The following is a 115,343-nucleotide window of genomic DNA, read 5'->3' as shown; positions in this document are numbered from 1 at the left end:
CATGACCGCTCCCGTCGACGTCAGCCGCTTCGACGACCTGGCTGGCCTGGAAGCCGCCGTGCAGAAGCGGTTCGGCGGCACCGATATCCTGATGAACAATGCCGGCATCGGCCCCGACAGCAACAGTTTTGGCCCGCTGGAGAACTGGCAGCGCATTCTCGCGGTCAATTTGTGGGGCGTCATTCACGGCACGCAGGCCTTTGCCGCTCACATGGTCGAACGCGGGCGGCCCGGTCTCATCATCAACACCGGCTCCAAGCAGGGCATCACGACGCCGCCCGGCAATCCCGCCTACAACGTCTCGAAAGCCGGCGTGAAAGCGCAGACCGAGGCGCTGCAGCACGAGTTGCGCAACATCCCGGGTTGCAAGATCAGCGCGCATCTGATGATCCCCGGTCACGTCTTCACCGCGCTGACCGCGCGCGGCCGCACCGAGAAGCCACCGGGCGCCTGGACGGCCGAGCAGACCGTCGACTTCATGATCGCACGTATCGAGGCCGGCGATTTCTACATCCTCTGCCCCGACAATGACGTGCCGAGGCCGCTCGACGAGCGGCGCATGCTGTGGGCCGCCGGCGACATTGCGGAAAATCGCCCCGCGCTGTCGCGCTGGCATCCCGACTATGCGGAGGCATTTGCGAAGTTCGTGAAGGGCTCGTAGTTCGTAGGGTGGCCAAAGGCGCGCTTGCGCCGTGCCCACCATCGCGAACGCCGCAAAGAATGGTGGGCACGCTTCGCTTTGCCCACCCTACAAACCGCGAACGCCTACAGCGTCACCTGCTTGTCGCCGCATTGCTTGCAGACGTACTTGACGCGGGTTGCGCCCTTTTCCGCCTGAACGCGGTTCGGCGCGCCGCATTTGCCGCAGACCGCCTCGATCCGGGTGTTGCCCTGTTTGACGACGAGGGCCTTCTTTTCCATCGTCTCGCGGATCAGGCGCTCGGCCTCCTCGCGCATCGCTTGCTTCGACATCGGCCTGCCCCGTCATGAACCGCTACGGCGGCGGTCTTATCACAATCACGATGCATTTCGTAAGTCGGGCGGGCGTGAAAAATCACGTGATGGAGAATGTCAGACGGTCTCCGGCGTCAGCGCCAGCAGGCGCCGCACCAGGGCCAGCGCCGTTTCCGTGGCCGGATCGGCCGAAATCACGGGAACCGCAAGCGCGATGACGTCGATCGGATCATGCGACAGAACGATGAGATGCGTCGCGCTGTTGGCGGCCAGCAGCGACGCGACGCGCTCAACGGCCGGATCTGACAATGTCAGCCCCCATGGCGCATCGGGGCGACGCAGCACCCGCACGCCCGACAGGAAATCACGCAGCAGGGACGGATCGTACGTCGAGAGCTCGCTCTCGCGATAGCGCCTGGCGCTCTCGAAAATCGGATGACGCGCGAGTTCCGCGATCAGCGCGTCGCGGGTTCTGGCCGGCGACGCCGCGACGGAGTTGAGAACGCCCGGCACCTGCGATTCGAAGTGGGCGCGCAGCGCGTCCACCGCCAACCCGATGGTGAGAACGCCCGCGATCGCAATCGCGCTAAATCGCATGACCTGCGCCGCGTCGACATCCGGCGCGACAAACGCCGCGGCAATACCGAGAAGCGCCGAACTCGAGAGCCGCAGCGCCGTCATCATCAGCGCCTGACGCTGCGTCTCCGCGCCGCGTTCCGCGATCAGGATCGCGGTGACGACGAGCAGTGCCCCCAACGCCCCCAGCCTGACCGGAATATCCGGCATCAGCACCCTGAAATCGGTGACGATGAAGGGAATGACGAGGACGGCGCCGACGGCGAGGCGCCCGATGCTGCGATTCTCGGACGCCAACAGTGTGGTCCGGTCGCGCGTCGCCAGCAGCCAGGCGCAGATGGCAAAGCCGCCGAGCTGGAAAAGCACAAGCAGGATGGCATAGGGCGCAGCAAAGCGCTCCGATCCAACAGCGCCGGCGAGACCGAGCGCGATGCCGCCGGCCAGAATCGTTATTTTGGCCAGGCGCGGGGCATGACGCCGCAAAATCCCTTCGGTGACGATCAAGGCACCAAGTGGGACCAGCCCGGCCGGGATCATCGACAGGTTGTCAAGCACCCCGCTGCCGCTCCACCACGCGACGCCGCGTACCAGGAACAGCGACGCGATGATGCCAAGCGCCACCAACAGGCGACGGGTCAGCGGGCTCCTGGGATCACGCCGGTACAGCGTGGCCATGGCGACGCCAAGGCCAATCGCGCCGCACAGGTTGACGATGGAATCGGCGATCATCCCCGGCGTCATGGGCCGGCTCCATTTGCCGGCGCCCGCGGCCGCAAGATGCCGCAGGGCCGCGTATCGTCCATCCAGTGAACGGCAGGAAGCACCATCCGCTGCAGGGCCAGCGCGGTGCCGGTTGCGAGCAGTGCCGGCAACGAACCGGAGGGCACTTCGCTCAGGAGATAGCGGCGCGCGCCCGCGAGATCGATGCGGCCGAGCTGCAGGACGTCGTCGCCCCTGGCGTAGTCAAGCTCCCGCGCGCAAAACGCGTTGTATTGCTCGTCGCGATGTTTTGGCGCGGCTTCGAAGGTTTTCTTCAGCGCGTCCGATCCGCCGGTATAGGCACTGGTGATGACAAACCGCGCTTCATCGAAGCCGGCTTCCTCACCCACGCCGAACACGGCACGGTGACGTAACATGATGCCGCGCGCCAGTTGCAGATGCGCAAAGCTCTGGCGTGCGTCCGGATGCGGCGACGGAAAGACATCCGAAAAGGTCTGGCTGACCATGCCGACGACTGACGGCACCTGGGTGACGTTCGAGATCCATTTCGGACGCAGCCCGTCACGGACAAAGAGAACCAGCGCCGTCAGGCCGTAGAGGACCCAGGACAGTCCTCGCCCGCGCTCGTCGGGATCGACCATCACAAGACCGAGATGGGTGACCTCCGCAGGTTCCCCGTCGAGTTCGACATCCATCACCGACAGCGCGTTGAAAGCGATCGGCCGCGCGGTCGCTTCCTCGGAGATCAGCGTGACGATGGCGCGTGACAACCTTTCGCGATCGCCGGAGAAAATGCCGTAGGTGAGGCTTTCCTCAGGCAGCGTTTTGGCGGCCACGACGCGCAATTGCGACACCAGTTCGCCGAGTTCGGCCTTGGAAAGCGACAGCCCGGGAGTTTCGACAATGCGCGTGATCAGGCCGGTATGGGTGCGCAGGGTGAGATCGATGGTCGGCTGGCGCAGCGCCTTCAGCCAGAACACGCCATAGCCGCCCAAACGTCCGGCCGCGGAGCGAACCTGCCCCAAAACACGACGGATCGCCGAATTGCCGCTCGAGATAAACGCCATGCCATTTGCCCGCACTCGGTCCGGATTTGTGCGCCGGGCCCGTTAAGGAGCCATGAGTGCGACACCTTACGGTGGCACGAAGGTAAACGATGTGTTGGTGAGGTCAAACATTCTACGAGGCAGGCAAACGGCGGACGCCGAAGCATCCGCCGCCCACCTTTGCCACGACCTCGCCACAGGTTACGAAGCCTTGGAAACTACGAAGCCTTGGAAACTTCCATCAGCAGCCGTTCGGCCTTGGCATCCTCGATGCGGTTCACAAAGCGGCTGCTCTCATGCACGTCTCGAACCGTCTTGGTCAGGGTGACGCAGGACTGAATGAGCATCACGATGCCCATCGCGAGATAACCCTTGATCCAGAGGTCAACCGGGAGAAAGTAGACGCCAATTGCGACCAGGAAGGCCGAGGCGCCGAACGATCCGTAGGTAAAGGTGACCCAGGCATTGCTGTGATGCGGGGAATTCTGATTCACGGCGCCATCCTGCTAATGAGATTATGCGATGAAATATCGGTTTCAGACGACTGCATGCGTTTTACGAAGCCACGCCGCAACCCTCAGCCGCACTTTTGCGCCCGCGCCAGTTAAGGAGCTATGAGTCGATCACCTTCAGGTTGTGACAGGGTAAACGATACATTGAGCGGCGATGCCAAATGATTCACGACAGGAAACGACGGATGCCGGATCGGCCCCCTAGCTCCGATAGTTGTGCGAGAGCAACGAACAAGCGCCCGTGCTGAGTGCCCCAGACGGCGGATGCTGAGACATCCGCCGTCCGCGCTCGCTGGCGCCGCGCGTCACAGGTTACGCGGCCCTCGCGTCCCATCCTCACGCGCAGGCCGGTTCAATCAAATGCCGTCGCCGGTTGCCATCGTCGTTCGACAAGAGCGAACACAAGGCCATCGGCAGCAGCAAGAACAAGCCCGCGCAGAGTGCTCCAGTCATGACCTCAGGCGGCACTGTCGGTGAGAAAATCATCGTGAAAAGGGCCAGAACCAGGCTGACAGCACCGGTCATGCCGATCGCTGCGGTCAGGGGTGCCCTCAAGGGCGCCGGCAAGGCCGACGCAAGATATCCGTCCGCGAGCCCGGTGATCGCCGATACAGGCAAGGTGAGCAGAAAGGACGCCGTTGCGCATAATGCAACGAAAGCGTCGTCGATCCGACCCGCGATGGCAACGGCAACCATCCACACCGCAAGCGCGACCAGCGAGGGCCCCAGCAGAAGAAACATCACGGTTCGTTTCATTGAAGTCGATCCTTCCTTTGAATCTTCCGTCGCGAGCTGGATTGCAGTGATTTCTGGATCATGCCGGCCCGCGAATCGGGAGCGATGGCCGCCGACCGACGGCGGATGCCGAAACATCCGCCGTCCGCCTTCGCCAGCGCCGCGTCACAGGTTACGCGGCCTTGGAAATCAGGCAGCCTTGGAAACTTCCATCAGCAACCGCTCGGCCTTGGCGTCTTCGATGCGGTTCACCATCTTGCCGCTCTCGTGCATGTCGCGCACGGTCTTGGTCAGGGTGACGCAGGACTGGACGAGCATGACGATGCCCATCGCGAGATAGCCCTTGATCCAGAGATCGAGCGGCAGGAAGAACACGCCGACGGCGACCATGAAGGCGGAGGCGGAAAACGAAACATAGGTGAAGGTAACCCAGGCACCGCTGTGGGGTTGGACGTTCTGGTTCATGACAATCTCCTGTTTGATATGGGTTTAATCGATCGAGTTCAGTTTCAGGCAGCTTGCGTGCGTTTGGCGTTCAGCCGCGCGAGCACGTCGTCCGCGGTTGATTTCAGCCGGGGGCCAAAGCCCTGTTCGGCGAGTTTCTCGGCAGTCGCCTGCGGCCCGCTGGCGGCATCGAGTTCGATCAGGGCGTCGGCCGCGGCCTGGGCCTCGATCTGCCGTTCGCGCAACCGCTTCAGCGTGTTCTCCGCTTCCGGCAGCGTGGATTCGTAGGGACGCGCGGCTTCGATGCCGCCCCTGCGAAGCGCGCGTACCGCTTCCGAGGCGCGGGCGATGCGACGGCCGCGATCGAGTTCGGTGATCCGTGCCTCGGCATTGGAAACGTGGCGCTTGAGCCGCGCGATTTCGGACGCGAACAGGGTTCGCGCGGTCATCGCGGCATCGCGGTCCGCCTCGAGGTTGGCGATCGACTGTGCCGCCTCGCGGGCGAGATCTTCCCGGCCACCATCAAGCGCTGCGGTGGCGCGGACTTCGAGATCGGCGATCCGGGCGTTGGTGGCGTCGAGACGGCGGCCTTCCTGCTGGTCGCCTGCGATCGCCAGCGCCAGCGTGCGCTTGGAGCGTTCGACGGCCGCGGCCGCATCGCGCATCTGCTGGTCGAGAATGAGAAGCGCCGAGCGGTCTTCCAGTTCTTCCCCCGCGGCAGCTACACTGCCCCGGAAGAGCGTCAAAACAGTTTTGAACATTGGTAGCTCCCTGTGTTATGAGCGTTGCTCATGAATCAGTTTGTAGCACCAACATGAGCGTTGCTCAAGAATCATTTTGAGCATCGCTCAAGAAATTGGTAAATAATGTCTAAAGCACTGGAAAGACGAGCAAAATTTCGCGAAGAACTGATCCTCGCGGCGGAGCGAAGCATCTCCGCGGGCGGATTGGCCGGCCTGAAGACGCGGGAGTTGGCGCGGGAAATCGGCGTCGCCAACGGCGCGGTCTACAATCTCGTCGAGGATATGGACGAACTGATCCTGCGGGTGGGCTCGCGGACGCTTTCCAGGCTGGACGCCGCCCTCACCGCAGCGGAAAGCAACGGCCCGGCTTTGCCGCGGGAAACGCTGGTTCGAATTGCAGTGTCCTATTGCGAATTCGCCGCCGAAAATCTCGAACTGTGGCGCGCGCTGTTCGAACACCGGATGGCGCCGGGCAAACCCGTTCCGGATTGGGCGATCAGTGAACAGATGGATCTGTTCCGCCATATCTATCGTCCGCTCGCCGCGCTGTTTCCAAACCGATCACCGGCCGAACTCGGCGTGACGGCGCGCAGTCTGTTCTCTGCCGCTCACGGCATGGTGTTGCTCGGCCTCGAGCAGAAACTGATCGCGGTGCCGGTGATCGAACTGCGCAAGGAAATCGCCATCATCGTCGGCGCGATGATCGATGGGCTGACGGCAAAGGCTGCATGATCGCGGCAATGCTGTTACAGGCGTAACATCGGATCGCCGATGTTTAAATTTTCTTTTAGCCGGGCATCGCGAACAGTTGAGCGGCAAACGCGTCGATCGCAATAGCGATTTCAAAAACGATCGCCACGTCAGAAGTATCGCGGTTGGGAGCGAGATCTGACGGAGAGTGATTATGGTGCGCAAGAGTTTGATCGCGTTGTTGGCGGTTGCCGCCCTGGGTCTGGTTTCGCCAACGATGGCGTTGGCGCGCGGCGGTGGAGGTGGAGGCGGAGGCGGCCACGGCGGTGGCGGCGGCTTTGGCGGCGGAGGCGGCCATGGCGGTGGCTTTGGCGGCGGCGGCTTCCACGGCGGCGGCTTTGGCGGCGGTGGCTTCCACGGCGGCGGTTTTGGTGGCGGCGGCTTCCACGGCGGCGGCTTTGCTGGCGGTGGTTTCCGTGGAGGCGGCTTTCATGGCGGCGGCTTCGCAGGCGGATTCCACAATGGTGGTTACGGCCGGGGATTCCACGGCCGCTTCGGAAACCGCTTCGCATTCGGTTCTGGGCTAGGCTACGGCTTCTATCCGTACGACTACTATGACGACTATAACGACTATACCTACGATCCCTACGCCGATTACGACGATGGCGGCGGCTGCTACGTGGTGCAGCGACGCGTGCACACCAGCCATGGCTGGCGGCACCAGCCCGTTCAGGTCTGCGGTTGATCGCGCATCGGCTGATATCGTCAGGTGACCTCGGCGCGGCCTCGCGCTGAGGTTACCATTTTGCGAGCGACACGACCGTTCTCCTGGGCGCGTTCGCGCCCTGCAAGGCGGTCACACGGTTAGAACCGTCGAGCCCGTGGTCTTGCGCGCGGCGAGATCGGCATGCGCCTTCGCCGCGTCCTTCAGCGGATAGGTCTGATGCACCTCGATCTTGACCGCGCCTGATTTCACGACATCGAACAGTTCGTTCGCCATGGCGACGAGGTTGTCCCGCTTGGCGGCATAGGTGTTGAGCGTCGGCCGCGTGACGAACAGCGATCCCTTCTGCGCCAGCAGGCCGAGGTTGAGCGGATCGACCGCGCCGGAGGATGCCCCGAACAGCGCGGCGACGCCGGTTGGAGCCAGGCAGTCCAGCGATTTCAGGAACGTGTCCTTGCCGACGGAATCGTACACGACGGGCACCTTCTTGCCGCCGGTGATCTCATCGACGCGTTTGGCGAAATCCTCGCGCGTGTAAACGATGGTGTGGGCGCAGCCATGGGCCTTGGCGAGCTTTGCCTTCTCGTCGCTGCCGACGGTACCGATGACGGTGGCGCCAAGATGCTTGGCCCATTGGCTGAGGATCAGGCCGACGCCGCCGGCCGCGGCGTGCAGCAGGATCGTGTCTCCCGCCTTGACCCGATAGACCTGGCGGATCAGGTATTGCGTCGTCAGGCCTTTCAGCATCATCGCCGCCGCGGTCTTGTCGTCGACGCCATCAGGCAGCTTGAGCAGCCGATCGGCCGGGATCAACCGCGCTTCGGCATAGGCGCCGATCGGCGCGCTGCCATAGCAAATGCGATCGCCGGGCTTCAGATCGGTGACGCCGGAACCAACTTCCTCGACCACGCCGGCCGCCTCGCCCCCGAGGCCACTCGGCAACTGAGCCGGATAAAGTCCTGAACGATTGTAGATGTCGACGAAGTTCAGCCCGACCGCGGTGTGGCGGATGCGTGCCTCGCCCGGACCGGGTTTTCCGACCGCGACCTCTTCCCAGACCAGAACTTCGGGACCGCCTGTTTTGTGGAAGCGAATGGCGTGCGTCATGGAATGGCTCCTTTGCGTGAGATCAAAATGAGAGGATATCTTCGTATCAGGACAGGCTGGCGCCGGCGCCTCACGTCTCGATGATGACGTAGCTGAGCCTGATGAGGCTGATATCCCTCAGGCTTCAGGTCAACGACGATGTTTTGTGAATTTTCTCTCTTTTCGTTACGCAATTGAGAAAACAAGGCAGTTTTGCCGGCCCCTTTGCGCCCTAATACTATATTGACCTCACCCCGCGAGGCTCGACCGAATTCATCAGTCCGCAAGAAATACTTTCCCAAAGTTTGAAATTCGTTCTCGGCAATAGGGTCGCCTAGGGAAAGCTGCGCTAGGAAATTACCTGTAGGAATTGGTAGAGGTTCGACCGCTTGCAGTCTCTCCGTAACGTCGAGGGCCAATTCACCTATTTGATCAGCTATGTCTTCCGACCGAGCATAAGTCTTAACAAGATCGCGAACATCAAGCGGGGCAGGACCGTTTGATGGCTGAAGGATAACTGTGGCTTTCGCCATAGCAAGAGCGACGCCCGCAACAAACGCGGCGCGCATATTATGAATGTCAGCGTCAGCAAAGTCTTTAGATAGCAACGGAACGACCACGCCCAACGAGGCAGAAACGTCATCCACCGCCTTGATGGCGGATAGACGCGGCTCTTCTTGTGGAAAGAAACTCCTGAAACCGAGTCGAGCTTTCTTAATGCGCGAAACAATCGCCAACATTGCTTGACCCGTAGTCGGCGTGTTCAACACATAGATTGGCGCTTTAACATTTAGTACGGAACTTAACCTGATCGCCCCATCACTATTGGCGTCAAGTATCATCCTCGCTAGGTCTTCCTCATTGGAATATGGCTCGAACCCTAGGGTGTCGAATACGCCAATTTTATCAATTAGCTCCACTTCTCGGCGGAAATTCGTGTTGCGGGTAATGTGGACACGTTTTCCGAGGCCAATCGCGTATCCGATCTCGAACGTCACATTAAAATTTACGGTTGTGACGTCTGCAAACAGAATATCGCATTGATGAATCTCTTGGAAAATCGGATCAGTAAGTGGTCGGCCGGCGATATCGTTCTCGACCCAAAGACGCAAATAGATTTCGTTACCTCGACTTGCAACCAGACGTCCCGCGCCTTTAGCGGCCTGCATCACTTCCGTTTGACTTGAAGGATACGCGAAAAATACTTTCTTGACCGCCATGTGGGAAGCTCGCCAACTTGAGAATCAAGTTCGTATTATAGTATCAATATTCAACTTATCACTGCAGTATTGACCCAATACAATCATACGCTCTTGGGGCTCTAAGCGATCTAGAATCTCGTGATTTTATAGAGTTACACACCAAATTTTGGCTGGGGATGAGGAGTAAGATCGTCATCCATAACTTCGGCGGGACAGAATCGCGCCGGACAGGCGTTACAGCTAAGTCTCGATGATGACGTAGCTGTCTTCGACATGAACCGGGAAGGTTTCCGCCACATACGGCCCCTTCTGCAACACCTCGCCGCTCTCGACCGAGACCGGATAAGAGCGGATCTTCACCCGCTTCGGATCGAACCAGGATTGCCCATTGCGCATGTCGAATTCCCAGCCGTGCCACGCGCAGCGCAACAACTCGCCGACGCGCGAACGTTCGTAGACGCCCGGCTCCGGCGAGGTCAGTCGCGCGACGCAGGCGGCCTTCTCCAGCGGCGCACCCGCATGCGGGCAGCGATTGAGCAGCGCGAAGAACTCGCCGTTGACGTGGAACACGACGATGTCGCGGCCGTCGACGCCGAAAACCTTGTTGCCGCCGGGCGGGATGTCCGAGGTGCGGGCGACGATGTGCCGGGTCATGTTTTCCTTGTCGCCGATCAGAGCTTGTAGAGCGCGCGCGCGTTGCCGTTAAAGATCTTGCGGCGTTCGGTCTCGGTCAGCGGCGTCCTGAAGGCGTAGCGCGGATCGTCGAAATCCCAGTGCGGATAGTCCGACGAGAACAGCAGGCGGTCGACGCCGACCCATTCGATCAGCGAGCGCAGATGCTTGCCTTCATCTGGCTCGTCGATCGGCTGCGTCGTGAACCAGAAATGCTCCTTCACATACTCCGATGGCCTGCGCTTGAGATGCGGCACCTCGCTGCGGAAGGCCTCGAAATGCCGATCCATCCGCCACGTCGCCGACGGGATCCAGCCGAAACCGCCCTCGATGAAAATAATCTTGAGGTTCGGGAAGCGTTCGGGAACGCCTTCGAGCACGAGGCTGGTGAGCTGCGCCGCCATGGTGTGCGCGTTCGACTGGTGCTCCTCGGCATAATAAGACGGCCAGCCGCCGCCGGTCGGCGCGTGCCCGCCATAGCCGCCGACATGAATGCCGAGCGGCAGGCCGAGCTCCTGCGCGCGTGCGTAGATCGGCCAGTAGCGCCGGCGGCCGAGCGGCTCGTTGGCGCGCGGGCAGACATTGATCTGGACATAGCGGCCGATTTTCGCGCAGCGCTCGATCTCGGCGATCGCAAGCTGCGTGTCGTCCTGACCGGCGAGGATGGAGGCCTTCAATCGCGGATCGCGGTCGGACCAGAACGCGAGCTGCCAGTCGTTGATGGCGCGCTGGATCGCGGCGCCGAACTCAAGATTCTGCTGCGAGAAGATAAAGAGATCGAGCACCTGCAGAATGCCATACTCGATATCGAGCGGATCGAGATGCTGCTTGCGCATGAAATCAAGATCGGAGCCCGGAGGCCCGCCGGTCGGCGGCCAGGCATCGCGGCGCGCGATCAACGGCGAAGAGCGCGGATACGGCGTGGTGCCGATATAGGGCGTGCGCAGATGGCTGCCATAGGTGCGAAGATGCTCCTGCCAGCGCTTCGGCATGAACTGTTCGATATCGGAATGCGCGTGGATACTCGGATGCACGTCGCAATCGATGATACGCAGGCGGCTTTTGGCGGCGGCTTCCTCGGCGAGGATGGGGCGGTCGATGACATCACTCATGCGATCCTCCTTGTGTATTCTGGCTCAAGCCGCGAGCTTCAGCCGCGGGAAGGTTTCAAGCGGATTATCGGCGCACATGCGCGAGACAATGCTGGCAGGCAGATGCGGCGGCACCGGGTCGTCGCCGTCGAACTGCCAGTGCGGATAGTCCGACGCAAACAGGAACATCTTGTCGGAGCCGATCTGCTCGATGACGTCGGCAACGCCTGCGGCATCGGGCGGACCGTCGAACGGCTGCATGGTGACGCGGATATGGTCGCGGATGATCGAAGCCGGCTCGCGCTCGACCCAGGGCACCTCGACGCGGACGCCGCGCCAGGTCTTGTTGGCGCGCCACATGAAGGCCGGCAGCCAGCTCACGCCCGATTCCATCAGCACGACTTTCAGCCCGGGAAATTTACCGAACACGCCTTCATAGACCAGGCTCAAAATCTGCGCCTGGAACGCCTGCGCTTCGGCGAGATAATATTCGTAGCGATAGGACGGCCAGCCGATCGAACTCGGCGCGCCGCGATAGGCGCTGCCGGCGTGGATCGCGACCGGCAGCTTGTGCTTTTCGGCTGCCTGCCAGACCGGCCAGAAGTGCCGCTTGCCGAGCAGGCTGTCGCCCTGCGCCAGCACGAGGACGGAGACGAAGCGATTGTCAGCGGCGCGCCGCTCGATTTCTTCGACGGCCAGATCAGGCGCCTGCATCGGCACCACGATCGAGGCGCTCAGCCGAGAATCCTTCGACAACCATTCGGCCGCGATCCAGTCGTTGATCGCCTTGCAGAAGCCGGCCGCCATGTAGGAATCGAACACCGCCTGCGCGCCGTAGACGACGTTGCAGATCGCATGGCTCGAACCGAGCTGGTCGAACGCGCCGCGCTGCACCATCGCAAGCTCGCAGCCGGGCTTGCCCTTGGCCGGCCGCCAATCGGCGCGCCCCGAGAACGGCATGTTGGGCGGATAGGAGTTGAGATCGAGGCCGTCGATGGCGCGGCTGACCACCTGCTCTTTCCAGTGGTCGTCGAGATAGGGCAGCAGCGTGGTGCGGGTTCCGCCCACCGCGGGATGAATATCGCAGTCGATCCGCGTGGCCGCCATGGAGCTTCCTCAGGCTTTTCGTTTCGGCGATCTTGGCGTCGCGCGCGCAAATGTGCCGCCGATAACCCTCCGGCGCAAGGGTTTGGCGGCCGTTTAGCAGCGCAGCATAGCGGGTCTGCAGGAATCATATCCGGTACAGCCGTCCGCCTACGACTTCGCTGCAGGGTCGGCAACTTCGCCGAAGATTTCAGCGGCGATACGCGTCGGCTCGATCGCGGCCGGCACGCCGCAATACATCGCCACCAGCAGCAGGACATCCTGAACCTGCGCGGCCGTGCAGCCGTTCGCCAGCGCACCCTTGGCGTGGACGCGGAATTCGGCAGGCTTGCTGCTGGCAGCCATCATGCCGAGCATCACCAGGCTGCGCATCGCGTCGGTGAGGGCCGGCCGCTCCCAGACGTCGCCATAGACATAGGCATTGATGATGTTCTGCAGCGGCGCCCCGAATTCGCCTGCTGCTGCCATGCGTTCGGCCACATCGGCCTCGCCGAACAGCTTTTTGCGCCGGCGCAGGCCTCGCGCGTACAGTTCGCTGGTGTCCAATTCGAGCTCCTCCGCGCGGCGTTGGCTTGGTGACTTTATTTATACGGTCATTTAAAGAGCGGCCCAATCGACCAAATAGCAATTTTGTGCCACATATCTTGCACAGCTTAGCCATTTGTCCGTATAAATCCAGCTCAGAAATCCGTGAAGAGATTTCGCTGACCATGGCTGGAGGAAACAGGATGAAGCTGCGATTCCACGTTCTCGCCGGTCTGGTCCTGCTCGGACTTGCGGGGCCGCTCGCGAAGGCCGCCGACGACTATCCGACGCGGCAGATCAAGATCATCGTGCCGTTTCCCGCCGGCGCCGGTCCCGATCAGGTCGCGCGCCTGATCGGCCAGCGCCTGCAGGAAGAGCTGGGACAGACGGTCGTGATCGAGAACCGCAGCGGCGCGCTCGGCAGTCTCGGCGCGCAAGAGGTCGCGCGCAGTGCGCCTGACGGTTACACCCTGCTGATGGGAACCAACACGACGCAGGCCAGCAACGTCGCGATGCTGAAAAATCTGCCCTACGATCCCGCCAGGGATTTTGCGCCGATCATCCGCACCATCACGACCGCGATGGTGCTGCTGGTGAAACCGGACTTCCCGGCCAAGGATCTCAAGCAATTCATGGAATACGCAAAAGCCCACCCGAACATGACAGCCGGCTACGGCTCCGGCGCGTCGCAGATATCGAATGCGCAACTGCAAAGCCGAGGCGGCATGACGATCACCTCGGCGTCGTATCGCGGCGTGCCGCTGGCGGTCACCGACGTGATCTCGGGCGTGATCGATCTCGCGTTTGCGGATTTTTCGGTCGCGATCCCGCAAATGCAGGGCGGCACGCTGCGCGGCATCGGCGTGACCTCGCCGAAGCGAAACGAACTGACCCCGGACCTGCCCGCGCTCGCCGAGGCCATGCCGGGCTTCGAGGCCACGATCTGGTACGGGCTGCTGGCGCCCGCGAACACGCCGGAGCCGATCGTCAACCGGCTCTACACCGTCACCGAGAAAATCCTGTCGACGCCGGCCGTGCGGGAAAGGCTTGCGAGCCTCGGCATGGTCGTCTCCCCGATGCCACCGGCCGAATTTGGCGCCTTCATCCGCAGCGAAATCACGCGGTGGACGGCGGATGCCAAGGCCGCCGGCATTGAAGCCAAATAGTCGCGCCATGGCGGTCGCATCATGACAGCGGATACGCCGGTCGGGATCGTCGGACTGGGCCTGATGGGCTTCGCGCTGTCCGCGCGGCTGGTCGATGCGAAGATACCCCTGGTCGGCTTTGATATCGACCCGTTCAGATGCGGGATGTTCAAAGCCACCGGCGGCAGGGTGGCGACATCAGTGCGCGAACTCGCCGCGTGTTCTCGAACGATCATCGTCGCCGTCTATAGCGGCGAACAGGTCGAGGCGCTGTTCGGTGAAATCGATGATGGCGCGGGTGCCGCACGGCCGGTCGTGATCTGCATCACGACCTGCGGACCCGGCGAGATCATCGGGATTGCCGAGCGCGCATCACGCGCCGGCCTTCCGCTGCTGGAGGCGCCGATATCCGGCACCAGCATCGAAGTGCTAAACGGCACCGCCACGGCACTGCTGGCCGGCGACGACGCCGTCCTCGACCAGGTCGGCGGACTCCTGAATATTCTCTGCCCGCGCAGCCTGCGCTTCGGCGCGATCGGCGATGCCAGCCGGGCCAAGCTCGCGATCAATCTGATCCTGCAGAACAACCGCGCAGCGTTGGCCGAGGGACTAGCGTTTGCCGAACGCCTGGGGCTCGATGGACACGCATTCCTGGCGGCGGCGCGGCAATCGGCCGCCTATTCCCGCGTCATGGACACCAAGGGCGAGAAGATGTTGACGCGGGATTATCGGCCGCAGTCACATATCGCGCAGACATTGAAGGATGCCGAGTTGATCATCGAGCAAGCGGGGCGATGCGGCATGCATCTCCCACTCACCACCATTCAGGCCGAACTTTTGCGCACGGCGATCGCACTCGAGGGACCTGACCGCGACAGCGCCGCGGTCATCGAGGCAATCCGGCGGCCGCCCGCCTCACCGGAGGTTTTGCGATGATCCGCGCCGCCATTGCCGGTCTCGGCCGCTGGGGCCGCAAGCTGGTCGAAGCCGCCGCTGATCACCCACAGCTGAAAATCGTTCGCGCCGTCGAGCCTGACGTGACAGCGGCAAAGGAATTTTGTGCCCGGCATGATCTCGGCTTGACCGCCGATCTCGATGCGGTCCTCGCCGACGACACGATCGGCGCGGTCCTGCTCGCGACGCCGCATTCGCTGCATCCGGCGCAGGTGATCGCCTGCGCGGCGGCGCGAAAGCAGATTTTTTGTGAGAAGCCGCTGGCGCTGACTTGCGCGGACGCCGCACGGATGTTCGGCGCCTGCCGCGCGGCCGGGGTCATCCTCGCCGTCGGCCATAACCGGCGCTTCTGGCCATCGATACGCGCGTTGCATGAAACATTCGCGAGCGGCCAGCTCGGGACGATCCTCCACGTCGAGGGGCACAACAGCAACGAAAACTCCCAGAAGATCACCAGCGGATGGCGGTTGTCGCCGGAGGAATCGCCCGGCGGCGGTTTGACCGGCGCCGGCCTGCATGTGCTCGACGCCTTCGTCAGCATGCTGGGGCCGGTGGAGCGGGTCTATGCCCGGCTGCGTCAGCGCGAGGTCGGTCCGCCGCCGATCGATACGGCCGTCGTGGCTCTGGATTTTGTCAACGGTGTCACCGGCACCCTTGCCACCGTCCGCGCCACGCCGTTTTACTGGCGCGTTCACCTGTTCGGGACGAAAGGCTCCGCCGAGGTGCTGGATGAAACGACAATGATGCTGCGAAAGAGCGGTGCTGCGCCGCAACGGCTCACCTACCCCGCGACAGACGTGCTGCGTGCCGAGCTCGACGCTTTCGCAGGCAGCATCGAGAACGAGAACCCGTTCCCGGTGCGGGAAGCCGAAGTGCTGGCGACCTTGTCGGCGTTCGAGGCGGCGCTGCAGTCGATGATTTCAGGCATGCCGGTGCAGTGTCTTGACGGTCAGCATGGCCGCTAGGAAGGAACAGCGCAAATCGACGCGATATCGCGATATCGCCGCCGAGCTGCAGAAGGAAATCCGGCTCGGCTCCACGCCGGTCGGCGAACTGCTGCCGACCGAGACCGAATTGATGGCGCGGTTTGGCGCCAGCCGTCAGACCGTGCGCGAGGCGCTGCGGATCATTACCGAGCAGGGCCTGATCGTGCGGCGGGCGGGGCTCGGCTCGGTCGTGATCGCGGCCGAGCCGCCGGTGTTGTTCACGCACAGCGTCAAGTCGCTGAACGAGTGGCTGCGATATTCCAACGAAACCTATCGCCAGGTGGTGCGCTCCAGCGAAATCGTCGCCGACCGCAACCTCGCCGCACTCCTGAAATGCGAACCGGGCAAGCACTGGTTCCTGATCGAGGCGATCCGGCGCTCCGATGAATTCGCGGCTCCACTGGGCTGGGTGGAAATCTACGTGTTGCGGAAATTTGCCGGCGTCGTGAAGCGGCGCGATCACGGCCGGGCGCCGGTGCATGAGCAGATCGCAAAAATGTTCGGCGAGACCATCGAATATGCGCAACTCGAAGTCTTCGCGCGCGGCATGCCGGCGAATCTCGCCAAGGCGCTCGGGGTCAAGCCCGGTTCGCCCGCACTGACGATGGTGCGACGTTATTACGGCCTGCGTGAAGAACTGTTCGAGGTCACTGTCACCACGCATCCCGAGGGACGGTACACCTACACCATGGACATGCAGCGCTCGCTGCGGCCGAAGGTTTAGCGCGGACCGCCAGCGGCACGATTGACAGACGAATCGAACCCGATCCAAATGACCGCGCAAGAAGAGACAGGCAGGCGCGCGGCCGAACTGGGGGAACGAAATGCAAATGAAATCCGGCAGGCTGGCCGTTCTCGCCATCTCGCTTTTCACCGCAACGGTGTCCACCGCATCGGCCGCCCCGGCGACAGCCAACGGACCGGCAGCCTTGGCGCTGGCCGGCGTCGTGGCGCTGTATTCGCCGCTGCTGACCGCGGATGAACGCGAAGCCGTCTCGGCATTTTTCGTCGGACAGAGCGGCGTGCGCTACGCCAAGAAGATTTCGGTCACCGCGGACAACATCGTCTGCCGGGTCAGCAATGTCGACATCACCGCGCGCTCCTGTGAACTGACCTTCAAGGGCGTCAAGCAAACCATCACCGGACGCCGTGCCAGCGAAATCTTTGCGACCGAAGCCATGGCCGGCATTGCCGCCGACGGCGCCGCCGGATCGATGCTGGAAAGTCTCTCGAAGCTCACTTGCACGCTGGATCCGGCCGAGATCAGGCAGAAGGCCGGCGGCGGCGCGACGTGTTCGTTCGAGACGGGGAATTGAGCGCGCGGGAGTTGGCGCACGCGTCACGACGCGCTGCTTCTTTCCTTCTCCCCTTGTGGGAGAAGGTGGCGTAGGCGGCCTATGGCCGCCGTCTCTTAGAACGCCGATGCTTCGCATCGGCTATGGCGCCGGATGAGGGGTTCTCTCCGCGGAGACAGACCCCTCATCCGTCTCGCTGCCGCTTCGCGTCAGCGATCCACCTTCTCCCACAAGGGGAGAAGGGAAGAAACCCGCGCGATTGACAGACCAGTCGATCCCTATCCAAATGTCCGCCCATGGCACAAACCGAGGCGGATCGCGTGGCGGGTAGCGAACAAGAAACTTACGAATGCGATGCGCTGGTGGTCGGCTCGGGATGCGCCGGCCTGTCGGCGGCGGTGACCGCGGGGCATCACGGCCTCAATGTCCTGATCGTCGAGAAGGAGCCGCGCTTCGGCGGCACCAGCGCACGCTCCGGCGGCTGGCTCTGGATTCCCGGCACATCTCTGGCGAAGGCCTGGGGTATCGAGGAAAGCCCGGAGCAGGCGAAGACCTATCTGCGGCATGAGGCCGGCAACAGTTTTGATGCCGCGCGCGTCGATGCGTTTCTTACCGCAGGTCCCGACGCCGTCGACTTCTTCACGACCAAGACGGCGGTGCGCTTCGACATGCCGCTGACTTTTCCTGACTATCATGCGGAAGCCCCGGGCGGTGCGCAGGGCGGCCGCTCGATGGTGGCTCGGCCGTTCGATGGCCGCGAACTGGGCGAGCATATCAACGATATCGGCAGTCCCCTCCCCGAACTCACGGTGTTCGGCATGATGCTTGGATCGGGCAAGGACATCGTCCATTTCATGCGCGCGACCAAATCGCTGACCTCGGCAATCTATGTGGCGAAGCGCCTCTCGAAGCATGCGATGGACGTGATGCGTAACGGCCGTGGCATGACGCTAACCAACGGCAATGCGCTCGCGGGACGTCTGGCGAAATCGGCGTTTGACCTGAAGATACCGCTGTGGCTGTCATCGCCGGTGCACGAACTGGTCGTCGAGGACGGCGCTGTGCGCGGCGCGGTCGTCGAACGCCATGGCAAGCTGATCCGCGTCAATGCCAAGCGCGGCGTCGTGCTGGCCTGCGGCGGCTTTCCGCACGATGTCGCAAGGCGCAAGGCCATGTTCCCGCACGCGCCCAGCGGCGCCGAGCATTTCTCGCCAGGCCCTGTCGGCAACACCGGCGACGGACTGCGCCTGGCGGAGGCCGCAGGTGGCCGTATCGAGGACAATTTGCCGAATGCCGCGGCCTGGGTGCCGGTCTCGATCACCGAACGCAAGGACGGCAGCAAGGGCGTGATGCCGCATTTCATCGACCGCGCCAAACCCGGAGTCATTGCTGTCACGCGCGACGGCAAGCGCTTTGCCAATGAAGGCAACTCCTATCATGACTTCGTGCAGGAGATGGTGAAGGCGGCAAAACCCGGCGAGGAGATCACGGCGTTCCTGCTGTGCGATCACCGCGCGCTCAGAAAATACGGCCTCGGATGCGTGCCGCCGTTTCCGATGCCGCTGCGCCATCATCTTGCGACCGGTTATCTCAAGCGCGGCACGACGCTGGCCGAACTCGCCGACCGCACCGGCATCGATCGACAAGGGCTGGAAGCAACGATCGCCGAATTCAACGCCTCGGCCGCGGAAGGGCGCGATCCTTCATTCGGCAAGGGATCGCGCGCCTATAACCGCTACCAGGGCGATGCGCTGCATGGCCCGAACCCCTGCGTCGCGCCGATCAAGGACGGACCGTTTTATGCGATCAAGATGGTGATCGGCGATCTCGGCACCTATGCCGGCATCAGGACCGACGAACACGCCCGCGCGCTCGACGAACACGGCCAGCCGATCGCGGGCCTCTACGCCGCCGGCAACGATATGGCGAGCATCATGGGCGGCAACTATCCCGGCGCCGGGATCACGCTGGGGCCGGCACTGACGTTTGGGTATATCGCGGGAACGCATATCAGCGAAAAAGCTGCGCCCTAGAAATGTCCGGAGCGGGAACGAACCTCGATGGATTCGATTGTCTCGCATCGAACCGGAGATCGTTTTATGCGTGCGCCGCGCTTGTTCGCCGTCAGCGTCTTGATCTTCATCCCGGCGCTCGCCTCAGCCGGCGACGCCGAATGGCGGCGATACGTGATCCCGAGCACCGGGACCAGCGTCGACATGCCGGTCTCGATCTTCACCAGCGACGGCGGAGCGCCCGAGAGCGGAACCGGGCGACGGTTTTTCACCGAAGACCGACGCGCCGATCTGACGGTGCAGTCCGTTCCCAATCCCGAGAACGATTCACCGGCCAAATTCCTGGCCAAGATGCAACCGCCTGCCGGCATCGTCTACAAGCGGATCACATCCGATTTCTTCGTCGTGTCCAGCATTCGCAACGACCGCATCTGGTACAACCGCTGCAACCGCGGCAACGACACCTTGAACTGCGTGCTGATCAATTATCCCGCCGCCGAAAAACGCCAGTGGGACAGCGTGGTCACGCGGATAAGCCATACCCTGGCGAATTAGCGCCTGCCGAGTAGCTACCCATCTTGAGCTCATCACCTGCAATTTAAGGTAGGTTATTGGACCGCAAGAAGGCCACCGTCTGCCGCTCAACCTTGGCCGGCGCGGCAAATCTGCTAGACTACTTGTCAGCGAGGCGGAAAATGGAAGCGCCCGGACCCGAGCGAAGACTTGCTGCGATCCTTGCCGCCGACATGGTCGGCTATAGCCGGCTGATGGAGGTCGACGAGGCAGGGACACTTGCACGCCTCAAGACCCACCGCCTTGAGCTCATCGATCCCTCCATTGCCAAAAACCACGGCCGCATCATCAAGACGACCGGCGACGGCATGCTGGTGGAGTTCCACAGCGTCGTAGACGCGGTGACGTGCGCCGCCGAAGTTCAGCGCCGAATGGCGCGGCGCAATGCCGATGTTTTGCCGGCGCGGTGGATCCAGTTCCGCATCGGCATCAATCTGGGCGACGTGATCATCGAGGACAACGATATTTTCGGCGATGGCGTCAACGTCGCGGCGCGTCTCGAGGTGCTCGCCGAGCCCGGTGGCATCTGCGTCTCGGGCGCCGTGCGCGATCAGGTCAACCACCGGCTCGACGACATCGCCTTTGAGGATATCGGCGAGCAGAATGTCAAAAACATCACCCGCCCGATCCATGTCTTTCGGGTCCGCCTCGAGCCGAATGCCGCCGAGGCGCACGTCAGCGGCAAGGACGGCGCGGCAACCACAATCACGACCAGAAAACCGTCCATCGCCGTGCTGCCGCTGGTCAACATGAGCGGCGATCCGGAACAGGAATTCTTTGCCGACGGCCTCACCGAGGACATCATCACCGAACTGTCGCGCTTCCGCGACCTGCTCATCATCTCGCGCAACTCAACCTTCGTGCACAAAGGCAAGGCGGTGAAGGTGCAGGAGGTCGCGCGCGAGCTCGGCGTCGAATATGTCCTCGAGGGCAGCGTGCGCAAGGTCGGCGATCGCGTCCGCGTCACCGTGCAGTTGATCGACGCGCAAACCGACCGGCATGTCTGGGCCGAACGCTACGACCGCAAGCTCGAGGATATCTTCGCCATCCAGGACGAGGTGACGGGCGCGATCGTCGCCACACTTCCCGGTCGCGTCGAAGCGGCCACGCAGGAACGCGCGAAGCGCCAGCGAACCGACAACATGGCGGCCTATGAGTGCGTGCTCGCCGCCAAAGTCCTGCACCACCGCTCGCGGCGCGAGGACAACGCGGAGGCGCAAATCCTGCTCGCGCGCGCCATCGCGCTCGATCCGAACTACGCGCACGCCCATGCCTGGAAGGCGTGCGTGCTGGGCCAGACCTGGATCTACGGATGGTGCGCGGATCGCGACGCCACCTTCCAAAAGGTGGCTGACGAGTTGCAGATCGCACTGGCGCTCGACGACAATGACAGCGACGTTCACCGCATCCTGGCCGCGGTGAACCTGACGCGCGACGATCACGAAAGGGCGGCCTACCATCAGGAGCGGGCACTTGCGCTCAATCCCAATTACGACCTGGTCGTGGTGCAGCAGGGCGAGTTTCTGACCTGGCTAGGGCGACCGGAAGAGGGGATCGACTGGATCAGGAAGGCGATGCGTCTCAACCCGTACCACCCCGAACGCTTCTGGAACCACCTCGGTCGCGCGTATTATTGCGCGGAGAAATTTGCCGAAGCCGCCGAGGCGTTCGCGCGGATCACACGGCCCGACTACACGCATCACGCTTTCCTCGCCGCGATCTTCGCCCAGATGGGCAATGGCCTTGCGGCCGCGGCGCATTCCGCCGAGGTCGTGAAGCTTGAACCGGGTTTCTCGGTGGCCACCTATCTCGCGACCCAGCACTACAAGCAGGAGGTTGACCGCAGGCGCCATGAGGCCGGGCTGCTCAAGGCAGGATTGCCGGTGTGAGGTTTGCGATTAGTCGTAGTGGTTGCGTTCTCGTGGCTTGCCGAGCCGTAGCTTGCAGATATAGCCCGCCTTCGCCAAGTGGCTTCGGCGCGGCAGCCTTCGCTTGCTTCGCTACGATAGGACTGAGTGCGGCTTGCCGAGCCGTAGCTTGCGGCGGATAGCCCGCCTTCGCCAAGTGGCTTCGGCGCGGCAGCCTTCGCTTGCTTCGCTACGATAGGACTGAGTGCGGCTTGCCGAGCCGTAGCTTGCGGCGGATAGCCCGCCTTCGCCAAGTGGCTTCGGCGCGGCAGCCTTCGCTTGCTTCGCTACGATAGGACTGAGTGCGGCTTGCCGAGCCGTAGCTTGCGAAGCAAGCGAAGGCTGGTGGTGTGCCCAGTCGTATGCGAACCAGTCTCCACTGAATCTTCCCTGTTATCAGGGAATTTAACAGGGATCTCTGCGATTTTTAGGCCTTCGAAGCAGTTTTTACATCGGAGAAGTGGCTGCGCCGCAAGGGCTTTCGATACAATTCCCTAACGCAATTAACAGGGTAAAGTTATAGAATAACAGGGATCGAATTTTCACTAACTGGGAAATCCAATCTGGATATCACGAAGCGTCCGTTTCCACGCCCTGCCCGCGATGTGTCCACCCGCAAGGTTCTTGTGTGAGGAGGCTTAGCTAGATGCTCGATCGTGTGAGTATCTGCGGATAGTCCGCATCTGCCGGCCTTATGAAATCTTCTTCGTCAGGCGCACAGCAATCGCCGCCGTAGTAAAGCGACAACCACCAAAACATTCGAAGGAGGTAACAAGGAATTCGAACTAGCTATTTGAATGCGCGGGTAACAACGAACAACTGTTGATATCTCACGTGCGGATATTGTTCGAAGCGCACCTTCCGACGTAAATTGAATTCGTCTTGCAGGGACGATCATCCAGAGCCTCTTCTCCGACAAGGAGAGGCCAATATAGGTCCTGCAAGATATGCCAAAGCTAAACACTTCAATCCCCACCGCAACCGATGTGGCCGCGCGCCGGCAGCTCTTGTCTGTCGCGATAGGGGATCTGATCCCTGACCCCCACAATCCACGCAAGCATGGCCGCGCGCAGATAAGGGCGATCGCCAGAAGCATCGAAGCATTCGGCTTCAATGCGCCGATCTTAGTCGACAAGAACAACAAAATTGTTGCCGGCCACGGCCGGTATGAAGCGGCTATGCTGCTCGGCATCGACAAGGTCCCAGTTATCTTGCTTGACCACCTGACGCCCACCCAGGCCAAGGCGTACCTGTTGGCCGACAACAAGTTGACGGATCGATCGACGTGGGACGACCCCAAACTCGCGATCCACCTGAAGGAATTGTCCGACCTTGTGCTCGACTTTGACATCGAGGCGATCGGATTTGAGCCACCGGAAATCGATTTGCGAATCCAATCGCTGGATACTGCGTTGGAAGAAGCCGACGACCAGTTTGAATTGGCCACCGGGCCTGTCGTTTCAAGGACCGGCGATCTTTGGCTAATGGGTTCTCACCGCCTATACTGCGGCAACGCGTTGGATGTGACCAGTTATGATGCCCTCTCAAACGGCGAAAAGGCCTCCGCGGCCATCACCGACGCGCCGTATAACGTTCGAATCAATGGACATGTGTCCGGCAACGGCAGGGCTACACATCGCGAGTTCGCGATGGCCAGTGGCGAAATGTCCGAAGCCGAATTCTCAGATTTCCTGCACCAGACGTTCCTGAACATAATTGCCTACTGCCGCGACGGCGCGTTGATCTATAGCTTCATGGATTGGCGCCACATGTCCGAAATCCTAGCGGCCGGTCGCGCCGCCAACCTGGACCTCCTGAATCTTTGCGTTTGGGCCAAAACCAACGGTGGCATGGGGTCGCTCTACCGGTCCCGCCACGAGCTCGTCTTCGTGTTCAAGAGCGGAAAAGACCCGCATACCAACAACATTCAACTCGGCCGCTTCGGCCGGAACAGATCTAATGTGTGGAATGCTCCGGGGGCAACCAGCTTCGCGCGTAGCGGCCCTAAAAAACAGCTGGAATCGCACCCGACGGTGAAGCCAATCGCGCTGGTTGCAGACGCCATGCTCGACTGCACCCAGCGCAACGACATCGTGATCGATCCCTACCTTGGCAGCGGTACGACGATTCTGGCGGCGGAACGCACCGGCAGACGCTGCCACGCCATTGAAATCGACGGACGTTACGTCGACACAGCAATCAAGCGATGGGAGCAACTGACCAAGCAGGAAGCCAAGGACATTAATGGAAAGACCTTTGCACAGACGGGAACTGACCGGGGAGCGGATCGATGAGCCGCTCCACCAAGGACTACGAGATTGGGCGCGGACGCCCACCTAAGGCGACCCAATGGAAAAAAGGGCAAAGCGCTAATCCGGGCGGCCTATCATCTCGCTCGGTCGACGTCGCCGAAACGATCGACAAGCTGTTGTTGACACCTGTGAAGGTTACCGTGAACGGCGAATCCAAGCGGGTTGCGGTGCTGAAGGTCATTCTCGAGCAGCTTTGGAACAAGGGGATCGCCGGTGATCGCCGAGCCAGGGCTGTCTTTCTTCGATGGCTGGAACTTGCTCCCCAAGTCGCGGACAGAACGGTCAAGATCACCTTCGCGGACAGCGATTACACCAGGACTTTCACCGGTCACTCCATAGCCGCGAGCCCAGGCAATGAGTAAAAAGTCTGGCCGCGGGAATCCCCCCAAGCATTCTCGGTTCAAAAAGGGTGTTTCGGGTAATCCCAAAGGTCGCCCTCCCAAAAGTCGTAAAGACCAGCTTGTCATCGACATCATCAGCGAGTTCCGAAATATCCTCACCGCATACCGCGAAGGCGGACGTGCGAAGCGAGCATCGCGGCTTGAGTTGATGCTCAAGAAGCTGGTGAATAGCGCACTGGAAGGCGATGCAAGGAGCGCCGAAGTACTGTTTAAGCTTCGCGCCAAGGCCAGCAAGAGCAGCGGCGCCAAGTCTCAGAAATTTATCGTAGAGGATTGGGTACCCGATTTCGAAGGTCAAACCGGCGAGCAAAAAACCCGCGCGCACGCACGAGAAAACGAAATCGATCTAGCTGACCCTGGAGAAGAGGCTGGCTCGCCCGCGACTGAACCGCCTGGTTCACCTTCATCCTCGCCGAACGCTTCCCGGGAAGAATGAGCCCGGCGACCGGCTGCAATTCGCCCTGCAATCAAAATTCTCGGCCCAGAATTGAATGAGGCTTCAATACCGTCATGAGTGCAAGATCTGAAAAAAATAACACGGAGAGCGTGATCTCGCTGGGAAAAATGCATCCCGGACAAATCAAGGCCTACTGGGCCTTGAAACCTCATCGCTACAAGATACTGCGATGCGGCCGGCGGTTTGGTAAGACCGAATTTGCCAAGATCTGGATCGGTCAAGGTCTCTTGCAGGGCTGGGAATGCGCATGGCTCGCCCCCCAACATAAGATCTGGTCGGAAGCCTACATGGAGATTAAGGGCATGCTCCGCCCGCTCTGGGAATCAGGTTCAATGGGGTCTTCTGTTATTCGATTGAAAAATCGCGGACGTCTTGACTTCTGGACCTTAGGGAACGAGATCGCCGGCCGTAGCCGGCGCTATAGAAGGGTCGTGATCGATGAAGCCGCCTTCACCAAGAACGGCGACAACAAGGTCGATGGCTCCATGATGGAAATCTGGGAGAAAGCAATCAAGCCCACTTTGTTCGACTATGGCGGCGAAGTGCTGATCTGCTCGAATTCGGCCGGAAAGAATCCAGACAATTTTTTCTACAATATCTGCACCGACCCGAGCTACGGATTCGGAGAATTCCATGCAACAACGATGGACAATCCTTTGCTTCCGAAACCGGCCTCCGACGAAAGCTTGGCGGTTTGGTCAGAACGCCGGGAACGTTTTCTCGCTGAACTGATCAGAGACAACGACCCCCTGGTCTACCAACAGGAATATCTTGCTGAATTCGTCGATTGGGCCGGGGTCGCCTTCTTTGGCCGCGAAAAACTTCTGGAGAACGGCCAGCCGGTCCCCTCCCCCACAAGTTGCGACGGCGTGTTTGCGGTCATCGACACCGCATCGAAAACCGGCACAGATCATGATGCAACCGCCGTCACGTTCTTTGCACTCGACGGGCTCAGCAGGCGTGCACCTCTCCTGATCCTGGACTGGGATATCGCTCAAATCGAAGGGGCCCTACTGGAGACTTGGCTACCGATGGTATTTGATCGGTTGGAAGAATTGTCACGGCTCTGCGGTGCCCGCAATGGTTCGCTTGGGGTATGGATTGAGGACAAAAACTCCGGAACTATCCTGTTACAGCAGGCTATCCGCAGGCAATGGAGAGCAACCGCCATTGATTCGAAACTGACTGCCATGGGCAAAGACGAGCGAGCCCTCTCGGTTTCTGGCTACGTCTACCGGGGAAGCATCAAATACACTGACTACTCCTTCGATAAGACCACACTTCACAAGCGTAAATCGCGCAATCACTTGGTCGACCAGATCGAAAGCTTTCGGATCGGTGACAAGGACAACAAACGAGAAGACGATCTTCTGGATACGTTCTGTTACGGGATCGCAATCGCGCTCGGGAATAACGAAGGCTTCTGAAGAAGTGCCGTCGCATTTTCTGTAGCCGGACTCGGGTTTGGATGGAACGGCCCCGTGCGGCAACGCACAGCGCGCCCTGCGATGTTAATCGGCGTGGGGTCCCGACGCCGATTGGCGAGCGAAGCCATTGATCTACCAAGTGATGGAGGGGTCTTGGACGCTTATTTACAAGAAGACGTTCGACTTCCGGCGGCGACCGGCCGGCTGGCTCCTGGCGCTTTGGCATTCCGGCGACGAAGGGCATCACGTGACCGCACCCGACCAATGCTGCAGAAACGTCAGAAAGTTCTTGCCAGGGCGCCGTCCACACGAGACCCGAAGCGGACATCGATGCTGAAGCGGCAGATTTGAGCCACGGTTAGTCGAGCTTCAGCCCGAGCGCTTTGACGATCGGTGCCCAGAGAGCAACATCCGCAGCGAGGGACCGCCGGAATTTTTCGGGGTTTGAATCGAGAGTGGGTTCGATACCTGCGTCGATCAACAGCTGCTGGTAGGCCGGTTCGGCGATCGCGGTGCGCGTTGCCTGCGCAACTTGTTCAATGATCCCAACTGGGGTTCCGGCCGGTGCGAGCAGTCCGATTGAGCCTCTAACGGTCATGCCGGGGAAGCCAAGTTCGGCCGCCGTCGGAAGTTCAGGCGCAGCGACGAGGCGCGTGGGACTCGTCACAGCAAGAACGCGCATCTTACCGGACCGATGGAGTTCGATCACCTGCCCGGTTACGCCTGGCGTACCCATCGGAATTTGTCCGCCGACGAGGTCTGTGATCACCGGGCCAGTGCCCCGATACGGCACCTGCACGATCTCAGGCGTTCCCGTGAGGGATTTGAATAGCTCACCGGTCAGGTGCTGGATCGAGCCGACACCGGAGTGCCCGTAGGACAGCTTGCCAGGATTGGCTTTCGCATATGCGATGAGTTCGTTCAGGGTCTGAACCGGCACCGCGTGATGCACGGCGATGCAGAGAACGTTGGCGGCCACGCCCGCAATGGGATCTAGATCTTTGACCGGGTCATAGAGTGGCCGGCTCTTGAGCAGAGCCTCGTTGACGTGCGTCTGCGTCCCGCCGAGCAGGATCGTGTAGCCGTCAGGCCGGGCGCGTGCGACGGCGGCAGCGCCTATCGAGCTGCCGCCGCCACCCATGTTTTCAACCACCACCGTAGCGAGCAGGGGCTTCACCTTATCCGCCCACGGGCGACCGACAGCGTCGAATGCACCACCCGGTGGAAAAGGGATAACGAGCCGAATCGGCCGCGACGGATAAGCTTGCGCCCTCGCGATGCGCGAGATGGTCGGAAACACGGCAGTGCCCGCGATCAGGTACAGAAATTGTCTACGGGGAAGTTTCATCTGACGCTCTCAGATGCGAGCGACTGCCATTTCGCCGGAGCTTACATCAGTTGCCCAATTGTGAGAAGCCGAGGTAATGGTGGGATAAGGCCCAATACGTTGCACAACTATTTCTGTGACAGCGACATAGTCTGTTTGCGGAGGAGCACAATTTCCGCTTCTGGCACGAAACGGACAAGCCGGCCAGTCTGGCGATGTCCGTTGATTGGGGTAGACCAGAAGTGGCGCTCCGGGGCCGCGAGGACTGTTGTTGACCCTGAGCTGAACTCGCGGCCCAGCCGCCTGTTCTTTGGACGGTTTACGGGCGCAATCTCCCGGCTCGCACTCGAACAAAGAGAAGAGAATCAGCCGACGGCGCGGAAAAACTCCAGGAGATCGGCGTTGATTGTGGCCGCTTCCGTGGTGGGCATGCCGTGCGGGAAGCCCTTGTAGGTCTTCAGTGTCCCTTTCTTCAGCAGCTTTGCCGATAGCGGCCCGGCGTCGGCATAGGGAACGACCTGGTCGTCGTCGCCATGCATCACCAGGACCGGCACGGCGATCTTCTTGAGGTCGTCCGTAAAGTCGGTCTGCGAGAACGCGACGATGCCATCGTAATGCGCCTTGGCGCCGCCCATCATACCCTGGCGCCACCAATTCTGGATGACGGCCTCCGAGACCTTGGCGCCGGGTCGGTTAAAGCCATAGAACGGACCCGCCGGAAGGTCGCGATAGAATTGCGTGCGATTGGTCGCAACCTGCGCCTGAAGTCCGTCAAAGACTTCCTTGGGTAGGCCACCGGGATTTGCTGGCGTCTTCACCATCAGCGGTGGTACCGCACTGATGAGGACCGCCTTTGCCACGCGGCTCTCGCCGTGCCGCGCCAGATAGTGCACCACCTCGCCGCCGCCGGTGGAATGACCGACGTGGATGGCGTTCTTCAGATCGAGATGCGCCGTCAGCGCCGCAAGGTCGTCGGCGTAATGATCCATGTCGTGGCCGTCAGCGACCTGGCTGGAGCGGCCATGGCCGCGGCGGTCATGGGCGATCACTCGATAGCCGTTATTGAGGAAGAACAGCATCTGCGTGTCCCAGTCATCGGCCGACGCGGCCAACCGTGGCTGAACACAACAGGCTGACCTTTGCCCCAGTCCTTGTAGAAAATCTCCGTGCCGTCCTTGGTCTTGATGAAACTCATGTTTCCGTCTCCGTCGGTTGCGCGAGGGAGCTTGGCCTTTGGTGTAATCGGCTCCGAGTTCGCTGGCATCATACCAAGAAGTCCGCCGCCGAGCGCCGCGGCGCCTCCTAACAGGATTCTCCTGGTTGCCGGCGCACCGAAAGTGTGACGATCTGGGTCTGTCATCGACGTCTCTCACGTTTTCCGTGGTTTTGGCCAAAATGCGTGGCGGCCTCCAGGCATCGTTGAACTGGTCAGCATTCGGTTCTTGGACGGATGTGATCGATTTTGAACGCGCGTGTCGTTAGCGGCAGAAATCTCTTAACTGCGCTACCCTCGATCGTCTTTATGTCGTCCTTCTACCAGATGGCCGACTCCCCCATCGGATTAGTGCGTCGATCCCCGCTGACTGAGGTGATCAATGTCGCCTATTGGCAGATATTGTTGCAAAAGTCGTTTTGGGGGGACGAACGAAAATTTTGAGAGCCGCTGATGCGTTTTGCGCGCGACGACGTGAGGGACCATATCGTTTCATCCAAAATCGATCACGGACCTTCGTAGTGGCGTTGAAAAGGGACGCAGCAGCAGAGAAGTCCAAAGATCGACGTTCGTGAGATTTTCAGGGTTGTCCGATTTTCGACTTTTGCAACACTATCGGCACTTTTCGGACCAGACAAGCCCGGCTGGCGACGTCTGTTCTTGAGGGTTAAAGCGGACTGCCCAGTGGCGCGCCCGGACTTCTGAGTTTGACCCCGTTTCGGAGATGGGCATAGCCTGACATCGGCCCACAATTCTGTTATATAAGCATTCAATGTCCCCGACCCCGGGGTGCACCTTGAGCAGCGAGCACGTAGAGCGGCGACTGGCGGCAATTCTCGCGGCGGATGTCGCGGGCTCTTGCCGCTTGATAGGGATCGACGAAGAAGGCACGCTGGCGCAACTGAAAGCTCTTAGAAAGACGCTTTTTGATCCCAGAATAAATGATCATCGCGGGCGCATCGTCAAGAATACCGGGGACGGCGCTCTCGTCGAGTTCGGCAGCGTCGTCGATGCCGTACGCTGCGCCGTCCAAATTCAACGCGGCATGGTCGAACAAAATATCGGTGTACCGCAGGTCAAGCGGCTCGAATTTCGTATCGGCATTCACGTCGGCGACATCGTCATCGATGAAAATGATATCTTTGGAGACGGCGTCAATATCGCAGTGCGGTTGGAGGGAATTGCGGAGCCGGGGGGCGTCTGTGTCTCCGATGATGCCTACCGGCAGGTCCGGGGCAAGGTCGAGATTGCCTGTGATGATATGGGACCGCAGCCCCTCAAGAATATTGCTGAGCCTATGCGGGCGTGGCGGGTTCGGCTGACCGGTCAAACCCCTTCCGCAGTACCATCAGGTTCGGCCGTGAGCCAACCTCTGGCGCTCCCGCTACCCGACAAACCTTCGATCGCCGTACTGCCGTTCCAGAACATGAGCGGTGATCCCGAACAGGAATATTTCGCAGACGGCATGGTTGAGGAGATTACTACGGCCCTTTCTCGTATCCGCTGGCTTTTCGTGGTCGCCCGAAATTCGAGTTTCACCTACAAGTGGAAGGCTTTCGATATAAAACAAGCTGGACGAGAGCTTGGAGTTCGCTATGTGCTTGAAGGAGGTATTCGAAAGGCGAACAACCGTATTCGAATAACAGGTCAATTGATCGATGCGGTAACCGGCGCTCACATTTGGGCAGATCGATTTGAGGGTAAAATTGAGAACGTGTTCGATCTACAGGATCGGATTACGATAAGCGTTGTCGGAGCGATCTCGCCAAAACTAGAGCAGGCAAAAATAGAACGATCTCGTCGAAAGCCCACCGAGAACCTTCAGGCATACGATTACTATCTGCAAGGATTATCTTACCTCTATAAATATTCGAAGGATGCGAATGAGCAAGGCCTCAAGTTGTTTCTTAAGGCCGTCGAGCTCGCTCCTGATTTTGCCTCGCCCCTCGCACAATTGGCCCATTGCTATGTGCAGCAAAAGGTCAACGGATGGAGCGCCGATCGCATATCTGACGCCTTACAAGCTTGTCTCTTCGCGAGGAAAGCAATTGACCAAGCCAAAGATGATCCCATTGTGCTCGCAATTTCTGGCTTCGCCCTGGCGTACGCGGGAGGCTATCTAGAAGAGGGAGCCGCATACTTAGAGAAGGCCACTGATCTCGACCCCAACTTGGCGGAAGGTTGGTATTGGCGAGGATTTACACAGGTTTATCTAGGCGAGGCAGGAGCCAACGAACACTTCCATCAAGCAATTCGCCTCAGCCCATTAGACCCGAGAATTTCAATTGCATTTAATGGACTGGCTTACAGCCATTCTTTTGCTGGGAACTATGACGAGGCGTCGATGTGGGCAGAAAAAGCAAAGAGGGAAAGGCCAAATTATTTGACAAGTCACAGGATTGCGATGGCTTGTCTAGCTTTGTCCGGAAAGATTGATGCAGCAAGAGAGGCTTGTTCAAAGGTAATGGAAATGGATCCGGCGCAGCGAATTTCAGAAATTCGATTGAAACAGCCATTTCGGCGAGATGCCGACGTGGCAAAACTGGCTGAAGCGTTTCGACTTGCCGGAATGCCAGAATGAAACGCCGTTCGATCGCCAGCGGCTTCCGTAGCCGATATCGTCGATCCTTCACAGCACAAGGCGAGTTCACTTCCGATAATGGCACGTTTGAGACATGCGGACTGCGTCGAGCAATGTCCGAGTTCGGGGGCAAAGCGGAAAACATCTGCTCGTAGTGAGTTCTTCGCATTTTGACCCACAACAGACATTCCGCGGTGGGCTCGATTTTGCATCGCCGGCCTGGGTCGTATGATTTGCCAGCGATTGGAGCGACGTTGGCGGCCAGCTCGGATTTTTTGGCCTGAGGCGCAAATCGCATCCATTCCGGTTGGCCGCAATCGGTGGAAAGGTGGCCGATCGTTTTGCAAGGAATCGCTGGTAGTTCTGGAGGCGCAAAGGTAACCTGAGACAAACACAGCTCGACGATCTGAATGTCGACGCCAATGTAAGGAGGCACGCCGATGGGCACGAATTCTGGGGTTGGGATGAGCCATCATCGCAACCCGAAGACAGCCGGGCGCGAGGCTGCCGAGAGAGCGTTGGCGGCCGCTGGGATCGACCGGCCCGACTTCGTTTTTATGTTTGCCTCTGTAGGATACGAACAGCGCGCTCTATTAGACGCCGTTCGCGCCGCCACCGGTGGCGCCCCACTCGCCGGCGGGTCTGGCGGGGGAATCATCGCAGGTGCCGAAACCGACGAGTCGAACTTCTCAGTAGCGGTGATGACCATCAGCTCCGACGAATTGAATTTCAAGAACACAATCGCCTCCGGCCTCAAGGCCGATTCAGAAGCCGCGGGAAGGACCATCGCCCAGAACTTGGCTTGCGAGGTGCAGCCTGACACGCTTGGGCTGATTATGCTCGGCGACGGGTTGACCCTGAATTTTGACCGTTTCGCTGCAGGCCTCACGAGTGAATTGCGGCTTGATCGTCATCTGCCTTTGTTTGGGGGTACGTCGGCCGATAACATGGAGTTTAAACGAACTTATCAATATTGCGACGATCAGATCACATCCGACGGTGTCGCCTGCATTCTGCTGTCGGGATCAGCTCGGCTTGCGTGGTCGGTTAACCACGGCTGCCTCCCCATCGGCGGCGAACGTAAGGTGACTCGCTGCTCCGGCAACGTCATCTACGAGATTGATGGTATGCCAGTTCTCGAAGTCCTAAAGGAATATCTCGTCGGTGATGAGATCGATAATTGGAGCAAGGCGGTCCTCAGTCTCTGCATGGCATTCAAAGCGCCCGAACAGATCAAGGGCTACGACGACTATTTGATCCGCTTCATGCCGACAAAAGATGACAAGGCAGGGTCAATCACAATTCCGACCGAAGTTGAAGAGGGTACGAGCGTCTGGATGAGCCGACGCGACCACCAAAAAATATCGGCCGGCGTCGAACGCATTGGCGAAGAAATCAAGTCAACATTAGGTAATAACGCGCCGAAGATGGTGTTTCAGTTCGACTGCATAGGACGCGGGAAAGCCGTGTTCCGCGACCAGCAAAAAAGCCAAATGCTGGAAACGCTTCAGCAAAAAATTGGGCCCACCGTGCCATGGATAGGTCTGTACACGTATGGAGAGATCGGTCCGATAGGAGGGCATGACTATTTCCACAACTATACCGCCGTAGTGCTAGCAGTATACTGAGTTAGCAGATGTCCAGCACCGCCATACTTCCGCACTTCATGGAAAGGCCGGTGGCGTGAGTGAGATTGATCGGCTTCGAGTCGAAAACCAGCGCCTCTCGGATGAGGTCAAGCGCCTGGTGACAACCGAGAGTCAGCTCTACGAAATCCAAGAGCATCTCGACGGCCAGATGAAAGCATATCGCCAGCTCTACGAGCTTGGTAAGAAGTTCAACACAACCGTCGACCTTACTACGATCCTGCAGCTGGCCGCCCAATTCGTTTTATACGAACTCAATTTCGAGCGCTGCATCTTTCTTCTTAAGCAACCCGGCTCGAACATCTTCTCCATTGAGACGATGGATGGATACTATGACGATGCCGAGAGTGCCAGCGTTGCTAGGCTGGTACTACCCACAGCCTCATTGGCGCTCGCACCACTTTATGCCGGCGTTGATCGGGTGCTGTGTTTGCCCGATTGCCGTCGCAGCGAGCTGACCTCGCTGCGACGGCCCATCGGTATGGACGAGTACGTCATCTTGCCGTTCGGCGGAGAACCGAAGAACCCAATTCGCTTGCTAGTCGCGGGAAATACAGCGGGGCGAGCGCCTTATCAGTCGCGGGTTATCCAAGACGGTGAGGCCCTACTCGGGCTAGCCAACCTAGTAAGCCAAGCCTCTACCGCGATCAACAACGCAAGCTTCTACCAGGCGCTCGAATGGGAGCGGCAGTCTCTCGAAGAGAAGGTCCGAGAACGAACGCGGGAGCTCTCGCGCTCGCTGGAAGAATTGCGCGCTGCGCAGGATCGGCTCATCCAAACCGAAAAGCTTGCCTCGCTAGGCCAACTCACCGCCGGCATCGCCCACGAAATCAAGAACCCGCTTAATTTCATCAATAATTTCTCCGCGCTGTCGTCGGAACTGATCGACGAGCTCAATGACGTACTGATGCCCGCCGCGCTCGACGATAAGATGCGCGAAGAGATCGACGAGCTCACCCATATGCTGAAGGGCAATCTGGAAAAGGTAGTGCAACACGGCAGGCGGGCCGACTCGATCGTCAAGAACATGCTCTTGCATTCGCGCGAAGGCTTGGGCGAACAACGTCAAGCGGATATCAACGCTATCGTCGAGGAAAGCCTCAATCTCGCCTATCACGGCGCGCGCGCGGAAAAGTCCGGCTTCAACATCACGCTGCGGCGAGACTTTGATCCCACCGCAGGCTTGATCGACGTCTTCCCGCAGGAAATCACGCGGGTTTTTCTCAATTTGATCTCCAACGGATTTTACGCCGCCACCAAGCGAAAGCAGGCCGGCGACGAGGCGTTCGAGCCGACCCTGAGCGCGACGACAAAAAGCCTTGGCAACAAAGTAGAAATACGGATTCGCGATAACGGAACCGGCATTCCGCTAGAGGTGAAGGAAAAAATGTTCGACCCGTTCTTCACCACCAAGCCGGCCGGCGAGGGAACCGGGCTTGGCCTATCGATGAGCCACGACATTGTGGTAAAACTGCATGGCGGCAAGATCGACGTCGTAACTGAACCTGGCGCGTTTACCGAATTTATTATTACATTGCCGCGAGCAGCGGTGGCTAAAGCCAGTACTGGAGGCGCGAGTTGAGCGCTTACATCCTCGTAGTTGATGACGAGCCCGACGTCGAAGCCCTGTTTCGTCAGCAGTTCCGGCGCGACATCAAATTTGGGCGGTTTACGATGGAATTTGCCATGTCCGCCCAGGCGGCCCTGGCCCGCGCCGCCAGCGTCGCAGACCCCCCACTTGTCCTGATCCTCTCCGACATCAACATGCCCGGCATGAGCGGGCTGGAAATGCTGCCGAAAGTACGCGCAGAGCGGCCGGACGTTCCTGTCATCATGATAACGGCCTATGGCGATACGGAAACACGGCGTAAGGCGGTTGAGCAGGGCGCCGTTGCTCTTTTGACAAAACCGATAGATTTCGCAGTGCTGCGGCACGAGATCGATACCAGGCTGGGGCAGGCGGCATGACCGCTACCATCCTTGTCGTCGACGACGAGCCCGATCTTGAGGCGCTGGTGCTGCAGAAATTCCGCAAGCAGATCCGCGAGGGTAAGGTTGCATTCGTGTTCGCCCATGACGGCATCGAAGCGCTGCAGGCGATCGTGGATCATCCCCATGTCGACATGGTGGTGTCCGACATCAACATGCCCAGGATGGACGGCCTCTCGCTGCTGCAAAAGCTACAGGAGGCCGACGAGAAAAAATCGACCATCATTGTGTCGGCCTATGGCGATATGAGCAATATCCGCACCGCGATGAATTGCGGCGCATTCGATTTTCTGACCAAGCCGATCGATTTCGGCGATCTCGAACTGACCATCGACAAGACGATCCGCCATGTCGATATGATGCGCGACGCGCGACACCGCCAGGCCGAGGCCGAGCGGGCGCAAGCCTCGCTCTCGCGGTATTTTTCGCCGCAGATCGCGAGCCGCCTTGCGGCCGTTGGCGACAGTAACGGCATGGAAGTACACCGCCGCGAAGTCGCAGTGATTTTCACCGACATCACCGGTTTTACGTCGCTGGTGGAAATCGCCGTACCAGAGGTGCTGGGGACATTGCTCGGCGAGTATGTCGGCGGCATGACCGACGTCGTGTTCGCGCATGAAGGGACGGTCGCAAAGATCATCGGCGACGCGATCCAGATTCTGTTCAACGCGCCCGGCGACCAGCCCGATTACGCCACCCGCGCGATCGATTGCGCGCACGATCTCGATATCTGGGCACAGGCGTTTCGCGAACGCTGGAAAGCGCAAGGGGTAGATTTCGGCGCGACCCGGATCGGCGTACACGCGGGTCCTGCGCTGGTCGGCAATTTCGGCGGCAGCCGGTTTTTCGATTACACCGCCTATGGCGACACCATCAACATCGCGGCGCGGCTGGAGGCCGCCAACAAATTTCTGGGCACGCGCATTTGCGTCAGTGCCACGGTCGCCGAAGGCACCGAGAATTTCAAGGGACGGCCGGTCGGCGATCTGGTGCTGCGCGGCCGCAGCGAACCGCTTAGGGCTTATGAACCACTGTCGGTAGCAATTTTTCAAGAACCTGCGACAACGCAATACTGCGCTGCCTTCGCCAAGCTGAAAGCCGGAGACGCGGCGGCGATGCCGGCCTTCGCAGCGCTTGTCGGCCTGCATGCCGACGATGCGTTGGCTGGCTTTCACCTGAGACGGTTGCTCAATGGTGGCAAAGGCGCCCGCATGCAATTGGAATAGCGGTCGCCGAAGACCTCGAACGCGAGATGCTTAAAGAGGTGTGCTCCTGGAACAATCTCGCGAGACTGTCGTCGTTTCTACAAAGATGCATGTGGGCTAGCCCGAACTCTGCGAGGTCGTTTGGTCCATTGTTGACCGCAGAGAGGTCGCTGCGAGTCTGCTTATGGCACTTTTGAGACATGCCGACTGCATTGAGCGATGTCCGCTTTCAGGGGTAACTCGGAAGACATTTGCCCACACTGAGTTCTTCTCAGTTTGACCCGTTCCGGAATTCCGCGAGGCTTTGCTTCTTCTGTCCCCCCAGTCTGTCCGGTGGCTGACACGCCATGAACCAAGATCCGTTTGGGGGACACGGACACGTGCATTCCCCGATTGGCGCTTGGGCCGTTCTCGTACGGCTGGCCAGAGCAAAACGGGGCACTCGCGAAACTGAAAGGGACGAGGTCGGAACCTTTTTCTCGGCTTCTTCTTATTTCTTCAGGTCGTGTCGGCTCGTAACAGCATGATCACCCAAGAGCACTTCAAACTGCTTGCTGCTTACAACCGTTGGGCTAACGCCCGACTTTACGCGGCAGCTCTTGACCTATCAGAACTGTCATACCGCCTTCACACCGGTGTCTACTTCGGTAGCCTCCACGGAACACCGAATCATCTACTGCTGACCGACAGGCTTTGGTTGAAACGATTGACCGGTGAAGGCGACCTTCCAAACGATCTTAATGCAATCTTGTATGAAGACCGCATCGAACTAACCAAGGCTCGTATCGCAGAAGACAATCGGATGGTCGAGGTCACCGGAAAGTACGATGAAACAGCACTGAGAGGTCTTCACAGTTACAGAACCACATCCGGAATGCCACAGTCACAGGTTCTCGCGGATATTCTGCTGCATCTATTCAATCATCAAACTCATCATCGCGGCCAAGCGCATGCCTGTCTCTCCATCCTTACTGGTGGTGAGCCGCCGTCGTTGGACTTGTTGGCCTTTCAAAAAGGCGGCGCAGCGCCAAACCTCGAAAAACTAATTGCCAGCAACCCAGCAGATTGCGAGAGAGATAAAGTGCACGATGACCGCCGTGGTCCGAAGGCGCGCTCGCAAAGGGATTCGCCCTAGCGGTTGCCTCGCCTTCCTGCGAACTCCGACGGCGATAACCGGCAAGAGACCGTAGACACCCCATCCGGGCAGAACTACAAGGCGGCCTCTAGACTTGCAGTCTAGGATTGGGGTGTCACGTAACTCATGATCGCGTCAATGGTCGATTTTTCGTCGCCGGCTCGTCGATCCCGTCGGAGAGGATAAAATCGCATAAGAACGCACGGTTCTGCTTGACCGGGGCTCGTCATTGAGGTGAGAATCTCCAGCGCTTTCAGAGGTTACAGGAGTACCCTTGGACATTGTTCTGGCGCTTCAGTTGGTCGCGGCGATCGTCATCGCGTTGTTCGTAGCATACAACATTTTTCATTACGTACTTTTTCTCTTGGTGACTCAACCGAAGGACGCGAGCAAGATCGGCCACGAATTGAATCAATTCGAGCAACGCCAACTATCGAGTGGACACCGCAGCCGAGCGACTTTCTCAAGCACGACGACGAGAAGCGTACATACGATGACGTGTTCGGCGCGTATCGCGACGAGCAAGCGAACTACAGCACGTGCGTTTTTCCCCGCTTCGCGTTTTCGCGTCCCTACGAAGCCGAATACGTTCTTTTGAAGCCGAAGGAAGGGATGCGGGTGTTGGATCTCGGGTGCGGATCTGGCGCGGCGGCCTACTACCTCGCCAGCCGACGAGATATCGAAATTGTGTGCGTGACCAATTCATCCGTACAGGCGGACATCTGCCGGCGAAAATTTGCAAAACTGGGTGGGCGCGGACAGGTGATCGTCACCGACTTCGACAGCCTCGATCTCCCGAGTGAGAGTTTTGACGCCATCTATGCGCTCGAATCGATCGGCTACACCAAAAACTTGGACGCTTGGCTGGTGCGCTGCTGGCAGATGCTCAAGCCGGGAGGAAGCCTGCTAATCCGCTCACCAGGGTCGTTGGATCATTGTCGGCGTAAGGAGGATTACCTCAGCGTCACCGTCTTCTTCGACAACTGGCGCTACAATTTTGTCGGCGCCAATCTTCTCGTCTACAAGATGCGCAGACTGGGCTTCGAGGCGATCCGTTATCGGCGACTGCCATTCTGGGCCTGGGGCCTCACGTGGAACTTCATTCAACACTTGGTGTTGTGGAAGTACCGGCTAAAGATGCGGACATTCGTGGAATTGGAGCGAATTATTTGGCGCACTTCGAAGGTATTTGTCTTCGGCAACCCGTACAACACGGTGCTGGCTACCAAGCCCGAGGCAGCATCTTGCTCCCGGCAGACTCTTGCATCCTCAGAAGCATTGGATGGTGTTGCCGAGACTGACCGCTAAAGCGACCCTTCGTTCATTGCGGCCGAGGGCTGACATCATCTAAAAATCTCGAGGCGCGAGGTGCTTGATGGATTGGAAAACCTGCGCGACAGATGTTTCTCCACATCGTTCAGCCATGTCGGGTTTGGCAGGATTGGGAAACTTCTCGAATCCAATCGTCACATCTCTGAATGGACTGCCGGGTCGATGGCACGCTCAGATTTTTATCGACGACCTTAGCAAAACAGCACTTCCGGAATTGCTCGGCGATTGCGTCCGTGACTTCAGTTATTGGCACCTTTGAGACATGCCGACGGGCAGTGACGATGTCTGTTCTTAGGGGTAGAGCGGAAGTCGTCGATGCGCCGCCAAACCGACGCAAATGACCCGATGCGGATATCCGACCCGCGAATCCTCGCGATAAACCCGCTCTGGGCGCGGCATCTGTTTGTTGAATCAGGCACGTTGGCAACCATTCCGGTTGTGCTACGCTGCAACTGCCCTTCTCATCGCAAAATCAATGCCGGTGAAAGACGATGAAAATACACGCCGCGACAGTCGTCCTGTTGATCTGGTTTTGCTTCCCGGCGGCAGCGCAGCAGACCGGCGCGGCCCTCTATGCCCAACGCTGCGTGCAGTGTCACGACAGCAGCAACAAGGACATTCGTGCGCCGAGCCGCACCGTGCTGAAGTCAAAGTCGTTCGATGAGGTTCTGAGCGCGATCACCACGGGCACGATGGCATCCTTCGCACAAGGGCTGACCAATGACGAGCGGACGGCCATTGCCTCACTCGTCACCGGAAAGGTCGCGGAAGCCCCGCATGCGACGGCCGACAAGAGTGGGCAATGCGCGCAGAACGAGGCCGGCTTTCCGCAAGCGATCGACGGGCCGCAGTGGAACGGCTGGGGCGCGGATCTCAACAACAGCCGGTTTCAACTGGCCGCGATGGCTGGCATTGCTCCGGACCAGGTCTCCCGACTGCGTCTGAAATGGGCGTTCGGATTTCCCCTCACAACCAACGCCAACGCTCAGCCAACCGTTGTTGGCGGCTTGCTGTTTGTTGGTGGCGGCGACAGCAAGGTGCGCGCCCTTGACGCAAAAAGCGGATGCACCCGATGGGCGCTTCCAACCGAGGCGGCGGTCCGAACCGCCATCAGTTTTGCTCCGCTGGATAACGATCAGTTTGCCATCTTCTTTGGCGATGTGCGCGCCAACGTCTACGCCGTAAATGCGATGACGGGCGCACTGATCTGGAAGAGCAAGGTCGACGATCATCCAGCGGCCCGAGTCACTGGTTCACCAACCGTCTATTCCGGCGTTGTCTATGTGGGGGTTTCATCGATCGAGGAGGTCACGGGGTCTCGCCCCACCTACCAATGCTGCACGTTTCGCGGCAGCGTCGTCGCGCTGAAAGCCGAGACCGGCGCGCAGATCTGGAAGGCCTATACCATCCCCGAAGCGCCGCATCCCACAAAGTCGAATGCCATCGGAACCCAGCTCTTTGGTCCGGCCGGAGCGTCGGTATGGTCCGCACCGACGATCGATGTTCAGCGCAAGGCGCTCTATGTCGCGACTTCGAACAGCTATTCCGACCCGGCAACAGACACCAGCGATGCCATCCTCGCGTTTGATCTTGCGACCGGCCGGATGATTTGGCATCAGCAGGCCACGCCAATGGACAGCTTCGTCGTTGCCTGTTTAGGCACCGACCAGACCAATTGTCCGGAAGACCGCGGCCCCGATCACGACTTTGGCCAATCGCCCATCTTGGTGAGCTTACGCAACGGACAACGCGAGCTGGTCATTGGCCAGAAATCCGGCGTGGTCCATGCGCTGGATCCCGACCAAGAGGGCAAGATCCTGTGGCAGACGCGGATCGGCAAGGGTGGCCCGTTGGGAGGGACCGAGTGGGGCTCCGCCGCGGACCAGGACCGAATCTATGTCGCCAACTCGGACGTGCGGTTTCTTCGCGACGGCACGAGGCGTCTTGATTCAAACGAAGGTGGAGGCCTGTTCGCACTGGATCTTGCGACCGGGAAAATCGCGTTTCAGGTGGCGCCGGTTGCATGCGGCGACCGCAGCCAGTGCAGCCCTGCCCTCTCCGCAGCGATCACCCTCATTCCCGGTGTCGTCTTCTCGGGCGGGGTCAGCGGCTATTTGCGCGCCTATGCGACCGACGACGCACGGCTGCTTTGGGAGATCGACACCGCGCGCGACTACACCACGGTGAATGGCGTTTTGGCCCATGGTGGTGCCATGGACGGACCCGGGCCGATCGTCGTCAATGGCATGCTGTACGTCAATTCTGGCTACTCGCAATGGGGCGGTCTGCCCGGCAACGTTCTGCTGGCATTCGAGGTCGGCAATCCTTGACAAACGAAGTCTCGGAATTGGCGCCGGCAATCGTGATACTGCGTCCACGTCGCCTCTTGGGTACTTTTCGGACATGCCGCAGTAGTCGCCGAGTGTCCGTTGTTGAGGTGATGAACGGACCAAGCTCAGATGTGGGCCGAGGTCTGAGTTTGGTAGAGTCGAGATGTGGGCGCGGTGGCTTTAGGTAGAACATATCTGTTGCCGCCTCTTTCGTCTGGCGGTGCCTTAGTAGTTCAGCCGTGACTCCGTTTCCACATCCCGCTCATCGAACCGGACAGGCAGATCTCCCGCATCCGGCTCTCGGACAAGACTTCACGCCTTCACCCACGACACGTCGTGCCCAAGCCGGCTTAGGCGTACGAGCCCGAAGTGCCCGTAGAGATGCGAGAGTGGATAGGTCCCGCCCTTGCGTCGCCTGACCTTGTGCTTGATGCGCAACCACCGGCGCAACCGCACAGCGGTGTAATTGTCGATCGCCCGATACGCTATGTTAACAGTGCCAACGCTGAAGTAGTTGGCCCATCCGCGTAGCGCGCGGTTCAACCGATCCACCAACTCCGTGGTCTCTTGCCAGGTACCCGTTCGGTCGGTCAGGACATGGACCTTCTCGACCATGTGCCTGATGCTTTTCTTTGATGGCCGTTGGCCCAGGCGGGCCTTTCCGGTTCTCGCCGAGTACATCCGCCCAAACGTGTATCCCAGGAAGTCGAACTCGCCTTCCGGCACCTTGCAGATTCGTGTCTTCTCCTCGTTCACCGTGAGCTTCAACCTGCCCATGATCTCGCGCAGTCGCTGCAACGCCTCATCGGCGGTGCTTTTCCGGCACAGGATCACGAGGTCGTCGGCGTAATTCACGATGCGCGTGCCGAGGCGGTGCTCCAGCCCGAGCTTCTTCCAGCCCAGCACAAACCGGCGCATGTAAAGATTCGCCAATAGTGGTGAGATGGGTGAGCCTTGCGGGATACCGCGCCGACAGTCCCGAGCCTCGGTCGTGCGTGTCTTCCGGCCTCGATCGTCGGTTTCTTCCACGGGGCACTCCAGCCACATCTTGATTAGATGCAGCACACGCCGATCAACAATTCGGCGCGCTACCGACTTTAGGAGTTCGGCATGGGGGATGCTCCCGAAGTAGTCCGCGAGGTCGGCGTCAACGACTTCCGGATGGCCTCGGAACAGCAGCCCTTCCACCTCGATCACCGCCTGCTGGGCGTTTCGCCCGGGACGGTACGCGTATTGTTCTGGTGGAAGGTCGGCTTCGAAGATCGGTTCCAGCACCAGCATTGCTGCTGTCATGCAGACCCGATCCCGCACGGTCGAGATGCCCAGCGGCCTGAGTTTGCCGTTGGCCTTCGGTATGAACACTCTTCTGATGGGGTCCGGTCGGTAGCTCTCCTCCCTGAGTGCAAGCGCCAGTTCGCCAAGCCACCGCCGCACCCCATACGCCTCGACGTCCGCGAAGTTCTGGCCGTCCACCCCTGGTGCGCCCTTGTTGGAGCGGCACTGGGCATAGGCATGCGCCAGGATGTCCTCGCGGCTGATCTTGTCGTACAGGGCGTAGAAGCGATACCCGGCTTCTGCCTTCGCTTTCGCGTGCAACGCCTTCTGCAGTTTCTGAACAGTTTTCGGAGTTGATAGGTTGCCCAATCTCCAAATCCCTCACCACTTGTTGCGTCTGTCTTGAACTGAGGCCCCTTCCCTCCACCGGCATTACCCGGCTTCAGCGGTACTACGAACCTCTCCGCCACCCCATGGCGTCCGACCTGTCCCTCGCGGGCGTTCGGTTGGTCATCGCTGACCACGCCATGGGGCTTCCCGTGTTGCGTACGCTTTCCTTGTGTACATGCTGTCGCCACTACCCCGGCGCAGCGGCTGGGCGTACTTTTCGCTCTGCTTCACCCAGCCGTATCAGCCTTCCCCGAAAGGGTTGTCGGGTCGGCCTGCGCATTGTCCTTTTCGAGGATTGCTCAGCGTTCACTCGCGTTACGGCCTGCACACTCGCGCTGTCACCAATTCGTGACACGCTAATCGAAGGCTTCAGCCACTTCGTTGCCTCCATGACTGCTCCGATTGCTTCCGGCTGGAGCGGTTGCCGGGTGGGGCTTGCACCCACTGGAAAGCGCCGCCTTTTCACGGCGCACACCCGGTACGGACATCGGTAATCGTAAAAGTGGTCTTCGTTGTAACCCCTGCAGCCTTCCAAATCCGAGCTTTAACGAGTTACGATGTTGCCTCGTGATAGTTGGGGAGCAGGCATGAGACCGCGCCAGTTCATGGGGCTTGCAGGTGACGCGGCAGAAGCGGGACTGCGGGCGAAATCGGCGGCAGTCCGAAACTCTCTTCAAAAAGACGCACCAGATTTCCCGTTGATTGTTGCAAACCTGCCTGCAACCGCCCAGCAAAAGGCTGTTGCGGTCGGCGTCGCCATCCTCCTTGCCGTTGCAGCGGCGGGGATCACGCCGTTCGCGAACATCCAGTTGGGTCGGGTTGACGCCTTCATCCCGGTCTTGCAGACCTGCTTGGGAATCGTCGATCTCATCACCGCTGCTCTTCTGTTTGCTCAGTATTCGATTCAGCCTCAGCGGGCTCTTCTCGCGCTTGCAAGCGGTTACATGTGCAGCGGTTCTTTCGCATTCCTGCAGACGCTGGCTTTTCCGGGTGGGTACGCGCCCGCCGGTCTGATCGGCGACGGCCCCAACAGCCCAGCTTGGATCTACGTGCTTTGGCACACCACATTTCCGGCAGCGATCCTAGTCTACGCGTTCACCAAGGATGCAGCCGTGGTTGCAAGGCCGGGCAGATCGGCAATGGCGACCATTGGAATCACGATTGCCTGCACCATCGTAGTGATAGCTGGACTGACCTGGATCGTGACGACGAAGACGGAACTTCTCCCGAGCTTCTATCTCGCTGACGTTAGGGTCCAGACGGCCCTTGGCAATCAAGTCAATGTCGGGCTTTTGCTCTGGTGCGCTACTGCGCTGGCGGTGCTGCTATTTCGCAATCGCACAATTCTAGATCTTTGGCTGATGCTGACTTTGCTTGCTTACTCCCCAAATTTCTTGGTGGCGATCATTGGCAGTTCGGTACGATTTTCTGTGGGCTGGTACGCGGCCCGTTGCTTTGTCTTGGTTGGCAGTTGCATGTTGTTGACGGTATTGCTGATTGAAACCATGGTTCTCTATTCGCGCCTTGCCAACTCGTTGACATTGCAGCGACGCGAACGGACTAATCGGCTCTTGAGCTTGGAAGCCGTCACAGGCGCCATCGCTCACGAACTGCGAACGCCTCTCGGAGCCATCGCGCTTAATGCCAGCACGGCCCTCAGCCAGCTGAGGTCGGCCCCTCCCGAGCTAGAAGGCATGGAGGACGTCTTAAATGACATAGAGGCCGACAGCCATCGCGCTGCTGGGATGATCAAGAGCATTCGTGAAATGACAACCAAGACGATGCATCGAAGCGCGCAGGCAAACGCCGAGGAAGCCGCGCAGCTTACACTAAGATTGCTAAGCCACGACCTCCAACTCAACCACGTATCGGTCACGGTGGAGTTTCAAGGTAACCTTCCTGATGTGCAGTTTGATCCCATGGAGCTTCAGCAAGTACTCCTGAACCTCATCAGAAACGCTATTGACGCAATGCAATCCTCGCACCGTGGCGCACGACGGCTCCACGTGAAATCCAGCCTCGGCGATCAATCGACCGTATTGTTGTTAATCCAAGATTCCGGACCCGGAATTTCGATCGAAGACCGACAGCGGATATTTGATCCGTTTTTTACAACAAAATCAGATGGTATGGGGCTGGGGTTGGCAATCTCTTCGACCTTGGTTGCTAACAGTGGAGGCAAATTGACGCTGATCAAGTCTGACTCCGACGGCTCTATTTTTGCGCTCGCCATGCCCGTCAGCAGGGAGCTCCGACGGGAGGTTTCCTAACTGTGCCCAATCTTGGGGACGCGACCCGCTGGCCAAAACTGCTGAGGTCTGCTGTTGGCACTTCTCGGACGTGGCCGCTCGGATTGACGATGTCGGTTCTTGAGGGCAAAGCGAACTTCCCAGTTGCGCGCCCGGACTTCCCGCTTTGACTATCCCGGACGTCTGCCGGTTTCACGGCTCATATTCCGTCGTGCTTAACTGCTGACGTCGCCGCGGCGTTCGAAATTGCAAACGTCAATCATGAAACATTTGAGTCGCATAGCCCGCGAGCCAGAAGCAATGCCAACTCATGACCGGGTTTGGACCGCTCTTCAAAGCGGCGTAAGCAAGCCTTAACCAAACCGGGGTTACTCTCAGATCGGGCATTCTGTGGGGCGTTTGCGTGCTGGCTCGCAGCCAGCTATAGCCATGGCGCGTACAATGGCCATAGACCCAGAAGTATACTTTGTGCCCGCGTTCTCGGCTCTCAGCCAATCCGCCCGTGCTCAGCTCAACGAGCTGCAGGTGCGGTTCCGAGTCTTTAAGATCGACGGGACGGGCGCTGGCTAGGATACGGTTCTTCCAATGAGGCATCATGTGCTCTCCTAGCCTTAGCAGGCGGGAGCAGACGGGTGACGTTTGCCGCGACATGCTTGCGATACAAGTCGATCACGTCGGCAGTCTTTCCGCCACTTATCAGCATGGATCCCGCTTCAAGAGCGGCGATCACCTTTTCGCTGACCATTAGGCGAGTTTCTTCTGCGGCGTTCACTTTGCCAGCCACGATACTCCGAAGGCGAACATCGATCACGTTATTGCACTCGACGGCCAACATGAGGGCCGGATACCACGGGTAAAAGAACATCTCGCTGTCTCCTGCACAGCGGGATGCTGCACATGCTAAGCGAGAGGCGCGTCAATGGTTGCAATAATCAGGCTCCAGGCGACCGGATAGAACCAACAATCCGTCGGTAGGTCGGCACCCAGGCCGTGTTCCAGCTTTCCAACGTCACGCCGCACTCTGAGCACTCGAAGCTATCCACCTGGCGCTCAGGGGCCATCCCCTCCGTGCGGCGGTAGACAGCTCCACATCGACAAGTTCGGTGCTGCTCGTTCATAATCGATAACATACGCCTGATTTGCTTTGATTCCTACGCAAACATTGGGTGAGACGCTGGAGCAGTAGCCGCGGCGCAGATAGGACCAAATTGCAGGCAGCGCTGCTTTTGACAGACAAACACCGCGACCGAGTAGGGGCATGTTCCCGGTTCGCGGCGCCAAGCCGGGAGCATTGGAGGTACTCACCGGCTCTGACGCTGATATAAGCGTCGACCTTCGCTCGGCAACAAGCCTTGCGAAGCTTTAACTCGCTATGGTGGCCCTAGATGTTCCGGCGCCTGCTTGTACTTGCGACAAACGCCTAGTGATGGCGATGGTTCGCTTGACCGGTTTGTCGGTTCTCATATTCAATTAAGCCGGTTGAGCGAATGTCTGCACGCACTGATGATGCCGACGTCATTTTCGACGGAACGATGGGCCTCGAACTGCTTCTGGAAACGTCCAAACCAGTTACTCTCTTACAAGCATCGCCTTCGAGCTGCGGGCCTTACTTTATTGGGAGCTGACCCGCTTATCCGGCTGAGCGCTTATGAGGCAAGGCCAGACATCGTGCGCAGAAGGAAGAAAAGCCTTCGGGCGAGGGCATCCGAGGCCCCTGCGAAGGAGCGCTGAGTTGCCTCTGACCTACTTCGCTTCGTGCTCAACGTGATGCTAGGCGAGATGATGCGAGGACGGCGCGCTGCGCAGGACGGGCCGTTTATCGTAGCGTAGGACCGATCTTGATCTATGCGTTGGCTTGGATAAAATCTCCCCGCCCAGGAAGGCAAAAGCGGCTGAAGGCAGCCGCTCTTGCTCATAGTCGAACCTGTATGCCGGGTTAGGCGGTGCGCCGGATATCTTCCATACTTTGTTTGATCTGCTTTCCGGCGTCGTCGGCCATTTTGAGCGACATGTCGGCTATCCGACGGCTGCTCTCCAGGGCAGTTTCCACGGTCTCTCGCACCATGTCACTTTGTACGGCTGCAAAGTCCTGAGGAGTTCGGCAAGCCCACAACTCGTTCATGTGCTCCATGCTCTTCTCGAGTTGATGCCGAACCATCTGGAAGTACTCTTGAGACATTCCACCCATCACTCTGGCAGCAGCGGTGCCAGTGTAAAGCAGAGTTTGGGTGTTGCGCGCCGAGCGTTCCGTTGCCTCCGTTGCCTGTTGCACCCCTTCTCCTGACACGCCGAGCGTGCGACCGAATTGCTCGGTAGACCGTCCCATAGCGGACGTCGCCGCTTCCAGGCCGAAGCGCCAGGCGTTCTGCAACGTCTCGACGTTTTGCTTGAGCAGGTTCGCACTTGCTCGAGCCACTTCCTCCCCGGCTTCAGCCGCTGCTTGCCCGACACGCGCAGTCTGATCAGCTGCAGCTTGTCCGATACGGGTGGTCTGCTCAGCAGCACTCTCGCCGGCGCGGCGGGCTGCGTCTTCCATGCCTAGCGTAGACTTATCCTCCTGGCGTGGATTTGCCATCTTCGTTCTCCGCTGATTGGTTGATGACCCCAGCTCCTTGCCGAGAACGCAATCTGGGTGAGACCGTTCCTAAGCCCCGCACAGTCTTTCCGCCAATGTCGCTAGGAACGACGGCTACATGTTCCGGTTATGCCGCAGACTGGCTCTTCGCTTGCTGCAAATCGGCTGGCTACTCACGTCGCGAGGCTCAGCAAATGCTCTCTGCTGATATTGAAGGAGGGCGCACATATAGTTTTACCATAGGGTAACACTGAGCGACGAGATGACCTCCCGCTCATATGCCGCGAAGAGGGCTTAGTGAAGAGAGGGCTTAGGGCGGCTGCCCCTCTGATTCTGCTTTTGGATCAAACATCAGCGCGCCGCGTTGAGTACACGAATGACCGTCGTGCTCGACCCAATCAATCCTCGGAGTTGTCAAATGAGTAAGCGTAAACCGGCAACTAAGTCAACGCACAGCCGCGGCCCGAAAATAGCCGCTAAGGCCCGTCGGGTCGCTCAGGCTGTTGTTAGAAGTCCCAAAGACAACCGTCTGCCCTCAGTTGGGGCAGCCTCGACTGAATCACACCCAGAGCGACATAACGAAGAAGAGGCTCTCGTGGGTGATCCGATGACAGTTTTTCACGAGGCTCGCCTTGAGCCGGCAACAGCCATACAAGATGAGCCCAATAACGTTCCAACGAAAGGATCTGATTTTTCTTCAGCCACGGCAAACGTGCGAGCTTTTCAAGCGAAGTTGCTGGAGGTGGCACAAGCCAACATGCAATTTGGCTTTGAGTTCGCTCAGAGGCTTGCGACGATTAAGTCGCCCGTCGAATTTCTCAGTGTTACTGCGGAATTCACGAGCAAGCGGAGCGCCATGTTTCTGAAGCACTCGAAAGAGATTGCTGAATCAAGTATCAGGAGGCGAACTGCCCTATGAATATCCGTTCCGTTCAGCTCAACCCAATCATCTTATTTTCGAGCTAACGGGATACACGTCGCTGCCGGAGGGTATCGCTGGTTTCAAGCCTGATGCCAAATCACCACCTTCAACAGACCGGGTGTGGATGATGGGAAAGGGCAGACTTCCAGACGTTGAGTCCGCGGGACATATGCCATGCGCGCTTGGCCGGGAGCCCCAAAAAGACTTTTTCAACACTATCGGCACTTACAACACTATCGGCACTTAACGGACTTGGAGCCAGCGCTCTGTTAGGTCTGCTGTTGCGTTCAAAGCGGACACCGTCGGACCTTGCCCCGCACCTTGAGTTACTATTTTATTTCGAGGGTTAAACCAGGAGCCGCGAATGGTACGCCCACGCCAACGTGTTTGTTTGCAAGACGGTAGCACCGCAAAGCCTCTCGGAGCTGCCTACAGCAAGTTGAGCAACTCGCAGCTGCAAGGTAGCGGCCACCTCGAAAGGGCGCATGCAGTGGCAGCACCGCTCCACGCGGGCACTTCCATCGAGCGGCGGCGAATGCCGGGCAAACTGGTCGGCGACAGTTTATGAGCGGCGGCGGCTATGAGCAGCGCGCGTCCCAGACTCGCTGATGGGTTAAAAGCCGCCGCTGTCGAGATGGCATGGCAGCTCCCTTGAGGTGCACGATCAGCTCCTGCTCGGAGCACGGCCGGCTGCTCTAAAACGCTTGAACGGAGTTATGCCTAATTGGGCCAACCGAAGGTTTGGAGGAACGACGGTGCCTGGGGACTTTGCACAACCTGGCCCTGTCCCCGCGCTCGGGCTTCTTGTGCGCGCGGGTCTTGGATGCGCGAACTTTGTTCCCGCCGGACTTTCTTTCGTGGATTGTTCACTGGCCGCATCTCCGCCCGTGCGTTGTGGACGGGCCTGACGTGTCGGTGTTTTTGCATGGGCCGGAGTGACGCTCGGCTACCTTCCGCAACCTGCGCTGGGGCATTTTGCACAATCTGCGCCCGGGCATTTTGAACAGACTGTACGGGCCCGACTTGTGCCTGCGCATCTTTCTCGGCCGCCCAAGCTTGGAATTGCCTAAACAGGTCTTCGCCATTTTCCGTTTGGTTCTGACCGGTGGGTTCAGAGGAGGCAGCATTTTCCTCGCGGGCCAGCACTTCCTTTGCCGCCAGCGGCAAAGCCTGAACTTCGGCGCTAGATTGAATTGTTGGCATCGACTGATGGGTGTCAGGCTGGAGCGCCGATTTGTTGGCGAGCGGAGGCGTGACGTCCGCAATGGAAGCCGTGACGTCCCCAATGGAAGTCTTGACGTCCGCAAGGAGCGTCACTGGATTACCCACCACCGATAGAATCGCAACACTCAGCGCTGTCGCCACTGCAGCCCAGATGCTCGCCTTGAGAACGCGGGACGAGATAACAGCTCTGTCCCAAGCTTTCCCGAGAGCCTGCTGCTCAGGTTCACGGGCGAGAAAGCGAGGCAAACGATGGTCCGGATTAAAATCGTCTTTGGTCGGCATTAGGTGATGCCTCCTCTAACTGTTCTCGTCCGCGAGTACCCTCTTCCGAGGACCAAAGGGCGGAGAAATCTTGACTTCACTTGGGCCGGGGAACTTCACTCGTTCGTACCCTCGCATTCCGGGAGGTGAACCCTCCGCATGATACTGGCAGCCTGTGGCGGTGCGAGCCATCCATTGCCTGAGCGGAAACAGGAACGGCCCCGACTCTCTGCAATGAAGCTCAAGCGCCCACGGGCGAAATGGCTGAGACCCCGCCGTCGATCAGGAAGTCTGCTCCGACGATGTACGCGGAATCGTCCGAGGCGAGATAAACCGCCAGCTTCGCGATTTCCGACGGATCGGCCATCCGCTTGCTGGGATTGTTGGTTGCAAGGACGCCCTTGACCGCGTCGCCCTGCTCTTCGCCTGCGAAGCGACCGAACATCGCCGTGTCCGTCGGGCCTGGGCTTAGGGTATTCACGCGAATCCCGCGGCCGACGAGCTCGGCGCTGAGGATTCGCGCGAGATGGACGACCGCGGCCTTGCAGGTCGAGACGGTCGAGGTCGTCGGCCACCCCTTGCGCGCGCCAACGGACGCATTGATGACGACAGACGAGCCCGGCCTGAGCAGCGGCAAGGCCTTTTGAATGGTGAAGTAAGCCCCTTTGAAATTGGAGCCTATCACCATGTCGAAGCTTTGCTCTGTCACCTCTTCGAACGGCAGGAACTCGCTGTAACCTGCATTTACGAACAGGCCGTCCAGGTGCCCGAACTCCCGCTTGATCGTGGCGAACATCGTATCGAGGTCGGCGAGTTTGCTGACGTCCGCGCGAACGGCGAGACTTTCGGCTCCCAACGTCCCTTTGGCCGCCTGCAGCGTCCTTTCATTCAAGCCGCAGATGGCGACGCGCGCGCCCTCTCGGTCGAATTCCTGCGCTGTGGCCAGCCCGATCCCGCTGTTACCGCCGGTGATAAGGATATTCTTGTCCGTTAGCCTACCCATTGTCATCACTCCTTATTAAACATATCCGTGTCAGTTACAATTTCAGGCAAATTTAGCCGACGCAGCGTACCAGCTCCGCGAGACTCGTTTTGCTGAGAGCCTGCTCAACGGCGTCGTTCGCAGCGTTGAAGATTGGGCCGAGCCTTCGTTTCATCGCGCAGGCCACCGCGCATCCTTCATGCACTTGGCTGCGCATGGCAAAAACGCCGGTCTCGCTTTCAACCGCCTTGTAGATCTGACCGAGTGTTATGCGAGATGCCGGGCGCCGGAGACCGACGCCGCCGTGACGGCCTTGGCAAAGAGCGACCAGTCCCTCCCGCTCGAGAAGCTTGAGGATCTTCCGCACCACGACCGGGTTGGTCTGGAGGCTTTTCGCGATTGCCTCCGAAGTCGTTCCCTCGTCGCCGGCGTAAGCGACGAAACTCCTGATATGGACGGCACTTGCCATACGACTGTTCGCGGTCATAACCGTAACCATACCAGTTACATTTAAGGCTGTCAAGCTCGAGCATCGCGTCCGATCGCCACGATCCCTGCCAGCACAGGCGGTGCTCCCGGTGATGCCAGCGTTGTTGACCAGGTGGGCAGTGTTGCCGTCGCCGCCGGCTAGCTGAGCAGTCACTCATCGCGGCTTTGTGAGAAAGTTGGCGGCGCCGCAAACGCAGGCGGCAACGGCCTAGTGCATCGCGACTTCCGCCGTGCCGCTCTCGCTTGTTGACGAGCTGATTGGGTAGTCTGGCAGTTTGCTGCGGCGCACGAGTCCGGATTTGGCACTTTTGAGACATGCCGACCGACCCTGCGAATGTCCGCTAGTCGGGGAAGACCGGAAGTGAACGGAGCACGTTTAGAACGACGGAAATGACCCGTTGCAGAAGTGGGGACGCGGGGAGCGCCACCCATGCCGAGCATCGGCAGTAACATGAATGTTATCAACATTTCCGCCAAAAAGTCGGAACTCGATCTGACACGGTGACGTAGGCACGCGTGGTGCAACATTGATGTTCTTTGCACAACGGAAGAAAGCCCATGAAACATGCACGAAAGACTGCCCTTGCAGCTTCTGCCTTTACGTGTGCGGCATTGTTGTCCTTCGGTTGGTCTGAGCAAGGCGGCATCTCGCTGTCAATCGAGAGCGCCCAGGCGCGGGTAGGTCGCCCGCTGACCCCGGTGAGCGGGGCCGGTGTTGCGCGCCGGCACAACCGGCGGGCTGTTTACGGCGCCGGTGTAGTCGGCGCAGGTGCCGCAGCGGTCGGCACGGCTGCCGCGATTGGCACGGCTGGCGCGGTCGCGGCCACCTCACCTAACAGGGGATGGGGAGGCAACCCCTACCAAACAGGCACAGGTTACTACGCAGGTGGTCCTTACTACGGTGGGAATGTTCTGGGTGCCAGGGCGGCCTACTACGGCGGTCCATCCGCGGCGTGGGGCGGTGTGAGCAGCAGCGACCGCGCCCAGTATATCAAAAATCTGCACGACTCAGGGTATAACCCAAAGGACAACTTCAACGCGAACGGGACCATCAAGGTGCAATAGCGTCAGGTCTCGTCGTTCAATTAGTAGTACCCGTCACTACGCAGTGAGGGGCGCTACTACGCGGGCGGTGCCCCTGGTACGGCTACAGCGGGTGGGATGACTACCAGGCGCGCAACACCATCCGGGTGCAAGCCCGGTACCATGACCAAGCTTGACGACGGGCAGATGTACGCCTGTCGGTGAGCATACGAGAAACGAGGCGGCTCCAAAGCCGCCTCGGAGCGCGTCGTCAGACCGAGGTCGCCGTCAACACATAAGTCCGATTTTGGCACCAAACGGACCAACTGGGCCGCTCTGATAATATCCGTTGATTGGGGTAGACCGGAAGCAGTCGGCGGGGCTTCAAACCGGCGCTCTTGACCCATTTCGGAAGCGGGCACAGTCGGACATTGGTCCGCAATTGTGCTATATGAACATTGAGTTTCCCCGAGCCCCGGGGGTGCATCTTGAGCAGAGAGCACGTAGAGCGGCGGCTGGTAGCGATTCTGGCAGCGGATATTGTGGGCTCTTGCCGCTTGATAGGGATCGACGAAGAAGGCGCGCTGGCCCAACTGAAAGCTCTGAGAAAGACGCTTTTTGATCCCAAAATCAGCGATCACCGCGGGCGCATCGTCAAGAATACCGGGGACGGCGCTCTCGTTGAGTTCGGGAGCGTGGTCGACGCCGTGCGATGTGCCGACGAAATCCAACGCGGCATGGCCGAACACAATACTGATGTGCCGCCGGACAAACGGATCGAATTTCGCATCGGCATTCACGTCGGCGATATTATCATCGCAGAGGATGATATCTTTGGTGACGGCGTCAATATTGCAGTGCGTCTCGAAGGGATCGCAGAACCGGGCGGCTTTAGCATTTCCGACGATGCGCACCGGCAAATTCGTGGCAAGGTAGATATCACCTTTGAGGATACAGGTTCGCAATCTTTGAAGAATATCGCCGAACCGATACGGGTCTGGCGCGTGCGCATTGCCCCAACCTCTTCCCGGGCAATGGTAACAAAGCTGTCGAGCAAGACTGCGCAGCCGCTCCCTCTCCCCGACAAGCCCTCCATCGCGGTGCTCCCGTTCCAGAACATGAGCGTCGATCCGGAACAGGAATATTTCGCCGACGGCATGGTCGAGGACATTATTACCGGACTGTCGCGGTCCAAATCGCTCTTCGTCATCGCGCGACACTCCACCTTTACCTACAAAGGCAAGGCCGTCGATATCAAGCAGGTCGGCCATGAACTTGGCGTTCGCTACGTGCTCGAAGGCAGTGTGCGCAAGGCCGGCAATCGCGTTCGTATCTCAGGACAGCTCATCGATGCCGCAACAGGAGCGCATCTCTGGGCCGACCGGTTCGACAGCCAACTCGATGATATTTTCGATCTGCAGGATCGGGTCACCATTAACGTGATCGGCGCAATCTCTCCCAAGCTTGAACGCGCCGAAATCGATCGAGCAAAGCGCAAACCGACCGAAAGCCTTCAGGCCTACGACTATTATCTTCGCGCGCTCGCTTGCGTTTATCGGTTCGCCCGTGAAACGAACATTGAAGCGCTCAAGCTCACCAAAATTGCCAACGGTATCGATCCCGAATTCGCCGCAGCGTACGCGCTCGGCGCTCGTTGCTATATACAAAGGAAAGCTTACGGCTGGAGAATCGATACTGCTGCCCAGGAGATAGCTGAGGCCCGGCGGCTCGCGAGGCGGGCGATCGAACTCGATAAAGACGACCCATCGGTGCTCGCATGGGCCGGAAATGCGCTCGCTTTCGTAGTGGGTGAGGTTGAGGAAGGCGCGGCCCTCGTCTCGCGGGCGATAAAGTTAGACCCAAATATGGCTGCCGCACGCCATTGGAGCGGTTGGGTCCACCTTTATCTCGGTGATGTAGATGCCGCGATCAAGCAATTCGAGTTCGCCTTGCGTTTGAGTCCGCTGAATCTTCGGAACTTCGTTGTCCAGACCGGATTGGCCTATGCTCATTTTTTCGCCGGCCGCAATGATGAGGCCGCTACGTGGGCGGCGACCGCCATCGGGCAACAACCAAATTATTTTTCCGCACAACTTATCATGATGGCATGCCATGCGATGTCTGGAAGAATTGAGGAAGCGCGAGCGATCTGCGCGCGCTTAATGCAACGGAATCCGGCCCCACGAATTTCTCGAATTCGGGACAGGACTCCTTTTCGCAGGGCGGAAGATATCGGAAGATTGGCGCAGGCTTACCGGATCGCGGGAATGCCGGAATGACCGTTATTGGCACTTTTGAGACACGCCGACTGGCCGTGACGATGTCCGCTTCCGGGGAAGACCGGAAGTAGCCGGCTGACAGCCAAAACGACGTGGTTGATCCAGGGCAGAGATCGCTACTTTCCCGCACTCCTCGTCGGGCAAATCATCTCTACAAGTTCGCGCCGTCCCGTTCCCACGAGAGGGATGCTTCGACCAGCGATAGCCAATGGCTTAGGGAAATGAAGCGACGCGAGTTCATTGCGGTCTTCGAGGCGAGGGCTATTTCACCCACAGCTTAAGCGGAACGCCCTGTCGGCCAGCGCAGTTCATTGTGCCGGCATATGAGTCGGATAATTGTCCGCTGTAAGTACATTTGACGCCGGCAACCGATAGTGTTGCATTCAATCGGGACGATGAGGCCGATATCTGAAAGCGTAGTGCGCCCGTTTTCTCCTCCGGGCCCTCCTGGGTGCAGATGCCGACATGCTTCATCGTTAGCGGCCCTGAGTATTCCGCTGTCGATCCGGGAGCTGTCTCCGTAACCGTCGCGGTCAACTCCCACTCCCCGAGATAACCGGAATATCCGATGACCTGAAGCGGCTGGGCGGCCCCGGCCGGGGTGGCGAGGACGCTCAGCATGATCGGCAGAAACAGCGCTTTCATACGTATTGCCATGCGCTTCATCTTACGCGCCTCAGCGCTTTTGCAGGAAGGCTCGCGCGTCGGCTACTTCAGTGCGGGCCTTGTCGGCATTATCGGCAATCGCGACGACTTTGCCGTAGTACTCCCGCGCCTTGGCGAGGTCGCCGGACTTTTCGGCGGCCACGGCCGCACCCGCATAGGCGCCCAGCCGATTGGGCTCCTTTTTCAGCGTCGCTTCGAATGCTGCGAGTGCTTCCTTGGTCATGCCACGCTCAAGCAGCATGGAGCCGTAGAGTTCGCGCGCGGGTTTCGGCACGCCCGGGGTCACCGGATGCTTTTCGGTCTTGTCCTCGGCATCGGCGGCCGCGCTCATCGCGGCCAGCGCGTCATCCTGCTTGCCTTCGGCATAGAGAACCCAGGCGGTCGCGACCTGCTGTTCGATATCGACTTGTTCTGACCAATAGGCATCCTTGGCGTCACGCAGCTTGTCGCGAAACTCGGCGAGCTTGGCGATGTCGGCCTTGGCGGCTTCCGGATTGCCCGAGCGGGCCGCTCCGAGCGCGCGCGCCGTATAAGTAATCGCCTGCACCTGAGGCAGCGGGTTTGGACGGACCTGAAGATTCGCAGCCGCCTTCCAGTCGCCGCGCTCTACCACATAGCGCGCCGGCGAGATGGCCAACGCATAGGGTCCGGGCATGTAGGTCTCGGTCAAACCGGTGACACCAGCCATGTCATCGATGAGAGCCTTGGCTTTGGCGTCCTGGCCGAGCTGCAGATAGGCATAAACCTGGTAGTCCATGGCATGCAGCTGTTCGGCGAAATCCCCGGCGTCTTTGGCTACACGCGCGGACTCGGTATTCGAGGCAATCGATTCAGTCCAGTAGCCGACGCGCGTGAAAATGTGTGACGGCATGTGCTGGGCGTGTGCCGCGGCCGGCGCGATCTTGGCATAACGCCGGGCGGCGTTGAGACCTTTCTCAGCGATCGGCGGATAGTCGTAGAGATGGATCAGGTAATGCGACACGCCGGGATGTTGCGGTTGGCGTTCTGCAATCGGCTCCAGGATCGCCGCGCCCTTGAGTTGGTTGGCGTAGGTTTTGTCGGCCGGTGACGCCGAGGTGTTGAGCGCGAGGGCATAGTGGATCTGCGCCTCGTCATCGTTGGGATAGCGCTGCGCCAATTCCTCCATCGCCTTGGCATAGGCCAGAAGGCGGGTGCGGTGATCGACCTTCTCGTAGTCGGCATACATCGTGCCGAGCGCGTCGATATAATCGCGCTCGCGCTGGGTCTTGGCACCGACGGTCTTGCCCTTTGCGATTACCGACGCGCCTTCGGCAAGATTCTTCGCGGGCGGTGTAGCGTGTGGATTCCACAGCAGGCTTAGCGCGATGCCCCAATAGGCAATGCCGCATTCGGGATCAGCCTTCAGCGCATCTTCGAAAACCTTTTGCGAAGCGCGATACCAGAACGAGTGCTGATACAGCATCCCTTGGTTAAAAAGCTTCTGCGCCTCCGGTTTGCACGATGTTTCGAAATTCACAATGCCGAGCTTTTCGTCCGACTGCCCCAATGCGGGTTGCGCGAGCGAAAATCCTGCCGCTGCTATAGCAGCAACCGCGAACGATGTGTTCTTCATGATTCAGCTCCGAGGCAGCTTTGAAATTCCCACAGCGCGCGCTTGTAGATTATGCCGATTTCATAAGCACACCATGCTTTTCTACGGAGCAATCGGAAGCATGTCAGCGATGCTTACGCTTATGTACGGGACAGGGTTCGGTTGCTTGCGTTCGAAGACTTCTGCTCTTGGTGCCTTTGAGACACGCCGACCGACCCCGACGATGTCCGTTTCCGGGGGAAGACCGGAAGTGGCGTTTCGGAGCCGTCAGGACCGTTTTTGACCCTTAGCGGAAGTTGGCCCTAGGAATGGTGGTCGTGTCCAATTTCGGCCATCCACCCGGTGCCAGAGATATCAGACGTTCATCCGGCGGATCGGACGCCTCGTGGCTGCGGCTTTGAGCTTCATACGGGCAGCCTGCCGGCTAGTGCAAACCATGGTTTCGCATTCGCTAGGATCATCGGAAATCGCTTCCGTATAGACGCCGCTCGGCAACGCCCTTGTTGGCTGCCACGCATGCGTCACCGCACGGCAACGGATGATCATTGCGCCCGGTCTGCATGTCCTGCCAAACGCCCGCGATCCTCGCATCCTCTTCTCGCTTTAACCGCTCGTTGCGAGCCATCGTTTTGCGCAAATTTTCAACCGTTGCCCAACTGCGGCATTTGCCATCGCTAAAGTATTGCTTGCAAAGTTCGTCAAGCTCGGCGCGCTGCTGTGCTCGCACGATTGACGCTTCCGAGGGCCCAGTGTCCGGCATGTTCGCGCCTTGCACTATGACGAACGCGAACAACGCCGCGCCAGCGCTTAGCAAGCCAAATTTGAGATTGCCCATTGACCGCTCCCGGAAAAAGGCGGAGCATGCAATGGAGTGACGATGCATGCAATGAGCCACACAAGCACTTCGCACGGTGCGGTTTCCAATTCTTAAATTCCGATTTTTATTTTTCGGATATCCACACTCCAGATTGAGGGATAGCCTGCGGGCTGGGGCATATGGCACTTTTGCCGTTGTCCGGTTTTGGGCGGTTTACCCCTTATCTTACCCAGCACCGCCCCCCGGAGGGACAGGACCATGCGCGCGGGCCGGGGCATTCGCTGTTCGATCTTCTTAACGTTTCGTTCACCACGTTCCTGCCTGATCGCGTGGCAATGTGGTCTAACGTGGTCAAGCGGGTGCGCGTAATGTTCGTTATGGAATCACCGCGAAATCGCTTGGCATCGTCGTGCCCCCGACCTTGCTGGCGCTTGCCAACGAGGTGATCGAATAAAGCCTTTTTGCTGCACCGCATGAGTCCGGATGTGGCACTTTTCGGACCTGACAGGACAGGCTGGCGACCTCTGTTCTTGAGGGTAAAGCGGACTACCCATCGGCCCGAAGGTCAAGAACGGCTTCGCATTGCTCCTGTGGGTTGCCTCTGCTCAACGGAGGACTTAACGTGCGACATCAAGTCCACGTCAGCTCCGCCGCGCGATCTACGGCTCTAATACTCTAACGATACGCTTTGGCGACCGCGGCTGAGTCCATGTACTCGTGGAAGGCCACGATCCGACCGCCGCGGAGGGTGAAGACGTGCGCGAAGTCGCCGTCGATGGTGCGCCCGTTGGCTTTGACCTGCAGACGTAATGACCGAGAACGACGACCTTGTCGCCCTGAGCAATGAATTCACGCTCCTCGAAAGAACGCGCATGCTGTAGGCTTGCGAGGGTCGAAAAGAATTCGCCGACCGCGCCGCGCCCCTGTCGCTCGCCGGCAAAAGGCACGTTCTCAATCTCTGGCAACTTCCACGTGACGTCCTCTGACAGGGATTGCAACAGCGTCGGGATGTCACCGGCTTTGAAGGCGGCGTAAGCCTGCTCAACAAACTGTCGGTTCTCATATTCGCTCATCTGCACCCTCCTAACGCATTTTGGGTGGAACGCAGTCATTTCATAACTGAAAGTGGTTCCTATTGATTTAGATCAATGGACTGTTTGGTTCGCTGCCGATCGTTCGTGGATGTCACCGCCAGAAGAACCGCAACCGGGTAACGATGAGCCGCCGCCCAAACCGTCGCGGCTAGAGGAAGCGCGACGGATCATCGAAGAGTACGTGGCAGACCTTCGCGAGATCATCAAGAAGTTGCGCCGTCGTTTGAATTGAAGCCGCCAACTGAGGCGGCCTGTTTTATATCATGCGGCACCAGTTGATACGTCGCCTCTTGGCACTTTTGAGAACATGCCCGCCTATCCTGTGAATGTCCGTTCACGGGGGTAGATCGGAAGTCGCCGTGATCCGGTCAAACCGACGCGAATGACCCAGAACTGACGTCGTAGCCCGTCGCCATGACGGATGATTCGGGTTACGCTTGATCCCCTCGTGCCAAGGACAAACAAGTTATTTGCGGTTTCGAGGACTTAAATGAGTGATTTTAACTTGCCGGAGACGCGTTACGCTCTCAGCGGGGACGTCAATCTCGCCTATCAAGTGATGGGCGATGGACCGGTCGACATCATTATGGTGCCGGGGTTCATTTCACACATTGAATTCCGTCACGAACTGCCCGGTTATACCGCTTATTTGCGCCGCCTCTCGAACTTCGCACGCGTGGTGACGTTCGATAAAAGAGGTCAGGGATTATCGGACAGGGTATCTGACGCGCCTTCGCTCGAACAGCGAATGGATGACGTTCGCGCCATTATGGATGCTATCGGCTCGCGACGAGCAACGCTGTTCGGACATTCCGAAGGTTGCGCGATGAGCGCTTTGTTCGCCGCTACATATCCAGAGCGCGTTTCCAGGCTCATTCTGTTTGGCGGTTTTGTGAACCGGCGCGACGTGAATATGGCGGAAGTATTAGAACAGCGCATCAAGTTCTGGGGCACGGGCGCAATGCTGAAGCGTGTCGCTCCAAGCCTGGCAGCGGACCCGGCTGCAGTTGCCCAGTTTGCCAAGTTCGAACGGCTTTCGGCCAGTCCGGGAGCTGTCAAAGCCTTTACGATTTTGAATTCCCAGATCGATGTCAGTTCCATCCTCCCGGCAGTGCGCGTTCCGACACTCGTGCTTCACAATCAAGGCGACGTGATGGTTCCGGTTGAACGTGGCCGCGAATTGGCAGCGTGCATTCCCGATGCCAAACTGATAGAATATCCCGGCGGCGACCATCTCTTTATCATCGGCGACGTCGAAGCGGCGCTTGGCGACATCGAAGAGTTCATCACGGGGCATCGCGAAAGTTCATCGAGCGACTTGGAACGCGTTCTCGCCACGGTGTTGTTTACGGATATCGTCGATTCGACGCGCAGCGCTGCCACCATGGGCGATCAGGCCTGGCGGAGATTGCTGGACAATCATGACCAATTGGCCATTCAAACGATTGAGAAACATCGTGGGACCTTGGTCAAGTCGACGGGTGATGGGATTTTAGCGACATTCGATGGGCCGGGCCGTGCGGTTCGATGTGCCTTGGCGCTCGGAACGGCCTCAAAGCAGATTGGCTTGCCGCTCCGCGCGGGGCTTCACACTGGGGAAATTGAGATCAGAGGAAGAGACATTGGCGGCATTGCCGTCCATGCAGCCGCCCGCGTCATGGCGCAGTCTCAACCCAGTGAAGTTCTTGTTTCAAGAGTTGTCACCGACCTTGTTGCCGGGGCGGGCCTGAAGTTTGCCGAGCGCGGCTCGCATAAACTCAAGGGCTTGCCCGGCCGTTGGGATTTGTTCGCCGCGAGTGCGTAGTACATGTCCGGGTTTGGCACTTTTCGGACCTGACAGGCCCCCCTGGCGACGTCCGTTTTTGAGGGGATATTGTTGCAAAAGTCGAAAATCGAGCGACCCGGAAAATCTCGCGAAAGTTGATCTTTGGACTTCTCCGCAGCTGCGTCGCTTTTCAACGCCACTGCGGAGGTTCGTGATCGATTTTGGATGAAACGATATGGTCCCTCACGTTGCCGCGCATAAAGCGTATCAGCAGCTCTAAGAATTTTCGTTCGCCACCCCAAAAAGACTTTCGCAACAATATCGAGGGTAAAGCGGACTGCCGAGTTGCACGCCCTGACTGCCGAATTTGACCCACAAGAGACATTGGCAAGCTGAAATGCTACACCGCTCCCTCAAGTCGAAAGAGGTTTTGCTTGGCTCTGAAACTCCGACCGCCGACGATTGATGAGTTATCCGGCCTTTCCGATCTGTGTTTCAGGTCTAAGGCTGTCTGGGGCTACGACGAGGAATTCATGGAAGCGTGTCGCGGCGAGTTGTCGTTTGAACCGCGCGACTTGGAGTTGACGCCCATCGCGGTTGCTGAACATGACGGCAAGCCAATCGGTGTTGCACAGCTAAGAGTAGTCGATGATGAAGCTGATTTGCTGAAACTATTCGTCGAGCCCAGCGCGCTCCGCAGCGGCACGGGTAAGGCGCTGTTCGCTTGGGCTACCGACGTCGCGAAAGAACTGGGTGCCACGCGACTAACGATCGAGGCGGATCCCGATGCCGCTCCCTTTTACCGCAGGATGGGAGCTTACGATGTCGGCCAAGCGCCGTCTGGCTCGGTGCCGGGAAGAATGTTGCCGAAACTAGCGATGAACCTTTGCCTTGCGGACTAACCGTCAGGTCCGAAACTGGCACCTTTGAGACGTGGCGACCGGCCCTGACGATGTCCGTTTCCAGGGGAGACCGGAAGTAGTCGGCTGAGGAGCAAAATGACGCGATTGACCCCAAGCGGATTGCGAACTCGATGGACACATCCCGGTCTTAGCCCATAGACTTTCCGTATTACGCATCGGAGCGCAATAATGGCCGAGGCGCGGGTCGAACGCCGGCTCTATCGATGATATCGCAATCCCGGTGATAGGCGCGCCTTCATTACAAGAAACCGGCGCAACCGTACTTCCCGACGTGTTTCTCACTAGGACTCGCCATGAAAGAGCTTCACGGAAAAGTTGCGGTGATTACGGGTGCGGCCAGTGGATTTGGTCGTGAATTTGCGATCCGTTGCGCCGACGAAGGAATGAAGGTTATTCTCACAGATATCGATACAGGTGGCTTAGGTACCACCGTCGCGCTGCTCAAGCCTGGCACCGAGTCCCTCGTGATTGGCAGCGACGTCTCCCGTGCCGACAGCATTGAGCAACTGGCAAGGTCGACATACGACCGCTTTGGCGCATGCCACTTGCTCTTCAACAACGCGGGCGTGGGAACGGCGGGGCCGATCTGGACGGCCACGCTCGACGACTGGAAGTGGACGCTGGGTATCAACGTGATGGGCGTGGTTCACGGGTTGCGCAGCTTCGTGCCGCGCATGCTGGCGCAAAAGGAAGAGTCTTACATCGTCAACACAGCCTCCGCAGCGGGGCTGCTTGCGCCCCCGGGCTCAGGCGTCTATGCCGCGAGCAAACACGCCGTAGTCGCGATCACGGAATGCCTTCATCACGAGCTGCGCGGCCAGAATGCGCCGATCGGCGTTTCCGTGCTATGCCCCGCATTCGTTGACACCGGGATATCGAACTCCGAACGCAACCGGCCCGCGGAACTCGCGGACTCCAATCCGGAAGCGGAACAGTACTCGGATCGCATCAGACAGGCGATCAAATCAGGAAAGCTATCCGCCGCCGACATCGCAAAGATCACGATCGACGCGGTGAAGGACGGGCGCTTCTATATTCTGACGCACCCGAACGTGAAAATCGCGCTGGAAATCAGGATGAACGATATTCTGTTGGATCGGCAGCCGACCAATACATCGCAGCGCTGACGTCGCCGATTTTCCGCAATTGTTCATCGGCGCGTCGGTGTGGCATCGTTCGCCAATGTCGCATGGCACTTTTGAGACATGCCGACCGGCCGTGACGGTGTCCGCTTCCGGGGGGATTGTGTTGCAAAAGTCGTTTTGCAGGAGATGTCAAAAATTCTGAGGGCCGCTGGCGCGTTCTTCGTGTAATGATCTGAGGGACCTCATCGCCTTGCGCCAAATTCATGGGCGACTTCGGTAGCGCGACTGAGGCTATACGAATCATCGACCTCTTTGCGCTTCAGGTTTTCGCCAAAAATTTGGACCGCTGCAACTTTCGACTTTTGCAACACTATCGGGGGAAGACCGGAAGTCATCGGTGGAGGGGCAAACCGACGCGATTGACCCAACTGAGACATTAGTTTCGCCGCCAGAACTGACATCGGCCCCTTCAAGTATGTTAGTCTGAGCCAGTACGATGCGCGGTATTCAGTCGTGGGGATCCATCCATCAAAAGGGTCACGTCATGAGCAAACGCGAAAATGAAGCAAGCATGTTCCGTCCATCGGATAGGCCCCTGAACGATTACGAGCAGGAGCAAAAAGCGCTGCGCAAAAACCTAGAACGGCTGAAGGCTGAACGACTGGCGAGAGAGGTTACCAAGTCGAAGGACGGTTAGAAATCGGAACTCTGTAGCGGCGGGCCGGGCGGCCTCGGTAATTCCCCTATCCCCGGTCGGGGCCGCTTTCGTTTTCTTTGCCTTTAAAGTCGCATTTTCGTTCCCACATTATTTGATAGGGCACCGGAGGCTGAGATGAAATCAGAGTTCTTCAGTATGTTCGGAATACCACCCACCGAATGCGAAATCGAAGCCCGCAAAGATGAATTGGGTGTGCCGCGACTGTGGTTTCGGTCAACGGGAAATCCGCTGGTCGGCTTGGATTTGACTGGTGCTACCCAGCTTCAGCATTTGTTGACTGATGCCGGCGAAGCCAATCAGGCGAACGAAATTGGTCAACACATCGCCAAAGCGCAGCACCTTCGATAATTGTTTTTCAGGGGTGATCCTGCAGATAGCAGTCAGCCCGAGGGGGTGAATTGCCTTTAGGGCCTCGGGGCATTACGCAACTTCTCCTGGGCCGCCTTATATTCGTCTTCGAGGGGCAGTTTGTCGAAATCGGGCTTGTAGCCGTTCTTTTCGTATGTCGACCTAGGTATCGGGATGGAAATGCCGTCGTATTCAACCTGAGCCGACTGATCTGGTGTTTTAAATAAGCTGATGCCAGCCTCCTTGCTTTGGCTTAAGCATATCACGAGGACCTTGATCGCCCCGGCTCACCCAAACAAAAAGACCGCCGGAGACCGGCGGTCCTTTCGTTTACAGTTGGGGTTGATGCGCTCGACTTTGCTCTAGCCTTAGACAGTGGCCGCTATGGGTCTCTTATGTCTCCTGTTGGTGCTAGCCGGTGCGAGAACCTATCGATCAAACCTAACCTTTCTTAAAACTGGGCGCGGCTCAAGGAAGATCAAGTGAGGGATGCTGACCTAGCCCCTTGCCATCCGCGCGGCCAACCAATGTCTGCCTTTGCTGATCTGCGCGGTTTTGCCCCCCAAAAAAATCGTCGCGCAGGCAGGCAGCCAGAGACGGCGTCACATATGAACGAGTGGCTATCGTCGCCCGGATTGCAGACCCCGATATAAACGGTAAGGCCATCAGCCAGCGAGTTGCCCGGCATATATCCGGATTCGTCCTGGCGTGGTCATACGCAGCTCGCCCGCTAGGTCCACCATGTAGCCCAGCGCGATCAGCCTAGCGCTGTGCCCGGCGGGGATTGCGGACGCTGAGCTATTTATAGCCGCGTTACAGACCGTAAGCAGGGAGGCGAATTCTTCAGTGGTCAGCATTTGCGCTTCTAGGGCCATGACCCTGAGCATGGACTGCTTTGGGCAATCCCGCGTGGTCAATATTGCTCAGGTACGCGAATATAGGCCGCCTTAGTTGGCGTCCGTAATCTTTCCCTTGCCGTCGCAGTCTCTGCATTTGACGGGGTAGATTTTGCGGTCCGGCCGGATCGGCTGCGCCACCACGGGGAAGCCCGTTCCGTTGCAGGTCTGGCACGTATGTTCTTTGATCTTCAGCGTCATAGTGAGCCTTTCAAGCCGCCTAAGTGGAGCGGGGCAACAAGTAGCGGACAGTCATTCCGGCCCCGTTGGCGCGCTCAATAAGCAAGATATCGCCAAGCTTCATTTCCGCTTCCATGGCGTCACAGCAGAAAGGCATCCCATGCGTAGAGCCGGGATAGCCACCGAGTGAGCGGTACAGCTCCCCCGAGTTGATTAGGACATCAATCCGACCGTGATGGGTAGCGCGCTCCATCTGCGCCAGCAGCCCTTGTCGGAAGAGATCCATTGTTACCATGCAAGGGCTTAGCACGCTGGGTGACGAACAGGTGGCTTATCTCAGAGACCGTCTCAGCCCGGATGCCTTAATTCGCCCGTGAGCTGTGTGAACTCCGGCAATTTGAGGAGGCCTGTTACATCGCAATCGACGCAGCGGAATTTGCGTCCTCCCGTTTTCACGAGCACAAATCGCATAGGTATGCTGCACTTCGGGCAGATCGGAGGCGGGGAATTCTTGGGCATGGGATCTCCCTTTCACCAAGGCGGGAGCTCAACACTCTCAGTCACCGACAACAGCCAAAAGCGCGAAACGGTGATAAATCACCCTGCGCTTTTTAACGGTCCAATAGCGAGTCAATTCCGAGCAATCGACACGGTATTCAGGCACTCCGACATTTCCAGTTTAGATCGGCCAATCACTTTCGATCCGCAGGATCAGAATTGCGGCTGGCGGCTTTTGCAACTGCGTTAGCAAAGCGCTTGCTCGAACGCTGCTGCACGAGACCGGAACACTCATCAAAGTGAGCAATGATCCCGCCTTGGTACTCCCGGCTTTACGCGCGTCGCCAAGGCTGCTAGCCGAATGGGCGGTGATTATCTCCGCATTCGCTTGTGGTGAGTTGCCGCCGCAATCCATTAGTCCGCCGCCCGATCAAGTTGGGCAGCAAGTGACCAGAATTTTGATTTTGAACGCAATCGAGTGGTTTTCGCTTGCTCACGAGTATGGCCATCACGTGATGAAGCACGGTCAAGCTACGTCAACTGAAGACACGCGGAATGTTTTCGATGATGAGCACGAAGCTGATTTATTCGCGCGCGCGGTAAGCATGGCATTAGGCGACAAGGCGGAGCCTCCTAACTTCTATGCAATCTCCGGCGCTGGCGGCGTTATCGTGTTGGGGTTGATGGACATGACCCGCCGTGCACGTTGGGTGCTAGAGACAGGTCTCGACAGCGCCCCGGCTGGAACATCACATCCGCCGCTAGCTGACCGCGTCACTGTGTTCGGTCTTCTGGATCAAAACCTGCCGGAGGAACTGCGAGCTAGCGCGAAGGACATGCGGGAATGCTTCTTGAAGATCATCGAGGGCATTTGGGAGCACAGCGTCCTCCCTGCGTTGCAGCAGGCGCACAAGGACGGCTTTAGACCGGACACCTCAAGGTCAACATTTGCCTAGGACATCGCGACGGCGCGCGGCATCTCATCAAACGTGCGTCCTCGATAGTGCCTGCCAGTACTCTTCTTGCGAATGCCGCCCCATTGCTTGAAGAAAAACGCTGTCTTTGCCTTGCGGCATGCGGTCTCAATCTCAGCGACCCACTGCTCGGCCATCGGTCGCGAACGCGGACCACTTTCGCCACCGACGATTGCCCACTGGATGCCGCGCAGATCGGCCGGAGCCACCGAACCGAGCAAGGGCTCGAACGAGACAAACCTGACGGTAGCATCGACCTTGCGCAGATCGTCAATGCGTCCAAGGTAGTCGGCGCTTTCGACGCTTGTCCCGAGCCACACGTTGGGCAGCACCGGCAGCGATGCGGTAATATTCGCCATTCGGTCCGGTCGCTTCGTCAAAATCTGATAGGTGTGCTGCGGTGTTGTCTGCATCGCACGCCAGACGGCGCCGACAAACTCGGCTGGCACGGCTTCGTGAAACAGGTCCGACATCGAGTTCACAAAAATCCGGCGCGGCTTCTTCCAGCCTGCCGGTATACCGAGCGCGTTGCGATCAAGCCTGACCTTGCCAGTCCAGACCGCGCGCTTGCCGCTCTTGCGCGTCAGCCCGCGATATTTCTTCATGCCCATCGCATCGAGCCGCGCCGCCATCCGCATCGCATAGCAGTTCGTGCAGCCGGGCGAGATGACCGTGCAGCCTGCGACCGGGTTCCACGTCGCGTCGGTCCATTCGATTGAAGTGTCAGCCATCAGAAATCCATCGTTGTCTGCCGCATGGGGTTGCGAACAGCTTCCCAAAACTTTCGCGCAATGTTGTGCTCACTCGCAAACACAAGCCAGTAGAGCCGCTGTCCGGTCGGACCTTCGACAAGCTCGACGCCTTCTGCTGGCAACTTGCCGAGCTTTCGAATTTCGGCCAGCCAGTATTCCATCAATGCCGCCCGAAACGAATTTCTCGATAGCTTCTTCGGGTCAACGTGTTTGCTCCAGCCGGGAGCAAAGGTATCCAAGACATCACCGGGCCTGCTGTAGTCGTCAAGATTGCGCTGAAGATCGTGCACGCTGACATGAATGAGAAGATCGACCTTCAGTTTCGACAGCTTCCTGATGATGTCGAACGACAACCCTTCGAGGTTATACGGGTCCAAGAAGGCGAAATGCAGTCCGCTCGGGTTCACCGCCGCGACGATCTTATCAACGGCCACATCGGCTGGGTCGCTGTAGCAAGTAGCAGCACCGCCGAGCGCGCGGATGCGCGCATCCACGGCAGACGAATTTTGCGCATCGAAATCGTTGAGGTGGATTGACGTGAAGGGCGCGCCGCTGAGCTGCGCCGCGTTGTAGGCGACCAGCGGACTGCCATCGATGATGCGGTTGGTGCCCCTGATCAGAGAGCGACCGGGACCCGAAAACAATTCTATATAGCTCGTACCGGCGCGCCATGCTGGCGGTGGAACGTACTTGGCTCGCGTCGCGCTCGCGATTTTGATGTAGGCTTGCACGCGAGCATGCTTTTCGGATGCCCACGAGCCAACCTCGGTGACGATCAGGCCGTCGCCGGGATCGAACTTAGGTGCCTTCTTTGCCATGCTGATTGTCCCCACAGGAGCAATATCACACCGCCGCAGGTTGAGGGTTAACGGCAAGGCACTTTCTCGCGGATTGAACCCGTCGCGCGCTGCTCTATCCTCCGGGCGATGGTCCTTCAGCGGCGGCGTCGCTCCGGCTTCATCGAACCGTGCCAGCCGTCGAAGGTGGATCGACCGCCGTCCGGCCCGCTGTGGGTCCACGAAATCAAGCATGACGGGTACCGGCTGATGGTGCGCCGGGGCGGCTCGCGGGTCCGCTGCTTCACACGCAACGGCCATGACTGGGCCGACCGCTTCCCGGCTTCGACAGGGCAGACACGCACCACGGGCGTCCCTGCGCGCGCGCGGTCTGAGGGTGCTTTATATGAAGATCGCCACAGCTCCCAAACCCACAAACAAAGCCAACCATAGGATTAAGTCTTCTTGCATTTCCATTTGCCTCAAGTTTCCATGGGACTAGTCCTTCACGGGAAACGTGGGGGGTCATTGGCTGCTTAAAGCGAACATTTTCATCACGCTCTTTCAAATTAGCGCGATCGGCCAGCGGGGCATGAGGGGGTTGGGACATCCCTCTGACCGCCGCGATAGATCGGGCGGCACACTATGGGGGCAACGGCGAGCATTTTACTTACTTCCTGACAATCTCGAATAATCAGGGGACGTGATCGCTTCGGCCACTACCGATGCTATAAGGGTGGGGTTTCGACGGAACGTCGATCAATCGCATGTCGCTTTTCGCCAGAGCGGACTTGGCTGCAGTACTAATCAATGTCGGCTTTGTGCCAATAAGCGACATCGATCACGGATGGCGGCTCAGTCAGCGGGGATCGTAAACTGAAAGAGAGCGCCTTGCGGTTCGCACGGGATCGCGCACAGCCGCCCACTATGGGCTTCGATGATCGAGCGGCATATTGATAAGCCCATGCCCATGCCTTCGGGTTTGGTGTAGAATGGCTCGAACAAACGCGGGAGGCTCTGCGGGCTCAGGCCCGGGCCGGTGTCCCGCACCCCGACGCGCACGCTACCTTCGGACGGATCGGCATCGATGCTGATCTGTAATTCGCGGTTGCCGTCTGCAACGCCACTCATCGACTGGATGGCATTGAGGATCAAGTTCAACATCACTTGTTGCAGTTGCACCCGATCACCTTGGACACGCGGCAAGCCCTCGGCAAATTGCGTCCGCACCGACACGCTATTGTTTGCGGCTTCCGCACGGGTGAGAGCAATAACCTCAAGGATGGCATCGTCAATCGCTACGGCGTCCTTTCGTGCGGGCGCCTTTTTAATGAGCGCACGAACCCGCTCGACGACCTCGCCTGCGCGGTTCCCCTCCTTGACAATCAGAGAGAGCGCGTCATCCACCTCATGAAAGTTTGGCGGCTCCGCTTTTAGGAAACGCCGAGCGGCTAACGCGTATGTGATTGCCGCTGTAATCGGCTGGTTCACTTCATGGGTGATCGAGGCCGTCAACTGGCCCATCGACGCGAGGCGGTTGGCGTGCGCGAGTTCCAGTTGCGCCTCGCGATATGCTTCTTCGGCCCGCTTGCGTTCTGTCACGTCGATCTCTGTATCGACCACCTCGACCAGTTTCCCATTTGTTGAGAACACTGGTTGGCCGATTGATTCGAGGTGTTTCACCGTTCCATCGGGCAGTACGATTCTAAACGCGGTCGAGTAACGTTTCTTCTCCCTAACCGCGCGCTCAACCTCTGCGTCCAACCGGTCACGGTCGTCGGGGTGAATCCGTTGCAGCACAGTTTTGCGGCTTGGAACACCCTGCGCCGGATCAAACCCCCAGATGCGGTAAATCTCTTCCGACCCAAAGAAAATTGTCGAGCCCTTGTAGGCCGTCACACCGCAGTGAGTCAGCCTCTGTGCTTCCGCCAAATATCGCTCGCTCCGCTGTAAGCTGGCGGTCCGTTCCGCCACCGTGGCCTCCAACTCCTCGCGGGCCTGACGAAGCTCCTGCTCTGCCCGTCGTCGCACGCCGCTGATCCAGCCGACCGCCAGGGCGCAAAATATGCAAAAGGTCAGATAAACCAGATCGGTATAGCTGATCGGGCTGAAGGAAAAAAACGGACGCAGGAAGAAGTAATTAAGGCTGAGGACTGAAAGGACAATGGCGAGCACGCCCGGCCCGGTCCCCACGTACCAAACGGTCGCGGCGACCGCGAGCAGGAACGGCGTCAAAATAGCCTCGAAATGCCGGAGCAGGAAGAAATCCAACCCGATCGCGATTGCTACGGACAGAACTGCAATGCCGTACCGGAGAATTGTCGGCATGGTTGTCGGCGATGAAGGGTCCCGATGCTCCATGACTTGCCTCATTCATGAGCCAGCGCGCAGCACTTCCGAGATGGCCGTCTGTTGCTCGATGAGTCCGGTCACCCGACCCCGAAGCTCGGTTAACTGATTTTGCAGCTCAGAAGCGGCACATTCTCCGTGGATGCTCTCGTTCATGCGGAACGGTTCCTCGGCTTTGACGGTGAGGGCAACATAACGGAACCAACCGCAGCTTGCGATAGCTCTCACGGCCGTCCAAACCGAACATGCGGCCAACATCCAACGTCGGCTGTGGGTCAAAAAGCGACCTTCGGGCGCAGCTCTTAGGTCTGTTCAACCCCCAACAGCGGACATCGGAAGACTGCCGCTGCATGTCCGCAAGGTGTGCCCATGGCAACCTCGAAAGCTTACCGACATGATAGCCCTGCCTCTATCTCGGACCAGAACCCGCAATGCGTGGGAGAGTTCGCATACGCGCCGTGGTGGGTCGCATGGAGCAGAAGCGCAACCGTGATTACCACCAATGCAATAGAAGCAACGACGATACGTAGCATTGTACGGAGTAGTCCCGACAAGAACTATAACAAAAGACGAGGAAGCCCCCGGAGAGGCACCTTCCGGGGGCTTCTTGGATCGTTAAGACCGGTTACGTCCGCCGATCCCAACTGCGCTGGCCTTCGAAATCTCGCCATCCGATCGTGTGCAGTATATGGCGGCGATGTGTCAGCTGCGCGACTTTATCTCGGTAGAAGCTACGCGAATATGTGCAGCCGTTTTGGTTACTCGTGAGATATGCATTGTCCTCTAAAGATTTCCGCGCTCTTCATTCTTATATCCCAGTCGCGCCGCCGCTCACGTTCAGCCGACCGATCAAAGTGCGCCAAGATGATTGCAATCGCCTCGTCAACTTCGATGCCGGTCATCGTTCGCCTTATGCGCAACACTGGAATGAGAGCAAAAATCAAATCGATATGTGGTCTCAGCAAGTCTTCAGCCTGCTGTTCACAGAACTGCACAAACCGCTCTACCGACTTCGGTGACTTGCACACGATGGCTGCAAGTTCTCGCGACTGTCGATAATCATCCGGCGCCGCTGACGATTTCCCCCGAAGAGCTAGCTTTTCAGCCGCACGCCCACCCATGAATTGAATGATTTGGTTGGTAATCTTCAACGTAACGTCGGCGGCGGGACCTTGGTCTTCACCGGCTTGCGGCATCTGTGGTTCCAGTACGGCGCGGATTTGCGCGGCATCCACGTCGCCGCGCGTAAACGCTTTGAAAGTCCATGGTGCCCAGACCTGTCCTTCATAGCCAGGTCCGGGGTCGATCGTTACACCGTCGATTTTGTCGCCCAGTATCCTGATAGTAAGGGCGTGACCGATCTCGTGAATGGCGCAACGGAAGTCACGATTGAACGATCGACCGAACGGACACTTGATGGGCTGGTTAACAAGTCCCAAGTCTCGCAATGCGGCCGCCACATCGTCGAGGAACGAGCGACGCGGCGGCCGCTGGACCGGCGGACACACGGTGCCGCGCGGCCTCTCCACCGAACTACCCTCATAAGTCATGGGAGAGCACGCTGGTGCCCCAACATAATACGATGGCGAACACGCATACGAGCGCGGACGTCCGCTATACCTCCGCTCCTGTGCGATGCCGTTGCGGCCTTCGCTATCAGCTCCGCGATGGGGGCTGGAATACGACCCTTATGTTTGGGATCCATGATCCAGCCATCCAGTCTGGAGGTCACTTCATGCGGTCGCCAGCCCGGCGGACCAAGCCTCTTGTTCATAGCCTCGGCACCGTGATTTCGAGTTTGCGGTTTTCCCCGGACCGATCGATGACCTTAAAACCAGCCGCTGTCAGAACGGAATTACTCTCGACGTTGACGGTCGGCATCATGGCGCTGTCCGCATCGAGATCGACGACGTCGATTGCGCGCGGATCGACGGCATCGCCACCCCGCGCGCCTTTCAAGTCGCGTCGGCGCGGATCAGTCAACAGCACTGCAGCTCCACAACGCAACGCATGATGCGCGCTCTTCAGCGGCATCTCGCAGTCGTCATATTGACGGGCGTGCCGCACATTGCCTGCATGATCTCGGTATCTAACGCTCCGCAACAACCAAACCGTCATTGTGGTTGGCGGCAGCTCAACCAAAGCGACCGGCTCAGTATCGGGCTCGCGCGGGATCGGGGTATCACCACTTCTGATCCGATCAACGGTTGCGCGCAGCTCGGCTAGTGAAAAACCAGAGGCAAGCTCGATCTGTGCCGTCGCGTTGAGGATGAAGGCGGACATCTGGCCGCTATCGAAATGCCAATGGCCGAACGCCGATAACGCTTCGGCGAGCGCGCCGCTCGCGCTTATGAACTTCGGAAACGCCGCATCGATGGCAGAGACCTGTTGCGCGAGCTTGTCGGCAGCCGCAGCGCGCTCGATGGCAGTAAGTTCGTCGGCAACGCTCTTCTCCAAGTCGGCGATGTGGGCCTGCAGCTCTGCAAGCGGCGCGTCGAACCCGCTGACCCTCAAAGTGCAGGCAACAACTTCGCTGTGCAGCTTCGCGCCGAGCTTTTCGTCAGCAATATCGCCTTCGAGTGAATGGGATTTATGGGCCGCCGTCGCTTTCGCCAGCGCCGCTTCAGCAGCCGCGCACTGCGCAGATAGCGCAGCAGCGCGCGAACGTCGCTCGGTGAGGAGCTTTTGCATTTTTTCCATGGAGGTTTGCTTCTTAAATATTTTCATGCTGCCAACGTATGACGCCGCACATGGTAGAGCTAGGTCGGAGTTGTGGCGCGCGCCAACGGACGGCGGCTATATCGACGATTGTTGTGGCGCACGCCAAACGCGCAGGGCCGAGGGTTAATTCGCAGCGCGGTCGGGCACTTTTAGGGGTGCCTGCGGCCACGCCCAGCTTTCATATTTTCTAGCTCGCTGCTCGGCCCGTCGAACGAAATGTCATGCCAATCGTATAAATAGGCGACGCTGTCCAAAACATTTCGTGCAATGCGCTCGACCGAGGAGCGCAAAAAACGCTTGTCGCCTTTGCCGTAGTCATTGATGAAGGCGTCGATGTCCAGCTCATCCTTGCTTTGGACGTCAAGAAGACTTCCCGCCGAGGCTCGGCGCTGCAGCTTTCTGATGTCTGCGAACTGTTTATCCAATCCGCGTTTACGCGTCTTCTTCGGCTTCGCGGCCATGGCTACGCTCGCAGCGGCACGACATTATCGTCGCCGATGACAGGACGAGCGCAGTAGTTGGCCCAGTCTCTCATCATCTGCTTCCGCAGCTCAAAAAACGTGGTTCGCTTATAAGCCGCGACCACATCATCGGCGACTTTGTGCGCGAGCGCGGCTTCGGCAACCGCATCGGCATAACCGTGCTCGGCTGCCCAATCCCGGAATGACGAGCGGAAACCGTGCGGAACGACTTCACGGTCTACCTTGGTATCGAGCCATCGCCGTTCTTCGTCGTTCATTCGGTCGATCACAGCAGCCATTGAGGCGTCGCTCAGAGGCTTGCCTTTTGAATTTGGGAAGATGTACTCGCTGTCGTTCTTCAGCAATTCCATGCGGCGCAGTACGTCGAGCGCGGCCTCACTGAGCGGCACCTTATGCTCGGCATCGGTTTTCATGAGTGCAGCGGGGATAGTCCACACTGCTGCCAGCTTGTCGATCTGATCCCATTTGGCTGCAACTGCGTTTCCCGGCCGGACAGCCGTCAAGATTTGGAATTCGAGAGCAGCCGCAGCTACACCCTCGCGCTTGCGCAACGCGCTCATGAATGCCGATAACTGCTTGTACGGCAGAGCAGGATGATTTCGGACCCTTCGGACTTTAGAGGCTGCGGGCAACAGGTTGTCGAGGTGGCCTTTCCAGCGAGCCGGGTTTTCGCCTTTGAACTCACCCTTGGCTTTGGCAGCATCAATTACGGCCTCGATGCGGCTCGCCGTTTCTGTCTTGGTTGCCCAGATCGGCTCGATGATGCGCAACACCAATGAAGTGTCGAGGGCTGCAATTGGAAGATCGCGGATGCTTTTGCAATAATCATTTTTGGCGGGCTTGCCTTTCGGGTCATTGCCCAGCAGGGTCATGCGCCATTGGTCGGCATGTTTCGTATTCTTCCAACCCGGCGTGTTTGCTTTGATGAACCGCTTGGCGGCTGCTCCGAAGGTGATGGCCTTTGCCGCGTCAGTGCGAGCGGCGGCTTTCTTTGCGCGTTTGGCTTCGATGGGATCGCCGCCGTCCAGCCGAAGTCGGCGGGCGTCGGCGGCCTGGATCCGAGCGTCGGCAAGGCTCACGTCGCGGGCCGAGCCTAGTCCGTGCCATCGGCTCCGCCCGTCCGTTTTAAACCGAAACAACCACGACTTACTGCCGCCCTTGGCGACCTGCAGATATAAGCCCCCGCCGTCGCCATACAGCCCGCGCACGCTTAGCTGCTCGACCTGCTTAGCTTTTAACTTTCCGTACCCCCTCGCCACAGTCCCTCCAATTTACATACCCTTTTACATACACTTGGGCGTGAGATTTGGCGAGGCCAAATGAAACGGTCTGAAAAGAAAAAATGGGATAAGCCGCTGTTCAGCAAGCCATTTGGCGGTTTAGGTGAGACTGGATGAAACGTTCTGAAACGCAGGTCTGGCGGAGAGAGTGGGATTCGAACCTCCGATACGGAAGGCAGGATTTTGCCCCTCCAGCGACTTTGCGCAGAAATGACTGGCTTTCGTCCTTGATCGGAGCGTTGCTGTGCCGGCTGGGGTGCGGCCGAGGCGCCCCATAGGATCACGCCCTGCCGGGTGGTTTGCTCGGCGGGGCTGAGGTGGTGCGGCGGATGGCGCCGCACAAACCTCAGAGGATCCCATGACCAAACCCAAATCTAAGCCAAAGGCTGCGGTCCGCTCCACTTCACGATCCACCAGCAAATCTAGGACTCGCATGCGGTTAGCGCCCTCATCTTCAAAGACGGCGATGCGGCCCGATACCAAGCACGCTCGTATCATCGCGATGCTGCAGACCCCGGCGGGAACGACGATCGCTGAGATCATGACCGCCACTCATTGGCAGCAACATTCGGTGCGCGGATTTCTCGCTGGTGTTGTCCGCAAGAAGCTCGGTCTCAATTTGGTTTCCGAACAGACCGACAAAGGCCGGGTCTACCGCATCAAGGATGGAAAGGCTTCGTCTGCCAACATCGCGGCGTGACGCGCGATGTTGGAGAAGCGTCGCAGCGTTCGGATCTCAACTAAAACTTCCATTGAGGACGAGATCGCGCATCTGCGCGGTCTCGATCTCAAAGGTCTTCGTTCACGATGGCAGAGCGTATTTCAGAAACCGCCGCCCGATCATCTGCCGCGGCATTTGCTGTTCGCAATCATCGTCTATCGGATTCAAGCCGACCGCCTTGGCGACCTAGATCACGAGACCAAGCAGGTTCTTGATCGGACGGACGCAAAGAGCACTGGCGTGACAATGTCTGCACGTCTCGTCAGCTTCGATCAGAAGCGGACTGAACTAACGCCCGGAACGGTTTTGGTACGAGAGTGGGATCGACGCTCACAGCGGGTGATGGTGATGCCCGACGGCTTTGCCTGGAATGGCCAGACCTATGACAGCCTCTCCAAAGTCGCTTTCGCGATCACCGGAACCAAATGGAATGGTCCGCGCTTTTTTGGCCTGAGAGACAAAGAAGATCGGTTGGACGCGGGGGCTCGATTATGAAGGCTCCTTCAGTCAGGGCCGTCCGCTGTGCCATCTACACCCGCGTCTCCACGGAATATGGACTCGACCAGGATTTCAATTCGCTGGATGCCCAGTACGATGCCGCGTCAGCTTATATAAAGAGTCAGGCCCATGCGGGCTGGACGCTGATCCGGTCGCGATATGACGACGGCGGATATTCCGGTGGGTCCACCGATCGTCCCGACCTGCAGAGATTGTTGGACGATATCCGCTCTCGGAAACTTGATGTCATTGTCGTCTACAAGGTCGATCGCCTGACGCGATCACTGGCCGACTTTGCCAAGCTCGTGGAACTGTTCGACGCGCACGGCGTCTCGTTCGTCTCGGTCACCCAGCAGTTCAACACCACGAGCTCAATGGGCCGCCTGACACTCAACGTACTTCTGTCCTTCGCCCAGTTTGAGAGGGAGGTCACTTCCGAGCGCATCCGCGACAAGATCGCTGCCTCCAAACGAAAGGGGCTTTGGGTTGGCGGTCCCCTCCCCCTCGGTTATCACATGAAGGGCGACAAGATTGCCGTTGTCGAGGACGAGGCAGAGCGAGTCCGCCTGATCTACCGACGCTATCTCGAACTCGGCGGCGTCAACGCGCTGGTACGAGACCTCCGGACGCGAGATATCCGAACCAAATCTAGACTGCTCGCGACCGGTGTCACCCGAGGGGGTATCCTCTTCGGCCGTGGGTCGTTGTTCTATCTGCTGCGCAACCGCTTCTATATCGGTGAGGTCAAATACAAGGACGAGATCCTGCCCGGCGAGCAGCCGGCGATCATGGATCGCGCGCTATTTGATGCGGTCCAGCAAAAGCTCACGGATCAGTGGACCACCCGGTCCACTTTACGGAACGCGAACGATCACCTGTTGACCGGACTGCTGTTCGACGACGCCGGCCATCGCATGGTACCGACCCACGCCACCAAAGCCGGCGTCCGTTATCGTTATTATATCTCGCTTCCGCACCTTTATGGCGAATCTAAAACCGCCTTAGTCGGGTCGGTTTCCCGCGTTCCGGCGAGCGATATCGAAGACACTGTCGTCAATTTTCTCGCCAGGCGCCTCATCGTTCAAAAGAAGAATTCGAACTCCAGCATCGCATGTGTAGACGGTCGAAAAGCAATCCTGGAACAGGTCGCCCGCATCGATGTGCATGAGGGTCGCCTAGCTATTCGGTTGAAGTCAGCAGACGACGAAGAAACAGCTGACGCGGCCGACGGCCATTTACTCTCTGTCCCGTGGCAGAAGCCGCCATCCAAGAAATCTAGGCAGATTCTGATTCCAGACGGCGTCCCCAAAAGTGAAATCCGTCCAACGCGGATCGAACGTCGCGCGCGCCTCGTCAGCGCCATCGCTAGAGGCCGTCGCTGGCTTGACGAGATCGTTTCGGGCGCGGTGACCGACGTTCAGCAGATCGCAACACGTCAAAAGTGCAGCGTGCGTCAGGTCAACATGACGATCTCGCTCGCGTTCCTCGCACCAGATCTCGTCCGCGCCGCGGTCGAAGGTCGTTTGCCGCGCGGTATTGGAGTCGAGCGACTTCGTGATGCTCCGGCAGAATGGAGCCAACAGTTCGAAGCCCTTGGATTGAATCCGCAATAATTATGGACCGGGTTCGAAACGTCGTTTTTGGCCTCCATACCCCAAAAATTCCCAGCGGCCGACCGGGATCTGGCCATCGAAAACCCTGACGCGGGGAACGGAATTTTTGGATGCAGAGACGCGAGGCTAAAATCGGGCTGAGAGACCGCAAAGTGTCTCCAGAGACGGAAAGAGTGGAACGATACCAACGAAAATCCCCACAGAAACGGCCTATTCAGAGGCGGCGCTGGGATTTGCGGTTTGGGTAGGACTGGGTGGTGGAGACAATCTGGATCGAACTGCATGCTCCCCACTCAGTCATCGAACCGGTCTCTGTGCTCGCCAGGATTTTGGGGGCGCCTCAGCGTTAGCTTGGTACTTAAATCTCAATTTGGGCGCGGCCGCCGGTGCAAATGGGCACGTCAACCGCGATCACCAGGGATGTAGGGGATCATGCCTTTCTGAAATGCAATCTCCTGAACCTCGCGCGGCATGCGACGCAAATCCACCAATATGCCATTAACCTCAGCCATCCACACCAGTGGGTTGCTATCCAATAATCTTTGTAGCGACCATTTTGGATCAAGTTGGTGAGTTTTCAGCGTGTCGAAAATGATGCGCGCCTTTGCACTGGCGGTGCTCTGGCCGACTCCAAATGCGGTACATACGTCGGTCATTGTCATATACGGCTTCATTGATCGATCTGATAGAAAATTAATCTGACCCAACACATAGATGATGGCACAGGCCCAGGTCCGTGGCTGCCCCGAGGTGACCGGGCTAGTGCGCTTACGACACAGCGCTGCGGCCATGAGCTGTGCTAGCTCGCGGTATTCGTTGTCCAAATGATCACGACAGACGTTGTCAGTCAGAGCAACGATGGTGTCATAGGTTGCCCGCATGTCCTGGGGGACTGATTTTGTGCCGCTATGTTTTGCCATTTCGGACGCTTGATGATGCTCTCATTGCCGTGTCGACAGTATCAAGATTCTGCTTCCGCAGATTGTCGGCGATCTCAAACTCATCCGCCGCTTCCAACCTCCAGAGCTAACCCGAAATCACACACTCATTCGCGCGAGCCCCTCAATATCGCCGGTAAACAGCTCTCCTGCACGAGTGACTTCGTAGCCAAGAGCCCTATAGCCGGCGTCCCGTTTGGCAGCCATCTTCGCCAACATAGGTTCGCTCTCGTCAACGTAATCGTAGATGACCACTTCTCGCTTCGTTGCATGCAGGCGATGAAGTCTGCCTGCATACTGGGCGAGGGTTCCGCGCCAAGATATCGGGATGGTGAGAAACAGCGTATCAAGGCGTGCATCATCGAAGCCCTCACCGAGATAGCGACCGGTCGCGACTATGACGCGCTCCTCGGTGTCGGGGATGGCCTTCAGTGCCTCGATCACGTGGCTGCGTTCCTTCGGCTTCATTCCCCCTTTTAGCACGATGACATTCTTCGCGAACTTCACTAACCGCTCTGAAATTGTCTGGAGGTGGTCTTTGCGCTCAGTAATCACTACCGGCGAGCGCCCTGCTTCAAGAGCGGCGAGGACGTCATCAAAAATCATTTGATTGCGAGTTTCGTCGTGCGCCAGGGAGGCATAGAGTTCGTGTATCGACATGGCCCCATCCGGGCTCTGCCGTTCGGCGCGGAATGCAGTTTTCTTGATGATAACACGGTGTGAAAACGGCCTTGTGGCAGCTTGTTTCCTCGCATTGACGCGATAGCGGATCGGACCGCATTGCATGAAGATGATCGGGTGGTGACCGTCCTTCCTCGTCACAGTTGCTGATAGGCCAAGCACATATTTTGCCTTGGCGGCGCGAGCTACTGCCTCAAAGCTGACGGCAGACAGGTGATGGCATTCATCCACAACGAGTTGGCCGTAATCCGCCACAAGATCGGATACATCCCCCTTCCTCACCAAGCTTTGGATGGTGGCGACATCGATCACGCCCGTCGGCCGTTTCCTGCCGCCAAAGATGACCCCGATACGGTCCGCGTCGATGTCGAGGAATGCACGTAGCCGCGCTACCCATTGATCCAACAATTGATGTCGGTGCACCAAGACCAATGTATTGGTGTTTCGTTCCGCTATCAGCTTGGCGGCGATGACGGTCTTCCCGAAAGCGGTAGTGGCTGCGAGTACGCCAGTGTCGTGTGCGATTAGAGCATCCGCCGCAGTCTGCTGTTCTTTGGTCAGCGTTCCAAGAAAGCGCGCCCCAATGGGCGTGCCGCTAAACCGCTCATCACGCAACTCTGGCCGGATACCAACGGTAGTGAGGAGGTCGATAGCGGCATCGAAGCAGCCTCGCGGTAGTGCCACGTGCTCGGCAAATAGCTCGGCACAGGAAATTACACGCGGTTTGCCAAACGTCGGCAGTCGCATCGCTTGAGCCCCGTAGAATTCAGGATTCTGAAAGGCAGCAAGACGGATCAAACGATTGACGAGCGCAGGCGGCAATGTGCTCCGATCAATGTACACCTGATTGCTCGAAACCACCTCGACACTCGCCGGCATCACACCAACGATCGGCAGCTCGGCCTTTCGCCGCGACGGCGGAGCTGTCCAAGGCTCTTCGTTATCGTCATCGAGCGGAAGACGTACCCCCAGAATCCGACCCGCGACCGATGCCTGTTCCACCATGCTGGTGACTTCAGCCCGGCTCATGCGCCGATGGCTCGACAGGAAAGCCCACTGGTCGTCATATGGTCGCAGTTCGTCGTTCACAAAGACACTGTTTCCCTTCTGTCGCGGTTCGCTCTGTAGTGGCAACGCTATCAAATTGCCAAACCCGCCGGCAGGCCTCGTGTCCTGACTGGGAAAGAACCGATCGTAGGATTCGAACCCAAGGTCGGGACAACGCTCCATCGTCTCCGTAACTAAATGGGCACCCAGTCTGCGCGCCTCCGAAGCGGGCACCGGTTCCGAGAAAAAGATCCAGACGTGTGCCCCGTTGCCGGAGCGGGAACGCTCAAGGGCTGCAGGCACACTCCTTTCCCGGCATGTCGCTACGAACGCCAGCGCATCGCGCTGCCAACACTGCTTGTCGAAGTCGGCGGCCAAGAACCAGCAGCTCTCGTCCGTCAAGAGCGGATACACGCCGGCTACGAACGGCTCCGCCCGCTCCGGATTAGCGATGCTCCGCCCCTGTAGATGGCTTCTCACAATCTCATCGTTCACAGGCACGAATGCCTGGTTAGGGCAGTTGCCGCATTTGATCCGTGGCTTCTCGCAGATACCGCGAACCCATTCGTTGTGGCACGCAGGTGCGTAGCCTACCATATTTGTCTTTGAATTTTCCCATCTGCGCGGGAAGACATCGTCGCGACCATGGAAGAGCGAATGAAATAGGGCGACCTTCTCGGCATTGGACAGCGGCGTCTTGGTCGAATTATCTCCTGCTGTTTGCATTGGCAGCGTTGGCTGCGCCACAGCCTCACTTCGTAACTTAAGTTGTTCAAGAGCGGTAAGAAGACTCGCGCGCTCGCGGTCAAGTTCAGCGAGGCGCCTTTGGAGATCTGCCATCTCCTTATTGAGGGGATCGTCCACCGATCAGCACTCTCATTTTTTCATCACATCGCCCAGGATCAGAAAGCTCGCGCGGGAGAAAATAAAATCACTTGGGCTCCGCGAGCGCCCGGCGGAGAATAGCAGGCACCGTGTTGTTCGGTCGATGCTGACCGCGAACGTCCGAGCTGCTTTAACGCCATCAGGCGTCCGAAAAGTTGCCGACTCCCCTCCCAGTCATCGAACCGCTCTCTGAACGCGAGCCAGGAACGGAAATTTTCGATGCAGAGACCGGGGGACGAAATGGGCTCATTCGCGGTGATTTGAGGAGTAGAGACCGCGTCAAACAGAGAATCTAGCGTACATGTCTTTGACATCGCGACGCTATTGCGAGTGTACAATACTATCTACAACTACGGAGTGTGGGTGGTGGGCGCGACAGGGATCGAACCTGTGACCCCTACCATGTCAAGGTAGTGCTCTCCCGCTGAGCTACGCGCCCTGGAAATGGGATGACCAAGTCATCCCGCTCCAGCTTTATTCGTATTGGGTGGGGTCCGTATATCGGCTCCAAAGCGCCCCCGCAAGGACGCTCGGACGTAATTTCTGGTGTGATTTCGAGCGAAATTGACGCCGAATCAGGCCGCCAGCATCTTGTTCACTTCACTGACCAGTTCGCGGAGGTGAACCGGCTTGGCCAGCACCTTGGCGTTCTTGGGCGCTTCCGAATCGGAATTCAGCGCCACGGCGGCAAAGCCGGTGATGAACATGATCTTGATGTCGGGGTCGAGTTCCGAGGCGCGGCGCGCCAGCTCGATGCCGTCCATTTCGGGCATCACGATATCGGTCAGCAACATCTCGAACGGCTCCTCGCGCAGCCGCTGATAGGCCGACATGCCGTTATCGTGGGGCGAGACCTGAAACCCCGCGTTTTCCAGCGCCTTGACCAGGAAGCGGCGCATGTCGTTGTCGTCTTCGGCGAGGAGGATCTTGTGCATGGCGGTCAGTCGTCGAACCCGGCTTTGAGGATCATTGCGCCCACTAAGCCCGACAGAGGGTAAATTTCGGGTGAAAGGTACCGGCTTCTTGGCGATGGCGGGCGGCGCTATTTATGTAGCGAAACATACCAAGATCGATCAACGCGGCGCTTTTCAGGCGTTTGCGACACCTTCCAGTAGTTCGGCGGTTTTTTTCGCTTGGCAGAATGATTACGATTACGGACAATACATCCTTACAAAGCCCTGCCCTTCGGCAGAATCGGTCGCATGATCGATCGGCCCGAAGGGAAAGCGGACATTCAAGGGACGGCGCCCGACGATGACCCAGTTTGATGGCGAGCTGTCGCCCCCGTTCGAGATCGTGGAGCCGGCGCACTGGCGGGCGCCGATCATCTTCAACTCGCCCCATTCCGGCTCGGTCTATCCGTCCGAATTCCTCAACGCCTCGCGGATCGACCTCGCCGCGCTGCGCCGCTCCGAGGATTCGTTCATGGACGAGTTGATCGGAGACCTGAGCGAACGGGGCTTTCCGACGGTCCGGGTCAATTTCCCCCGCTCCTATGTCGACGTGAACCGCGAGCCCTATGAACTAGATCCGCGGATGTTCACCGGACGGCTGCCGAGCTTCGCCAATACCCGCTCGATGCGGGTTGCCGGCGGCCTCGGCACCATCCCGCGCGTGGTCGGCGACGGGCAGGAAATCTATCGCGAGCGGCTTTCCGTGGATGACGCTTTGGGCCGGATCGAGGCGCTCTACAAGCCGTATCACCGGGCGCTGCGGCGGCTGATCAACAAGGCCCATCAGGCATTCGGGACCGTGATCCTGGTGGATTGCCATTCGATGCCGTCGGTCGGGGTGTCGCGCGACGAGCCGCGGCGGCCCGACATCGTGATCGGCGACCGCTACGGCACCAGTTGCGCGAGCCTTTTGCCCGACGTCGTCGAGGAAATCATGAGCAAACTCGGCTATTCGATCGGCCGCAACAAGCCCTATGCCGGCGGCTTCATTACCGAGCACTACGGCAACCCGGCGAGCGGACTGCATACCGTGCAGCTCGAACTCAACCGCGCGATCTATATGGACGAGCGTCGGCGCGAGCGCAGCCCGCGCTTTGCGCAGGTGGCCGCCGATTTCGCCGCGCTCGCCGACGCGCTGGCGAAGGTGCCGCTCGGGGACCTCGGGCCGTTCCAGGCGGCGGCGGAGTGACGCTTCGTCATTCCGGACGTCGCGCAGCGGCGATCCGGAATCTCGAGATTCCGGGTTCGATGCTTCGCATCGCCCCGGAATGACAACGTCCACATTCCTCAAAAGAAAAAAGGGCCGCTTGAATGAACAAGCGGCCCAAGTCTAGGGAGGAAACGCCCAAGGAGGGCAGCGATAGAGCGAGGCCCTACCGCACCGCAACAATATGCGGCCGCGCTGCACAAAACGCAAGGGTTTTCGGTTCGGTTCCTGTCCAAAGTGGAACACGTTGGCGGATCGGCAACACTTCCGATACATGCTATTTAACTTAGTAAAATCAATATCTTGTTCTGATATCCGATCAAGCCCCGGCCTCCATGCAGTGCTGGTATGCCAAAACTCGCAACTTCGTGATGGCGGGGCTAACCAAAAATCCACGCTTAAACGAAGCCTCTTCGAAAGCCGATTCGAAAGCCGAATCGCAATACGAATGGGAATAACGCGCCGTTGGCGGTGCGCGGCAGCCCGGATTGGGCTAGGCAAGAGGCGGCATTCTTCTATTGCGAGTAAGGGACAGCCGTGACGGTCATCGATTTCACAGCCTTCATCGGCCGCCTTGCCACCGCGTCCGGCGAAACCATCCTGCCGTTCTTCCGGACCTCGCTCTCGATCGACAACAAGAGCGCCAGCGACTTCGACCCGGTCACCGAAGCCGACCGAGCCGCTGAAGCGGTGATGCGCCGCCTGATCAAGGCCAATTTTCCCCAGCACGGCATCGTCGGCGAAGAATTCGGCAACGAGCGCGAGGACGCCGAATATGTCTGGGTCCTCGATCCGATCGACGGCACCAAATCCTTCATCGCCGGCTTTCCGATCTGGGGCACCCTGATTGCGCTGTTGCACAAGGGCACGCCGGTGTTCGGCATGATGCACCAGCCCTATATCGGCGAGCGCTTTTCCGGCGACTCTGGCTCGGCGCATTACTCCGGGCCATCCGGCGAGCGGCGGCTGACGGTGCGCCGCTGCGCGACGCTGAAGGAAGCGACCTCTTTCACCACGAGCCCCCTGCTGATGAACGCCTCGGACCGTGCGGCTTTCGGCCGGATCGAGGACGCGGTACGGCTGACGCGCTATGGCGGCGACTGCTATTCCTACTGCATGCTGGCGGCCGGCCATCTCGACCTCGTGGTCGAGACCGAACTCAAGCCCTATGACATCGCAGCCCTGATCCCGATCGTCACCGGCGCCGGTGGCGTCGTCACCAACTGGGAAGGCAAGCCCGCCCAGAGCGGCGGCCGCATCGTCGCCGCCGGCGACGCCCGCGTGCACGAGGCCGCGCTGAAGTTGCTCAATAGCTAGGTGCACAGCCCACCCAGAACCCCGATGGATGCATTGATCGTCGTCGATATGCAGGCCGGGCTGCTCAACGGGAAGCCGAAGCACGATCTGCACGGCGTTGTCGAACGCATCAACCGGCTCGCCGCAAGGGTCCGCGAACGGTCCGGCGTGGTGATTTTCGTGCAGCATTGCAGCGGCTCGGAAGACGATTTCGTGCCGGGCACGCCGGGCTGGGCGCTTCTGCCAGAATTCCAGCGCGCGGCGGCCGACATCGTCATTCGCAAGACCCTGAACGATCCCTTCGTCGGCACCGACCTCGCGGCGCGCCTGAAAGAGATTGCGCCGGAGCGCGTCTTGATCACCGGATGGGCAACCGATCTTTGCGTAGACGCTACCGTGCGGTCTGCCGTTTCAAACCATTACGATGTCGTCGTGGTAATGGACGCCCACACCCTGAACGACCGGCCCCACCTCGACGCCGCGAGCGTCATTCGTCACCACCACTGGGTCTGGAGCAATTTGATCACGCAGCGATCGGTCAGGCTCGCGCATACGGACGAACTTTTGATGTGATGCGCGTAGCTCCGGCCGCCACCAACGGGGGCCTTGCATCGAACAGTTCATCGCGTACGATGCCTTCGAACACGCACAATAGATGCGGGATCGGGGAGTATTCATGAGATTTCTGAGCGGGCTGTTTGCCGGACTAACGCTACTATCGTTGCCGGTATTGTTACCAGCCTTGGCTTCAGCGCAGGATTTCCCCGCAAAACCGATCAAGCTGGTTGTGCCGTTCCCCGCCGGCGGCCCCAACGACATCATCGCGCGCGTGATCGGCCAGCGCATGTCCGAGATTGCGAAGCAGCCGGTGCTGATCGACAACCGCGGCGGCCAGGGCGGCGTGCTCGGCACCGACGCGGTCGCCAAGGCCCCAGCCGACGGCTACACCATCGCGATCTCAAGCGCGGGCGCGCTCGCGATCAGCCCGAGCATGGAAAAGGTCGCCTACGATACGCTGAAGGATTTCGCGCCGGTGACGCTGGTCGCTACCGTACCCGAGATGCTGGTGGTCGCGACCAACGTCCCCGCCAAGGACATGAAAGAGCTGATTGCGCTTGCCAAGGCGCAGCCCGGGAAACTCAATTTCGCCTCGTCCGGTCCCGGCAGCCTGCCGCATCTGGCCGGCGAGCTGCTCAAGCTGACGGCCAACATCGACATCGTGCACGTGCCCTACCGCGGCGCCGCGCCGGCGGTGAACGATCTGCTCGGCCAGCAGGTGCAGATGACGTTCCTCGATTTGCCGGTGCTGTTGCCGCAGGTCAAGGCTGGCGCATTGCGGCCGATCGCGATCGGCGCGCCCGAGCGGGCGCCGACGGCGATGGAGGTACCGACCACCGCCGAGGCCGGGATGCCCGGCATGATCATCGAGAACTGGTATGGCATGGTGGCGCCCGCCGCCACCCCGCCGACGATCATAGCTAGCCTGCACAAGATCACGACCGAAGCGATGACCGATCCGACCGTGAAAGAAAAGCTCGCGGCCCAGGGCGCGACGCTGATCGGTGACGCGCCGGAACATTTCCGCGGCTTCATCGACAGCGAAATCAAGAAGTGGGCGAAGGTGATCAAGGACGCAGGGGTCGTGACGACGAAGTGAGCATCACGGCGCCAAACGCCCGTCTCGGTTTATTGGTGCACTAAAGACATAAATGGCCGGGACGTCCGACCCGGCCACGGCAAGTTACCGGAGGCTTCATGAAGGCTCTTCGCGTGCTTCTCACCGGATTGTCCGTGCTGCTGCCAGCGGCGGCGGCAGCGCAGGATTTCCCGAGCAAACCGATCCGGCTGATCGTACCGTTTCCAGCCGGCGGCCCGAACGACATCATCGCGCGCCTGGTCGGCCAGCGCATGTCGGAAATCACAAAGCAGCCGGTTCTGGTCGACAATCGCGGCGGCCAGGCCGGCGTGCTCGGCACCGATGCGATCGCAAAGGCGGCTCCCGACGGCTACACGATAGGCATCGTGAGCGCGAGTTCGCTGGTCATCAATCCGATCCTGGAGAAAGTGCCTTACGACGTCGCAAAGGATTTCGTGCCCGTCACGCTGGTGACGACAGTGCCGGAAATGCTCGTGGTCGCCAGCAACGTGCCCGCCAATAACATGAAAGAGCTGATCGCGCTCGCCAAGGCCCAGCCGGGGAAACTCAATTTCGCATCGGCCGGCGTCGGCGGTCTGCCGCATCTGGCCGGTGAACTGCTCAAGATGACGGCCAACATCGACATCGTGCACATTCCCTATCGCGGCGCCGCGCCCGCCATCAACGATCTGCTCGGCCAGCAGGTGCAGATGGCGTTCCTCGATTTGCCGGTGCTGCTGCCGCACATCAAGGCCGGCACCCTGCGCCCGATCGCCCTCGGCGCGCCCAACCGCGCGCCCACCTCGCCCGACGTGCCGACCACCGCGGAGGTCGGCATGCCCGATATCCTGATCGAAAATTGGTACGGCATGCTCGCGCCGGGCGGAACGCCCGAGCCGATCGTCACCATGCTGAACCGCGTCGCCAACGAGGCGATGAACGATCCGCAGGTCAAGCAGAAGCTCGCCGATCAGGGCCTGACGGTCGCCGGCAACACGCCGGCGCAGTTTCGCGACTACATCGGAACCGAGAGTCAAAAGTGGGCGCGCGTCATCAAGGCCGCCGGCCTTACCACGGGCAAATGACGGCCAACTTCCCTGTCAGGCATCAAGCAGGCGTCCGCGCAATTCGCCGAACGGAATCATGATGTGGGTTCGGAACGCTTCGCGCTCCCTTAGCGCGCGGTACCAGCGCTCCACGCCCGCGAGCTGCGGCCGCTCGATCTCGAGTTCGAAATACCGGTACAGCGACGTCCCTGCGGTAATGTCGGCGAGCGACAGCGTCTCGCCAAGCAGGAAAGACCGGCCTTCCAGCAACCGGTCCAGCTTGCCGAAATCCTTGGCGCACCGTGCCAGCGCGGCATTGATCGCCGGCCAGTTCCGCTTGTCGTCAGGCGTGCGATAGAAGCCCCAGAACACGCCGACCAGAAAATCGGGCTGCAGCGCGGTATGCGACCAGTCCATCCAGCCGTCGACGGCGGCGCGCGCGACGGGATCGTCCGACCAGAACCGTCCGGCGCCATGGCGCGCGGCAAGGTAGCGAAGGATCGCGTGCGATTCCCAGACCGTGGCGGCGTCGTCCCGGATTACGGGAATGCGGCCATGGGGATTCATCGCGAGGAAATCAGGCGTATCGAGCCCGCCAAATTGCCCCCCGGCATCGATATGTTCATGCGGCAGCTCGAGCTCGCCGATCAGCCACATGACCTTCTGGAGGTTGAAAGAACTGCGGCGTCCCCAGACCTTCAGCATTTCGTTCTCCCTTCATATGTTCAGCGTGGCGCAGATTTGCGGAGGTGCTCCGCCAATTGCTGCGCGGGCTTGGGCAGCGCCCGAAAGCTTCGCGCGCAGATCACGAGCTTCCGGTTGGCCCAGGAATCCCTGATCCTGACGACATTGATCTTCATCGATCGCGCGCATCGTTTTGCCGCGACTTCAGGCATCACACCAATCCCGATGCCGGCGGCGACCATCTGGCCGATCGCATCGAAACTGTTCAACCGCGCACGAAAGCGCAGTCGTGCGCCCAGACGCGCCGCGTGCCCGCTGATATGGGCATGCAGCGCGATCGAGCTGATCAGGCCGACGAAATCGCGCTTCACCACGTCGCCGAAATCGACCTGTCGCCGGGTCGCCAGTTCGTCCTCCCGCGCGGTGACCAGTACCAGACGATCTTCGCTGAACGGCATCCGCTCGATATTGTCCGGCAGCGCGTGTTCGGCGGCGAGCCCGAGATCAGCGGCATCAGTGACAATGGCACGGGCGATTTCAGAGCTTTCGCGCTCCTCGACGTCGATCGAGATATGGGGATGCTGGCTCAGGAAAGCGGCCAGCGTCTTCGGCAGATATTCCGAGAGCCCCGACGTGTTGGCGATGAAGCGCACGGTGGCTTTCGTTCCACGGGCAAAGGCCAGGAGATCGCCGCGCATCGCCTCTACATTGTGGAGCACGACCCTCGCGTGATCGAGCAGGTTTTCACCGGCAGGCGTCAGCTCGACGCCGCGACGGCCACGCGTCAGCAGCGCAACGCCGAGCGCCTCCTCCAGCCCCTTGATCCGCTCGCTCGCCGACGCCAGCGCCAGATGAACCCGTTGCGCGCCGTTGGTAATGCTGCGCGTCTCGGCCACCGCGACGAAGAGCTGAAGATCGACCAGATCGAAGCGCATCGGTATCCCTGACGTTGAAGCCGTCATTGCGAGCGCAGCGAAGCAATCCATGTCGCCACACGCGGGGAGGTGGATTGCTTCGTCGCTTCGCTCCTCGCAATGACGGACGGGGGCTCTCAAGCCTTCGGTATAGCCGAAAGCTATCTCCGTAATCTCCAGATTGTGCCCGTTATGCCGATAGGTCAATGTCGTCCCATGTTCGATTCCCTGCTTCTCCTCGTTACTGCCGCCTTCCTACTCGCGGGCTTCGTGAAGGGCGCACTCGGCCTCGGCCTGCCGACGGTGTCGATGGGCCTGCTTGCGGTGTCGATGCCGCCGGCCCAGGCGATCGCCATCGTCATCGTGCCGGCGATCGTCACCAACATCTGGCAAACCTTCGGCGGTCCCTATCTGCGCGATATTTTCCGGCGGCTATGGCCATTGCTGGCCGGAACGGCCGCCGGCATCTGGCTCAATGCAGGGTCGCTGACCGGGCCCTATGCGCGCTACACCACCATCGCGCTCGGCCTGTTGCTGGCAATAAACGCCATCATTGGCCTCTGCAAATTCGATTTCACCATCGCGCCCCGGAACGAAAAATGGGTCGGCGGCATCGTCGGGCTGATCACCGGCATGATTTCGGCGGCAACCGGCGTGCAGGTCATTCCGTCGGTGCCATTCCTGCAGGCGATCGGCATGGAGAAGGAAGAGCTGATCCAGGCGTTGGGCGTGTTCTTCACGGTGGCGACCCTGGCGCTTGGCCTCAACCTCACCGGCGCCGGTCTATTGACGGCCGCAACCGCACTGCCCGGCGCGGTCGCCATGGCAGCGTCCTTTGCCGGCATGTTTATCGGACAGGCGGTACGGACGCGGCTGCAGCCGGATGTCTTTCGGCGCTGGTTCCAGATCGGCATGATTGTTCTCGGTCTCTATCTCACCAGCAATGCGCTTGCGAAACTGATGTCGTAACTAAAGCCACGCAGGAAATCCCGAGAATTCCTTGCGAAGAAATTCTCCGATAGGCAGACAGCCGAACCTAGCGCGCCTCCAGCATCGCGACGCGGATGCCGAGATAGACGAACAGCCCCCCGAGAGCCCGGTTGACCCAGGCCATCGCGCCGGCCGATTGCCGGATGCGGCCGGCGGCCCTGGCCGCGAAGGCGGCAAGGCCGAAGCACCACAACGTGCCGCTGGTGATGAAGATCAGCCCGAGCACCAGGAAGGCCAGCGTCTTGTGGACAGATTCCGCCGCCACGAATTGCGGCAGGAACGCCAGGAAGAACAGCGCCACCTTCGGATTGAGCACGTTGGTCAGGGCGCCCTGCCAGAACACGCGGGCAAGCGACGTCTCGTTGCCTTCCCCGGCCGCCTCCGCCAGCGGACGCGAATGTGACAGCAACATCTGGATGCCCGTAAACAACAGATAGGCGGCACCGGCCCATTTCAGCACCGTGAAGGCGGCGGACGACGCCATCAACAGCGCCGACAGGCCGATGGCGGCGCCGAACACGTGAACGAGGCAGCCGACGCTGATCCCCGTCGCCGCCGCCGCCCCGCCGCGCCATCCGAACTGGATGCCGCGGCCGATAATATAGGCGGTGTCCGGCCCCGGGGTGACATTGAGCAGTAATCCCGACAGGATGAACAGCCAGAGTTCGTGAATGCCGAGCGTTTCAACCATCGTTGCCGGGTTCCCTTGCAGCCTGAGGGCCTTATTTGGGCGCGTGCCCAATTCGTGAGGTTGCAGTACTATCATGAGAAAATTGGGCTTTCCCCAGATCGCGCATATTTTATAAACATTGGAATCGGTTGGTGGACCACGTAGTGGTTATCCGCCATTCCGGCGCCGTTGGGGATATAGTGGGGACATGGAAAGACGCCTGGCAGCCATCGTCTGTGCTGACGTCGCCGGCTATTCCCGCATGATGGGAGCCGACGAGGCGGGGACGCACGCCACGTTCAAGGCCCATCGAAGCGCGATCTATCCGTTCATCCTCAATCACGGCGGCCGCCTGGTGAAGAACACCGGCGACGGCTTCCTGCTGGAATTCCCCAGCATCGTCGGGGCCATCGAGGCCGCGATCGCGATGCAAATTGTGATGGCCGAGCGAAACGATCACCTCCCCGCCGATCGCATCATGCAGTTCCGCATGGGCATCCACATGGGGGATGTGATGGCCGACGAAGACGAAGTGTTCGGCGACGACGTCAACATCGCCGTCCGGCTCGAATCGGTCGCCGCCCCCGGCGGCCTGGCGGTTTCGGGCAAGGCCTGTCATGAGGCCGGCAAACGTCTCAGCGTCCCCCTGGTCGATGCCGGCCCGCACCGGTTCAAGAACATCGAGGAGCCGATCCACGTCTGGACCTGGCAACCCGCCGGAAACGACAACGCAGGCCGGGGCGTCCAGAGAGGCTCGACCGAAACGTCGGTCGCGAACCTTCCAGCCCAGTATCGCACCGCTATCGTGGGCGTGCTCCCGTTTGCGAATTTGAGCGAAAGCGCCGACGAGTATTTTTCCGACGGGCTCACCGAGGACCTGATCCACGCGCTTTCGCTGCAATCGTTCTACCGGGTGCTGAGCCGGAACTCGACCTTCCCGTTCAAGGGCAAAAGCCTGAGCACGCGCCTGATCGCGCGCGAGATCGACGCGAGCTACCTGATCCAGGGCTCGGTGCGACGCGCCGGAACCAAGATTCGCATCACCGCTGAGCTGATTGCGCCGGAGACCGGTGAGCAGTTATGGACCGGCCGGTTCGACCGCGACATGGGCGACCTGTTCGCCATGCAGGACGAGATCACCACCAGCCTGTCGGCGGCGATCGCGGCCGAGATCTACCGGGCGGAAGCATCCGCCCCGCCGCGCTCGAACTCGAACGACCTCACCGCCTGGGATCGTTTCCTGAAAGGGCTCTCCTACTACTATTTGCAGACGCAGGCCGATCTCGAAACCTCGATCAGTTTGTTCAAGGAAGCCATCGCGCTCGATCCGACATTGTCGATCGCCCGCGCCTATCTCGCCACGATCCAGATCCAGGGCATCCAGTTCGGATGGATCCGGAGCACCCGCGAAATGTTTGACTACGCAATGAGTCTTGCGGAAAGCAGTGTCCGGCTCGATCCCCGTTCGTCCTTTGCCTTCCAGACTCTCGCCTATCTGAACGCAGCGGGAGGGCACCACGAGACGGCGATGGATGCCGCCAAGCGGGCGGTCGGGCTCAATCCGTATGATATGGGCGCCCGCGGCGTGCTTGGGATTTGTCATCTTGTGTCCGGCGAACACCGACCCGCGATCGAACTGTTTACGATGGCAGCGCAGAGCGGCAACAACGATCCCCGGTATCAATGGGCGGCCGTCAACGCGTTCAGCCACTACCTGCTCGGGCAGTACGATGCTTCGCTGTCCTGGGCGCGGGAGCAGCTCTACACCAATCCCAATATGCTTCAGGCACTCGCGATCCGCGCGGCGGCGCTCGCCCAATTGGGACGAAATTCGGAGGCGGCAACGGCGGCCGAGGTTCTGCTCAGCAACTATCCCAGCCTTACTGTCGATCGGCATTTGCGCAATTTCCACTGGAAGCTGCCGGCCGACATCGCCCATTACCGCGACGGCCTTGTGAAGGCCGGCATTCCTTTCAGCCGACTGACCCTCGTCGAACCCTCGCCAAAGCTCGCCGCAGATTCCTGAGCGTGTGCAAGCCGGTCGGTTGACATGGCGTCGAATTCCGCCAAACTTGCCCACACGCTGAAGTAGCGCGCCACCGAATTCCCTTTTTCAGAACCGTCACCCGCTTCGCCTTGGCAGCGGACCGATTTTCATACTTGGCGCTTTGAGGATTTGAAGCCATGTCGGACACCCCCATCCGTACTGCTCCGGGCACCACGCCAGCCGGGCAGATCCCCGTTTCATCCAACAATCCCTGCCCGTTCTTGCGCGCGCTGGTCGCCAATGGCTACGTCGGCGGCCACGTCGTGCCGCTTTCAAAACTCTCCGAAATGATCGGGGCTGCGAGCGGTGAAACGGGACCTGCCGAAAAGAAGGTGCGGCTGGAGACCTGGATGGTCGCCGTCATTGCAAACGGCCTCGGGCCGCTGCGCGTGTTGAAGAGCGCGACCTCCGGCGCGGTTCTCGACGAGCTGCGCGATGGCCCACTCGACAAGCACGGCGGCGGCTCGCGCATTCTCGACGTCGATGCGAAGGTCCATGAGGACGAAATCGCCCGGCTCGCCGGCTTCGGCAAGGACCGCAACGATCCTGCCGGCGGCGTCGAGCGCGGCCTGACGGCGAAAGAGATCGACACCTTCATGAAGGCCAATATCAAGCGCGACGGCGCTGCGGCGCACTGGTACTATCCTATGCTCATGAAGGGCGAATGGCCGGTGCTGCTGAAAATCCTCGGCAAGGGCGAAGGCGAAGAGCGTTACCTCAGCGTCGCGGAAGTCAGGACCCTGTTCGTCGAACGCCGGCTGCCCGATCGGATTACGGCACGGCTGCCGAAGCCGGCCCCGCGTTGAGCCTCACTTGAACAGCGGCGTGCCCGGCACGAAGGCGTCGAACGCCGCCCAGAATTGCGCGCGGTAGCGGTCCTGCTCCTGCAGGATCTCGTGCCGGGAGCCCGCGATCACCAGATGCGAGCCGGCGCGCAGATGGTAGGCGAATTCCTCGATCGCTGCTGTGGAAACAATGGTGTCGTTGCTGGCTGCGAGCATCAGGATCGGCTGGCGGATTTCAGACGGGTAGTTGATGCCACGAAAGGTATGCATCGCCCTGAACGCGGTATCGGCCCAGGCCACTGTCGGCGAGCCGAGGCCGAGCGTCGGGTCTTCTTCCAGGATGGCTGCGTTGCGGGCGTAGCGTACGGGATCGCTGGTGAAGGGGTTGTTGATGAAGGATTCCGTTCCGGTCAGCGCATCGCTGCCGCCGGGCACGTAGCGGCCGCCCTGCCCCATCAGCCGCATGACCCGCAGCAACGTCCGCGTCGGGAACGCGGTCCGGCGCCCCGGCAGGTCGATCATCGGCGCCGACAGCACCATGCGGTCAAACCAGCGTTTTCCCGCATGCGCGACCCGCAGCATGACCGCGCCGCCCATCGAATGCGCCAGCGCGAAAAAGGGCGGTGGGCAATCCGGCAGCACCACCTGCTGCACGAAGGTTTCGACGTCGACCTCGTAATCGGAGAAGTCGCGAACATAGCCCTTGCGCGGATCGCGCAGGCGGCGCGAGGAATGCCCCTGGCCGCGCCAGTCGATCATCGCCACCGCAAATCCGCGATCGCGCAAGTCCCGCACCGTCTCGAAATATTTCTCGATCGACTCGCTCCGCCCGGTGAAAACGCAGACCGTGCCCTTGCGTCCCGCCGGCGGCGCCCAGCGCGCGAACCGCAATTCCGCGCCGTCGGGCGTCTTGATGGTGCCTGAGACGACGTCCTCCGGAACCGGATTAGCGGGGATAGAGACGAGCGTCATGAGGAGAAACCGGCTAGGTGAAAAGGGCTGGAAATCAAGGGTGGGGAGCGTCGAGAACGAGCTGTTTGGCCCCTCTTGAACGCCGTTTCACCCCTCCCATATCATTTCTGTGCAGGCCGCTACCAGTGTTTCGGGCTCGAAACGCAAAGGCTGCACGAAGACTAGGCCCGGCCCGATGGCGGGCGGGTAACTGAAACAGTCGCTCAATGGAGGACTACCTATGCGTACCTACGATCTCACTCCGTTTTATCGTTCCACCGTCGGCTTCGACCGCTTCTTCAACCTGCTCGATCAGGTGACGTCAGACGGCAGCCCCGGTTATCCCCCCTACAACATCGAGCGCACCGGTGAGAACGCCTACCGCATCAGCGTTGCGGTCTCCGGCTTCTCACAAGGCGAGCTTTCGATCGTCGCGAAGGAAAACACGCTGACGATCAAGGGCGAGAAAACCGCCAACGAGAACGGCAAGGACAATTCGGAAGTGCTCTACCGCGGCATCGCGGCGCGTGCCTTCGAGCGCATCTTCCAGCTTGCCGATTTCGTGCAGGTGAAGAACGCCTCGCTCGAGCATGGCCTGCTCCACGTCGATCTCGTCCGCGAGATCCCCGAGGCCAAGAAGCCGCGCAGCATTCCGATCAACTCCGGCGCGCAGACCCCGCAGGTGGTCGACGCTTCGGTCGCCGCGTAACGCGGCCAAGGTTTTCGGCCGGTATTGGCAGAACGCGAAAACGCCCCGGGAAACCGGGGCGTTTTTTGTTGCCGTTGTCCCTGAGATCGCAAGGCGATGCCGGAGTTACTCGAGCCCCTGCATCGTGGGCATGTCCTGGGTCGGTGCAATCTGCGGGGCGGGCTTGGCTGAAACCGAGCCTGTTGTCACCGGGGCGGCCGCCTGCACTTCGGCCGGCTTCGGGGCAGGGGCTGCCGCCTGCTGGATCGGCGCCGGCACGGGGGCGGGTTTGGCGGCAAGCGGCTTTGCCTTCGGCATCGGCACGGTGCGGGTCGCAACATGAGCGGCTGGCCGTGACGGCGGCGCTGAACCCTCGACATGGGCCTGCGGCGGCGGAGCCGCGGAGGGTCCGCCGAGGGCGCTCTGGTCTTCGTAGTAATTATCGCCCATCCCGCGGGCCGGCACGAAACGGATAATCCGGCCGTTGCGCGCGTCGATCACCAGCCGGCCGTCCGCGCCGCCGTGGTCAATCACCGCAATCGTGTAGACGAAGCCGCGGAGCCTTGGGATGCCGAGCGGGGAGAATCCATTGTCGCGCAGCACGGAGTAGACTTCTAACGAGGGCAGCAGGCTTGGGCTGTCTCCGTAGCGCAGCCCGGGTTCGAAGTGCGGCCCGGGAACCGGGCGCGGCGCCACCGCATAGGGGGCGCCGAAATCCGATGCCGCCGTGTATGGGGGGCGTCCGTTCTCGTAAGGTCCGGGCACCTGCGCCTGCGCGCTGCCCGCAAGAAGGACCAGTCCCGCCGCTAAAGATCCCGTGAACAACTTCATCCGAAAGCTCCTGTAAGCCCCGCAGCCGCCGGGCCCGAGCGGGAGCATTTCGCTCTCTCGCCTGCCGGCCCAAGCCTCGAATTTCAGTGCGAAATCCGGCAGACCTTGGGCCGGATCGCGGCGCCGCTGCCGCAAACGCCCGACGGCGGGTTTTTCCCCGGCCACCAAGCGCCGATCCGCATGCGGGCGAGGACTTTCACGCGCTTGTGTGATAGACAAAAATTTGGCATGGTCGGAGTTAGGACAGTATCGCTGTCTTAATTGCGGGGCGGTCTCGGCACAGGGATTGCAACGAAACCGTGGCGCTACGAGCTCCAGGGCAGTGCAGGCAAGGCCGTTCCTCAGGGACGTTGAACGCCCAGGCCTGAATTTAAGAAATTGCGGCTCGCGGCGGACGAGCGGTGGCCCGGTGGGTGCCGCAAGCGCCCAAGGTGCGCCGACGATGCGGTGAGGCCCTTAGCCTTTTTGAGAGGAATGAGATGAGCGGGTCGGAATTCGAGCGCGAAAATTTCGTGGCAGAAACCCTGTCGGCGACCGCGGCTTCGAAACCGGCCGACATCGCGCGCGAACATACTTGGCGCCCGCCGGCCGAGGGCTTGTACGACCTCAGCATGGAGAAGGATGCCTGCGGCGTCGGCTTCATCGCCAACATCAAGGGCAAGAAGTCACATCAGATCGTCTCCGACGCGATCAACATTCTGTGCAACCTCGAACATCGCGGCGCTGTTGGCGCCGATCCGCGCGCCGGCGACGGTGCCGGCATTCTCGTGCAAATTCCGCACGCCTTCTTCTCGCGCAAGGCAGCCGAGATCGGCTTCCAGCTGCCGGAGCCGGGCCACTACGCGATCGGTGCGCTGTTCATGCCGAAGGAAACGGCTTGGCGGAAGGTGATCCAGAGCATCGTCGCCGAGCAGATAAAGGAAGAGGGCCTGCTGCTGCTCGGCTGGCGCGACGTGCCGTCCGACAACTCCTCGCTCGGCGAAACCGTCAAGCCGACCGAACCCTATCACATGCAGGTATTCATCGGCCGCAACGGCACGGCGAAGACCGAGGAGGAATTCGAGCGCAGGCTCTACATTCTGCGCAAGTCGATCTCGCAGGCGATCTATCAGCGCCGTGACCGCGGGCTGGCGGGCTATTACCCGGTCTCGCTGTCGTGCCGCACCGTGATCTACAAGGGCATGTTCCTCGCCGACCAGCTCGGCAAGTATTATCCCGATCTGCACGAAAAGGATTTCGAAAGCGCGCTGGCGCTGGTGCATCAGCGCTTCTCGACCAACACCTTCCCGACCTGGTCGCTGGCGCATCCGTACCGGATGATCGCCCACAACGGCGAAATCAACACGCTGCGCGGCAACGTCAACTGGATGGCGGCGCGCCAGGCCTCCGTGCATTCGGAGCTCTACGGCAAGGACATCAGCCGACTGTGGCCGATCTCATATGAAGGCCAGAGCGACACCGCCTGCTTCGACAACGCGCTCGAATTCCTGGTGCAGGGCGGCTACTCGCTGCCGCACGCCGTCATGATGATGATTCCGGAAGCGTGGGCCGGCAATCCCCTGATGGATGAGACGCGCCGCGCCTTCTACGAATATCACGCCGCCCTGATGGAGCCGTGGGACGGCCCCGCCGCGATCGCCTTCACCGACGGCCGCCAGATCGGCGCCACCCTCGACCGCAACGGACTGCGTCCGGCGCGCTACCTCGTCACCAAGGACGACCGCATCGTGATGGCGTCCGAAATGGGCGTGCTGAAGATCCCCGAGGACCAGATCGTCACCAAGTGGCGGCTGCAGCCCGGCAAGATGCTGCTGGTCGACCTCGAACAGGGACGCCTGATTCCCGACGACGAGATCAAGGCGACGCTCGCCAAGAGCCATCCCTACAGCGACTGGCTGCATCGCACCCAACTCGTGCTGGAGGAATTGCCCGACGCGCCCACCAAGGGCATGCGCTCGAACCTGCCGCTCTTGGACCGGCAGCAGGCGTTTGGCTACAGCCAGGAAGACGTCACCATCCTGATGACGCCGATGGCCGCCACCGGCGAGGAAGCCGCCGGCTCGATGGGCAACGACACGCCGATCTCGGCGCTGTCGGACCGGCCGAAGCCGCTGTTCACCTATTTCAAGCAGAACTTTGCACAGGTCACCAATCCGCCGATCGATCCGATCCGCGAAGAGCTCGTGATGAGCCTCGTCTCTATCATCGGGCCGCGGCCGAACCTGTTCGACCTGCAGGGCATGGCCTCGACCAAGCGGCTCGAAGTGCGCCAGCCGATCCTGACCGATGCGGACCTGGAAAAGATCCGCTCGATCTCCGATATCGCGGACACCCATTTCAAGTCGCGCACGCTCGACACCACCTTCCATGCCGGCTTCGGCGCGGCGGGCATGGAGCAGGTGCTCGACGAACTCTGCGCGCGCGCCGAAGGCGCGGTGCGCGAAGGCGTCAACATCATCATCCTGTCGGACCGCATGGCGGGCTCGGACCGGATTCCGATCCCCTCGCTGCTCGCCTGCGCCGCCGTGCATCATCATCTGATCCGCACGGGATTGCGCACCTCGGTTGGTCTCGTCGTCGAATCCGGCGAGCCGCGCGAAGTGCATCATTTCGCCTGCCTGGCCGGCTACGGCGCCGAGGCGATCAATCCGTACCTGGCGTTCGAGACCATCATCGCGATGAAGGATCGGCTGCCGGGCTCGCTCGACGACTACGAGATCGTCAAGCGCTACATCAAGTCGATCGGCAAGGGCCTCTTGAAGGTGATGTCCAAGATGGGCATCTCGACCTACCAGTCCTATTGCGGCGCGCAGATTTTTGACGCCGTCGGACTGAAGGCGGATTTCGTCACCAAGTATTTCGCCGGCACCCATACCCGCATCGAGGGCGTGGGCCTGGCCGAGATCGCCGAGGAAACCGCGCGCCGCCACACCGACGCGTTCGGCGACGCCCAGGTCTACAAGACCGCGCTCGATGTCGGCGGCGAATACGCCTACCGCACCCGCGGCGAGGACCATGCATGGACCGCGGAATCTGTCTCCACGCTGCAGCACGCCGTGCGCGGCAATTCGCAGGAGCGTTACCGGGCGTTCGCAAAAATCCTCAATGAGCAGTCCGAGCGGCTTTTGACGCTGCGCGGCCTGTTCCGGCTCAAGACCGCCGAGGACGAGAAGCGCAAGCCGGTAAAGCTTGATCAGGTCGAGCCGGCGGCCGAAATCGTCAAGCGTTTCGCCACGGGCGCGATGAGCTTCGGCTCGATCTCGCGCGAGGCGCACACCACGCTCGCGATCGCCATGAACCGGATCGGCGGCAAGTCGAACACCGGCGAAGGCGGCGAAGAGGCCGATCGCTTCAAGCCGCTGCCGAACGGCGACAGCATGCGCTCGGCGATCAAGCAGGTCGCCTCGGGCCGTTTCGGCGTGACGACGGAGTATCTCGTCAACTCCGACATGATGCAGATCAAGATGGCGCAGGGCGCCAAGCCCGGCGAAGGCGGCCAATTGCCCGGCCACAAGGTCGACGCGACCATTGCGCGCGTGCGGCATTCGACGCCGGGCGTCGGTCTCATTTCGCCGCCGCCGCATCACGACATCTATTCGATCGAGGATCTGGCGCAGCTCATCTACGACCTCAAGAACGTCAATCCGGACGGTCAGGTTTCGGTCAAGCTGGTCTCCGAAATCGGCGTCGGCACGGTGGCCGCGGGCGTTGCGAAAGCGCGCGCCGACCACGTCACCATTGCAGGCTTCGAGGGCGGCACCGGTGCCTCCCCCCTGACCTCGATCAAGCACGCAGGCTCGCCGTGGGAAATCGGCCTTGCCGAAACCCACCAGACGCTGGTGCGCGAGCGGCTGCGCAGCCGCATCGTGGTGCAGGTCGACGGCGGCTTCCGCACCGGACGCGACGTCGTGATCGGCGCGTTGTTGGGCGCGGATGAATTCGGCTTCGCCACCGCGCCGTTGATCGCGGCCGGCTGCATCATGATGCGCAAGTGCCATCTCAACACCTGCCCGGTCGGCGTCGCGACGCAGGATCCGGTGCTGCGCAAGCGCTTTACCGGCCAGCCCGAGCACGTCATCAACTACTTCTTCTTCGTCGCCGAGGAAGTGCGCGAGATCATGGCGCAGCTCGGCTACAAGAAGTTCGACGAGATGGTCGGCCAGACCCAGATGCTCGATCAGTCGACGCTGGTGGCGCACTGGAAGGCCAAGGGGCTCGACTTCTCAAAACTCTTCGTCCGCCAGAAGGAAGAGAAGGGCCAGAAGATCTATCACGCCGAGGCCCAGAACCATCATTTGGAGAAGGTGCTCGACCGCCGCCTGATCGAGAAGGCGCAGGCCGCGCTCGACCGTGGCGCGCCGGTGAAAATCGAGGAAGAGATCAACAACACCGACCGCTCCGCCGGCGCGATGCTGTCGGGTCAGGTCGCCACGATCTACGGCCATGCCGGGCTGCCGCATGACACCATTCATGTCAGCCTGAAGGGCACGGCGGGCCAGGCGTTCGGCGCGTGGCTGGCGCGCGGCGTCACCTTCGATCTCGAAGGTGAAGGCAACGACTATGTCGGCAAGGGCCTGTCCGGCGGCCGCATCATCGTCAAGCCGCCGCGGAATTCCGGCATCGTGCCGGAAGAATCCATCATCGTCGGCAACACGGTGATGTATGGCGCGATCGAGGGCGAATGTTATTTCCGCGGCATCGCCGGCGAGCGCTTCGCGGTGCGTAACTCCGGCGCGATCGCGGTGGTCGAAGGCGCCGGCGACCATTGCTGCGAATACATGACCGGCGGCATCGTCGTGGTGCTGGGCAAGACCGGGCGCAACTTCGCGGCCGGCATGTCGGGCGGCATCGCCTATGTGCTGGACGAGGCCGGCGACTTCGAGAAGCTGTGCAATCTCTCGATGGTCGAGCTCGAGCCGGTGCTTTCGGAAGAGCTGATCAACGCCGGCACCTACAATCACTCCGGCGATCTTGAGGCGCATGGCCGGGTCGATGTGTTCGCCAATCTGCTGGAGTCCGATATCGAGCGGCTGCACATCCTGATCACGCGTCACGCCAAGCTGACCGGCTCGAAGAAAGCGGCCGAGATCCTCGCCGACTGGAAGACGTGGCTCCTGAAATTCCGCAAGGTGATCCCGGTGGAGTACCGCCGTGCGCTGAAGGAATTGAAGGCGAACGCCGACGCCGAGCCGAAAATCGCGATCGGGGCTTAGTTACACGAGCCCGTCATTGCGAGCGCAGCGAAGCAATCCATAGCTCCACAAGCCGAACCATGGATTGCTTCGTCGCCAGCGCTCCTCGCAATGACGGAGGCGTGACGGGAAGAAACAAGACGAACGAGAGATTCAGGGACGTCAGTTTTTATGGGCAAGATCACAGGTTTTCTCGAAATCGACCGGCATGACCGCAAGTATGCGCCGGTCGCCGATCGTGTGAAGCATTATCGCGAATTCGTCATTCCCCTGAGCGAGAAAGACACCCGCGACCAGGCCGCGCGCTGCATGAATTGCGGCATTCCCTATTGCCACGGCACCGGCTCGGTGGCGCCGGGCACGCCGGGCTGCCCGGTCAACAACCAGATCCCCGATTTCAACGACCTCGTCTATCAGGCCAACTGGGAAGAGGCCTCTCGCAACCTGCACTCGACCAATAATTTCCCCGAGTTCACCGGCCGCATCTGCCCGGCCCCCTGCGAGGCGTCCTGCACGCTCAACATCGACGACAACCCGGTCACCATCAAGACCATCGAATGCGCCATCGTCGATCGCGCCTGGGACAATGGCTGGCTGAAGCCGGAGATTGCGCCTATCAGGACCGGCAAGAAGGTCGCGATCGTCGGCTCCGGGCCCGCGGGACTTGCGGCTGCGCAGCAGCTCGCGCGCGCCGGCCACGACGTCCACATCTACGAAAAATTCGCCAAGGCCGGCGGATTGCTTCGTTACGGCATTCCCGACTTCAAGATGGAAAAGCACGTCATCGACCGCCGCGTGGCGCAGATGGAAGCCGAGGGCGTGACGTTCCATTACGGCGTTCATATCGGCGGCACGTCCGAGGGTGCGATCGATCCGCGCGAGCTGCTTGCCCAGTATGACGCAGTGGCATTGACCGGCGGCGCCGAAGCCGGCCGCGATCTGCCGATCCCCGGCCGCGACCTCGACGGCATCCATTTTGCGATGGACTTCCTGCCGCAACAAAATCGCCGCGTCTCCTCCGAGCCGCTCGGCGACGTCAAGGAGATTCTCGCCGAAGGCAAGCATGTCGTCGTGATCGGCGGCGGCGACACCGGTTCGGACTGCATCGGAACTTCATTCCGGCAGGGCGCGAAATCCGTCACACAACTGGAAATCATGCCGGCGCCGCCCGAGCACGAGAACAAGGGCGTAACCTGGCCGAACTGGCCCCTGAAGATGCGGACCTCGTCGAGCCAGGCCGAAGGCGCCAAGCGCGAATTCGCGGTGTTGACGCAAAAATTCTCCGGCGAGAACGGCAAGGTGCAGAAGTTGCATTGCGTCCAGGTCGATGAAAAGTTCAAGCCGATCGCCGGCACCGAATTCGAACTCGACGCCCAGCTCGTGCTGCTCGCCATGGGCTTCGTGCATCCGGTGCACGAGGGCATGCTGAAGAACCTCGGCGTCGATCTCGACCAGCGCGGCAACGTCCGCGCCAACACGCATGACTACCAGACCTCATTGCCCAACGTGTTCTCCGCCGGCGACATGCGCCGCGGGCAGTCACTGGTGGTGTGGGCGATCCGCGAAGGCCGGCTGTGCGCGCGGGCGATCGATCAGTATCTGATGGGGACGACGACGCTGCCGCGGTAGCTCCGCCGTCATCACCCGCCTTGTGCGCAATTGCGCACTGGGGCGGGTGATCCAGTATTCCAGAGACCATCGTGAAATCCGGATAAGCCGCGGCGTACTGGATGCCCCGCCTGCGCGGGGCATGACGAGTGGGGGCGAACGCCCCCTTCAGTTCTGCACTCTCACGCCCAGCATCACCACCGTTGACACCGTGCTATTCCCCGGCAAATTCGAATCCAGCCAGTCGCGACGCAGCGTGCCCCTGAGCCAGAGGTTGCGGTTCATCTTGTAGATCGCTTCACCCAACAGCGTGTAGATCTTGTCGCGCCTGGGATTGCCCTGATAGTCGAGATCGCCCCAGGTGAACTTGCCGATCGCGGTCAGCCAGCGGCGGAAGTCGTGATCGACCTCGGCGGTGTAGATGTGCGTCAGCACACCCGAGGTGCCGGGCAGCGTGGTCTCCGTGATCGTGGTGTCGGAGTAGAACTTTGCCGTCGTCAGCGGCGTCGCGGTCCAGACCAGCGAGGACGAGACCAGCAGGCCTTCGAGGCGATTGAGCCTCGGATCGGCATAATCGCGCGCGGCGTAGCCGACGCCGATTTCGCCGGTCAACAGCCGCGAGAATTCGAAGCTGGTGCCACCCTTGACATAGCCGCCATTGGAGTCGCGCGCAAAGCCGGCGCGGTCGAGCCTGAGGTCATGCACGCGGCTGTCGCCCTGCACCTCCACGAACGGCTTCAGGCCGGGCCGCAGATCATAGCTGACGCGGCCGACGCCGCCGTACTGGGTGAAGTTGCGGTCGTCATTGGTGCTTGACGTGCCGTCGGTGAGTTTTGAGTTGGTGTAGTCGGTGCGGTCGACAGTGGCGCCGGCGGAAACCTGTAGCCGGTTGAAGCTCTGATCGACGCCCAAGGTACCGCCGACCGTGGTGTAGATCGGATATCTGGCGAGGCCCGCCTGCACGTTCGGGCTGCCGGGATTGTCGGTCGAGACAAACAGCCGCCCCTGCGCGCCCAGGCGGGTGTCGCGGCTGACATCGAGCCGACCATCGACATGGCCGATGAAATTCGGCCGATCGATATCCAGCGGCGCCGACAGCGGCGTACCGTCAGCGTTCGGCGTGAGATTGCTACCGTAACCGGTGAAGGAGCCGCGGAGATCGGCGACCAGCGCGTGACGTTCCCAGTCGGAGACCGCGAGAAATTCCGGCGCGATCACATAGAATGGCTTGGCTTGTGCTGCTGCTAGCCGGCCGGGATTGGTATCGTAGCCGCCGGAGAACTCGACGGCCGATTTGATCAGAAAGCTGCCGGCGTAGTCGCCGACCGCGCCGAACGGATCGTCGTCGATCCTGAGGCGCTTGCGTGACGGCTGTCCCACCACCGTGCCCGCCATAGCGGGCGGGATCGGCGTTTTGTGCGCCGACTCCGACGGCGGAATCGAAAGCCGCAGCCGCGTGTTCGACGCAATCGGTGGCGGTGGACTACCGGGACCGACCGGCGGCTTCGGCCTGGCCTGCCCCGGATAATATTTCGGCTTCTTGCGCTTGCGGTTGAGCGAGTCGTAACCGGTATCGGCGGCGCCGTTCGCCGCCGGCAGGCCGTATTTCGGGATCTGTCCGATCCGCGACAGCGCGGGCCTGTTCTTGTCGTTGTCCTGCAGCTTCGGATTGTTGAGCGGGTCGTTCGCCTCCGCCGCGGTCCGGCGCAGTGGCGAATCCGGCGACGTCACCTGGCTGGCGCGCGTCGAGCTGAACAGGTCCGGCGTGACGGTTTGCGCGGTCGCTGCGGTTCCCGATAGCGCCATCAGCACAAGGCACGGCAAGGCTACGCGAAAGACGCGCGCGCGGCTGTTCCGGCCCGTTGCTGGCCTGGCCCTCACGACAAGAAATACTCCAACAAAAACAGATGCTTGATTGTTGCGCCCCGAGCGCCCGCAGGATCACGTCGTTAATGGAGTTAAAACAATTATGGTTAATGAGCCGTTGAGAGCGCCGCCGTGCGCGTCGCATCGCGGGACAGGCCATGCTAAGGAAGGGCCCGGGGGCAACGCCCCTTCTTCCCTGGAAACAGACATGGCTAATCCGAACCCGCTGATGGCAAAATCATCCGGCACTGACGCCGCCGTTCAGTCGGCCCTGCGTACGCTCGACGCCGAGGGCAGCGGGATCGCCGCGATCACGGCAGCGCTGCAATCCGACCTCCACGCGCCCTTCACCGCGGCCGCCGATCTCATCAGGAACGCCAAGGGACGGCTGATCGTCACCGGGCTCGGCAAGTCAGGCCATATCGGCCGCAAGGTCGCCGCGACCTTTGCCTCCACCGGCACGCCCGCCTTCTTCGTCCACGCCGCGGAAGCCAGCCATGGCGATCTCGGCATGATCACGGCGGACGACGTCATCCTGGCGCTGTCATGGTCCGGCGAGCAGCCGGAGATGAAAAACCTGATCAGCTACGCCGCGCGGTTCCGGATTTCCGTGATCGCGATGACGGCGGAGCGGGAATCCTCGCTCGCGAAGGCGGCCGACATCGCGCTGACGCTGCCAAAGGCGCGCGAGGCCTGTCCGCATAATCTCGCCCCCACCACCTCCTCGCTGATGATGCTGGCGCTTGGCGACGCGCTGGCGATCGCGCTGCTGGAAGGCCGCGGATTTACCTCGACCGATTTCAGCGTGCTGCATCCCGGCGGCAAGCTTGGCGCGATGCTGAAATATACCCGCGACCTCATGCACGCGAGCGACGCAGTGCCGCTGAAGCCGCTGGGCACAAAAATGTCCGACGCGCTGGTCGAGATGACCTCAAAAGGTTTTGGCTGCGTCGGCATCGTCGATGCCCGTGGGCATATTGTCGGCATCGTCACCGACGGCGATTTGCGCCGCCACATGGGCCCCGATCTGATGACGGCCACCGTCGACGAGGTGATGACGAAAAACCCGAAGACGATCGACCGCGACGTGCTGGCCGGCGAGGCGCTGGAGATCCTCAACTCCTCGAAGATCACGACGCTGATCGTGACCGACGCCGGCAAGCCGGTCGGCATCGTGCATCTGCACGATTTTCTGCGCGCGGGCGTGGCGTAGGTTCAATCTCTCCCCGTCATTGCCTGCGACAAACGCGAAGCGTTTGCGCAAGGGAGCAACGCGACGAAGCAATCCATCCCTCCGCTTGCGGCGAGATGGATTGCTTCGCTTCGCTCGCAATGACGAGTCAGGCCTTCGGAAACCTCACCGCCTTGTCCTCCAGCGGCAGCGCCAGGCCGTTCGCGAGATACGATACGGTGCGATAGAATCCGCACAGCAGGATGATCTCCAATATCTTCGCATCATCGTAATGCGCCGACAGCGCCGCGAATTCGGCGTCGCCGAGCGTTGCGCGGTCGTGCAGCGCGTCGACGGCCGCGATCAGCGCCTGCTCAGCCTCCGACCAGCAGGCCTCGGTGGCGCCGCCATGCACGGTGGCGCCGACCTGCTCTTCGGTCAGGTGTGCGGCAGCCGCAAACGCCGCGACGTGCACGCCCCATTCGTACTCGCATCCGGTTCGCGCGCAGGTGCGGTCGATAACGATCTCGCGCTCCCGCAACGACAGCGGCCCGCGATCCAGCAGGCTGCCGGCGCGGAATTTTTCCCAGGCGCGGGCGTTGCTTGCCATGACGCGAAACAGCACCAGCGGCGGCGCGCCGCGCATGATGCGGTCGAACTGCTCGGCAATATCAGGTGCATAAGGCGGCTCAAGCGGCGCGATGCGTGGCGCGGTCTGTGACATCGGCGGACTCCCGTGCTACAAATAGCGTAGCAACACGCTACATTATTTGTAGCAACATGCAAGAGGGCATTCGATGCCGAAACCGGCCGCCACCATCAAGAAAACTGCCGTTCGCGGCTCCAGGACCGGCCGGCCGGTCATGGCCCTGCTCGATCTATTGGGCCGCCGCTGGACGTTGCGGATCGTATGGGAGCTGCGCGATGTCCCGCTGACCTCGCGCGCGCTGCGCACCGCCTGCGACGACGCCTCGCCGACGGTTGTTCAGGCCCGGTTGTCGGAGCTGCGCGAGGCCGGCCTCGTCGAACTGCTGGCCGGCGACGGATATCGCCTCACCCCACTGGGCAGGGAACTGATGGAAAGCTTCCTGCCCCTGCATCACTTCGCCGAGCGGTGGAGCAAGCGAGTGGCAAGCTAAGCCGCCGCCACCGTCAGGCTCGCGCCATCGGCCTGCACGACCTTGACGCGGCTGCCGGCTGGCGCGTCGGGGCCGGCGACGCGCCAGATCGTGTCGTCGATCCGCACCGTGCCTGTCCCGTCGACGATCGGCCTCTCCAGGGTGAATTCGCGGCCGATCAGGGCTTCAGTGCGCTTGTTGAGGAATGGATTGCTCGCGCTGCGGCTGGACGCGCTGCGCGCAAAGTGGCGCCACGCCGGCACGGCGGCGACCGCGAACACCGCAAACATCAGGAGCTGCGTCTGCCAGGACGGGTTGATCGCAAACGACACGAGCCCGACCAGCAGCGCCGCGAGCCCGAGCCAGAACATGAAGACACCCGGTGCCAGGAGCTCCAGCGCCATCAGGATGAAGCCGAAGATCAGCCAGTTCCAGGTGCCCAGGGTAGAAAACATCTCGGCCATGACACGAACCTCTAATCAGCGAGAATGAACTTCCGCATCGATGCTCACCGTTGCGGCGCGACCGGCGGTGGCGTCGGTCCGGTGTTCGGCACCGAGGACGTCCGCCGTGCAGCGGCTGCCGCGGAGGCCGCGCTTTCGCCGAAGGTGGCCTTGGCGATCTCGCCGATGCCGGCAAGCGATCCCAAAATGCTCATCGCTTCGATCGGCAGCATGATGACCTTCTGGTTCGGCGAATCCGCAAGCTGCCCGAACGCCTTGATGTATTTGTCGGCGATAAAATAGTTCAGCGCGGCGACGTCGCCCTTGGCGATGGCTTCGGAGACCATCTGCGTCGCCTTGGCCTCGGCTTCGGCCGAGCGCTCGCGCGCTTCAGCGTCGCGGAACGCAGCCTCCTTGCGACCTTCGGCCTGCAGGATCTGGCCCTGCTTGGCGCCTTCGGCGCGCAGGATTTCCGACTGGCGCTGGCCCTCGGCCTGCAGAATGTCGGCGCGCTTGACGCGCTCGGCCTTCATCTGCCGTCCCATCGCTTCCACCAGATCGGCCGGCGGCACGATGTCCTTGATCTCGATGCGGTTGACCTTCAGCCCCCACGGCGACACTGCAGCATCGACCACGCGCAGCAGCCGCTCGTTGATCTCGTCGCGATGCGATAGCACCTGGTCGAGGTCCATCGATCCCATCACCGAACGGATGTTGGTCATGGTCAAAACGATGATCGCCTGCTCGAGATTGGCGACCTCGTAGCTCGCCTTCGCCGCGTCGAACACCTGGAAGAACGCGACGCCGTCCACCGTCACGGTGGCGTTGTCCTTGGTGATCACCTCCTGCTCGGGAATGTTGATCACCTGCTCCATCATGTTCATCTTGCGGCCGACGCGATCGAAATAGGGAATGATGAGGTTGAGCCCCGGCGCCAGCGTGCGGGTGTATTTGCCGAACCGCTCGATGGTCCAGTCATAGCCCTGCGGCACCGTCTTGACGCCCGCGAACAGGGTGACGATGACGAGCAGAACAAATGCGATCGCGAAGATGTCGAAACCCGTCATAAAGTCCTCCAAAGCCGGCAAGGTGCGTTGCCGGGCGCGGTCGTCCATAGGTCTGCAACGCAGCGGCGCCGGTTCACGCCGGCCGTTCTCAACTCATGGTTATATAGCTGGGGAACGTTTTGCCGGCCACCAGATGTTCGCGGATCCGAACCGCCGCCGGCTTATCCAATTATTTTTTGCGGTTAATTCCGGCCGCTATATCCAGCCTTGCAGCTCGCGCAAAACGAGCTGACGGATCACGTCCATGCCGGGGTCGCTGTCGTTGAGGCAGGGAATGGCGGAAAATTGCTCGCCGCCATTGTGCTTGAAGATTTCTGCGTTTTCCTGCGCGATCTCTTCCAGCGTCTCCAGGCAATCGGCCGAGAAGCCGGGGGTCACGACGGCAATACGCTTTACCCCATCTTTCGCAAGCTTTTCGATGGTCTTGTCCGTATAGGGCTGCAGCCACGCGTCAAAGCCGAAGCGCGATTGAAATGTAAGGATCAGTTTTGCGGCATCAAGGCTCAGGCGCTTGCGCAGCGCATCGGTTGTTGCAACGCACTGGGCGTAATAGGGATCGCCCTTGTCGACATATTTCTGCGGCATGCCGTGAAACGACGCCACGATCAGCTCGGGCTGAAACGGCAACGTCGCGAGGTGCGCGTTGATGGAAACCGCGAGCGCCTCGATGTAATCGGGATCGTCGTAATAGGGTGGCGTTACCCGCAGCGTCGGCTGCGCGCGCATCCCGGCCAGCACCCGAAATGCTTCGTCGCTGACAGTTGCCGTGGTCGCCGCGGAATATTGCGGATAGAGAGGCACGACCAGCAGGCGGTCGCAGCCCTGCGCGGTCAGCGCATCGATGCGTGAGCGGATCGACGGGTTGCCGTAGCGCATCGCCCAATCGACCACGACGTGGTCGTGATCGGAAATCGCCTCCGCAAGCTTTTCGGCCTGGGCGCGCGTAATCGTCTTGAGCGGGGATTCGTCTCTCTCGGCGTTCCAGATCTTCCGATAGTCGCGTGCCTTGCGGCCGGGCCGCACGCGCAGGATGATGCCGTTCAGGATCAGCTTCCACTTCAACCCCTGATCCTCGATCACGCGCGGGTCGGAGAGGAATTCCTTCAGGTAAACACGCACGCCTTTGGCATCGGCGGTGTCGGGGGTGCCCAGATTGACCAGCAGCACGCCGACACGCTCCGGCATGGCTTCCGGCGGTGGCTTCGCATTTCCAATGGGGACGACCACGGTCATGATTTCGATGGCTTCGCGCGTTGCACCATCCTTGTCAAGATAACCGTCGGTTCGGTACGATTACCGGGGGCGGGAGGAACCATGACGATCGCCGAATGGTGCGTTTTCGGAACGCTGTTGCTCTATCTGCTGACGATCGCCTCGGTCAAATGGGCCGGGCATCGCCGTTTCGACAATGCCAAGCCGCGCGATCCCGCGTTCTACGAGGACGCGATCCGTGCCCGCGCGCTCGGCGCCCATCAGAACGGCATCGAGGCGTTTCCGTTCTTTGCGGTCGCCGTGCTGCTGGCGGAATTCCGCCTGGGGCCGCAGCACCTGATCGACGAGCTCGCGGTGCTCTTCCTGATCGTGCGGATCGCCTATGTCTTCACCTATCTCGGCAACCGCCCGACGCTGCGCTCGATCCTGTGGAGCCTCGGATTCGCGATCAACATCGCGATTTTCTTTCTGCCGGCGATCAGAGCTTATCTGCCGACATAAGGTCGTCACATGAAGCCTCCAAGACGTTGAGAGGACGCCGCGGGTCGGGCTCTCTCCAGGACCTTGAACTTCCGGCTCCCCGGCGATATCTAAGGGCGCTTGTGCTACAATAGAGCCATCATGCTGAAGCAACAGATTATGCGAATTCTGGGAGCGGCGGTCGTCCTGATCGCGCTTTCGTTCGCGCCGTCTGCTGCCCGGGCCCATATCGACCATCCGCACTTGGCATCCGTTCATGGCGGCCAGAGCCAGGTCGTATCTAAAGTCGCATTTCAAGCCGCTTCTCATGAATCCGAACGGCCGGCCAAGTCTGCATCGTTGAAGCCTGCATCGTTGCAGCAGGCGCAGTGGAAGCAGGCCGGGATGCCGCCGGCTTCGGACCGGAATTGCACTGGCGACTGCTGCTTGTCGGCATGCGCCGCCTGCTGCGCGACCGGGTTGCCGAGTCCCATGGCGTTCGTCGCGTTTCCCCGGAGGATAACGCGTGTTGCGTTTGGCCCGTCACAGATGTGGCCAGACCGCGAGCCTGAGTCGCTCAGGCGGCCTCCCAAATACTTCATCTGAATCCAACCGGACAATGAGTTTGCGAGGCACGCAGCGTGCTGCCCGCAAGCGACGGCAATTCAGATTGAAGGACAACCACTATGCTTTCCCGTTTTGGGCGTGCCCTGCGTGCACTCGCAGTAGCCGCAGTTCTATGCGCTGCGATCACCCCCGCTTCCGCCCACGAGGGCCATGACCACGAGGAGCAGCAGCCGGTCTCGGCAGGTGCGCTGCCACGCGGCGAGGCCGATTCCGACGCGTTCGAGATCGTTGCGATTGTCCGCGGCGAAAATCTTGAAATCTATCTCGACCGGTTCGCCACGAATGAACCGGTAACCGGCGCAACGCTTGAAGTTGAATCCCCTGATGGTCCGGTAAAAGCTGCGGCGGGTGCCGACGGCACATACCGGGTGGCAGCGCCGTGGCTCGCAAAGAGCGGCCGCAGGGACCTGATTTTCACGGTTACGGCGGGAGACACCACCGACATCTTGCCGCTGACGATTCAGTCTGCGCCCGCGGCAGCGCAAAGCGTCGCACAACAGGATGCGGCTGCCGGCGGACATCTCAGCAAGGTTTCGGTTCTTCTTGTCCTGGGCGGCGCGCTGATCGGGGCGCTGCTTTCTGCCATCGCCCTGCGCGGCAGGCGCAGGGCGGCAGCCCTTGTTATGCTCCTTCCTCTACTCATGGGTGCGCGCGAGCCGGAAGCGCATAAAGGCCACGGCCATGAGGAGGAGAAGGCGCAAATCGCCATCAGCACGGTCTCAGGCGAGCGTGCCCAGCGCCTTCCGGATGGGGCGGTTTTTGTGCCGAAGACGGTGCAGCGGATATTTGCGCTACGGACGCTGGTCGCCGAAAGCGCGGAGCACAAGAAGGTCACCGAACTTCCGGGGAGGATCATTCCCGATCCCAATGCCAGCGGGTATGTGCAATCCGCCGTCGGCGGCCGTCTTTCCCCTCCGCCAGGCGGCTTTCCCCGATTAGGCACACGGGTGAAGCAGGGCGACATCCTGGGCTATGTCACGCCACCCATCCAGGCGATCGATGTTTCCGACATGCGGCAGCGCCAGGGCGAGCTCGACCAGCAAATCTCGATCGTCGAACGCAGGTTCGCCCGCTACGAGCAACTCGCGCCGTCGGGCGCGATATCGCGGACCCAACTCGAGGACACGCGGCTCGAACTCGAAGGGCTGCGCGACCGGCGCGCATCGATTGAAAAATCGCGCCGCGAGCCCGAAGCGCTGATCGCGCCGGTTGCAGGAGTCATCGCCGAAGGCAGCGCCGTGGCAGGCCAGATCGTTCAGCCGAGCTCCATCGTCTTCAACATCATCGATCCCTCGCGGCTGTGGGTCGAGGCGCTGAGCTTCGAGAGCCTCGAACCTTCCCGCGGCGCGCGGGCGTCGACCTATACGGGCAGGAATTACGACCTTGTCTATCAGGGCACCGGCTTCGCCGATCGCAGTCAATCGGTGCCAGTGCATTTTGCCGTGACAGGCGACACCGCAGGGCTCAGAGCCGGCCAATTCCTGACCGTGCTGGTTACGACCGACGACAAGAAAGAAGGCCTCGCGGTACCACGCAGCAGCGTCGTTCGCGGCTCAAACGGCCAGGATTTCGTCTACGAGCACACAGCCCCCGAGCGATTCATGGCAAGGAGCGTACGCACGGAACCGCTCGACGGCGATCGCGTGCTGATCGTGTCCGGCTTCACTCCCGGCAAGCGGATCGTGTCGCAAGGCGCGGACCTTCTCGATCACGTGCGCTGAGGAGGCCCGCTCATGTTCACATTCCTGGTCAGCGCCTCGCTCCGCAATCGCCTGTTCGTACTTGCGATGGCGGGCATCCTCGTTCTTCTGGGCGCCTATACCGCGCGCCAGTTGCCCGTCGATGTGTTCCCGGACCTCAACCGTCCGACCGTCACCATCATGACGGAATCCGAAGGCTACGCCCCGCCGGAAGTCGAGCAGCTCGTCAGCTTCCCGATCGAAACCCAGATGAACGGCGTGCCGGGCGTCAGCCGGGTGCGATCGGTCTCGGGCATCGGACTTTCGATCGTCTATGTGGAGTTCGAATGGGGAACCGATATTTTCCGCAACCGTCAGCTGGTCGCGGAACGTCTCGCGCAAGTGCAGAGCCAGCTCCCTCTCAACGTCACCCCGCAGATCGGCCCCATCAGCTCGATCATGGGCCAGATTCTCCTGATCGCGGTGACCTCGAAGACGGCATCACCGATGGAAGTGCGCGAGATCGCTGACTTCACGATCAGGCCCCGGCTGCTCGCGGTGCCGGGTGTCGCGCAGGTCATTCCGATAGGCGGCGAGGTCCGTCAGTACCGGATCGCGCCGCTGCCTTCCGCGTTGCGCGCGCTTGGTGTGGGCTATGAGCAGATCGAGCTGGCGCTAAGACAGTTCGGCACCAACACAGGCGGCGGATTCACCGACCAGAACGCCCGCGAATTCCTGATCCGGAATATCGGGCGCACGACGAGCCTGGAAGACCTGCGCAACATCGTCGTGACCACCATCGAGGGACGTCCCATCCTGCTGCGGCAGGTGGCGAACGTTGACTTTGCGCCCAAGGTCAAGCGCGGCGACGCGGGTTATATGAGCAGGCCCGCCGTGATCGTCTCGGTCGAGAAGCAGCCCAATGTCGACACCGTGAAACTGACGCGACAGATCATGCAGACGCTGGTGGAGCTGGAGCCGAGTCTGCCGTCCGGCGTGAAGGCCAACGAGATCATATTCAGGCAGGCGAGCTTCATCGAAAACTCGATCCAGAACGTGGAGCGGGTGCTGTTCGAAGCAGCCCTTGTCGTGGCCGTCATCCTGTTCGCGTTTCTTCTCAACTGGCGCACCACGGCCATTTCGCTGACGGCGATCCCGGTCTCGATCCTGACCACGGCCATCATCTTCAAACTGCTGGGCCTGTCGATCAACACGATGACCCTGGGCGGCCTTGCGATCGCCATCGGCGAGCTGGTCGACGACGCCGTGGTCGATGTCGAAAACATCTTCCGCCGACTGCGCGAGAACAGGGAGCAAGGCAATCAGCGGTCCGTGTTCGACGTGGTGGTTTCGGCATCCAACGAAGTGCGATCGGGCATCGTCTACGCCACGATGATCATCGTCCTCGTATTCGTGCCGTTGTTTGCGCTTTCGGGGATCGAGGGACGGCTGTTCGCACCGCTCGGTCAAGCCTACATCATCTCGATCCTCGCGAGCCTGTTCGTTTCGATCACCCTCACCCCCGTAATGGCCTACTACCTGCTGCCGGGGATGAAACGCCTCGCGGAACGGGAGAGCTGGCTGGTCCGCAAGCTCAAGTCTGCGAACCATGCGGCGCTCGGCTTTGCTTTCGCTCACAGGGGATTACTGCTCGGCGTCACGGCGCTGGCGGTGCTCGGCGCCGGAGCCGGTGCGCTCGGCCTGAAGCGTGCGTTTCTTCCAGCCTTCAACGAAGGTACGTTCACGATCAGTATTGCGTTTAACCCCGGCGTTTCACTTTCCGAATCGACCCGGGTGGGATCGATCGCCGAACGCCTTCTCCTCGACGTGCCTGAGGTGATCAGCGTCGGAAGGCGCACGGGGCGCGCGGAACTGGACGAGCACGCGGAAGGCATCCATTCATCCGATCTCGAAGTCGATCTCAAGCCCTCGCGGCGACCGAAGCCCGAGATCGTCGCGGACATCCGCTCCCGGCTTTCGGTGCTGCCGCTCTCGGTCAATGTCGGACAGCCGATATCGCACAGGCTCGATCACCTGCTCTCGGGTGTCCGCGCCGAACTCGCCCTGAAACTGTTCGGCGACGACCTCGACACGCTGCGAAACAGCGCGGAAGAACTTCGTCTGCGGCTTTCGAAGATTGAAGGCATCCAGGACCTGCAGGTCGAAAAGCAGGTGCGTATCCCGCAACTCGAAATCCGCGTCGACTATACGCGGGCCGCCCTGTACGGCGTGCAGCCGGGCGCCGTGACCGATCAGTTGTCGCGCCTGTCGAGCGGGCGCGTCATCTCGCGCGTGGTCGACGGCTACAAGCGCTACGACGTCGTCATGAGGCTGCCCGACCGGCTTCGCACGACCGAGAAGCTCGGCGACCTCCTGATCAAGACCCCGTCGGGGTGGATACCGGCGCGCCAGATCGCGGACGTGAAGGAGACCGATGGGCCAAATCAGATCCTGAGAGAGAACGGCCGCCGGCGCATCGTCGTGCTTGCGAACTCGGACGGCAAAACCGACATGGCGGAGATCGTGCGGCGCATTCGCGCAGAACTGGATGCTTTGAGCCTGCCACAGGGCGTCACCGCGAGCCTTGAAGGCACATTCCAGGCGCAGGAAGAAGCGAGCCGCAGGATAGGTATCCTTTCAATCGTTTCTCTCGCGCTGATCTTTGCGATTCTCTACAGCCGCTACCGCTCCGCCGTGCTGGCCCTGATCATCATGGGTGGGGTGCCGCTGGCGCTGATCGGTTCGGTCACGGCGCTGGCGCTGACTGATCAGCCGCTGTCCGTCGCCAGCATGGTTGGCCTCATAACCCTGGCGGGGATCGCGACGCGCAACGGCATTCTCAAGATCAGCCACTACATCAATCTCGCTCTGCGCGAGCAGATGGCGTTCGGCACCGAGCTTGTCATCCGCGGAAGCCTCGAGCGCATGACGCCTGTCCTGATGACCGCGCTGTCCGCGGGGCTGGCGCTGCTGCCGCTGCTGATCGCGATAGACGAGCCGGGCAAGGAGATATTGCACCCGGTCGCCGTCACGATCTTCGGTGGACTTGTCAGCGCGACCTTGCTCGATGCGCTGATCACGCCTGTGCTGTTCCTCACGTTCGGCAGGAAACCGCTCATGCGACTGGTGCAACGGCAATCCGAGGAGCGTCTCGGCGATCATGCCGCGTCGCATTCTTATTAATCGTTCCCATCTTCCAAAGG

At 60.2% G+C, this 115,343-nt stretch carries 98 protein-coding genes, 1 tRNA gene and 2 pseudogenes (1 of these 101 cut by a window edge); 53 read left to right on the top strand and 48 right to left on the bottom strand.

The genetic code is table 11. The annotated features are described in order from the left end of the window. Window positions 1-661, top strand: the 3' portion of a protein-coding gene (locus tag V1283_RS43510; protein ID WP_334392724.1) for an SDR family NAD(P)-dependent oxidoreductase. The gene continues 191 nt to the left of window position 1, outside the view; the window shows 661 of its 852 coding nt (coding positions 192-852); the start codon falls outside the window, past its left edge; it ends in the stop codon at window positions 659-661. Window positions 662-765: 104 nt separating this feature from the next. Here V1283_RS43510 and V1283_RS43505 read toward each other — a convergent pair whose 3' ends face one another. From V1283_RS43505 to V1283_RS43475, 7 genes are all read right to left on the bottom strand, one after another. Then, window positions 766-972: a hypothetical protein gene (locus V1283_RS43505; RefSeq protein ID WP_108519872.1), complete on the bottom strand. Its 207-nt coding sequence runs from the start codon at window positions 970-972 to the stop codon at window positions 766-768. Window positions 973-1,071: 99 nt separating this feature from the next. Further along, window positions 1,072-2,271, bottom strand: a complete 1,200-nt coding sequence (locus tag V1283_RS43500; protein ID WP_334392723.1) for a hypothetical protein — start codon at window positions 2,269-2,271, stop codon at window positions 1,072-1,074. Continuing rightward, window positions 2,268-3,317: a hypothetical protein gene (locus tag V1283_RS43495; RefSeq protein WP_334392722.1), complete on the bottom strand. Its 1,050-nt coding sequence runs from the start codon at window positions 3,315-3,317 to the stop codon at window positions 2,268-2,270. Before V1283_RS43495 ends, V1283_RS43500 begins: the two co-directional genes overlap by 4 nt. Window positions 3,318-3,514: 197 nt before the next feature. Beyond that, window positions 3,515-3,790: a YiaA/YiaB family inner membrane protein gene (locus V1283_RS43490; RefSeq protein ID WP_334392721.1), complete on the bottom strand. Its 276-nt coding sequence runs from the start codon at window positions 3,788-3,790 to the stop codon at window positions 3,515-3,517. A 354-nt stretch (window positions 3,791-4,144) separates the two neighbouring features. Next, complete coding sequence (locus V1283_RS43485; protein WP_334392720.1) at window positions 4,145-4,504, bottom strand: hypothetical protein; 360 nt, start codon at window positions 4,502-4,504, stop codon at window positions 4,145-4,147. A 228-nt stretch (window positions 4,505-4,732) separates the two neighbouring features. Further along, window positions 4,733-5,008: a YiaA/YiaB family inner membrane protein gene (locus tag V1283_RS43480; RefSeq protein WP_247781242.1), complete on the bottom strand. Its 276-nt coding sequence runs from the start codon at window positions 5,006-5,008 to the stop codon at window positions 4,733-4,735. 44 nt (window positions 5,009-5,052) lie between these two features. Next, window positions 5,053-5,748: a PspA/IM30 family protein gene (locus V1283_RS43475; protein WP_334392719.1), complete on the bottom strand. Its 696-nt coding sequence runs from the start codon at window positions 5,746-5,748 to the stop codon at window positions 5,053-5,055. Between the two features lie 105 nt (window positions 5,749-5,853). Here V1283_RS43475 and V1283_RS43470 point away from each other — a divergent pair, with 105 nt between their 5' ends. Both V1283_RS43470 and V1283_RS43465 read left to right on the top strand, forming a co-directional pair. Beyond that, the gene (locus tag V1283_RS43470) at window positions 5,854-6,462 is read left to right on the top strand and encodes a TetR/AcrR family transcriptional regulator (protein ID WP_334392718.1); all 609 of its coding nucleotides are present in this window, start codon (window positions 5,854-5,856) and stop codon (window positions 6,460-6,462) included. A 172-nt stretch (window positions 6,463-6,634) separates the two neighbouring features. After that, window positions 6,635-7,165: a hypothetical protein gene (locus tag V1283_RS43465; RefSeq protein ID WP_334392717.1), complete on the top strand. Its 531-nt coding sequence runs from the start codon at window positions 6,635-6,637 to the stop codon at window positions 7,163-7,165. A 111-nt stretch (window positions 7,166-7,276) separates the two neighbouring features. Here the strand turns inward: V1283_RS43465 and V1283_RS43460 are convergent, their stop codons facing one another. The 6 genes from V1283_RS43460 to V1283_RS43435 all read right to left on the bottom strand — a co-directional run bounded on the left by V1283_RS43460 (window position 7,277) and on the right by V1283_RS43435 (window position 12,845). Then, window positions 7,277-8,251, bottom strand: coding sequence for a quinone oxidoreductase family protein (locus tag V1283_RS43460; protein ID WP_334392716.1), 975 nt, complete (start codon window positions 8,249-8,251; stop codon window positions 7,277-7,279). After that, window positions 8,248-9,450, bottom strand: a complete 1,203-nt coding sequence (locus V1283_RS43455) for a hypothetical protein (protein ID WP_334392715.1) — start codon at window positions 9,448-9,450, stop codon at window positions 8,248-8,250. Before V1283_RS43455 ends, V1283_RS43460 begins: the two co-directional genes overlap by 4 nt. A gap of 222 nt (window positions 9,451-9,672) precedes the next feature. Further along, window positions 9,673-10,086 (bottom strand): Rieske (2Fe-2S) protein, encoded by a 414-nt coding sequence (locus tag V1283_RS43450; protein ID WP_334392714.1) that lies wholly within the window; start codon window positions 10,084-10,086, stop codon window positions 9,673-9,675. A gap of 17 nt (window positions 10,087-10,103) precedes the next feature. Then, window positions 10,104-11,216, bottom strand: coding sequence for an amidohydrolase family protein (locus tag V1283_RS43445; protein WP_334392713.1), 1,113 nt, complete (start codon window positions 11,214-11,216; stop codon window positions 10,104-10,106). Between the two features lie 24 nt (window positions 11,217-11,240). Beyond that, complete coding sequence (locus V1283_RS43440; protein ID WP_334392712.1) at window positions 11,241-12,302, bottom strand: amidohydrolase family protein; 1,062 nt, start codon at window positions 12,300-12,302, stop codon at window positions 11,241-11,243. Window positions 12,303-12,449: 147 nt separating this feature from the next. Continuing rightward, entirely contained in the window at window positions 12,450-12,845 is a 396-nt protein-coding gene (locus tag V1283_RS43435) for a carboxymuconolactone decarboxylase family protein (RefSeq protein WP_334392711.1), read from the bottom strand. A 182-nt stretch (window positions 12,846-13,027) separates the two neighbouring features. On the opposite strand from V1283_RS43435, the gene V1283_RS43430 reads away from it, so the two are divergent. The 12 genes from V1283_RS43430 to V1283_RS43375 all read left to right on the top strand — a co-directional run bounded on the left by V1283_RS43430 (window position 13,028) and on the right by V1283_RS43375 (window position 26,293). Continuing rightward, entirely contained in the window at window positions 13,028-13,990 is a 963-nt protein-coding gene (locus V1283_RS43430) for a Bug family tripartite tricarboxylate transporter substrate binding protein (protein WP_334392710.1), read from the top strand. 21 nt (window positions 13,991-14,011) lie between these two features. Beyond that, window positions 14,012-14,905: an NAD(P)-dependent oxidoreductase gene (locus V1283_RS43425; protein ID WP_334392709.1), complete on the top strand. Its 894-nt coding sequence runs from the start codon at window positions 14,012-14,014 to the stop codon at window positions 14,903-14,905. Further along, on the top strand, window positions 14,902-15,888 hold the full coding sequence (locus V1283_RS43420; RefSeq protein WP_334392708.1) for a Gfo/Idh/MocA family protein: 987 nt from the start codon (window positions 14,902-14,904) through the stop codon (window positions 15,886-15,888). The genes V1283_RS43425 and V1283_RS43420 overlap by 4 nt, the downstream gene beginning before the upstream one ends. Continuing rightward, window positions 15,878-16,633, top strand: a complete 756-nt coding sequence (locus V1283_RS43415; RefSeq protein WP_334392707.1) for a GntR family transcriptional regulator — start codon at window positions 15,878-15,880, stop codon at window positions 16,631-16,633. Before V1283_RS43420 ends, V1283_RS43415 begins: the two co-directional genes overlap by 11 nt. Window positions 16,634-16,733: 100 nt before the next feature. Then, the gene (locus V1283_RS43410) at window positions 16,734-17,225 is read left to right on the top strand and encodes a hypothetical protein (RefSeq protein WP_334392706.1); all 492 of its coding nucleotides are present in this window, start codon (window positions 16,734-16,736) and stop codon (window positions 17,223-17,225) included. A gap of 275 nt (window positions 17,226-17,500) precedes the next feature. Then, the gene (locus tag V1283_RS43405; RefSeq protein ID WP_334392705.1) at window positions 17,501-19,237 is read left to right on the top strand and encodes an FAD-dependent oxidoreductase; all 1,737 of its coding nucleotides are present in this window, start codon (window positions 17,501-17,503) and stop codon (window positions 19,235-19,237) included. A 66-nt stretch (window positions 19,238-19,303) separates the two neighbouring features. Beyond that, window positions 19,304-19,771 (top strand): hypothetical protein, encoded by a 468-nt coding sequence (locus V1283_RS43400; protein ID WP_334392704.1) that lies wholly within the window; start codon window positions 19,304-19,306, stop codon window positions 19,769-19,771. A 140-nt stretch (window positions 19,772-19,911) separates the two neighbouring features. Then, complete coding sequence (locus V1283_RS43395) at window positions 19,912-21,678, top strand: adenylate/guanylate cyclase domain-containing protein (RefSeq protein ID WP_334392703.1); 1,767 nt, start codon at window positions 19,912-19,914, stop codon at window positions 21,676-21,678. A gap of 965 nt (window positions 21,679-22,643) precedes the next feature. Then, the gene (locus V1283_RS43390; RefSeq protein WP_334392702.1) at window positions 22,644-23,990 is read left to right on the top strand and encodes a site-specific DNA-methyltransferase; all 1,347 of its coding nucleotides are present in this window, start codon (window positions 22,644-22,646) and stop codon (window positions 23,988-23,990) included. Further along, a complete protein-coding gene (locus V1283_RS43385; RefSeq protein WP_334392701.1) occupies window positions 23,987-24,370 on the top strand; it encodes a DUF5681 domain-containing protein in 384 nt (127 codons plus the stop codon). Before V1283_RS43390 ends, V1283_RS43385 begins: the two co-directional genes overlap by 4 nt. After that, window positions 24,363-24,845 carry a DUF5681 domain-containing protein gene (locus V1283_RS43380; RefSeq protein ID WP_334392700.1) on the top strand — a complete coding sequence of 161 codons (483 nt, stop codon included), beginning with the start codon at window positions 24,363-24,365 and terminating at the stop codon, window positions 24,843-24,845. Before V1283_RS43385 ends, V1283_RS43380 begins: the two co-directional genes overlap by 8 nt. A 74-nt stretch (window positions 24,846-24,919) precedes the next feature. After that, the gene (locus V1283_RS43375; protein ID WP_334392699.1) at window positions 24,920-26,293 is read left to right on the top strand and encodes a hypothetical protein; all 1,374 of its coding nucleotides are present in this window, start codon (window positions 24,920-24,922) and stop codon (window positions 26,291-26,293) included. A gap of 358 nt (window positions 26,294-26,651) precedes the next feature. Here the strand turns inward: V1283_RS43375 and V1283_RS43370 are convergent, their stop codons facing one another. Continuing rightward, window positions 26,652-27,641, bottom strand: a complete 990-nt coding sequence (locus V1283_RS43370) for a Bug family tripartite tricarboxylate transporter substrate binding protein (protein ID WP_334392698.1) — start codon at window positions 27,639-27,641, stop codon at window positions 26,652-26,654. A 344-nt stretch (window positions 27,642-27,985) separates the two neighbouring features. After that, window positions 27,986-28,815: pseudogene (locus tag V1283_RS43365) on the bottom strand (alpha/beta fold hydrolase). A gap of 814 nt (window positions 28,816-29,629) precedes the next feature. On the opposite strand from V1283_RS43365, the gene V1283_RS43360 reads away from it, so the two are divergent. The 8 genes from V1283_RS43360 (at window position 29,630) to V1283_RS43325 (ending at window position 41,051) form a co-directional block, all read left to right on the top strand. After that, the gene (locus tag V1283_RS43360) at window positions 29,630-31,414 is read left to right on the top strand and encodes an adenylate/guanylate cyclase domain-containing protein (protein WP_334392697.1); all 1,785 of its coding nucleotides are present in this window, start codon (window positions 29,630-29,632) and stop codon (window positions 31,412-31,414) included. A 440-nt stretch (window positions 31,415-31,854) separates the two neighbouring features. Then, complete coding sequence (locus V1283_RS43355; protein ID WP_334392696.1) at window positions 31,855-33,042, top strand: FIST signal transduction protein; 1,188 nt, start codon at window positions 31,855-31,857, stop codon at window positions 33,040-33,042. A gap of 55 nt (window positions 33,043-33,097) precedes the next feature. After that, complete coding sequence (locus V1283_RS43350) at window positions 33,098-34,642, top strand: sensor histidine kinase (RefSeq protein ID WP_334392695.1); 1,545 nt, start codon at window positions 33,098-33,100, stop codon at window positions 34,640-34,642. Next, complete coding sequence (locus V1283_RS43345; RefSeq protein WP_334392694.1) at window positions 34,639-35,028, top strand: response regulator; 390 nt, start codon at window positions 34,639-34,641, stop codon at window positions 35,026-35,028. The genes V1283_RS43350 and V1283_RS43345 overlap by 4 nt, the downstream gene beginning before the upstream one ends. After that, on the top strand, window positions 35,025-36,275 hold the full coding sequence (locus V1283_RS43340; protein ID WP_334392693.1) for an adenylate/guanylate cyclase domain-containing protein: 1,251 nt from the start codon (window positions 35,025-35,027) through the stop codon (window positions 36,273-36,275). The genes V1283_RS43345 and V1283_RS43340 overlap by 4 nt, the downstream gene beginning before the upstream one ends. A 502-nt stretch (window positions 36,276-36,777) precedes the next feature. Then, window positions 36,778-37,389 (top strand): DinB family protein, encoded by a 612-nt coding sequence (locus V1283_RS43335; RefSeq protein WP_334392692.1) that lies wholly within the window; start codon window positions 36,778-36,780, stop codon window positions 37,387-37,389. Between the two features lie 498 nt (window positions 37,390-37,887). After that, complete coding sequence (locus tag V1283_RS43330) at window positions 37,888-38,697, top strand: SAM-dependent methyltransferase (protein ID WP_334392691.1); 810 nt, start codon at window positions 37,888-37,890, stop codon at window positions 38,695-38,697. Window positions 38,698-39,212: 515 nt separating this feature from the next. Next, entirely contained in the window at window positions 39,213-41,051 is a 1,839-nt protein-coding gene (locus tag V1283_RS43325) for an outer membrane protein assembly factor BamB family protein (RefSeq protein ID WP_334392690.1), read from the top strand. Window positions 41,052-41,363: 312 nt separating this feature from the next. Here V1283_RS43325 and ltrA read toward each other — a convergent pair whose 3' ends face one another. Continuing rightward, the gene (gene ltrA / locus V1283_RS43320) at window positions 41,364-42,695 is read right to left on the bottom strand and encodes a group II intron reverse transcriptase/maturase (protein WP_334386373.1); all 1,332 of its coding nucleotides are present in this window, start codon (window positions 42,693-42,695) and stop codon (window positions 41,364-41,366) included. 608 nt (window positions 42,696-43,303) lie between these two features. Here ltrA and V1283_RS43315 point away from each other — a divergent pair. Then, window positions 43,304-44,986, top strand: a complete 1,683-nt coding sequence (locus V1283_RS43315; protein ID WP_334392689.1) for a sensor histidine kinase — start codon at window positions 43,304-43,306, stop codon at window positions 44,984-44,986. 520 nt (window positions 44,987-45,506) lie between these two features. Here V1283_RS43315 and V1283_RS43310 read toward each other — a convergent pair. Together V1283_RS43310 and V1283_RS43305 are read right to left on the bottom strand one after the other, a co-directional pair. Continuing rightward, window positions 45,507-45,830 carry a hypothetical protein gene (locus V1283_RS43310; protein ID WP_334392688.1) on the bottom strand — a complete coding sequence of 108 codons (324 nt, stop codon included), beginning with the start codon at window positions 45,828-45,830 and terminating at the stop codon, window positions 45,507-45,509. Window positions 45,831-46,901: 1,071 nt separating this feature from the next. Continuing rightward, a complete protein-coding gene (locus V1283_RS43305) occupies window positions 46,902-47,540 on the bottom strand; it encodes a phasin family protein (protein WP_334392687.1) in 639 nt (212 codons plus the stop codon). A gap of 418 nt (window positions 47,541-47,958) precedes the next feature. Here V1283_RS43305 and V1283_RS43300 point away from each other — a divergent pair, with 418 nt between their 5' ends. After that, entirely contained in the window at window positions 47,959-48,459 is a 501-nt protein-coding gene (locus tag V1283_RS43300) for a phasin family protein (RefSeq protein ID WP_334392686.1), read from the top strand. 723 nt (window positions 48,460-49,182) lie between these two features. Here V1283_RS43300 and V1283_RS43295 read toward each other — a convergent pair. From V1283_RS43295 to V1283_RS43285, 3 genes are all read right to left on the bottom strand, one after another. Beyond that, window positions 49,183-49,968 carry a hypothetical protein gene (locus V1283_RS43295; protein WP_334392685.1) on the bottom strand — a complete coding sequence of 262 codons (786 nt, stop codon included), beginning with the start codon at window positions 49,966-49,968 and terminating at the stop codon, window positions 49,183-49,185. Between the two features lie 220 nt (window positions 49,969-50,188). Then, complete coding sequence (locus tag V1283_RS43290) at window positions 50,189-50,950, bottom strand: SDR family oxidoreductase (RefSeq protein ID WP_334392684.1); 762 nt, start codon at window positions 50,948-50,950, stop codon at window positions 50,189-50,191. A gap of 52 nt (window positions 50,951-51,002) precedes the next feature. Beyond that, on the bottom strand, window positions 51,003-51,452 hold the full coding sequence (locus V1283_RS43285; protein WP_334392683.1) for an Rrf2 family transcriptional regulator: 450 nt from the start codon (window positions 51,450-51,452) through the stop codon (window positions 51,003-51,005). A gap of 524 nt (window positions 51,453-51,976) precedes the next feature. Between V1283_RS43285 and V1283_RS43280 the strand changes: the two genes are divergently transcribed. Together V1283_RS43280 and V1283_RS43275 are read left to right on the top strand one after the other, a co-directional pair. Next, window positions 51,977-52,483 carry a hypothetical protein gene (locus V1283_RS43280; protein ID WP_334392682.1) on the top strand — a complete coding sequence of 169 codons (507 nt, stop codon included), beginning with the start codon at window positions 51,977-51,979 and terminating at the stop codon, window positions 52,481-52,483. Window positions 52,484-52,929: 446 nt separating this feature from the next. Beyond that, window positions 52,930-54,720: a tetratricopeptide repeat protein gene (locus V1283_RS43275; RefSeq protein ID WP_334392681.1), complete on the top strand. Its 1,791-nt coding sequence runs from the start codon at window positions 52,930-52,932 to the stop codon at window positions 54,718-54,720. A 261-nt stretch (window positions 54,721-54,981) separates the two neighbouring features. Here V1283_RS43275 and V1283_RS43270 read toward each other — a convergent pair whose 3' ends face one another. The 4 genes from V1283_RS43270 to V1283_RS43255 all read right to left on the bottom strand — a co-directional run bounded on the left by V1283_RS43270 (window position 54,982) and on the right by V1283_RS43255 (window position 58,849). Then, complete coding sequence (locus V1283_RS43270; protein ID WP_334392680.1) at window positions 54,982-55,386, bottom strand: hypothetical protein; 405 nt, start codon at window positions 55,384-55,386, stop codon at window positions 54,982-54,984. Window positions 55,387-55,396: 10 nt separating this feature from the next. Continuing rightward, window positions 55,397-56,980 carry a hypothetical protein gene (locus V1283_RS43265; RefSeq protein WP_334392679.1) on the bottom strand — a complete coding sequence of 528 codons (1,584 nt, stop codon included), beginning with the start codon at window positions 56,978-56,980 and terminating at the stop codon, window positions 55,397-55,399. Between the two features lie 436 nt (window positions 56,981-57,416). Further along, window positions 57,417-57,794 carry a hypothetical protein gene (locus V1283_RS43260; protein ID WP_334392678.1) on the bottom strand — a complete coding sequence of 126 codons (378 nt, stop codon included), beginning with the start codon at window positions 57,792-57,794 and terminating at the stop codon, window positions 57,417-57,419. 641 nt (window positions 57,795-58,435) lie between these two features. Beyond that, window positions 58,436-58,849: a nuclear transport factor 2 family protein gene (locus tag V1283_RS43255; protein WP_334392677.1), complete on the bottom strand. Its 414-nt coding sequence runs from the start codon at window positions 58,847-58,849 to the stop codon at window positions 58,436-58,438. 511 nt (window positions 58,850-59,360) lie between these two features. Here V1283_RS43255 and V1283_RS43250 point away from each other — a divergent pair. From V1283_RS43250 to V1283_RS43230, 5 genes are all read left to right on the top strand, one after another. Further along, window positions 59,361-60,674, top strand: coding sequence for an adenylate/guanylate cyclase domain-containing protein (locus V1283_RS43250; protein WP_334392676.1), 1,314 nt, complete (start codon window positions 59,361-59,363; stop codon window positions 60,672-60,674). A 395-nt stretch (window positions 60,675-61,069) separates the two neighbouring features. After that, the gene (locus tag V1283_RS43245; protein ID WP_334392675.1) at window positions 61,070-61,537 is read left to right on the top strand and encodes a GNAT family N-acetyltransferase; all 468 of its coding nucleotides are present in this window, start codon (window positions 61,070-61,072) and stop codon (window positions 61,535-61,537) included. 314 nt (window positions 61,538-61,851) lie between these two features. Further along, window positions 61,852-62,685 (top strand): SDR family NAD(P)-dependent oxidoreductase, encoded by an 834-nt coding sequence (locus V1283_RS43240; protein ID WP_334392674.1) that lies wholly within the window; start codon window positions 61,852-61,854, stop codon window positions 62,683-62,685. Between the two features lie 502 nt (window positions 62,686-63,187). After that, the gene (locus V1283_RS43235; RefSeq protein ID WP_334392673.1) at window positions 63,188-63,340 is read left to right on the top strand and encodes a hypothetical protein; all 153 of its coding nucleotides are present in this window, start codon (window positions 63,188-63,190) and stop codon (window positions 63,338-63,340) included. Between the two features lie 135 nt (window positions 63,341-63,475). Then, window positions 63,476-63,709, top strand: a complete 234-nt coding sequence (locus V1283_RS43230; protein WP_108522855.1) for a hypothetical protein — start codon at window positions 63,476-63,478, stop codon at window positions 63,707-63,709. A 947-nt stretch (window positions 63,710-64,656) separates the two neighbouring features. Here V1283_RS43230 and V1283_RS43225 read toward each other — a convergent pair. Then, window positions 64,657-64,806, bottom strand: a complete 150-nt coding sequence (locus V1283_RS43225; RefSeq protein WP_334392672.1) for a zinc finger domain-containing protein — start codon at window positions 64,804-64,806, stop codon at window positions 64,657-64,659. A gap of 845 nt (window positions 64,807-65,651) precedes the next feature. Between V1283_RS43225 and V1283_RS43220 the strand changes: the two genes are divergently transcribed. Continuing rightward, window positions 65,652-66,239 carry an ImmA/IrrE family metallo-endopeptidase gene (locus tag V1283_RS43220; protein WP_334392671.1) on the top strand — a complete coding sequence of 196 codons (588 nt, stop codon included), beginning with the start codon at window positions 65,652-65,654 and terminating at the stop codon, window positions 66,237-66,239. Here V1283_RS43220 and V1283_RS43215 read toward each other — a convergent pair. From V1283_RS43215 to V1283_RS43185, 7 genes are all read right to left on the bottom strand, one after another. Then, entirely contained in the window at window positions 66,236-66,988 is a 753-nt protein-coding gene (locus V1283_RS43215; protein WP_334392670.1) for a DUF5131 family protein, read from the bottom strand. The two genes, V1283_RS43220 and V1283_RS43215, sit on opposite strands and share 4 nt — an antisense overlap. Beyond that, a complete protein-coding gene (tcmP, locus tag V1283_RS43210; protein ID WP_334392669.1) occupies window positions 66,988-68,040 on the bottom strand; it encodes a three-Cys-motif partner protein TcmP in 1,053 nt (350 codons plus the stop codon). Before tcmP ends, V1283_RS43215 begins: the two co-directional genes overlap by 1 nt. Window positions 68,041-68,640: 600 nt before the next feature. Further along, window positions 68,641-70,146, bottom strand: a complete 1,506-nt coding sequence (locus tag V1283_RS43205; RefSeq protein ID WP_334392668.1) for an ATP-binding protein — start codon at window positions 70,144-70,146, stop codon at window positions 68,641-68,643. A 746-nt stretch (window positions 70,147-70,892) separates the two neighbouring features. Beyond that, a complete protein-coding gene (locus V1283_RS43200) occupies window positions 70,893-71,684 on the bottom strand; it encodes a hypothetical protein (RefSeq protein WP_334392667.1) in 792 nt (263 codons plus the stop codon). A gap of 220 nt (window positions 71,685-71,904) precedes the next feature. Continuing rightward, window positions 71,905-72,834 carry a hypothetical protein gene (locus V1283_RS43195; RefSeq protein ID WP_334392666.1) on the bottom strand — a complete coding sequence of 310 codons (930 nt, stop codon included), beginning with the start codon at window positions 72,832-72,834 and terminating at the stop codon, window positions 71,905-71,907. A 170-nt stretch (window positions 72,835-73,004) separates the two neighbouring features. Continuing rightward, window positions 73,005-73,316, bottom strand: coding sequence for a hypothetical protein (locus V1283_RS43190; RefSeq protein ID WP_334392664.1), 312 nt, complete (start codon window positions 73,314-73,316; stop codon window positions 73,005-73,007). A gap of 2 nt (window positions 73,317-73,318) precedes the next feature. Further along, window positions 73,319-74,596: a tyrosine-type recombinase/integrase gene (locus tag V1283_RS43185; protein ID WP_334392663.1), complete on the bottom strand. Its 1,278-nt coding sequence runs from the start codon at window positions 74,594-74,596 to the stop codon at window positions 73,319-73,321. A gap of 379 nt (window positions 74,597-74,975) precedes the next feature. Here V1283_RS43185 and V1283_RS43180 point away from each other — a divergent pair, with 379 nt between their 5' ends. Genes V1283_RS43180 through V1283_RS43170 form a run of 3 tightly spaced genes read left to right on the top strand, consistent with a single transcriptional unit; the run spans window position 74,976 to window position 77,449 of the window. Next, window positions 74,976-75,317, top strand: coding sequence for a DUF3489 domain-containing protein (locus V1283_RS43180; RefSeq protein WP_334392662.1), 342 nt, complete (start codon window positions 74,976-74,978; stop codon window positions 75,315-75,317). Window positions 75,318-75,323: 6 nt separating this feature from the next. Beyond that, window positions 75,324-75,833, top strand: a complete 510-nt coding sequence (locus V1283_RS43175; protein ID WP_334392661.1) for a DUF2924 domain-containing protein — start codon at window positions 75,324-75,326, stop codon at window positions 75,831-75,833. Further along, window positions 75,830-77,449 carry a recombinase family protein gene (locus V1283_RS43170; protein ID WP_334392660.1) on the top strand — a complete coding sequence of 540 codons (1,620 nt, stop codon included), beginning with the start codon at window positions 75,830-75,832 and terminating at the stop codon, window positions 77,447-77,449. The genes V1283_RS43175 and V1283_RS43170 overlap by 4 nt, the downstream gene beginning before the upstream one ends. A gap of 401 nt (window positions 77,450-77,850) precedes the next feature. Here V1283_RS43170 and V1283_RS43165 read toward each other — a convergent pair whose 3' ends face one another. The 4 genes from V1283_RS43165 to cpdR all read right to left on the bottom strand — a co-directional run bounded on the left by V1283_RS43165 (window position 77,851) and on the right by cpdR (window position 81,935). After that, window positions 77,851-78,369, bottom strand: a complete 519-nt coding sequence (locus V1283_RS43165; RefSeq protein WP_334392659.1) for a DUF6398 domain-containing protein — start codon at window positions 78,367-78,369, stop codon at window positions 77,851-77,853. A gap of 117 nt (window positions 78,370-78,486) precedes the next feature. After that, window positions 78,487-80,979, bottom strand: coding sequence for a TOTE conflict system archaeo-eukaryotic primase domain-containing protein (locus tag V1283_RS43160; protein ID WP_334392658.1), 2,493 nt, complete (start codon window positions 80,977-80,979; stop codon window positions 78,487-78,489). Between the two features lie 385 nt (window positions 80,980-81,364). Continuing rightward, window positions 81,365-81,439: transfer RNA gene (locus V1283_RS43155), tRNA-Val, on the bottom strand. A gap of 136 nt (window positions 81,440-81,575) precedes the next feature. Then, the gene (gene cpdR / locus V1283_RS43150; RefSeq protein ID WP_027539837.1) at window positions 81,576-81,935 is read right to left on the bottom strand and encodes a cell cycle two-component system response regulator CpdR; all 360 of its coding nucleotides are present in this window, start codon (window positions 81,933-81,935) and stop codon (window positions 81,576-81,578) included. A 70-nt stretch (window positions 81,936-82,005) separates the two neighbouring features. Between cpdR and V1283_RS43145 the strand changes: the two genes are divergently transcribed. From V1283_RS43145 to V1283_RS43120, 6 genes are all read left to right on the top strand, one after another. Further along, window positions 82,006-82,206, top strand: coding sequence for a hypothetical protein (locus V1283_RS43145; protein WP_334392657.1), 201 nt, complete (start codon window positions 82,006-82,008; stop codon window positions 82,204-82,206). 48 nt (window positions 82,207-82,254) lie between these two features. Then, window positions 82,255-83,142 carry an N-formylglutamate amidohydrolase gene (locus tag V1283_RS43140; RefSeq protein WP_334392656.1) on the top strand — a complete coding sequence of 296 codons (888 nt, stop codon included), beginning with the start codon at window positions 82,255-82,257 and terminating at the stop codon, window positions 83,140-83,142. A gap of 555 nt (window positions 83,143-83,697) precedes the next feature. Further along, window positions 83,698-84,477: a histidinol-phosphatase gene (gene hisN / locus V1283_RS43135; protein ID WP_334392655.1), complete on the top strand. Its 780-nt coding sequence runs from the start codon at window positions 83,698-83,700 to the stop codon at window positions 84,475-84,477. Window positions 84,478-84,501: 24 nt separating this feature from the next. Beyond that, window positions 84,502-85,029 carry an isochorismatase family protein gene (locus V1283_RS43130; protein ID WP_334392654.1) on the top strand — a complete coding sequence of 176 codons (528 nt, stop codon included), beginning with the start codon at window positions 84,502-84,504 and terminating at the stop codon, window positions 85,027-85,029. A gap of 103 nt (window positions 85,030-85,132) precedes the next feature. After that, window positions 85,133-86,113, top strand: coding sequence for a tripartite tricarboxylate transporter substrate binding protein (locus tag V1283_RS43125; RefSeq protein WP_334392653.1), 981 nt, complete (start codon window positions 85,133-85,135; stop codon window positions 86,111-86,113). Between the two features lie 98 nt (window positions 86,114-86,211). Continuing rightward, window positions 86,212-87,177, top strand: coding sequence for a Bug family tripartite tricarboxylate transporter substrate binding protein (locus V1283_RS43120; RefSeq protein WP_334392652.1), 966 nt, complete (start codon window positions 86,212-86,214; stop codon window positions 87,175-87,177). 15 nt (window positions 87,178-87,192) lie between these two features. On the opposite strand, the gene V1283_RS43115 is transcribed toward V1283_RS43120, so the two are convergent. Continuing rightward, window positions 87,193-87,843 (bottom strand): glutathione S-transferase family protein, encoded by a 651-nt coding sequence (locus V1283_RS43115; RefSeq protein WP_334392651.1) that lies wholly within the window; start codon window positions 87,841-87,843, stop codon window positions 87,193-87,195. A 20-nt stretch (window positions 87,844-87,863) separates the two neighbouring features. Further along, complete coding sequence (locus tag V1283_RS43110) at window positions 87,864-88,757, bottom strand: LysR family transcriptional regulator (protein ID WP_334392650.1); 894 nt, start codon at window positions 88,755-88,757, stop codon at window positions 87,864-87,866. Window positions 88,758-88,952: 195 nt separating this feature from the next. Here V1283_RS43110 and V1283_RS43105 point away from each other — a divergent pair, with 195 nt between their 5' ends. After that, on the top strand, window positions 88,953-89,705 hold the full coding sequence (locus V1283_RS43105) for a sulfite exporter TauE/SafE family protein (protein ID WP_334392649.1): 753 nt from the start codon (window positions 88,953-88,955) through the stop codon (window positions 89,703-89,705). A gap of 67 nt (window positions 89,706-89,772) precedes the next feature. Here V1283_RS43105 and V1283_RS43100 read toward each other — a convergent pair whose 3' ends face one another. Beyond that, window positions 89,773-90,417 carry a LysE family translocator gene (locus tag V1283_RS43100; RefSeq protein WP_334392648.1) on the bottom strand — a complete coding sequence of 215 codons (645 nt, stop codon included), beginning with the start codon at window positions 90,415-90,417 and terminating at the stop codon, window positions 89,773-89,775. Between the two features lie 187 nt (window positions 90,418-90,604). Here V1283_RS43100 and V1283_RS43095 point away from each other — a divergent pair, with 187 nt between their 5' ends. Both V1283_RS43095 and V1283_RS43090 read left to right on the top strand, forming a co-directional pair. Further along, window positions 90,605-92,422 (top strand): adenylate/guanylate cyclase domain-containing protein, encoded by a 1,818-nt coding sequence (locus V1283_RS43095; protein ID WP_334392647.1) that lies wholly within the window; start codon window positions 90,605-90,607, stop codon window positions 92,420-92,422. A gap of 158 nt (window positions 92,423-92,580) precedes the next feature. Next, window positions 92,581-93,240 (top strand): annotated as a pseudogene (locus V1283_RS43090) (di-heme-cytochrome C peroxidase); the annotation flags it as partial. 12 nt (window positions 93,241-93,252) lie between these two features. Here V1283_RS43090 and V1283_RS43085 read toward each other — a convergent pair. Beyond that, window positions 93,253-94,200, bottom strand: a complete 948-nt coding sequence (locus V1283_RS43085) for an alpha/beta hydrolase (RefSeq protein ID WP_334392646.1) — start codon at window positions 94,198-94,200, stop codon at window positions 93,253-93,255. Window positions 94,201-94,420: 220 nt separating this feature from the next. Here V1283_RS43085 and V1283_RS43080 point away from each other — a divergent pair, with 220 nt between their 5' ends. Next, complete coding sequence (locus V1283_RS43080; RefSeq protein WP_334392645.1) at window positions 94,421-94,888, top strand: Hsp20 family protein; 468 nt, start codon at window positions 94,421-94,423, stop codon at window positions 94,886-94,888. A 105-nt stretch (window positions 94,889-94,993) separates the two neighbouring features. Here the strand turns inward: V1283_RS43080 and V1283_RS43075 are convergent, their stop codons facing one another. Further along, on the bottom strand, window positions 94,994-95,698 hold the full coding sequence (locus V1283_RS43075) for a hypothetical protein (protein ID WP_334392644.1): 705 nt from the start codon (window positions 95,696-95,698) through the stop codon (window positions 94,994-94,996). Window positions 95,699-96,177: 479 nt separating this feature from the next. Here V1283_RS43075 and gltB point away from each other — a divergent pair, with 479 nt between their 5' ends. Together gltB and V1283_RS43065 are read left to right on the top strand one after the other, a co-directional pair. Next, complete coding sequence (gene gltB, locus V1283_RS43070; protein WP_334392643.1) at window positions 96,178-100,911, top strand: glutamate synthase large subunit; 4,734 nt, start codon at window positions 96,178-96,180, stop codon at window positions 100,909-100,911. 150 nt (window positions 100,912-101,061) lie between these two features. Beyond that, window positions 101,062-102,519, top strand: a complete 1,458-nt coding sequence (locus tag V1283_RS43065; RefSeq protein ID WP_334392642.1) for a glutamate synthase subunit beta — start codon at window positions 101,062-101,064, stop codon at window positions 102,517-102,519. Between the two features lie 147 nt (window positions 102,520-102,666). Here the strand turns inward: V1283_RS43065 and V1283_RS43060 are convergent, their stop codons facing one another. Further along, window positions 102,667-104,379 carry an outer membrane beta-barrel protein gene (locus V1283_RS43060; protein ID WP_334392641.1) on the bottom strand — a complete coding sequence of 571 codons (1,713 nt, stop codon included), beginning with the start codon at window positions 104,377-104,379 and terminating at the stop codon, window positions 102,667-102,669. Between the two features lie 193 nt (window positions 104,380-104,572). Here V1283_RS43060 and V1283_RS43055 point away from each other — a divergent pair, with 193 nt between their 5' ends. Next, a complete protein-coding gene (locus V1283_RS43055) occupies window positions 104,573-105,577 on the top strand; it encodes a KpsF/GutQ family sugar-phosphate isomerase (RefSeq protein WP_334392640.1) in 1,005 nt (334 codons plus the stop codon). A 127-nt stretch (window positions 105,578-105,704) separates the two neighbouring features. Here the strand turns inward: V1283_RS43055 and V1283_RS43050 are convergent, their stop codons facing one another. Further along, window positions 105,705-106,259, bottom strand: a complete 555-nt coding sequence (locus V1283_RS43050) for a carboxymuconolactone decarboxylase family protein (RefSeq protein ID WP_334392639.1) — start codon at window positions 106,257-106,259, stop codon at window positions 105,705-105,707. Between the two features lie 73 nt (window positions 106,260-106,332). Here V1283_RS43050 and V1283_RS43045 point away from each other — a divergent pair, with 73 nt between their 5' ends. After that, on the top strand, window positions 106,333-106,674 hold the full coding sequence (locus tag V1283_RS43045; RefSeq protein WP_334392638.1) for a winged helix-turn-helix transcriptional regulator: 342 nt from the start codon (window positions 106,333-106,335) through the stop codon (window positions 106,672-106,674). Here V1283_RS43045 and V1283_RS43040 read toward each other — a convergent pair. The 3 genes from V1283_RS43040 to hemH all read right to left on the bottom strand — a co-directional run bounded on the left by V1283_RS43040 (window position 106,671) and on the right by hemH (window position 109,396). Next, a complete protein-coding gene (locus V1283_RS43040; protein WP_334392637.1) occupies window positions 106,671-107,117 on the bottom strand; it encodes an NfeD family protein in 447 nt (148 codons plus the stop codon). The genes V1283_RS43045 and V1283_RS43040 overlap by 4 nt on opposite strands. 44 nt (window positions 107,118-107,161) lie before the next feature. After that, window positions 107,162-108,163, bottom strand: coding sequence for an SPFH domain-containing protein (locus V1283_RS43035; protein ID WP_334392636.1), 1,002 nt, complete (start codon window positions 108,161-108,163; stop codon window positions 107,162-107,164). A 195-nt stretch (window positions 108,164-108,358) separates the two neighbouring features. After that, on the bottom strand, window positions 108,359-109,396 hold the full coding sequence (gene hemH, locus V1283_RS43030; RefSeq protein WP_334392635.1) for a ferrochelatase: 1,038 nt from the start codon (window positions 109,394-109,396) through the stop codon (window positions 108,359-108,361). 81 nt (window positions 109,397-109,477) lie between these two features. Here hemH and V1283_RS43025 point away from each other — a divergent pair, with 81 nt between their 5' ends. Then, window positions 109,478-109,876 (top strand): MAPEG family protein, encoded by a 399-nt coding sequence (locus V1283_RS43025; RefSeq protein WP_334392634.1) that lies wholly within the window; start codon window positions 109,478-109,480, stop codon window positions 109,874-109,876. Window positions 109,877-110,160: 284 nt separating this feature from the next. Here V1283_RS43025 and V1283_RS43020 read toward each other — a convergent pair whose 3' ends face one another. Further along, window positions 110,161-110,328: a hypothetical protein gene (locus V1283_RS43020; protein ID WP_334392633.1), complete on the bottom strand. Its 168-nt coding sequence runs from the start codon at window positions 110,326-110,328 to the stop codon at window positions 110,161-110,163. Between the two features lie 192 nt (window positions 110,329-110,520). Between V1283_RS43020 and V1283_RS43015 the strand changes: the two genes are divergently transcribed. Both V1283_RS43015 and V1283_RS43010 read left to right on the top strand, forming a co-directional pair. Then, window positions 110,521-112,182, top strand: a complete 1,662-nt coding sequence (locus tag V1283_RS43015; RefSeq protein WP_334392632.1) for an efflux RND transporter periplasmic adaptor subunit — start codon at window positions 110,521-110,523, stop codon at window positions 112,180-112,182. 12 nt (window positions 112,183-112,194) lie between these two features. Next, entirely contained in the window at window positions 112,195-115,323 is a 3,129-nt protein-coding gene (locus V1283_RS43010) for an efflux RND transporter permease subunit (protein WP_334392631.1), read from the top strand. The last annotated feature ends 20 nt before the right edge of the window (window positions 115,324-115,343 follow it).

Origin of the sequence: Bradyrhizobium sp. AZCC 2262 (assembly GCF_036924535.1) — a bacterium.
Lineage (GTDB): Bacteria > Pseudomonadota > Alphaproteobacteria > Rhizobiales > Xanthobacteraceae > Bradyrhizobium.
This window is presented reverse-complemented; position numbering and strand designations above follow the sequence as displayed.

Coding starts and splice junctions, on each gene's coding strand:
- V1283_RS43465 (WP_334392717.1), top strand. CDS start 6,635: ATGGTGCGCAAGAGTTTGATCGCGTTGTTGGCGGTTGCCGCCCTGGGT.
- V1283_RS43480 (WP_247781242.1), bottom strand. CDS start 5,008: ATGAACCAGAACGTCCAACCCCACAGCGGTGCCTGGGTTACCTTCACC.
- V1283_RS43235 (WP_334392673.1), top strand. CDS start 63,188: ATGAGCAAACGCGAAAATGAAGCAAGCATGTTCCGTCCATCGGATAGG.
- V1283_RS43140 (WP_334392656.1), top strand. CDS start 82,255: ATGACCCAGTTTGATGGCGAGCTGTCGCCCCCGTTCGAGATCGTGGAG.
- V1283_RS43455 (WP_334392715.1), bottom strand. CDS start 9,450: ATGGCGGTCAAGAAAGTATTTTTCGCGTATCCTTCAAGTCAAACGGAA.
- V1283_RS43240 (WP_334392674.1), top strand. CDS start 61,852: ATGAAAGAGCTTCACGGAAAAGTTGCGGTGATTACGGGTGCGGCCAGT.
- V1283_RS43310 (WP_334392688.1), bottom strand. CDS start 45,830: ATGTTCTTTTACCCGTGGTATCCGGCCCTCATGTTGGCCGTCGAGTGC.
- V1283_RS43430 (WP_334392710.1), top strand. CDS start 13,028: ATGAAGCTGCGATTCCACGTTCTCGCCGGTCTGGTCCTGCTCGGACTT.
- V1283_RS43215 (WP_334392670.1), bottom strand. CDS start 66,988: ATGGCTGACACTTCAATCGAATGGACCGACGCGACGTGGAACCCGGTC.
- V1283_RS43270 (WP_334392680.1), bottom strand. CDS start 55,386: ATGAAGCGCATGGCAATACGTATGAAAGCGCTGTTTCTGCCGATCATG.
- gltB (WP_334392643.1), top strand. CDS start 96,178: ATGAGCGGGTCGGAATTCGAGCGCGAAAATTTCGTGGCAGAAACCCTG.
- V1283_RS43505 (WP_108519872.1), bottom strand. CDS start 972: ATGTCGAAGCAAGCGATGCGCGAGGAGGCCGAGCGCCTGATCCGCGAG.
- V1283_RS43500 (WP_334392723.1), bottom strand. CDS start 2,271: ATGACGCCGGGGATGATCGCCGATTCCATCGTCAACCTGTGCGGCGCG.
- V1283_RS43250 (WP_334392676.1), top strand. CDS start 59,361: ATGAGTGATTTTAACTTGCCGGAGACGCGTTACGCTCTCAGCGGGGAC.
- tcmP (WP_334392669.1), bottom strand. CDS start 68,040: ATGCTTGATTTCGTGGACCCACAGCGGGCCGGACGGCGGTCGATCCAC.
- V1283_RS43460 (WP_334392716.1), bottom strand. CDS start 8,251: ATGACGCACGCCATTCGCTTCCACAAAACAGGCGGTCCCGAAGTTCTG.
- V1283_RS43125 (WP_334392653.1), top strand. CDS start 85,133: ATGAGATTTCTGAGCGGGCTGTTTGCCGGACTAACGCTACTATCGTTG.
- V1283_RS43395 (WP_334392703.1), top strand. CDS start 19,912: ATGGAAGCGCCCGGACCCGAGCGAAGACTTGCTGCGATCCTTGCCGCC.
- V1283_RS43390 (WP_334392702.1), top strand. CDS start 22,644: ATGCCAAAGCTAAACACTTCAATCCCCACCGCAACCGATGTGGCCGCG.
- V1283_RS43475 (WP_334392719.1), bottom strand. CDS start 5,748: ATGTTCAAAACTGTTTTGACGCTCTTCCGGGGCAGTGTAGCTGCCGCG.
- cpdR (WP_027539837.1), bottom strand. CDS start 81,935: ATGCACAAGATCCTCCTCGCCGAAGACGACAACGACATGCGCCGCTTC.
- V1283_RS43385 (WP_334392701.1), top strand. CDS start 23,987: ATGAGCCGCTCCACCAAGGACTACGAGATTGGGCGCGGACGCCCACCT.
- V1283_RS43195 (WP_334392666.1), bottom strand. CDS start 72,834: ATGGAAAAAATGCAAAAGCTCCTCACCGAGCGACGTTCGCGCGCTGCT.
- V1283_RS43445 (WP_334392713.1), bottom strand. CDS start 11,216: ATGAGTGATGTCATCGACCGCCCCATCCTCGCCGAGGAAGCCGCCGCC.
- V1283_RS43260 (WP_334392678.1), bottom strand. CDS start 57,794: ATGGGCAATCTCAAATTTGGCTTGCTAAGCGCTGGCGCGGCGTTGTTC.
- V1283_RS43370 (WP_334392698.1), bottom strand. CDS start 27,641: ATGAAACTTCCCCGTAGACAATTTCTGTACCTGATCGCGGGCACTGCC.
- V1283_RS43035 (WP_334392636.1), bottom strand. CDS start 108,163: ATGACGGGTTTCGACATCTTCGCGATCGCATTTGTTCTGCTCGTCATC.
- V1283_RS43200 (WP_334392667.1), bottom strand. CDS start 71,684: ATGACTTATGAGGGTAGTTCGGTGGAGAGGCCGCGCGGCACCGTGTGT.
- V1283_RS43115 (WP_334392651.1), bottom strand. CDS start 87,843: ATGCTGAAGGTCTGGGGACGCCGCAGTTCTTTCAACCTCCAGAAGGTC.
- V1283_RS43230 (WP_108522855.1), top strand. CDS start 63,476: ATGAAATCAGAGTTCTTCAGTATGTTCGGAATACCACCCACCGAATGC.
- V1283_RS43450 (WP_334392714.1), bottom strand. CDS start 10,086: ATGACCCGGCACATCGTCGCCCGCACCTCGGACATCCCGCCCGGCGGC.
- V1283_RS43225 (WP_334392672.1), bottom strand. CDS start 64,806: ATGACGCTGAAGATCAAAGAACATACGTGCCAGACCTGCAACGGAACG.
- hemH (WP_334392635.1), bottom strand. CDS start 109,396: ATGACCGTGGTCGTCCCCATTGGAAATGCGAAGCCACCGCCGGAAGCC.
- V1283_RS43190 (WP_334392664.1), bottom strand. CDS start 73,316: ATGGCCGCGAAGCCGAAGAAGACGCGTAAACGCGGATTGGATAAACAG.
- V1283_RS43305 (WP_334392687.1), bottom strand. CDS start 47,540: ATGGCAAATCCACGCCAGGAGGATAAGTCTACGCTAGGCATGGAAGAC.
- V1283_RS43340 (WP_334392693.1), top strand. CDS start 35,025: ATGACCGCTACCATCCTTGTCGTCGACGACGAGCCCGATCTTGAGGCG.
- V1283_RS43075 (WP_334392644.1), bottom strand. CDS start 95,698: ATGAAGTTGTTCACGGGATCTTTAGCGGCGGGACTGGTCCTTCTTGCG.
- V1283_RS43205 (WP_334392668.1), bottom strand. CDS start 70,146: ATGGAGCATCGGGACCCTTCATCGCCGACAACCATGCCGACAATTCTC.
- V1283_RS43100 (WP_334392648.1), bottom strand. CDS start 90,417: ATGGTTGAAACGCTCGGCATTCACGAACTCTGGCTGTTCATCCTGTCG.
- V1283_RS43315 (WP_334392689.1), top strand. CDS start 43,304: ATGAGACCGCGCCAGTTCATGGGGCTTGCAGGTGACGCGGCAGAAGCG.
- V1283_RS43415 (WP_334392707.1), top strand. CDS start 15,878: ATGGCCGCTAGGAAGGAACAGCGCAAATCGACGCGATATCGCGATATC.
- V1283_RS43095 (WP_334392647.1), top strand. CDS start 90,605: ATGGAAAGACGCCTGGCAGCCATCGTCTGTGCTGACGTCGCCGGCTAT.
- V1283_RS43025 (WP_334392634.1), top strand. CDS start 109,478: ATGACGATCGCCGAATGGTGCGTTTTCGGAACGCTGTTGCTCTATCTG.
- V1283_RS43325 (WP_334392690.1), top strand. CDS start 39,213: ATGAAAATACACGCCGCGACAGTCGTCCTGTTGATCTGGTTTTGCTTC.
- V1283_RS43290 (WP_334392684.1), bottom strand. CDS start 50,950: ATGGGTAGGCTAACGGACAAGAATATCCTTATCACCGGCGGTAACAGC.
- V1283_RS43470 (WP_334392718.1), top strand. CDS start 5,854: ATGTCTAAAGCACTGGAAAGACGAGCAAAATTTCGCGAAGAACTGATC.
- V1283_RS43355 (WP_334392696.1), top strand. CDS start 31,855: ATGGGCACGAATTCTGGGGTTGGGATGAGCCATCATCGCAACCCGAAG.
- V1283_RS43130 (WP_334392654.1), top strand. CDS start 84,502: ATGGATGCATTGATCGTCGTCGATATGCAGGCCGGGCTGCTCAACGGG.
- V1283_RS43045 (WP_334392638.1), top strand. CDS start 106,333: ATGCCGAAACCGGCCGCCACCATCAAGAAAACTGCCGTTCGCGGCTCC.
- V1283_RS43425 (WP_334392709.1), top strand. CDS start 14,012: ATGACAGCGGATACGCCGGTCGGGATCGTCGGACTGGGCCTGATGGGC.
- V1283_RS43485 (WP_334392720.1), bottom strand. CDS start 4,504: ATGGTTGCCGTTGCCATCGCGGGTCGGATCGACGACGCTTTCGTTGCA.
- V1283_RS43255 (WP_334392677.1), bottom strand. CDS start 58,849: ATGAGCGAATATGAGAACCGACAGTTTGTTGAGCAGGCTTACGCCGCC.
- V1283_RS43120 (WP_334392652.1), top strand. CDS start 86,212: ATGAAGGCTCTTCGCGTGCTTCTCACCGGATTGTCCGTGCTGCTGCCA.
- V1283_RS43040 (WP_334392637.1), bottom strand. CDS start 107,117: ATGGCCGAGATGTTTTCTACCCTGGGCACCTGGAACTGGCTGATCTTC.
- V1283_RS43335 (WP_334392692.1), top strand. CDS start 36,778: ATGATCACCCAAGAGCACTTCAAACTGCTTGCTGCTTACAACCGTTGG.
- V1283_RS43495 (WP_334392722.1), bottom strand. CDS start 3,317: ATGGCGTTTATCTCGAGCGGCAATTCGGCGATCCGTCGTGTTTTGGGG.
- V1283_RS43085 (WP_334392646.1), bottom strand. CDS start 94,200: ATGACGCTCGTCTCTATCCCCGCTAATCCGGTTCCGGAGGACGTCGTC.
- V1283_RS43400 (WP_334392704.1), top strand. CDS start 19,304: ATGCGTGCGCCGCGCTTGTTCGCCGTCAGCGTCTTGATCTTCATCCCG.
- V1283_RS43080 (WP_334392645.1), top strand. CDS start 94,421: ATGCGTACCTACGATCTCACTCCGTTTTATCGTTCCACCGTCGGCTTC.
- V1283_RS43010 (WP_334392631.1), top strand. CDS start 112,195: ATGTTCACATTCCTGGTCAGCGCCTCGCTCCGCAATCGCCTGTTCGTA.
- V1283_RS43165 (WP_334392659.1), bottom strand. CDS start 78,369: ATGGCAAAACATAGCGGCACAAAATCAGTCCCCCAGGACATGCGGGCA.
- V1283_RS43020 (WP_334392633.1), bottom strand. CDS start 110,328: ATGGGACTCGGCAACCCGGTCGCGCAGCAGGCGGCGCATGCCGACAAG.
- V1283_RS43065 (WP_334392642.1), top strand. CDS start 101,062: ATGGGCAAGATCACAGGTTTTCTCGAAATCGACCGGCATGACCGCAAG.
- V1283_RS43380 (WP_334392700.1), top strand. CDS start 24,363: ATGAGTAAAAAGTCTGGCCGCGGGAATCCCCCCAAGCATTCTCGGTTC.
- V1283_RS43405 (WP_334392705.1), top strand. CDS start 17,501: ATGGCACAAACCGAGGCGGATCGCGTGGCGGGTAGCGAACAAGAAACT.
- V1283_RS43110 (WP_334392650.1), bottom strand. CDS start 88,757: ATGCGCTTCGATCTGGTCGATCTTCAGCTCTTCGTCGCGGTGGCCGAG.
- V1283_RS43375 (WP_334392699.1), top strand. CDS start 24,920: ATGAGTGCAAGATCTGAAAAAAATAACACGGAGAGCGTGATCTCGCTG.
- V1283_RS43105 (WP_334392649.1), top strand. CDS start 88,953: ATGTTCGATTCCCTGCTTCTCCTCGTTACTGCCGCCTTCCTACTCGCG.
- V1283_RS43015 (WP_334392632.1), top strand. CDS start 110,521: ATGCTTTCCCGTTTTGGGCGTGCCCTGCGTGCACTCGCAGTAGCCGCA.
- V1283_RS43410 (WP_334392706.1), top strand. CDS start 16,734: ATGCAAATGAAATCCGGCAGGCTGGCCGTTCTCGCCATCTCGCTTTTC.
- V1283_RS43420 (WP_334392708.1), top strand. CDS start 14,902: ATGATCCGCGCCGCCATTGCCGGTCTCGGCCGCTGGGGCCGCAAGCTG.
- V1283_RS43265 (WP_334392679.1), bottom strand. CDS start 56,980: ATGAAGAACACATCGTTCGCGGTTGCTGCTATAGCAGCGGCAGGATTT.
- V1283_RS43295 (WP_334392685.1), bottom strand. CDS start 49,968: ATGCCGACCAAAGACGATTTTAATCCGGACCATCGTTTGCCTCGCTTT.
- V1283_RS43440 (WP_334392712.1), bottom strand. CDS start 12,302: ATGGCGGCCACGCGGATCGACTGCGATATTCATCCCGCGGTGGGCGGA.
- V1283_RS43170 (WP_334392660.1), top strand. CDS start 75,830: ATGAAGGCTCCTTCAGTCAGGGCCGTCCGCTGTGCCATCTACACCCGC.
- V1283_RS43175 (WP_334392661.1), top strand. CDS start 75,324: ATGTTGGAGAAGCGTCGCAGCGTTCGGATCTCAACTAAAACTTCCATT.
- V1283_RS43300 (WP_334392686.1), top strand. CDS start 47,959: ATGAGTAAGCGTAAACCGGCAACTAAGTCAACGCACAGCCGCGGCCCG.
- V1283_RS43050 (WP_334392639.1), bottom strand. CDS start 106,259: ATGTCACAGACCGCGCCACGCATCGCGCCGCTTGAGCCGCCTTATGCA.
- V1283_RS43280 (WP_334392682.1), top strand. CDS start 51,977: ATGAAACATGCACGAAAGACTGCCCTTGCAGCTTCTGCCTTTACGTGT.
- V1283_RS43180 (WP_334392662.1), top strand. CDS start 74,976: ATGACCAAACCCAAATCTAAGCCAAAGGCTGCGGTCCGCTCCACTTCA.
- V1283_RS43055 (WP_334392640.1), top strand. CDS start 104,573: ATGGCTAATCCGAACCCGCTGATGGCAAAATCATCCGGCACTGACGCC.